We start from the raw sequence: 113,116 nt of genomic DNA, 5'->3' as shown, positions 1-113,116 counted from the left end.
GGTGCTGCTCCTGCAATGCAGCCAAACGGTTGTGCAATTCCTGCTGCTGTTCCGTGTGACGGTTTTGCATACCTGCCTCCTCATCGAAGCAGCGCGACGGCTGGCGTGCCGACGCGCCCGAGACTGATCCCGATCAATTCAACACGTTACTGCCCCTGCTGTTGCTGCTTGGCCTTCTCGGCCGCTTCCTGCTGACGCCGCTCGACATCGGCCTTGTGCTGCGCGGCTTCCTTCTGCTTCTGCTCGTAGCGCGTGGCGTTGTCCGCCCGCTCCTGCGCCTTCTGCGCCGCCTGCTGGTGCGCCTGGTCGAGCTTGCGCTGGAAATCCGCCTGCTTCTGGTCGTATGCCTGCTTGCTCGCCGCGCGCTGCGGGCCTTCCGCACCGCGCTGCGCCTGCTTCAATGCATTCTGCTCCTGCTTGTCGCGGAATGCAGCCGCGTTGGCCGCGTCGTTCGCCGCCCGCTGCGGCGCTTCCGCCGCATTCTGGGCCTGCTTCAGCGCCTGCTGCTGGTCGCGCTGCTGCGCCCGCACCGCGCGCTGCTCGTCGTTGAGCGCGAGCTGCTCCTGGCGAATGCTCGCCCGCTCCTCGCGCATCTGGTCGCGCGCCTTGCCGAGACAGTGGTTGACGAAGAACGTGCTGTAACAATCGTGCTCCGCCACTGCATAACGATAATCGTTTTCCGCGGAGCGTTGATTGAGCACTTTTTGACGGGCGTCGAAATCCGGGGTGGCCGAGGCCGCAACGGGCGCGGACGCAGCGGCGTCCGGCGCGCTGGCGCCCGAAGCCTGCGCGAATGCGCCGGAAGGCCCGGCAGACAAAGCGGCGGCGAGCGCTGCGCCGAGCGCGACGAGAGAAATGCGGGAAGTTGGCAACGTCGTAGGAAAGCTGCGGGACATGTGTCAAATTCTATCACCCCCGGCTGGACGCTCCGCCATTTATGGCAAAATGCCCCGCTTCATTCACCCGCGGCCTCTGGCCCGCCGGGCCCGCCGGGCAGCCCGCCGCGCCGGGCTTGCCGGCCCGCGCCGCGATTTCAGCAGGCAGACAGACCATCCACGACATGACGGAAACCGTAGCACTCAAGATCGTACAGCGCATCGCCACCGAACTGTCCGTCCAGCCGCGCCAGGTCGCGGCGGCCGTGCAACTCCTCGACGAAGGCTCGACCGTTCCGTTCATTGCCCGGTACCGCAAGGAAGTGACCGGCAACCTGGACGACACGCAGTTGCGCCAGCTCGAGGAACGCCTCCTGTACCTGCGCGAGCTCGAGGATCGCCGCGCCGCGATCCTGTCGAGCATCGACGAACAGGGCAAGCTGACCGACGAACTGCGTGCCGCGATCGACGCGGCCGACAGCAAGCAGGTGCTCGAGGATCTTTATCTGCCGTACAAGCCGAAGCGCCGCACGCGTGCGCAGATCGCCCGCGAGGCCGGCCTCGAGCCGCTCGCGCAGGCGCTGCTCGCGAATCCGCTGCTCGACCCGCAGACCGAGGCGGCTGCGTACGTCGACGCCGACAAGGGCGTCGCCGACGTGAAGGCCGCGCTCGACGGCGCGCGCGACATCCTGTCCGAACAGTTCGGCGAGACGGCGGAGCTGCTCGGCAAGCTGCGCGACTACCTGCACAACCAGGGCGTCGTGTCGTCGGCCGTGGTCGAGGGCAAGGAAAGCGAGGAAGGCGAGAAATTCCGCGACTATTACGACTACGCGGAAACGATCAAGACCGTGCCGTCGCACCGCGCACTCGCGCTGTTCCGCGGCCGCAACGCGGGCGTGCTGACGGTCAAGCTCGGCCTCGGCGAAGAACTCGACGCGCAGGTGCCGCATCCCGGCGAGGCGATGATCGCGCGCCATTTCGGCATCGCGAACCAGAATCGCCCGGCCGACAAATGGCTGTCCGACGTCTGCCGCTGGTGCTGGCGCGTGAAGGTGCAGCCGCATATCGAAAACGAACTGCTCACGCAACTGCGCGAAACGGCCGAAACCGAAGCGATCCGCGTGTTCGCGCGCAACCTGAACGACCTGCTGCTGGCCGCACCGGCCGGCCCGAAGGCCGTGATCGGTCTCGACCCCGGCCTGCGCACCGGCGTGAAGGTCGCGGTCGTCGACCGCACCGGCAAGGTGCTCGCGACCGACACGATCTACCCGCACGAACCGCGCCGCGACTGGGACGGCTCGCTCGCGAAACTCGCGCGCATCGCCGCGCAAACTCAAGCCGAACTGATCAGCATCGGCAACGGCACCGCGTCGCGTGAAACCGACAAGCTCGCGAGCGAACTGATCGCGAAGCACCCGGAGCTGCGCCTGCAGAAGATCGTCGTGTCGGAAGCCGGCGCGTCGGTCTACTCGGCGTCCGAGCTCGCCGCGAAGGAATTCCCCGAAATGGACGTGTCGCTGCGCGGCGCGGTGTCGATCGCGCGCCGCCTGCAGGACCCGCTCGCCGAGCTCGTGAAGATCGAGCCGAAGGCGATCGGCGTCGGCCAGTACCAGCACGACGTGAACCAGCGTGAACTCGCCCGCTCGCTCGATGCGGTCGTCGAGGACTGCGTGAACGCGGTCGGCGTCGACGCGAACACGGCGTCGGCCCCGCTGCTCGCCCGTGTGTCGGGCCTGAACGCGACGCTCGCGCGCAACATCGTCGACTATCGCGACGCGAACGGCCCGTTCCCGTCGCGCGAGCACCTGCGCAAGGTGCCGCGCCTCGGCGACAAGACCTTCGAACAGGCCGCCGGCTTCCTGCGCATCAACGGCGGCGAGAATCCGCTCGACCGCTCGTCGGTGCACCCGGAAGCGTATCCGGTCGTCGAACGGATGCTCGCGAAGATCAACAAGCGCATCGACGACGTGCTCGGCAACCGCGAAGCGCTGTCGGGCCTGTCGCCGACGGAATTCGTCGACGAACGTTTCGGTCTGCCGACCGTGCGCGACATCCTGGCCGAACTGGAGAAGCCGGGCCGCGATCCACGCCCGGAATTCAAGACGGCCACGTTCCGCGAAGGCGTCGAGAAGGTCTCGGATCTCGTGCCGGGCATGACGCTCGAAGGTGTCGTGACGAACGTGGCCGCATTCGGCGCGTTCGTGGATATCGGCGTGCACCAGGACGGCCTCGTCCACGTGTCCGCGATGTCGACGAAGTTCATCAAGGATCCTCACGAAGTCGTGAAGGCCGGCCAGGTCGTCAAGGTGAAGGTGATCGACGTCGACGTGAAGCGCCAGCGCATTGCGCTGACGATGCGCCTCGACGACGACGCGGCAGCACCCGGCATGTCGTCGCGCGGCGGCCAGGATCGCGGCAACGCCGGGCGCGGCGCCGCCCGTCCGCAGCGTGCGCGCGAGCCGGAACCGGCCGGCGCGATGGCCGCGGCATTCGCGAAGCTGAAGCGCTGAGCAGTCGAAAGCCTCGACGCACAAAAAAACCCGCCGAAAGGCGGGTTTTTCATTGCTTCGGAGAGGCGCGCGGCCTGATTCGGCATGGGCCGCATACGCGGCCCGCTCGCGCCCCGTCAGATCTCGATCTTCGTGCCGAGCTCGACGACGCGGTTCGCCGGAATCGAGAAGAAGTCGGTCGGCTTCGCCGCGTTCTGATGCATCCACGCGAATACGCGCTCGCGCCAGATCGACATCCCGGGCAGATGCGTCGGCACGACCGTTTCGCGCGCGAGGAAGAACGACGTATCCATCAGCTCGAACGTCATGTCGTGCGCGCGGCCGAATTCCTCGAGTACGGCCTTCACGTCCGGCGTCTCGTTGAAACCGTACTCGGCCTTGACGATGTACAGCCCGCCGCCCGCATCGCGCGAACTCAGGCGCTTGTCGTCGCGCACGTAAGGAAAGTCGCGCGTGACGAACGTCAGGAAAATGGTTCGCTCGTGCAGCACCTTGTTGTGCTTGAGGTTGTGCAGCAGGCTGACGGGCACGAGCTTGTCGTTGCCGGTCAGGTAGATCGCGGTGCCCGACACGCGATGCGGCGGATGCGCGAGCAGCCCCTGCAGGAACGGCTCGAGCGGAATGCCGTCGGCGGCCGTGCGCTCCTTGACGATGTGGCGCCCCTTGTACCAGGTCATCAGCAGGAAGAACAGCAGCCCGCCGATGCCGAGCGGCAGCCAGCCGCCCTGCGCGACCTTCAGCAGGTTCGCGCCGAAAAAGCCGAGGTCGATCGCGAGGAACACCGCGATGATCGCGCCGACCAGTATCCGGTTCCAGTTCCACACCTTCACCATCACGACGCATGCGAGCACCGTCGTGATCACCATCGTCGCCGTCACCGCGATGCCGTACGCGGCCGCGAGGTTCTCGGAGCTCTTGAAGCCGACCACGATGCAGAGGATCACGAACAGCAGCAGCCAGTTCACGACCGGCACGTAGATCTGGCCGATCGCGAGTTCCGACGTATGCAGCACCTTCATGCGCGGCACGTAGCCGAGCTGGATCGCCTGCGACGTCAGCGAATAGGCACCCGAGATCACGGCCTGCGACGCGATCACGGTCGCAACCGTCGACAGCACGACGAGCGGCAGCAGCCCCCATTCGGGCGCGAGCAGGAAGAACGGGTTCTCGATCGCCTTCGGGTTCTGGATCAGCAGCGCGCCCTGGCCGAAGTAGTTCAGCACGAGCGACGGCATCACGAGCCCGTATGCAGCGAGGCGAATCGGCTTCGCGCCGAAGTGCCCCATGTCCGCGTAGAGCGCTTCCGCGCCGGTCAGCACCAGCACGACCGAGCCGAGCACGACGTAGGCCTGCAGCAGATGGTCGGCCATGAACGACGCTGCGTAGTACGGATTGATTGCCGCGATGATGCCCGGCACGCGCATGATGTGGTACACGCCGAGCGCGGCGATCACGACGAACCACAGCACCATGATCGGACCGAACAGCTTGCCGACCAACGCGGTGCCGTGACGCTGGATCCAGAACAGCGCGATCAGGATCACGATCGTGATCGGCAGCACGAGGTGCGACAGGTGCGGCGTCGCGATCTCGAGACCTTCGACGGCCGACATCACCGAGATCGCCGGCGTGATCACCGCGTCCCCGTAGAACATGCATGCGCCGAATATCCCGAGCGCCATCAGCGCACCCGCGACGCGGGTTTTCGAGTCGAGCGGCCGCAGCGACAGCGCCATCAGCGCGAGCACGCCGCCTTCGCCGTTGTTGTCCGCCCGCATCACGAACAGCAGGTACTTGACGCCGACCACCAGGACGATCGCCCAGAACAGCAGCGAAATCACGCCGAGAATCGAGCTTTCGGTCAACGGAATGCCGTGCGCGGGGCTGAACGCCTCCTTGAGCGAATACAGCGGGCTGGTGCCGATGTCGCCGAACACGACGCCGATGGCTGCTATCGCTAGCGCCCGCATCGAATGTTGCTGCGTCGAATGCGGCGCGTGTGCTGCGTCGGTCGCGTGGATCGTGTCGTTCATATGAAGCGTAATAATCGGGTCCGGGTCGGACAAAACGAGCGCTATTCTACTCGCGCCCCCGTGAAACGCCGCCCTGCTCTGTTGCCGTGAAACCACGTGATCCACGCTGCGCATGCAATCCGGCGCGAGCTGTGGCAGGGCTGCCATCATAGCCGGGGCGGCGCCGTCTGCCTACCGGATACGCAGCGCACGCCGCGCCGCGCAAACGGTGCCGCAACGAAAAACGGCGCCGCAAGCGGCGCCGTACAAGGCTTTCGTTCGATCGGCCGGACGCTTACGCGCCCGAACCGTCGCGCTGCGCGCGACCGCGCTTGATCCACGCCTCGAGGTTGTGCGGACGAACCGTGTCCCACTCCTCGAACGGCTGATGAATCCACGGATTCGTCGGCAGGAACTGCGTGTGATAGTCGGGCTTGACCTTCGAGCACCCCTTGTACCAGAGCACGGCCGAACGCACGGCCGTCACGGACGGGTAGCGCTCCTTCAGGTGCTCCTGCACGCGCGCGAGCGTGACGCCCGAGTCGACGAGATCGTCGACCAGCAGCACGTTGCCCGCGAGATTGCCGCGCGTCATCGTGATGTATTGCGCGATGTCGAGCTCGCCCTGCTCGGTGCCGGCCGCTTCCCGGTACGAACTCGTCGCGAGGATCGCGAGCGGCACGTCGTAGATGCGCGACAGCTGGTCGCCGACGCGCAGGCCGCCGCGCGCGAGGCACAGGATCTGGTCGAACTTCCAGCCCGAGGCATGCACCTGGAGCGCGAGCAGCTCGATCAGACGGTGATACTCGTCCCAGCCTACCCACAGGTTCTTGTCGTCGTTGCGCGGATCGGTCATCAAGTCTGCCGCCGTCATCGTGATTTGCTGCGTCATCTGGAAATTACACCTTGAACGGATGGCGGAGCAGGATCGTTTCGTCGCGGTCCGGGCCCGTCGACACCATGTCGACCGGCACGCCAGCCACTTCCTGGACGCGGGCGAGGTAGGCCTGCGCGTTCGCCGGCAGCGCGTCCCACGTGTTGATCCCGACGGTGCTTTCCTTCCAGCCGGCGAACGTCTCGTACACCGGTTCGCAACGCGCGACATCGACCGCGCCGCGCGGCAGGATGTCCACGTCCTTGCCGTCGACGTGATAGCCGACGCACAGCTTGACTTCGTCGAGGCCGTCGAGCACGTCGAGCTTCGTCATGCACAGGCCCGACACGCCGTTGATCTGGATCGAGCGGCGCAGCGCAGCCGCATCGAGCCAGCCGGTGCGGCGCGGCCGGCCGGTGACCGAACCGAATTCCTTGCCGACGTTCGCCAGCGTGACGCCGATCTGGTCCTGACGCTGCGGGTTGTCCGCATCGTACAGTTCGCTCGGGAACGGGCCCGAGCCGACGCGCGTGCAATACGCCTTCGTGATGCCGAGGATGTAGTTGAGCTTCTGCGGACCGACGCCCGCGCCGGCCGACGCCGCGCCTGCGACGCAGTTGCTCGACGTGACGAACGGATAGGTGCCGTGGTCGATGTCGAGCAGCGTGCCTTGCGCGCCTTCGAACAGCAGGTTCTGGCCCGCGTTGTTCGCGTCGTACAGGCGGCGCGACACGTCGGCCACCATCGGCTTCAGGCGGTCGGCATAGCCGAGCATCGTGTCGAGCGTGGCCTGGAAATCGACGGCCGCGCCGCCCAGATACTGGGTCAGCACGAAATTGTGGAAATCGAGATTTTCGCGCAGGCGATCGGCGAAGGTCTTCGCATCGAACAGGTCCTGCACGCGCAGCGCGCGGCGGCCGACCTTGTCTTCGTACGCGGGACCGATGCCGCGGCCGGTCGTACCGATCTTGCCCGCGCCCTTGCGCGCTTCGCGCGCCTGGTCGATCGCGATGTGGTACGGCAGGATCAGCGTCGCGGCTTCGGAGATGAACAGGCGGTCGCGCACGTTCACGCCGGCTTCTTCGAGCTCGCCGATTTCCTTGAACAGTGCTTCGGGGGACAGGACGACGCCGTTGCCGATGTAGCAGGCGACGCCTTCACGCATGATGCCCGACGGAATGAGGCGCAAGATCGTTTTCTTGCCGCCGATGATGAGGGTGTGGCCGGCGTTGTGACCGCCCTGGAAACGCACGACGCCCTGAGCGTGGTCCGTCAGCCAGTCGACGATCTTGCCCTTGCCTTCATCACCCCATTGCGTTCCCACGACGACGACATTGCGCCCGGGAGTCACGTTCACTGCGCTGGCAGACATGTTGATTCGTTAGCTGGTTAAAAACGTATTCTACCTATGTTCGCGGGCGATTCCGAATTTTTCCGTTTCACTTCAACGATATGCACGCCGAAGCACGGGCCCGCGAACACCTGTTTATCGGGGTTCGACCACCCATGCGCCGTTGCGCTCGACGAGCGAACGATCGCACGCGAACTCGTCGAGCACGTGGTCGTGCCCCGGCAGCGCCTGGATCACGACCTCGCCCGCATCGCGCAGCGCCGCGACGGCCGCGCCCAGCGCATCGTCCTGCGCCCACGGCGCGAGGATCGCGGTGCCGCGCGCCTCGACCGGCGAAATCCGCGCGAGCTCGCGCAGGTCGAGCGAGAAGCCGGTCGCCGGACGAGCCCGGCCATAGGCCTGCCCCACGTGGTCGTAACGGCCGCCGCGCGCGATCGCGTTCGGCACGCCGTCGATGTATGCGCTGAACATCGCGCCGCTGTGATACGCATAGCCGCGCAGATCGGCGAGATCGATCGCGACCTCGACGCCCTTCGCCTGCGACGCAAGCTGCGCGAGATCGTCGAGCGCCCGCGTGATTTCGGGCAGCACCGGCAGGCGCGTGCGCGCCTCGGCGAGCACGCTCGCGTCGCCGTAGAGGCTCGGCAGCGCGCGCAGCGCGGCACGCGTATCGGCGCCGAGATCGTCGGTGAGTTCGTTCAGCAGCGGCACGTCCTTGCCCGACAGCGCGTCGTACAGCGACTCGCCACGCCCGGCGGCCTGCGCGTCGCGCGCCAGCAGCGCCGCGAGCACGCCCGCGTGACCGAGGTCGAGACGGATGCGCGACAGGCCCGCGAGATGCAGCGCGTCGAGCATCAGTTGCTGAATCTCGAGATCGGCTTCGAGCCCGGCGTGGCCGTAGATTTCGGCGCCGATCTGGATCTGCTCGCGCGTCGCGTGCAGGCCGCGCGGACGCGTATGCATCACGTGGCCCGCGTAGCAGAGGCGCGTCACGCCCTGACGGTTCAACAGGTGCGCGTCGATCCGCGCGACCTGCGGCGTGATGTCCGCGCGCAGGCCGAGCGTGCGGCCCGACAGCTGGTCGACCAGCTTGAAGGTACGCAGGCGCAGATCGGCGCCGCCGCTCGTCAGCAGCGACTCGAGATACTCGAGCAACGGCGGCATCACCATTTCGTAGCCGTACGAACGGAAGCGGTCGAGCAGCCTGCGGCGCAGCTCCTCGATCTTGCGCGCTTCCGACGGCAGTACGTCGGCGATATTCTCGGGAAGTAACCAGGTCGACATCGGTACGGTCCTACGACGGGAAACGGCGCGCGACACGCGCGCCGCGAGTTGAATCGGAACTTCGAAATCGGGCGGAACGAACGGCGGATGCGCCGTCCGGATCGGGGCGCCGGTCAGGTCGCGAGCAGCAGCAGCACGAGCCCGAGCACCATCACGATCAGCCCGCCGATCCGGATATGATGCGGCGGCCGCTCGGCTATTCTACGAAACGTGTCGCGCCAGGCGACGGGAAACACGAAGGGGAACGCCCCCTCGATGATCAGCATCAGCGCTACTGCGAGCAACAACGAGCCAGCCAGGTCCATGCGAGCGACGGCGCCGCTCGACGCGGCGCCCCAAGGTCAATGTTTGCGGGGAGCAGGCGCCGCCGGTGCGGCACCGCCCGTCGGGCTGCGCATGAAGCGGAAGAACTCGCTGTCGGGATCGACGACGATGATGTCGTTGCGCTTGAACGTATTCCGGTAGGCCTGCAGGCTCGCGTAGAACTGATAGAACTGCGGATCGCGACCGAATGCATCGGCGGCGATCGTCGCGGCCTTCGCGTCGCCCTCGCCCTTGATCGTCTGCGCGGACTTGTACGCGTTCGCGAGCACGGCCTGCTGCTCGCGTTCGGCGTCGGCCCTGATCTGCTCGACGTCGGCCGCGCCTTGCGCACGCACCTGGGCCGCCTGATCGCGCAATGCGCCGATCATTCGTTGATAGACGGCGTCCGTCTGCGCGGCCGGCAGGTCGACACGCGTGAGCTGGACGTCGACCACATCGACGCCGAAACCGGCCGCTTTCGCCTTCGCCGCATCGCGAGCCGCATCGGCGATCGCGCGCTGGCCGCCGAGGGCATCGTCGAGCGAGTGCTTGCCGAATGCATCGCCGAGCGCGCTCTTCAGCGTGCCGGACAGCCGCTCGGTCGCCGCCGCCGGGTCGCCGCCCGTCGCGGTGAAATATTTCATCGGATCGCTGATCCGATACTTCACCGCATACGCGACGAGCAGGTCGTGCTTGTCTTCGGTTGCCAGCTGCAGCGGATCGGACGACTCGAGCGATTGCAGGCGCGTGTCGATCAGCGTGGCCGTCTGCAGAGGCGGCGGCAGCTTGAAATGGAGGCCGGGGCCCGCGAGTTCCGGCTGCGTGCCGTCGCGGCCCGACAGCACGGCCGTATGGCGCGGATCGACGGTGAGGACCGTCGACGACGCCGCGAAGGCAACGATCACGATTGCGACGACGAGCGCAATGATTCGGTTCATGTTCTGCGCTCCCCGTTACTTCGTATCGTCTTCACGCGACCGGCTGCGAAACGCGTCGCGCGATCGCAGCACGTCGACGCCCGACGCGGTGGCGGCCGGTGCGGCGCTCGCCGGCGCGGCTGCGGCTGCCGACGGCGCCGTGGCCGCCGGTGCCGACGCCGCATCGGCGGCGGACGCGCCGGTCGAGGTCGCGGCGTTTTGCCGCCCCTGCTCGACGAGCTTGTCGAGCGGCAGGTATACGACGCTGTTGCCGCCCTTGTTGCCGACGAACACCTTCGTCGCGTTCGAATAGATTTCCTGCATCGTCTCGAGGTACATCCGCTCGCGAATGACCGCGGGCGCCTTCGAGTACTGCGCGTAGACCTGCTTGAAGCGGTCCGCGTCGCCTTCGGCTTCCGTGACCACGCGATCGGCATACGCCTTCGCTTCGTCGACGAGCTTCGCCGCATCGCCCTGCGCCTTCGGCAGCAGGTCGCTCGCATACGCCTGCGCGGCGCGCTTCGCGGCCTCGCGCTCGTCGCGCGCCTTCGCGACTTCGGCGTAGGCGGCCTGGGTCTGGTCGGGCGCCGCGACGCTCTGCATCGTGACGGCCGTCACCTCGAGCCCCGACTGGTAGCGGTCGAGATCGCGCTGGATCGCGCTGGAAAGCTGCTCGCGCAGCGCATCGCGGTCCTGGTTCAGCATGTCGGCCGCGCTGCGCGTGCCGACGATCGCGCGCACCGCGGCCTGAGCGGCCTGCGACACGCTGCGCTCGGGATCGACGCTGCGGAACAGATAATCGGTGGCGGAACGGATCCGGTACTGGACGATGAAACGCACGTCGACGATGTCGGCATCGCGCGTCAGCATCGCGGCCTCCTTGACGTTCGCGAGGCGCACGACGTTGTTGCGGCCGATCTCGATCGAGCGGACCTGCGACGTGTCGACGATCTCGTGAGACGCGAACGGATACGGCGCGCGCCAGTGCACGCCCTGGCCGACCGTGCCCGACACCTTGCCGAGCTGCAGCACGACACCCGTCTGGCCTTCCTGCACGACGAACAGCCCGCTGCCCGCATAAACCGCGACCAGCACGCCGATCACGATGCCGACGCCGACCCGTGCGGCCCGGCCGTTGTCGGGACGGAAGCCGTTGCCGCCCTTGCCGCCGAACAGGCCGCTCAAGCGACGGTTGAAGTTACGCCACATCTCGTCGAGATCGGGCGGACCGTCGCCGTCGCCGCCTTGCGGGCGTTTCGATTCGTTCGCGCGGGGGCGGGATCCGTCCTTGCCATTGCCTTCGCCGCGTCCCCAGCGGGGATCGTTGATCGACAGCAAGGCGCGCATCCGCCGCCAGGTACTCCGCTCGTTGTATTCGTTCACCAGAATTTGTTCACCAGATTGGACGCCGGCGAACCGGCCGGGACCGGTTAGCGCCCGTGTTCGGAAATCGTGTGGTCTTCGTGCGGTTCAGCGGACGTGCCATCGAGCGCGTCGGGCAACGTCGCGCTGGAAAGGTGTTCCGCGGAGGCGATTTCGGCGATGGCGGCGCGCAACGTATCAAGACCCTGACCGGTGCGCGCGCTCAAAAAGACGCGCGAAATATTACCATACTCGTCCCGCTCGACCGCGTCGCCGCGGGCCGCCAGCTCGGGCACCGCGTCGATCTTGTTGAACACCAGCACCTGCCGGATCGTGTCCGCGCCGATCTCGTGCAGCACGCCGTTGACCTGCTCGATCTGCTCGAGCCTGACCGCGCTCGACGCATCGACCACATGCAGCAGCAGATCCGCATGGATCGTTTCCTCGAGAGTCGCGCGGAACGCCGCGACGAGCTGGTGAGGCAGCTCGCGGATGAACCCGACCGTATCGGACACGACGATCTGCCCGACCTCGTCGCCGAGATACACGCGCCGCGACGTCGTATCGAGCGTCGCGAACAGCTGGTCGGCCGCGTATGCCTGCGCTTTCGTCAGTGCATTGAACAGCGTCGACTTGCCCGCGTTCGTATAGCCGACGAGCGACACCGACATCGTGCCGCTGCGCGCGCGCTGCCGGCGCTGCGTGCTGTGCTGGCGGCGCAGCCGATCGAGCCGCGACTTCAGCATCTTGATGCGTTCGCCGATCAGCCGGCGGTCGGTTTCGAGCTGGGTTTCGCCGGGGCCGCGCAGGCCGATACCGCCCTTTTGCCGCTCGAGGTGGGTCCACGCGCGAATGAGCCGGGTCGACAGGTACTGAAGCTGCGCGAGTTCGACCTGCAGCTTGCCTTCGTGGCTGCGGGCGCGCTGCGCGAAGATGTCGAGGATCAGGCTCGTGCGATCGATCACGCGCCTGTTAAGCGCTTGCTCCAGATTGCGTTGCTGGGCGGGCGCCAGGGCGTGGTTGAAGATGACGATTTCGACGTTGTGCGCGTCGCAGGCAAGCCGCAGTTCTTCGGCTTTGCCGCTGCCGATGAACATCTTGGCATCGGGACTTGAGCGACGACCCGTGAGGGTGACGGCGGGACGGGCCCCCGCGCTGGAGGCGAGAAGACTGAGTTCTTCGAGACTGGCTTCGAAATCGGTCTTGCCGAAATCGATGCCGACGAGCGCTGCGTTGATCAAATTATCGGGTGTCAAGATAAGGCGGCTGGCATCGGTCGCTCGCGGCGACCGGATGCCGGCCGCTGCAATAGGTTAGGACGAAGCTTCCGCGTCCGGGTGGAAATTCACCGGGCGCGCCGGCACGACCGTCGAGATGGCGTGCTTGTAAACCATCTGGGTCACCGTATTACGGAGCAACACGACGTACTGGTCGAACGATTCAATGTTCCCTTGAAGCTTGATGCCGTTGACGAGGTAGATCGAAACGGGAACGTGCTCTTTGCGCAGTGCGTTCAAAAACGGGTCTTGTAACAATTGCCCTTTGTTGCTCATGGCGTACTCCATCTTTTTTTGCAGGTTGATCTGAATTGGCGGCGAAGAAAAAGAGATCCGGCGCCAATCGCTACACTATAGCCGATTTTGCCTGCCCCGCCCGGGCCCAGGCCATGCGGCCTGGCCGTTGCGGGGCATGCTTCAGCCCTTGTCCGCGTACGGGTTGTTCGACGAACGGAACTCTATGCGCAATGGAGTCCCGGTCAGCGAGAAAGTTTCGCGGAACCGGTTTTCGAGGTAGCGCTTGTAGGTTTCCGTCACCGCGTCGAGCGCGTTGCCGTGGATCACGATGATCGGCGGATTCTGGCCGCCCTGGTGCGCGTAGCGCAGCTTCGGACGCACCGGGCCGCGACGGCGCGGCTGCTGGAACTCGACGGCCTCGATCAGCGCGCGCGTGAGCTTCGGCGTCGGCAGCTTCGTCATCGCCGCCGCGTACGCGTCGTCGACCGAACGCATCAGCGCGCCGATACCCGTCTTCTTCGCGGCCGAAATGAAGTGCGATTTCGCGAAGTCGAGGAATTTCAGCTTGCGGGTCAAATCCGCTTTCGCGCGGTCGCGCGCGTGGTCGTCGAGGCCGTCCCACTTGTTGACGCCGATCACGAGCGCGCGGCCCTGCTCGACGACGAAGCCGGCGATGTGCGCGTCCTGGTCGGAAATGTCCTGCTGCGCATCCAGCAGAAGAATGACGACGTTCGCGTCGGAGATCGATTGCAGCGTCTTCACGACCGAGAACTTCTCGATCGCCTCGAACACCTTGCCGCGACGTCGCAGGCCGGCCGTGTCGATCAGCGTGTATTTCTTGCCGTTACGCGCGAAGTCGACGTAGATCGAATCGCGCGTCGTACCCGGCATGTCGAACGCGATCACGCGGTCTTCGCCGATCAGCGCGTTGACGAGCGTCGACTTGCCGACGTTCGGACGGCCGACGATCGCGATCTTGATGCCGCGCGACGGATCGTCCACGTCCGCTTCCTCGGGCTGGCCCGCGTACGCGACCTCGAGCGCCTCGTTGATCATGTCGGTCACGCCGTCGCCGTGCGCGGCCGAGATCGCGCGCGGATCGCCGAGCCCAAGCTCGTAGAAGTCCGTCGCGACCGCCGTGTACTTCATCCCCTCGGCCTTGTTGACGACCAGGAAGATCGGCCGGCCGGTCTTGCGCAGGTAGTCGGCGATCGACTTGTCCTGCGGCGCGAGCCCGTTACGGCCGTCGACGATGAACACGACGACGTCGGCTTCCTCGACGGCCTGCCGCGTCTGGCGCGCCATTTCGTGCAGGATGCCGTCCTTCGCGACGGGCTCGAAGCCGCCGGTATCGACGACCAGATACGGCCGTTCGCCGACGCGCCCTTCGCCGTAATGGCGATCGCGCGTGAGGCCCGGCAAATCGGCGACCAGCGCATCGCGCGAGCGCGTGAGCCGGTTGAACAGCGTGGATTTCCCCACATTGGGGCGCCCAACGAGGGCAATGACCGGTTTCATCTGAGTTTTCTACGGTGAAGCGCAGCAGCGGGAGGCCCGCTGCTGCGGGCGGCTGCGCTGAATGAAAATATCACGAATTCGCGCCGCGCCGAATGCGCGCGCCGGGCGCGCGTTGCGCGCCGTCGTCTTTCGTCTCGAACTGCCTTTCAAATACCGAGCGGCCGGGAACACCGGCCGCCTTCAAGTCGCGTGGCCGCGGCGCGCGGGACCCGCCCGCCGCGCCACGGCCACGCTGGTTTCCTGCGCGTCAGCGCGGGCGGAACCCGTACAGGCCGCCGTCCTTCGTCTGCACGACGAGTGTATTGCCCGCGAGGACCGGCGCCGCCGTAATCGCGCTGCCGTCGGTCTTCATCCGCGCGATGAAGCTGCCGTCCTCGCGCGACAGGAAGTGCACGAAGCCCTTGTAATCGCCCATCACGACCGCATGCCCGAGCAGGTACGGCACGCCGACGTCGCGGCTCTTCAGCTTGTCGTTGCGCCAGAGCTGGTTGCCCGTGGCCGCGTCGTACGCGGTGACGACCGACCAGTCGTCGCCGCCGGCGACCACCGAATCGTCCTGCGCGAGGCCGCTGCGGCTCGAGAACGGCTTTTCCCACAGCGGACGGCCCGAGTTCGCATCGAAGCAGCCGAGCTGACCCTGGAACGTCACCGCGCAGGCTTCCGCACCCACGAGCGTCGGCGGGCCGCTGACGTCGTTGATGCGCTCGACCTCGGTCACGCCCTTCGGGAACGACACCGGGGTCTGCCAGAACGGCTCGCCCGTCTGCAGGTTGATCGCGACGAGCCCGCCGCCCGGGAAGCCCGCCAGCACGGCCGCGTCGCCCGCGAACGTCATGCCGGCCGACACGCGCAGGTTCAGCGGCACCGCGCGGTTGCGGTAGTTCCACTTCTGCTCGCCCGTCTGCGCGTTGAACGCGATCACCTGGCCGTCGATCGTGCGGACGACCACGAGGCCGTTACCGACGAGCGGCGGCGAGAAGATCTCGCCCTGCACGCTGGTCTTCCACAGCTGCTTGCCGTCCGGGCCCAGCACGAACACGCCGCCCTTCAACGCACCGACCGCGGTCAGGTTGCCGTCGCTGCCGACACCGGCCGACAGGTCCGAACCGACCTTCGAGCGCCAGAGCGTCTGGCCGGTCTTCGCGTCGATCTTCTCGACCGAACCGTTTTCGCCCGCCGCATAGACGGCGTCGCCCACGGCCACCGGCGAGAACAGGTAGCGTCCGGCCTTGCCGACGCTCGCCTTCCAGACCTGTTGCACGTCCATGACGGGCTTGAACTCGGTGAGCGGCGTCGGCACGCGGCGCGCGTCCTTCGACGACGAGCAAGCCGCCAGAGCGAGGACAGCCGCCGCGCAGGCAACGGGCACAGCGTAACGTTTCAGCAAATTCATCGGTTAGCGAAGCAGAGTTAAGAGGTTGAGGGGACCGGGATTCAGCCGCCGAGCGCGTCCAGCTTGAACTGCACGAGCTGGCGCGCAGACTGGTCGTCCTTCGACAGGCCGTCGAGCGCGAGCTTGTAAGCCGCACGCGCATCGTCGGTCTTGCCTTGCGCGGCCAGCAGATCGCCGCGGCGATCGGCCACGAGGCCCTTGAATGCATCGACCGGCGTACCCGACAGCAGCGCGAGGCCCGCATCGTACGCCTTCTCGTCGAGCAGCAGCGACGCGAGGCGCAGCTTCGCGATCTGCTTGTACTCGTCGTCCTTGGCGTGATCGACGGCCCATTGCAGCTGCGCCTTCGCGCCTGCCGCGTCGCCGGCCGCATACAGCGTCTTCGCGGCCGCAAGCGCCGTCATCTGCGCATACGGCGTGCTGCCGAACTTGTCTTCCATGTCGGCAGCCGCGCGGGCCATCGTGGCCTTGTCGTTCGCGGCGGCAGCCTTCTGGACCTGCTCGTACAGCCCGGACGCCTCGGCAGCCTGACGGCGCTGCCAGTAGTTCCAGCCGTTGAAACCGGCCGCGACGACGAGCGCCGCGAGCACGATCCACGTGGTGAGGTTGCCCCAGCGGGCCCACCACGCCTTGAGACTTTCAATCGATTCTTGTTCGTCGTGATAACTCATCGGCGAGCGATTCCTTCCTGTTCAGGCTTTTCTTGTCGAGCGAATGCGAGCGCGATCAGTCGTCGCCGTCTTCGGCGGATGCAACCATCGCATTGATTAGGAATTCGGTCAAGCTTTCGACCGGTACGGTCTGCTGAACGTTCTTTTCCCCTTCCGCACCCGCGCCGCGCAACGCTTTCACGCCCACCGTGCCGTTCGCGACCTCTTCTTCGCCGAAGATCACCGCGAACGCGGCGCCGCTTGCATCGGCCCGCTTCATCTGCGACTTGAAGCTCGCCGGCGCGCCGTCCGCGCTGCAGTGGAAGATCACGTCGAGGCCCGTGTCGCGCAGGCGCTCGGCCGCGATGAACGCCTGTTCGCGCGCGGTTTCGCCCTGATGCACCACGTACACGTCGACGCCTTCCTGCTCGGGCGCCAGATCTTCTTCCTTCAGCAGCTCGAGGATGCGCTCGATGCCCATCGCCCAGCCACACGCGGCGGTCGGCTTGCCGCCGAGCTGCTCGATCAGCGGATCGTAGCGGCCGCCGGCCGCGACCGTGCCCTGCGCGCCGAGCTTGTCGGTCACCCATTCGAACACGGTCAGGTTGTAGTAATCGAGGCCACGCACGAGACGCGGGTTGATCTTGAACGGAATGTTGTTCGCGAGCAGCAGGCGCTGCAGCCCGTCGAAGTGCGCGCGCGATTCGTCGCCCAGGAAGTCGATCAGCTTCGGCGCGTTCTGCGCGATTTCCTGCAGCGCGGGATTCTTCGTGTCGAGCACGCGCAGCGGGTTCGTATACAGGCGGCGCTTTGCGTCCTCGTCGAGCACGTCGGCAAACTGCTCGAGGTACTTGATCAGCTCGACGCGGTGCGCGGCGCGCTCCTCGGCGAGGCCGAGCGAGTTGATCTCGAGCTTGATGCCGGTCAGGCCGAGGTCGTCCCACAGGCGCTGGCACATCATGATGATCTCGGCATCCGCATCGGGACCCGCGAAGCCGAGCGCCTCGACGCCGACCTGGTGGAACTGGCGATAGCGGCCGCGTTGCGGACGCTCGTGACGGAACATCGGGCCGATGTACCACAGGCGCTTCGGGCCGTCGTACAGCATGTTGTGCTCGATCGACGCGCGCACGACGGCCGCGGTGTTTTCCGGGCGCATCGTCAGGTTCTCGCCGTTCAGCGCGTCGGTGAAGCTGTACATCTCCTTCTCGACGATGTCGGTGACTTCGCCGATGCCGCGCGTGAAGAGCTGCGTATGTTCGACGATCGGCGTGCGGATGTTCTGGTAGCCGTACGCGCGCAGCAGCGATTTCACGGTAGCTTCGAAGAATTCCCACAGGCCGGCATCCTGCGGAAGGATGTCGTTCATGCCTTTGACGCCGGTGAGCTTCTCGATCTTGCGTTTCTGTTCGGTCATCGTTCGTGTGTATGGACGAATTAGTTCAGGGCCTCGGTGCGGCCGTAATTGCGTGCGACGTAGTCGCTGACGATCTGCTGGAATTCCTCGGCGATCCGCTCGCCGCGCAGCGTCTTGACCTTCTCGCCGTCGATGAAGACGGGCGCGGCCGGGTTCTCGCCCGAACCCGGCAGGCTGATGCCGATGTTCGCGTGCTTCGATTCGCCCGGGCCGTTGACGATGCAGCCCATCACCGCGACGTTCATCTTCTCGACGCCCGGATATTCCTTGCGCCACGCCGGCATCTGCTCACGCAGGTAGGTCTGGATCTGCATCGCGAGTTCCTGGAACAGCGTGCTCGTCGTGCGGCCGCAGCCCGGGCACGCGATCACCATCGGCGCGAACGAGCGCAGGCCCATCGTCTGGAGGATTTCCTGGCCGACGATCACTTCGCCCGTGCGCGACGCGCCCGGTTCCGGCGTCAGCGAGATGCGGATCGTGTCGCCGATCCCTTCCTGCAGCAGCACGCCGAGCGCCGCCGTCGACGCGACGATTCCCTTCGAGCCCATGCCTGCCTCGGTCAGCCCGAGGTGCAGCGCGAAGCCGCAGCGGCGGCCGAGTTCGCGGTACACGGCGATCAGGTCCTGCACGCCGCTGACCTTGCACGACAGCACGATGCGGTCGCGGCCCAGGCCAAGCTCCACCGCGCGTTCGGCCGAGCCGATCGCCGACTGGATCAGCGCCTCGTACATCACGCTTTGCGCGTCCCAAGGCTGCGCGCGCGCGCCGTTCTCGTCCATCATGCGTGCGAGCAGATCCTGGTCGAGGCTGCCCCAGTTCACGCCGATCCGCACCGGCTTGTCGTACTTCGCCGCGGCTTCGATCATCTGCGCAAACTGCGTGTCGCGCTTCGCGCCCTGACCGACGTTGCCGGGGTTGATCCGGTACTTCGACAGCGACTCCGCGCAGCCCGGGTAGTCGCGCAGCAGCAGGTGGCCGTTGTAGTGGAAATCGCCGACGAGCGGCACGCTCACGCCCATCCGGTCGAGCTGCTCGCGAATCGCCGGCACCGCGGCCGCGGCTTCGGGCGTGTTGACCGTGATGCGCACCAGTTCGGAGCCCGCGTTCGCGAGTTCCTTGATCTGGATCGCCGTGCCGATCGCATCGGCCGTGTCGGTATTCGTCATCGACTGCACGCGCACCGGTGCGTCGCCGCCGATCGTCACGAGTTGCCCGCCCCAGCGGACATCCACCGCATGCGATACACGGCGCGGCTGATGCCCGCCGAACACCGGCTCGGTTGAACAAATCTGACTGCTGCGTGGGGATTGAGCTTCGGATTGCATCGATAGATCCATTTACGCGGAATGCGCCGCGACGCGACGCATGAATTGAAAAAGCGCCGTGCCCTCACGGCCTGCCGAGATCGACGGCAAGCCTTCGCCACGGCGCTTGACGTCAGGGCAACGTGAACCGCGCCACGTTACCCCGCGCTGCCGAATATTTTGCCGGATCGACAGGTTTTCCGTCGAACGCAACCGCGTCGAGGCCGGCCTTGTTGCCGATCGTGACCTTGAACGGCCCCTCACCTGCAACCTGCTTCGTTTCGCCGGCCCGCACCAGCGCCGAGAACAGCTCCTTGCCGTTCTTGTCGCGCACGCTGAACCAGCAATCCTGCTTGACCTTCAATTCGATCATCGACTGGCCTGCCGCCACCACGACGCTCGCCGGCTGGGCCGGCGCGGCCGTGCTCGCCGCCGCCGTTGCCGCCACGGGCTGCGATGCCGCGGCCGTCGCGACCGGGGCCGCGGGCGCCGGAACAGCCGACGCAATCGCCTGCGCCGGAGCAGCCGATGCGGTAGCCGGCGCCGGAACCTCATTCGTCACCGCCGTCGACGCGTCATTCGTGGCCGCTTCTTCGGCAGACGACGATGCCGCCGCCGCGCTCGCGGCCGACGCATGCTCGGCGTCGCCGCCCTTGAAGCGCGCGAGCAGGCTCGCCGAATCGCCGCCAGTGTGCCACATCAGTACGGCGACCACCGCGACGACGACGATCCCCGTTCCCCACAGCCACGGATGGTGGCGCGACGAGCTGCCCAACGGAATCGACACGCGGCCGCGCGGCAGATCCGTGCCCGACGACGCAGGCATCGACAGGTCGACTTCCGGCACCCCGCGCTCGCGGCGCAGCGCCTGCGCAAACGGTTCCGGATCGACGCCGAGCATCTTCGCGTAGCTGCGCACGACCCCGAGCGCGAACGTCACGCCGGGCAAATGGCTGATGTCGCCGGCCTCGAGCGCCCGGAGCTTTTGCGGTGCGACCTTGAGTCGCGCCGACACGTCGTCGACCGACCAGCCCTTCGTCTCCCGAAGCTGCGCCAGCCGGCTGCCGACCGCCGCCAGCGATTCCAGCCCCGCCGGTGCCGGCTTCGCGGCATTCGTCTCTGCGCCGTTAGACGGCTGCGGCTCACTCATCCTTGTCCTCGCGTCGATTCTTCTTCACTGGCGGCTGCCGCCGGCTTCCGCCGGCCGGCACCCGCAACGGTTCATACCATGCGCGGCGCCGAGGCGCCGCGACCGATCGCTATTCGCGTGTTGCACCGCCAAAGGGTTCGGGCACCCCGGCCAGGTGCCCCCGTCAAACTGCCCGAACTTCGATGATTTTTCCTGCTGCGCCCGTTCGTTCCGCCAGGCGCGTACGATCCTTCACCGCGCCGGCCAGTTGCCCGCACGCGGCGTCGATGTCGTCGCCGCGCGTCTTGCGCACGGTCGTGACGACACCCGCGTCGATGAGGACCTGCGCGAAGCGCTTGATCTGTTCCGGCTTCGAGCGGATGAGGCCCGATTCCGGAAACGGATTGAACGGGATCAGGTTGAACTTGCACGGCACGTCGCGCGTGACGGCCAGCAGTTCGCGCGCATGCGCTTCGGTGTCGTTGACGCCGTCGAGCATGCAGTATTCGAACGTGATGAAGTCGCGCGGCGCGACTTTCAGATAACGCTGGCACGCAGCCATCAGCTCGCGAAGCGGATACTTCTTGTTGAGCGGCACCAGCTCGTCGCGCAGCGCATCGTTCGGCGCATGCAGCGAAACGGCCAGCGCGACCGGCAACTCGGCGCCGAGGCGGTCCATCATCGGCACCACGCCGGACGTCGACAGCGTGACGCGACGGCGCGACAGGCCGTACGCGTTGTCGTCGAGCATCAACCGCATCGCGGGCACGACCGCGCTGTAATTCAGGAGCGGCTCGCCCATGCCCATCATCACCACGTTGGTGACGACCCGTTCGGCCTTGCCGTTCGGGCCGGGCGCGCGGCCCAGCGACGCTCGCAATGCAAATTCGGCCATCCGGAGCTGGCCGATGATTTCGGCTGTCGACAGGTTGCGGGAGAAGCCCTGCTTGCCCGTCGAACAGAAGCGGCAGTTCACCGCGCACCCGGCCTGCGACGACACGCACAGCGTGCCGCGCGTCTCTTCCGGGATGAACACGGTTTCGACCGCATTGCCGTTTCCGACGTCGATCAGCCACTTGCGCGTGCCGTCGGCGGAAACATGATCGCTGGCGATGTCCGGCATCACGATCGATGCGCGGCCCTTGAGCTTCTCCCTCAGGGACTTCGCGAGATCGGTCATGCCGTCGAAATCGCCGGCGTTGTACTGGTGGATCCAGCGCTGCAACTGCTTGGCGCGGAACGGCTTCTCGCCCAGGCTGCCGCAGTACGCGACAAGACCCTCGGCGTCGAAGTCGAGAAGATTGACGGAAGTTTCGCTCGTCATGATGTGCTGCCTTGCCGCGTGCGCTGAATCCTGCCTACTTGCTGTCAGCCAGGGCTTAACGCGAGTAAACGTTCATTTCCGGAAAGAAGAACGCGATTTCGACCGCTGCCGTTTCCGCAGCGTCCGAGCCGTGCACGGCGTTCGCGTCGATGCTGTCGGCGAAGTCGGCGCGGATCGTGCCCTTTTCCGCCTTCTTCGGATCCGTCGCGCCCATCAGGTCGCGGTTCTTCAGGATCGCGCCTTCACCTTCCAGAACCTGGATCATCACCGGGCCCGAGATCATGAAATCGACGAGATCCTTGAAGAACGGACGCGCTGCGTGAACCGCATAGAACTTCTCTGCGTCGGCGCGCGACAGGTGTGCCATGCGCGATGCGATGATCTTCAGGCCGGCGCCTTCGAAACGGCTGTAGATCTGGCCGATCACGTTCTTTGCCACCGCATCCGGCTTGATGATCGACAGGGTGCGCTCGATTGCCATAAAAACTCCAAAAAATTAAGAAGTTACAGGTTCAAATGAATCCGCTATTGTAGCACGATCCCGTGTATCATTGCGATTGAACCCTTACACGAATGAAAGGTTCAGAATCCATATGTTTTGTGCCGCCGAGCCATTGAAACCTCGCGGCACGGAACGTATCTTAGCCATAGCTGCCCCGGTTTGCTGCGCCGCACATCGCGCGCGCCGAACCGGCCCCGGACGCTCACGCGTTCAATGTTAGGAGAAACCATGAACGACTATCCGTACAATTTCGGCCGCGGCGGTTCCGTCAGCACCGCCGAGGTTCGCAACCGCGTGCTGCGGAACACGTACTGGCTGCTCGCGCTGTCGATGGTGCCGACCGTGCTGGGCGCCTGGGTCGGCGTCGCGACGGGCTTCTCGCTGTTCGCGGCCACGAGCCCGATGATGAGCCTGCTCGCGTTCTTCGCGATCGCGTTCGGCTTCATGTTCGCGATCGAGCGGACCAAAAACAGCGCGGCCGGCGTGTTCGTGCTGCTCGGTTTCACGTTCTTCATGGGCCTGATGCTGTCGCGGCTGCTGAGCTTCATCCTCGGCTTCTCGAACGGCCCGTCGCTGATCATGCTCGCGTTCGGCGGCACCGGCATCATCTTCGCCACGATGGCGACGATCGCCACCGTCAGCAAGCGCGACTTCTCCGGGCTCGGCAAGTGGCTGTTCATGGGCGTGATCGTGATCCTGCTCGCGTCGGTCGCGAACATCTTCCTGCAACTGCCGGCGCTGATGCTCACCGTGTCGGTGCTCGCGATCGCGATCTTCTCGGCCTACATGCTGTTCGACGTCCAGCGCGTCGTGAACGGCGGCGAGACGAACTACATCTCGGCCACGCTCGCGATCTACCTCGACCTGTACAACGTGTTCACGAACCTGCTCGCGCTGCTCGGCATCTTCGGCGGCAACCGCAACTGACGTTCGCTGCGCACCATGAAAAAACCGGCCCGCGGGCCGGTTTTTTTACGTCCGCCGCCCGGCTCAGTCGCGCTCGAACAGCGCGATCGATTCGACGTGCGACGTATTCGGGAACATGTTCACGACCCCGGCGCCCTTCAGCCGGTAACCGGCCTCGTGCACGAGCAGGCCCGCATCGCGCGCGAGCGTCGACGGGTTGCACGACACGTAGACGATGCGCTTCGGCAGCGGGCCTTCGCCGCTCTGCGCGATCTCGGCCAGCGCCTTCGACACGGCGAGCGCACCTTCGCGCGGCGGGTCGATCAGGAACTTGTCGAATGCGCCGAGTGCGCGGAGGTCGTCGCCCGTCACTTCGAACAGGTTCCGGCACGCGAACGTCGTGTGGCCGTCGACACCGTTCTCGCGTGCGTTCGCCAGCGCGCGCGTGGTCAGCGTGTCGCTGCCCTCGATGCCCATTACTTCGCGCGACAGCCGCGCGAGCGGCAGCGTGAAGTTGCCGATCCCGCAGAACAGGTCGAGCACGCGATCGTCGCGCGACGGCGCGAGCAGGCGCAGCGCCCGGCCCACCAGCACGCGGTTGATCTGGTGGTTGACCTGCGTGAAGTCGGTCGGCTTGAACGGCATGCGGATGCCGAATTCCGGCAGCGTGTAGTCGAGCGATACGTCGAGCGGATAGAACGGCGTCACCGTGTCGGGGCCCTTCGGCTGCAACCAGAACTGCACGTTGTGCTCGTCCGCGAACGCGCGCAGCAGCGCTTCGTCGTCCGCGTTGATCGGCTCCAGCACGCGCAGCACGAGCGCGGTGACGGCCGAGCCGACCGCGAGTTCGATCTGCGGCATCCGGTCGCGAATCGACAGCCCTTCGACGAGCCGGCGCAGCGGCACGAGCATGGCCGACACGTGCGGCGGCAGCACTTCGCAGCTCGTCATGTCGGCGACGTAGCTGCTCTTCTTCTCGTGGAACCCGACCAGCACGCCGCCCTTCTTCACCACGTTGCGCACGGTCAGGCGCGCACGGTAGCGATAGCCCCACGACGGACCGTGGATCGGCGCGAACATCGTTTCCGCACGCAGCTTCGCCAGATGCCACAAGTTGTCCTCGAGCACGCGCTGCTTGACCGCCACCTGCGCGCGCATGTCGAGATGCTGCATCGAGCAGCCGCCGCAGGTGCCGAAGAATTTGCACTTCGGCTGCGTGCGCATCACGCTCGGGCGCAGAATGTCGACTACCGTCGCCTGCTCGTAGCTCGGCTTGCGGCGATAGCTCGAATAAGTCACGCGCTCGCCCGGCAGCGCGCCTTCGACGAAGATCACCTTGCCCGGCTGACCGTCCTCGGTCATCGTGCGGCCGACACCGCGCGCTTCCATGTCGAGCGATTCGATCTCGAGAACCGGGGCGGGCCCGGGCGCGACGGGCGCGTTTTTCGATTTGCGCGCAGAAGTGGGGACGGCTTCGGACACCAGCTTTTCCTGACAAACGTTGAAGAAGGCGAGATTGTAGACGACGAAGGCGCCCGTCGCGCGCTTTGGATGACGCAGGCGCCGAACTTGCGCACGGACAGCCCTGTGGGGCGCCCGGGCGGCCCTGCAATGCGGCTTCGGGACGCGCCTGCGGCGAGCCGAGCCGAGCCGCAAAACGGCCCGGCAACGCCCGAGGCCCGACATTCCGCTCGACAGGAGATTCGACCATGCGATTGATCGACTGGAACATCCAATGGGGTCGGGACGCCGACGGCGTCGTCGATCTTTCCCGCACCGTCGCGGCGATTCGTCAACTCGGCGATTTCGACGTGCTGTGCCTGCAGGAAGTCACGCGCGGCTTCGACGCCCTGCCCGGCCGGCCGGGCCCCGACCAATTCGCCGAACTCGCCGCGCTGCTGCCCGGCTATACGATCGTCGACGCCGTCGGCGCCGACCTGCCGGCCATCCGGCCGGGCGCCCCGCGCCGCCAGTTCGGCAACGCGATCGCGACGCGGCTGCCGCTCGGGCGCGTGCGGCGCCAATCGCTGCCGTGGCCGGCCGACGCCGGCGCACCGTCGATGCCGCGCGTCGCGCTCGACATCGAATTGCAGGCGCCCTTCGGATCGTTACGCGTGGTCACCACGCATCTGGAGTATTACTCGGTGCGCCAGCGGCTTGCGCAGGTCGACGCGCTGCGCGACCGGCATCGCGAGGCCTGCGCGCACGCGGCACACCCGGCTCCCGCCGAAACCGCCGAGGGGCCGTTCAGCGCGACCGGACAACCGCGCGATGCGATCGTCTGCGGCGATTTCAACAGCCCATTCGATAGCGACGCGTACCGGCGCTTCCTGGAGCCGATCGCCGACGCGCCGAGTTTCGTCGACGCGTGGGTCGCACGGCATCCCGGTCGTACGCCGCCGCCGACGGCCGGCGTCTACGATACGGTGCAATGGTCGGAGGGGCCGCTCGCGTGCGATTTCGTGTTCGTGACCGACACGCTGTTGCCGCGCGTCGTCGGCTGCGAGATCGACGGGGACGTACGCGCGTCCGACCACCAGCCGGTGCTGCTCGAACTGGCCTGACCGCGCCGGTTGCGGCACGGGCCGCGCTACGCGTCGAAGCCCGCCAGGTATTCGACCCAGTGCGGCGCCGGCTCCTGCGCAAGCGCGTTCTTCACGATCAGAATCTCGTCCGCGTACTCGCTCGGCGTCAGGCCGCCGCGCATCAACTGGAACCGGCAATACAGCAGGTAGGTGTTGACGACGTCGGTTTCGCAATAGTTGCGGATTTCGTCGATCCGCCCGTCCCGGAACGCCGGCCATACCTGGCTGCCGTCCATCCCGAGCTTGCCCGGAAAGCCGCACAGCTTCGCGAGCGCATCGAGCGGCGCGTTGGCGCGCGCCTGATACATCGCGAGCACGTCCATCAGGTCGGTATGCCGCGAGTGATAGCGCGAGATGTAGTTGTTCCACTTGAATTCGCGGTCGTCCTCGCCGAGATCCCAGTAGCGGGTGGCGGGAATGCCGTGCACGAGCGCGCGGTAATGGAGGACCGGCAGATCGAAACCGCCGCCGTTCCACGACACGAGCTGCGGCGTGTATTTCTCGATCACGCGGTAGAACGACTGGATCAGCGTGGCTTCGTCGTCCTGCGGCGTCCCGAGCGAGCGCACGCGAAAACCGTTGTTGTCGCGGAATACGCACGAGATCGCCGCGATCCGCTGCAGATGGTGCGGCAGGAAATCGCCGCCCGTCTTCTCGCGGCGTGCGGCGAATGCGTGTTCGGCCACCGCGGCATCGTCGAGCGTCGCGGGCAGGTCTTCCAGACGGCGAATGCCGTCGACATCGGGAATCGTCTCGATGTCAAAAACAAGAATCGGAGTCATCGGTTACAGAACGGCGTCCTTGCGCACGCCGTTGGAGGCGAAGAACCGCTTGAGGCGCACCAGCGCTTCCTGCTGGATCTGCCGCACGCGCTCGCGCGTGAGCCCCATCTCGTCGGCGAGCTCCTCGAGCGTCGCCGGTTCGATATGGTTCAGGCCGAAGCGGCGCTCGATCACGTGCCGGTGCTTGTCGGACAGCCGCGACAGCCACGCGCGCGTCAACGTTTCGAGCTCGCGATGCTGCACCTCGGCGTCGGGCGACTGGCTCTGGTCGTCGGGCAGCAGGTCGAGCAGGCTGCTCGCGGGATCGAGGTCGAGCGGCGCGTCGAGCGACGCCGTGTGTTCGTTGAGCGCGAGGATATCGGTGACTTCCTCGGCGGTCTTGCCGGTGAGATAGGCGATGTCGTCGATGCTGGCTTCGCGGCGCTCGGCCGCCTCGCCCGTCGACATCGAATTCTTTTCGAGGTGGCGCTTCGCGCGCAATACCTGGTTCAGTTCGCGGATCACGTGCACGGGCAGGCGCACCGTGCGGGCCTGGTTCATGATCGCCCGCTCGATGCTCTGCCGGATCCACCACGTCGCGTAGGTCGAGAAACGGAAACCGCGCGTCGGGTCGAATTTCTCGATCGCATGCATCAGGCCGAGGTTGCCTTCCTCGATCAGGTCGAGCAGCGGCACGCCGCGGTTCAGGTACCCCTTCGCGATACTGACGACGAGACGCAGGTTGCGCTCGATCATCACCTGGCGCGCCTCGAATTCGCCGGCCTTCGCGAGGCGCGAATAGCGCTGCTCTTCCTCGACGGTCAGCAGCGGCTTCACGCTGATGCGGTTCAGGTAATGCTGGATCGTGTCGGCCGTGAGCTCGGCCTGCAGCAGCGTGCGGAAATCGTCGACGTCGGGCGCCGCTTCCTGGCGGCCTTCGCGCTCGTCGTCGCCACCGTCCGCTTCGCCGTCGCGTGTATCGAGATCACGTTCGTTTTCCGCGGCGTCGTCCTCGTCGTCCGTCGAAGCACCTACTCGCCCCACCGATGCTTGCGTGGCACGACTGATCTTCTCAGACTCGGCTTGCGGCTCGTGGCGCTTCGATTTCGGCATGGTCGTCTCGGTTATTGAGGCGGCAAATACTTCAGCGGATCGACAGGCTTACCCTGCCGGCGAACCTCGAAATGCAGCATCACGCGGTCGGCATCGCTGTTACCCATCTCGGCGATCTTCTGCCCCTTCGTTACCGCGTCCCCCTCTTTTACCATCAAAGCGCGATTGTGTGCATACGCCGTGAGGTAAGTTGCATCGTGTTTGATGATAATGAGGTTGCCGTAGCCACGCAGGCCGTTGCCGGAGTAAACGACGCGGCCGTCCGCGGCCGCCTTCACGGCTTCGCCGGCCGTCCCGCCGATATTGACACCCTTGTTCTTCGCATCGTCGAACCCGTTCAGCACGGGGCCGCGCGCGGGCCATGCGAACGTCACGGGGCCGCTCGGTGCGGCAGCCGTATCGCTCGATCCGGTTGCCGCAGCCGGCGGCGTGGCGGCGAGCGAGGACGACGTGCCCATGGCCGGCGTGGCCGGCCCGCTGCTCAGCGGTGCGGTCGCGACTGCACCGCCGGCGATCGGCGCGGTGGCCGGTACGCCCGCAGCCGGTACGCCCGCGACCGCCGCGCCGCCTGGCGGCGCCACGCGCAGCAACTGGTCGACTTCGATCTGGTTCGGGTTCGTCAGATTGTTCCACGACGCGATGTCGCGATAGTTCTGCCCGTTCTCGAGCGCGATCCGGTACAGCGTGTCGCCCGGCTTCACACGGTAGAAGCCCGGCGGCGGCGGGCCGAGCGGCACCGCGGGCTGCGCGGCGGCGGTCGTGCCGAGCGAGCCGGAGCGGTCGACGACGGGCGCGTTGTCGAGCCGCGTCGCACAGGCGGCCAGTAACGTGGAGAACGCAGCCACACAGATCGCGCGCTGGGCGAGCGTGAGCGGTTCCCTGGATCGGTTGTTTTGCATCGCGCGCAACATACTCATCGGTTTCAAATCACTCCGGATTTTAAAGGGACAAAGAAAACGCGATCAAGCCGGGACTCTCGCCATTGCGCGTGCGCAACGCGCTCGACGAGCGTGAGCACCTGGTGCTGCCCGCTCTGCGCGCCGACCGGCGCGATGAGCCGCCCGCCGATCGCGAGCTGCTCGAGCAGCGCCTGCGGCACGTCGAGCCCCGCCGCCGCGATCACGATCGCGTCGAACGGGGCCGCGGACGGCAGGCCGACACGCCCGTCGCCGTAGTGCAGACGGATGTTCGGCACGCGCAGCGGCCGCAGGTTCAGCTTCGCGCGCTCGTAAAGCGGCTTGATGCGTTCAATCGAATACACGTCGCGTGCCACGTGGCTCAGCACGGCGGCCTGATAGCCGCAACCGGTGCCGATCTCGAGCACGCGCTCGAGCGTGCGGCCGGCCATCGCGAGCTCGATCATGCGCGCGACGACCGACGGCTTTGAAATGGTCTGCTGGTGGCCGATCGGCAACGCCGAATCCTCGTAGGCCTGCGTCGCGAGCCCGGGATCCACGAACATGTGGCGCGGCACCGCGGCCATCGCGTCCAGCACGCGCGCATCGGTGACGCCGTTCGCGCGCAGGCGTTCGACCATCCGCTCGCGCACACGTTCCGACGTGAGCGCGAACGCGCCGGCCGGCACGATGCTCGGCGCAGCCGGCTTCGGCAGCGCAGGCTTCAGCACGGTCGGCTTCGGTGCGGTCGCCGGCTTCGCGGCGGCGATACCCGGCAGCGGCGCCCGCACGGCGGCCGGCTTCACCGCAACCGGTTTCAGCACGGCTGCGGGTTTGTCGGCGGCCTTCGACTTCGTGCCCGCCACCTGGCGTTCACCGGCCCGACCTTCCGACTTGCGTGGCGCTCGCTTGAGATCTTCGAGCGCGAGCGGGAACCGCTTCGCGCGCTCGCCGCTCATGAAGCCCGCCCTCCGGCGCGCGCCCATTCGCGCGTCGCGGGCAGCATCTGCGTATGCGTGAGATCGAGCTGCAGCGGCGTGATCGACACGAAGCCGTTTGCGACGGCGTGGAAATCGGTGCCCTCGCTGGCGTCCAGCGCCTCGCCCGCGGCACCGATCCAGTAAATCGGCTCGCCGCGCGGGTCGGTCTGGCGAATCACCGGCTGCGACGGATGACGCTTGCCGAGGCGCGTGACTTTCCAGCCCTTCTGTTGGTCGTACGGCAGGTTCGGAATATTGACGTTCAGCAGCGGCTGGCCGGGCAGCGGATGTGCGAGGTAGTGCGCGACGATTTCCGCGGCGACGCGCGCGGCATCGGCCAGATGGGCCCAGCCCTTGTCGACCAGCGAGAACGCGATCGCCGGCACACCGAACATGATGCCTTCGGTGGCGGCTGCAACTGTCCCCGAATAGAGCGTGTCTTCGCCCATGTTCTGGCCGTTGTTGATGCCCGACACGACGATATCCGGCCTCGCATCGGCCATCCCCGTCAGCGCGACGTGCACCGAATCGGTCGGCGTGCCGTTCACATAGAAGAAACCCGTACCCGCAGCGCGCTGCACCGACAGCGGCCGCGACAACGTGAGGGAATTCGACGCGCCGCTGCAGTTCTGCTCGGGCGCGATCACCGTAAGCTCGGCCAGCGGCTGCAACGCTTCGCTGAGCGCGGCGAGACCGGGGGCGAGATAGCCGTCGTCGTTGCTGAGTAGGATTCGCATCCGGCGATTGTAACCGAGGAAAGATGGCGCGAGAGCGACAGTCCGGCCACCGCGGACGGGCGGGTTTACGCATGGGCACGCGCTGCGCCGCCGCACTGCGCGGCGGCGTTCCGCGCGCTGGGGAAAACACCGGGCCGCCGGGTTTTCCGCCGGAGAAAATCTTCTCGGGAACATCATCCCGTCATCGGGCCGCCCGGCGCGACGCGCCAGGCCGGGTGCACTCAGATCGCGCCGGCCTCGCGCAGGGCGGCAATCGCCTGCCCGTCGTAGCCGAGGCCGCGCAGCACCTCGTCGGTATGCTCGCCGAGCTCGGGCCCGAGCCAGCGCGTTTCGCCCGGCGTATCCGACAGCTTCGGCGTGATGTTCGGCAGCGGAATGTCGGTGCCGTCGGCCAGCTTGAAACGCTGGATCATCTGGCGCGCGACGAACTGCGGATCGGTGAACATGTCGGCGGCGCTGTAGATGCGCCCGGCCGGCACGTCGGCCGCGTTGAGCACGACGAGCGCCTCGTCGATCGTGCGCGGCGCGAGCCACGCGGCGATCGCGTCGTCGATTTCCTGCGTGCGCGGCACACGCCCGTCGTTTTGCGCGAGCGCGGGATCGTCGGCGAGGTCGTCGCGTTCGATCGCCTTCATCAGCCGCTTGAAGATCGGATCGCTGTTGCCGCCGATCACGATGCTGCCGTCGCGGCATGCATACGTATTCGACGGCACGATGCCCGGCAGCGACGCGCCGGTGCGCTCACGCACCATCCCGTACACGCCGTACTCGGGCACCACGCTTTCCATCATGTTGAAGACGGCTTCATACAGTGCAACGTCGACCACCTGCCCCGCGCCGCCGTTGACCTTGCGGTGATGGAGCGCCATCAGCGCGCCGATCACGCCGTGCAGCGCGGCGATCGAATCGCCGATCGAGATGCCGATGCGCGGCGGCGGCAGATCCGGATAGCCGGTGATGTGGCGCAGCCCGCCCATCGATTCGGCGATCGCGCCGAAGCCGGGCCGGTCGCGGTACGGGCCCGTCTGCCCGTAGCCGGACAGGCGCACCATCACGAGGCCCGGATTGTCGGCCGACAGCACGTCGTAGCCGAGCCCGAGCTTTTCGAGCAGGCCCGGACGGAAGTTCTCGATCACGATGTCGGCCTCGCTCGCGAGCTGCCGCGCGATCGCCTTGCCGGCGTCGGCTTTCAGGTTGAGCGTGACCGATTTCTTGTTGCGCGCCTGGACGGACCACCACAGCGACGTGCCGCCCTGCTCCGGGTGGAGTTTGCGCCACTTGCGCAGTGGGTCGCCGCCGTTCGGATCCTCGATCTTGATCACTTCCGCGCCGAATTCGGCGAACAGCCGCGACGCGAACGGCCCCGCGATCAGCGTTCCGAATTCGAGCACCTTGACGCCCGCGAGCGGGCCCTGGCTGACGCTCATGTGTCTCCCTGACATGAAGGAACGGCGCCGCCCGCGGGCGGCGCCCGGCTTACATCGTGCGGCGGTCGAGCATCGCGCGGGCGATGGTGCCCGCGTCGACGTACTCGAGCTCGCCGCCCACCGGCACGCCGCGCGCGAGGCGCGTGACCGCGAGCCCGCGCGCCTTGAGCGTCTGGCCGAGGTAGTGGGCGGTGGCTTCGCCTTCGTTCGTGAAGTTGGTCGCGAGCACGACTTCCTTGACGACGCCGTCGGACGCGCGCCGCACGAGGCGGTCGAAATGGATTTCCTTCGGGCCGATTCCGTCGAGCGGGCTCAGTCGCCCCATCAGCACGAAATACAGCCCGCGGTAGGTCATCGTCTGCTCGAGCATGATCTGGTCGGCAGGCGTCTCGACGACGCACAGCAGCGTCGGATCGCGCTCCTCGTCGCTGCAGACATCGCAGATCTGCGCTTCGGTGAACGTGTTGCACTTCTCGCAGTGCTGCAGATGCTCGGTCGCGAACAGCAGCGAGCGGCCGAGCCGCTCCGCGCCCTCACGGTCGTGTTGCATCAGGTGAACCGCCATGCGCTGCGCGGATTTCGGCCCGACGCCGGGCAGCACGCGCAACGCTTCGACGAGAGCGGACAAGGCGGACGGCTGTTTCATACGGCGGCAAACGGTGACAAGGACGCCGCGCTCAGAACGGCAGCTTGAAGCCCGGGGGCAGCGGCAGGCCCGACGTCATCCCGCTCATCTTTTCCTGCGACGTTGCTTCGGCCTTGCGCACCGCGTCGTTGAACGCAGCGGCGACGAGATCCTCGAGCATGTCCTTGTCGTCCGCGAGCAGGCTCGGGTCGATCGACACGCGGCGCACTTCGTTGCGGCACGTCATCGTCACCTTGACGAGGCCGGCGCCCGACTGCCCTTCCACTTCGATGAGCGCAAGCTGCTCCTGCATCTTCTTCATGTTTTCCTGCATTTGCTGCGCTTGCTTCATCAGTCCGGCGAGGTTGCCTTTCAACATGGGAATACTCCTTCTTGATCGTGTGAAAACCGGCACGCGGCGCGTGCCGGCCAATGTGTGCGGGGCGTGATTGTGCCTGTCGCGGGGCGGTCAGTTCAATGCAGCGTCGGCGGGGCGCCGTCCGGCGCCGAATCGGCGAGCGGGCGCACCGATCCGTCGACGATGCGCGCACCGAACTCGCGCACGAGCTGCTGGACGAACGGATCGCCGTGAATCTCCTGCTCGGCTTCGCGCTGGCGCGCCGCGCGTGCGGCCGCATCGAGCGCTGCCGCGGTGCGCCGCGCGGGCCCGACCTCGACGCTCACCTCGACCGGCTTGCCGAGCGCATCGGCCAGTGCGGCCTTCAGCTTCGCCACCTGTGCGGCGTCCGCATACTGCGGCACCGGCACGGACAATTTCAATGCGGTCGCATCGACGGCCGTCAGTTCGCTGTTGAACGCGAGCTGGTACGCGACACCCTTCAGCGGCAGCCGCGCGGCCAGCGCCGGCCATTCGCCGTCGAAGCCGATCGGATCGAGCGCGATCGCGGGCGGCAACGGGCGCGAGTCGATCGGCGCGGCCGGACGCGCGTCCGCCGGCTTCGGCGTCACGCGCACGTCGTCGGGACCGCTGTCGAATACCGGCACGAAGCCGTCGTCGGAACCGCCGAACATCTCGTCGGCGCTGAGCGGTACGTAGTCGTCGGGCGGGATGTCTTCCCAAGGCGGCGACGGCTGGCGCGAATCGGCTGCTTGCGGCGCACGGGCAGCGGCACGCGGCGTCGGCACCTGGACGGCCGGACGCGGTGTGGCCAGCTTGTCGGCCGCCGGCTGGGTTGCCGCCGGCTTGGCGGCAGCAGCGCCTGCGCGCCCACGGTCCGACGACACGCGCATCCCCGCATTGCGCAGCACGTCGAGCGCGGCGGCGGCACCGCCTGCGCGCGCCGACCGCGCGGCGGCGGGTTCGGGCGATGCAGCGCGCGGCGCCGGTTCGGCCGCGGGAGCCGGTTCGTCGTTTCGCTGCATGGCGGCAACGGCAGGCGGCTCAGGTTCCTTGTGCGCGGGAGGCGGCATGTCGACTGCGGGCACTGCCTTCGCTTCCGGCTGCGGCGGCTCGATAGCTTGTGCGTGGGCCGCGACCGGTGCCGGTGCCGGTGCTGCCGACTCTGCCGGTGACGGGACGGCAACCGGTTGGGCGGCCGGCCGCTCGGCTTCGTCGCTTGATTGCGCCGGCGCCGAACGTGCGACCGGTGCAGCCGGCGCCGCGGCTTGCGGACGCGCTGCGGCAGCGGGCGCGGCCGATACCGGCTTCGCCGCGGCGGCTGCCGGTGCCGCGGCTGCGCGCGGGGCCGGCACCGTACGCGGCGGCACGGACGGCTGGCCGCCCGGCGCACTGCCGGCGCCAACGGTCGGCTCGAACGCGAGCATCCGCAGCAGCGTCATCGTGAAACCGGCGTATTCGTCCGGCGCCAGGCCGAGCTCGGCGCGCCCGACGGTCGCGATCTGATAGAACAATTGAACCTGTTCGGGGCTCAGCGTCTCCGCGAAACGACGCAGGTCGGCCGCTTCGGGCCATTCGTCGAGCACCGAGCCCGGCGCGAACTGCGCCCATGCGATCCGGTGCAGCAGGCTCGCGAGATCCTGCAGCGCGGTCGAGAACGACAGGCTGCGCAGCGACATCTCGTCGGCGATCGTGAGGATTTCCGGGCCGTTGCCGGCCGCGAGCGCGTCGAGCAAGCGCACCATGTAAGTCTGGTCGAGCGCGCCGAGCATGCCCGACACCGCCGACTCGGTCACCTCGTTCGCCGAATAGGCGATCGCCTGGTCGGTCAGCGACAGCGCGTCGCGCATGCTGCCCTGCGCGGCGCGCGCGAGCAGACGCAGCGCCTGCGGCTCGAACGTGATCCGCTCTTCGCCGAGGATCCGCTCGAGATGCGACACGATGTGCCCGGCCGGCATCTGCTTCAGGTTGAACTGCAGGCAGCGCGACAGCACGGTGACGGGGATTTTCTGCGGATCGGTCGTCGCGAGGATGAACTTGACGTGCGGCGGCGGCTCTTCGAGCGTCTTCAGCATCGCGTTGAACGCGTGGTTCGTCAGCATGTGCACTTCGTCGATCATGTAGACCTTGAAGCGCGCATCGACGGGCGCGTACACCGCGCGCTCGAGCAGCGCGGCCATCTCGTCGACGCCGCGGTTGCTCGCCGCATCCATCTCGACGTAGTCGACGAAACGGCCCTCGTCGATCTCGCGACAGGCGCGACACACGCCGCACGGCTGCGACGTGACGCCGGTTTCACAGTTGAGCGCCTTCGCGAAGATCCGCGACAGCGTCGTCTTGCCGACACCGCGGGTTCCGGTAAACAGATAGGCGTGATGGAGACGCCCGCCGTCGAGCGCGTGCGTGAGCGCCCTGACGACGTGCTCCTGGCCGACGAGCGAAGCGAAATCCTTCGGACGCCACTTGCGTGCGAGAACTTGATAGGTCATCGGGAAATTGTATCAGTAACGCTGCGTCGCGCCGACACGCGAAACGGTGCGGAACACGGGCAAGGCGCAGGTCGAACGGAGTGTGACGCAGAAATAAAAAACGCCCTGCGAACGGGGCGAGAAGGAAGGTGACGAGCCCAACCCTCGGCACTGGCAGAAAACGATTGTGGCTGCTTCGTTCCCGACCTGACCAGGTTCACCGCCCCACCATGCGAGGAGGCCCGTCACGGCATATTCTATCACCGCTTCCGGACGAATGCGACCGTTTGTTCGCATCAATGCGAATATCGCCGGGCAAACCGGCACGTCGTCCACTTGTACACGTCGAATGCGGCCCGCCCCTTGTAATTCGCGGACCGGCCTCCACCTGCGTGGCACGACGGTCGAACGTCGCGTCGTACCCCTACTCGCGTAGCGGCTACTATCGCCGCCCGCAGCAGATAGCAATTTAGGCTAATATGACGCCCGAACGACCCGCGAGCCGCGGCATGCAGCGCTTACGCCCTCTTTCCGGAAGGCGGAGTGACCTGCCGCAGCGGCCGGCAGCCCACGGCGGCCGGTACGCCGCAACGCGCAAGCAGGCAGTCCCCGAACCGTAAGAGGTATTGACCCAATGAGCGAACAGATCAAACACATCAGCGACGCATCGTTCGAACAGGACGTCGTCAAGTCCGACAAGCCCGTACTCGTCGATTTCTGGGCCGAATGGTGCGGCCCGTGCAAGATGATCGCCCCGATCCTCGACGAAGTCGCGAAGGACTACGGCGACAAGCTGCAGATCGCGAAGATCAACGTCGACGACAATCAGGCCACGCCGGCGAAATTCGGCGTGCGCGGCATCCCGACGCTGATCCTGTTCAAGAACGGCGCGGCCGCCGCGCAGAAGGTCGGCGCGCTGTCGAAGTCGCAGCTCACCGCATTCCTGGACAGCCATCTGTAATACCGGCAGTTCCGCGGACGTGTTGTCAGTCGGCAACACGTCCGTCGTCAAGCCGACGATCGCTCGCTCAAGCGCGAATCGGCCTATGCTAGAATTAAAAAACGTCGGCAAGACGCATTAAGTCTCTGAGCGCTTCCGCTCGCCCTCCTCCCTTATTTTCTTTCGTCGCTTCTCCTCCCTGGCGGGTTCCCCGTATGCATTTATCCGAGCTCAAGTCTCTGCACGTGTCCGAACTGATCGAAATGGCCAATGGCCTGGAGATCGAAAACGCGAACCGCCTGCGCAAGCAGGAGTTGATGTTCGCCATTCTTAAAAAGCGCGCCAAGACGGGAGAGACGATCTTCGGCGACGGCACGCTCGAAGTGCTGCCGGACGGCTTCGGCTTCCTGCGCTCGCCGGAAATGTCGTACCTCGCGAGCACCGACGACATCTACATCAGCCCGTCGCAGATCCGGCGCTTCAACCTGCACACCGGCGACACCATCGAAGGTGAAGTCCGTACGCCGAAGGACGGCGAGCGCTACTTCGCGCTGGTGAAGGTCGACAAAGTCAACGGGCAGCCGCCCGAGGCCTCGAAACACAAGATCATGTTCGAGAACCTCACGCCGCTGCATCCGAACAAGCCGCTGTCGCTCGAACGCGAAATGCGCGGCGAGGAAAACGTCACGGGCCGCATCATCGACATGATCGCGCCGATCGGCAAGGGCCAGCGCGGCCTGCTCGTCGCGTCGCCGAAGTCGGGCAAGACCGTGATGCTCCAGCACATCGCGCACGCGATCAAGCAAAACCACCCGGACGTGATCCTGTTCGTGCTGCTGATCGACGAGCGTCCGGAAGAAGTGACCGAAATGCAGCGCTCGGTCGCCGGCGAAGTGATCGCCTCGACGTTCGACGAACCGGCCACGCGCCACGTCCAGGTCGCCGAAATGGTGATCGAGAAGGCCAAGCGCCTCGTCGAAATGAAGCACGACGTCGTGATCCTGCTCGACTCGATCACGCGTCTCGCGCGCGCATACAACACCGTGATCCCGGCGTCGGGCAAGGTGCTGACGGGCGGTGTCGACGCGAACGCGCTGCAACGTCCGAAGCGCTTCTTCGGCGCGGCACGCAACATCGAGGAAGGCGGCTCGCTGACGATCATCGGCACGGCGCTGATCGAAACCGGCAGCCGCATGGACGACGTGATCTACGAAGAGTTCAAGGGCACCGGCAACATGGAAGTGCACCTCGAGCGCCGTCTCGCGGAAAAGCGCGTGTATCCGTCGATCAACCTGAACAAGTCGGGCACGCGTCGCGAGGAAATGCTGATCAAGCCCGAGATCCTTCAGAAAATCTGGGTGCTGCGCAAGTTCATCCACGACATGGACGAAGTCGAGGCCATGGAATTCCTGCTCGACAAGATCCGTCAGACGAAGAGCAACTCCGAGTTCTTCGACCTGATGCGCCGCGGCGGCTGATCGCCCCCGCTCCGCGACACGGCCGCCCGCGCAACCTGCCCGGCGGCCGTTTTTCGATCTCAACCTGAACGTGAACGTACAGGTTGATCTATAATCGCGTCATCGTCCCGCCGAATCTCGCCCACCCGATGCCGAACGATGCCTCCACCCCGTTGTTGACCGTCAGCGACGCCGCGTCGCGGCTCGGCGTCACGCCGCGCACGCTCAAATATTACGAAGAGCGCGGGCTCGTCACGCCGTCGCGCAGCGAAGGCCGCTACCGCCTCTACGACGAAGCCGACCTCGAGCGCTTCGCGCGCATCCTGCGGTTGCGCGCGCTCGGCTTCTCGCTGCACGGCATCACCGAAATGCTGAAGCGCCCGCTGGAAGAAACCGGCGACGGCCGGCGCCGCTATTCGGATGCGTCGCTGCGCGACATCCGCGCGGGCCTGGCCGAGCAGATCGATACGCTCGACCGGCGGATCGCGGCCGTCCAGCGCGAGCTGAAGGAAGCCGTCGCGCTGCGCAAGGAGTTGCAGCACGACATCGACTACGTCGAACGGCGCCTCGCCGGCGAAAACGCCGAGGTCCTGATCGCGCAGCGGCAGGCCGAAGCCGGCACGCGGCGCGCGCGCAAGGATCGCGAATGAACGCGGTGCCGGGCCGGCCGCCGCTGTGGAGCCGCGCGAACCTGCGCGCGGACCTGTTCCCGTGGGCGCTCGCGCTCGTCACCGGCATCGACTACTTCGACAACGCCGCCTTCTCGTTCTTCGCGAGCTACATCGCGGGCGGCATCAACGCGTCGCCCGACGAACTCGTCTGGTCGTCGAGCGCCTACGCGGTCACGGCCGTGCTCGGCATCCTGCAGCAGCAATGGTGGGTCGACCGGCTCGGCCATCGCCGCTACGTCGCGGGCTGCATGCTGATGTTCTCGTTCGGCGCGATCGCGGCGGCGCTGGCCGACACGTCGCTGGAGCTCGCATTCGCGCGCGGCTTTCAGGGCTATTTCATCGGCCCGATGATGGGTGCGTGCCGGATCCTGATCCAGATCAGCTTCAAGCCGCAGGAGCGTCCGCCCGCGACGCGCGCATTCCTCATCATGATCCTGCTCGGCAGCGCGCTCGCGCCGATCGTCGGCGGGCTGCTGGTCGCGCATTCGACGTGGCGCGCACTGTTCGCGTGCACGGCGCCGGCCGGCATCGCGTTCGCGATCCTCGCCTTGCTCACGCTGCCCGATTCGGGCCGCACGCCGGACGACGAACGCGGTTCCGGACATTTCTGGCCGTACGTCGTGTTCGCGCTCGCGCAAGGGGCGCTGCAGATCGTGCTGCAGCAGGTGCATTACCAGCTCTACAGCGGCTCGCCGATGCTGATCCTGCTGACGATCGCGGGGCTCGGCGCGCTCGCGTGGTTCGCGTATCACCAGTGGCATCACCCGACGCCGCTCGTGCGGCTGCATGCGTTTCGCGAGCGGACGTTCCAGATCGGGCTGCTGCTCTACATGTTCTATTACTACGAGACGACGGGCTTCAGTTACCTGACGTCGCGGTTTCTCGAGGGCGGGCTCGGCTATCCGGTCGAGAACGCCGGGCGCCTGGTGGGCACGATGTCGCTGATCTCCGCCACCGCGCTGTTCGCCTACCTGCGCTACGCGAAATTCGTCACGCACAAGAAGTGGTTCGTCGTGCCGGGGTTCGCGATCGCCGTCACGGCCGCGCTGTGGATGACCCGGATGACGCCGCAGGTCGGCGAAGCCGCGCTGATCGTCCCGCTGCTGCTGCGCGGGTTGCTGCTGCTGTTCATCGTGCTGCCGGTCGCGAACCTCACGTTCCGGATTTTCGCGATCGACGAATACACGCACGGCTACCGGCTGAAGAACATCGTGCGGCAACTGACGATCTCGTTCGCGACGTCGTCGGTGATCATCGTCGAGCAGCACCGGCTGGCCGTGCACCAGACACGGCTCGTCGAGCGTGCGAACGTGTTCGATCCGCTGTTCCAGCAGACCGTCGATGCGCTGACGCGCAGCTATGCGGCCGCCGGCCACGCGCTGAACGACGCGCACGGCCTCGCGATCGCGTCGATCGCGCGGATGGTGGCGCAACAGGCGTCGTTCCTCGCGTCGCTCGACGGCTTTTACTTCCTCGCGGGCGTGGCGCTCGTCGGCGGCCTCTTCGCGGCATGGCAAAAACAGATCGATTGAGTTAAAAGACAGGCTTTGGTTTTTCATCCGCGGCCTCCATGCTTTCGAAACTGACCCGCTGGTTCGACGACCGCCGCCGCGACCGCGCGCTGCGCAGCCATCCGATTCCCGACGCGCTGTGGCAGGAAACCGTCGAGCGCCTGCCGTTCCTCGCGACCCTGCCGCCCGACGCGCTCGGCCGGCTGCGCGAGCTGACGAGCCTGTTCGTCGCGAAAAAATCGTTTTCGACCGCGCACGGGCTCGAGCTCACCGACGCGATGATCGTCGCGATCGCCGCGCAGGCCTGCCTGCCCGTGCTGAATCTCGACCTGTCGCTGTACGACGGCTGGGTCGGCGTCGTCGTGTATCCGGGCGAATTCGTGATCCGCAAGACCGTGCAGGACGAGGACGGCGTCGTCCACGAAGTCGAGCAGGATGCGAGCGGCGAGGCATGGGAAGGCGGCCCCGTGATCCTCTCGTGGGAAGACGCGCAAATGACCGACGGCCGGGACGCGTACAACGTCGTGATTCACGAGTTCGCGCACAAGATCGACATGGTCAACGGCGCGGCCGACGGCTATCCGCCCCTTTTTCGCCGCTGGCATGCGCCGCATCTCGACGCACAGGCGTGGGCCGACGTGTTCGAACACGCATACGACCAGTTCTGCGGGCGCGTCGACGCGGTGCCGGACCGCGCGTGGGCGCGCTTCGAGCGGGACTCGCTGATCGATCCCTATGCGGCCGATCATCCGTCGGAATTCTTCGCGGTGTGCAGCGAGGCGCTGTTCGTGCGGCCGAAAGCGTTCGAGTCCGAATTTCCGGAGCTGTACCGGTTGCTCGCGCGCTACTACCGGCAGGATCCGGCCGGCACCGGCGCGCTCGACGCACCATGAAAATTATTCGTCAACCGTCTGATTTTCTGGCATAATCGCCGTTTTTCGACCTTAGGCAAGTGGCTCGCGCCGGGCTTGGCGTCGTCTGGTGATACGCGAATTCGCGCACGCCGGCACGGCAAGCGGCGGGTTGGCTACCGCTCTCACCAAGGAAAGACCATGAAAGAAGGCATCCACCCGAATTACCGCGAAGTCGTCTTCCAAGACATGTCGAACGGCTTCAAGTTCATCACGCGCTCGACGATCCAGACGCGTGAAAACATCGAACTCGACGGCAAGACCTACCCGCTCGCCAAGATCGAAGTGTCGTCGGAATCGCACTCGTTCTACACGGGTCAGCAAAAGATCATGGACACGGCAGGCCGTGTCGAGAAGTTCAAGAACAAGTTCGGCGCACGCGCCAACGGCAAGGCTGCAAAGTAAGCTTTGCACCGATCCGGTGGTTGCAACGCACCGGTACCGCACGAAAGGGCAGCCCAGGCTGCCCTTTTTTGTCTCTGCTCGCCCGGAAGGCGCCGACCGGCGCCCGGGCAACGGCCTGACGCACAACAGCGGGCGCGACTACAATGCCGGATGCTCGAAACCGGCTCGACCGCGCGCAGCCGCGCCGGCCGCCCGCCCATAACAAATCGCTCATCTGCATGAAGCCTGTCGTCCGTCTCACCGCCTCCGCCACGCGTGCGCTGCCGCGCTGGCTGCTGCTCACGCTCTGCTTCGTCTACGCGGCTTTCGGCCTGTTCGGCCGCGACCCGTGGAAAAACGAGGACGCGGCGGGTTTCGGCGTGATGTGGACGATGGCCAAGGGCAGCTGGCACGACTGGCTGCTGCCGAACCTGGTCGGCAAGTTCATCACGACCGACGGGCCGCTCGGCTACTGGCTCGGCGCGCTGTCGATCCGCGGCCTGGGCCCGTGGGTCGACGCGAGCAACGCGTCGCGTGTCGACACCGGCGTGCTGTTCTGCGTCGCGTGCGCGTTCGTCTGGTACGCGGCCTACCTGCTCGGCCGGCGCGCCGAGGTTCAACCGTTCAAATACGCATTCGGCGGCGAACCCGAGCCGCGCGACTATGGCCGCACGCTCGGCGACGGCGCGCTGCTGGTGCTCGTCGCCTGCTTCGGTCTCGCGGAACGCGGGCACGAAACGACGCCGCAGCTGGCGCAGTTCGCGTGGATCGCGATGCTGGTGTACGGGATCGTGCGCGGCATCGACAAGCCGCTGCAAGGCGCACTGTGGTGGGGCCTCGCGATCGGCCTCGTCGCGCTGTCCGGCAACCCGGTGCTGGTCGTCGCGCTGCTCGCGGGCACGGCCGCGCTGTGGCTCGTCACGCCCGAGATGCGCAACCTGCGCCTGCCGCTCGTCGGCGTGCCGCTCGCGGCCGCGATCTTCGCGCTCTGGCCGCTCGCCGCGTTCGTCGCGGCGCCGGACGACGCGGCCTGGTTCTTCAACCAGTGGATCCACGGCAGCCTGATGCGCTTTTCGGGCCCGCCGACGGCCGTGCTCGGCTATGCGGCGAAGAACCTGCCGCTGTTCACGTGGCCCGCGTGGCCGCTCGCGATCTGGGCGTGGTGGAGCTGGGCCGGCATGCGCCGTCGTGCGCACATCGCGATTCCGCTGTCGGTTGCCGTGCCGCTCGTCGCGCTCGTGATCCTGCAAAGCCAGCAGTCGAACCGCATGTACATGCTGCTGCTGCCGCCGCTCGCGGTGCTCGCGACGTTCGCGCTGCCGACCCTCAAGCGCGGCGCGATCAACGCGATCGACTGGTTCGCGGTGCTGAGCTTCACGATCCTCGGCACCTTCGTGTGGCTCGTGTGGCTCGCGTCGCTCACCGGCTTCCCGCATCCGCTCGCGCGCAACCTCGCGCGCCTCGTGCCCGGCTACGAGCCGCATTTCAAGATCCTGTCGTTCATCTGCGCGGTGATCGTCACCGTGTGCTGGTGCTTCCTCGTGCGCTGGCGCGTCTCGCGGCAGCCGAAGGTGCTGTGGCGCAGCGTCGTGCTGTCGAGCGCGGGCACCACGCTGATGTGGGTGCTGCTGATGACGCTGTGGCTGCCGATCGTCAACTACGGCCGGACCTATCGCGATGTCGCGCAACAGATCGCCGTGCACCTGCCGTCCGACTACGAGTGCATCTCGCCGGTGCGGCTCGGCGACGCGCAGATCGCGACTTTCGCGTATTTCGGCGACATGCACTTCGATTTCTCCGGCGACTGCGACGTGATCCTGCGCCAGGACCGTGCCGACTTCGGCGAGCCGAGCGCGATGTCGCAATACGTATGGCGGCTCGTCTGGGAAGGCCGCCGCGTTGCCGACCGCGACGAGCGCTTCCGCCTGTACGAGCGCATCGAACGGCCGAAGACGCCCGTCAAGCGGCGTCCGCCGCGCCGCCAGGCGGCCGATTGACGATGTTCGGCGACGTCCGCCGGATCGTCGGTCTCGCGTGGCCGGTGCTGATCGGCCAGCTCGCGATCATCGCGTTCGGCGTGATCGACACCGCGATGGTCGGCCGCTACTCGGCCGTCGATCTCGCCGCGCTCGGGCTCGGCTCGTCGATCTACGTATCGATCTATATCGGCCTGACCGGCATCCTGTCCGCGCTGCAGCCGATCACCGGGCAACTGTACGGCGCGCGGCGCTATGCCGAGATCGGCGAGGAAGTGCGCCAGGCGCTGTGGCTCGCGCTACTGCTCTCGATTCCCGGCTTCCTGCTGCTGCATTTTCCCGAGCCGCTGCTGCGCGTCGCGCACGCACCCGCCGCGCTGCACGAGCGCACCGTCGACTACCTGCGCATCCTGTCGTACGGGCTGCCCGCCAGCCTCGTATTCCGTATCTACAACGCGCTGACCAACGCGGCCGGCAAGCCGCGGCTCGCGATGATCCTGCAGATCGGCGCCCTGCTGCTCAAGTTTCCGCTGAACGTGTGGTTCATCTTCGGCGGCTTCGGCGTGCCGGCGCTCGGCGGCCCCGGCTGCGGGCTCGCCAGCACGCTGATCAACTGGGCGCTCGCGCTGATCGGCTACGCGCTGCTCGCGAAGCTCGACGTGTTCGCGCCGCTCGCGATCTTCTCGCGCTTCTGCTGGCCCGTGTGGGCGCGCCAGAAGGCGATCCTGAAGCTCGGCGTGCCGATGGGCCTGTCGTACCTGATCGAGGTCACGTCGTACACGTGCATGGCGCTGTTCATCGCGCAGTTCGGCACGACGACTCTCGCCGGCCACCAGATCGCCGGCAACATCGGCGCGGTGCTGTACATGACGCCGCTGTCGATCGGCGTGGCGGCGTCGACGCTGGTCGCGCGCGCGCTCGGCGCCGGACACGCCGAGGAAGCCCGGCTGCTCGGCCGGCACAGCGTGATGTTCGCGTGCGGTATCGCGGCCGCCTACGGCGTGCTCGTGTTCGCGCTGCGCCCGCTGATCGTCGGCGGCTATACGCCGAACCCGGCCGTCGCCGCGGCCGCGATGCCGCTCGTCGCGATCGTCGCGTGCTACCACGTGTTCGATGCGCTGCAGGTCACGTCGGCGTTCGTGCTGCGCGCGTACAAGGTGGCGGTCGTGCCGACCGTGATCTACGCGGTCGCGCTGTGGGGCGTCGGACTCAGCGGCGGCTACGTGCTCGGCTTCGACGTCGGCGGCATCGCGCCCGCATGGCTGACCGGCGCGCGCGGCTTCTGGTTCGCGAACACGGTCAGCCTGATGCTGGCGGGCGCGGGACTCGTGCTGTACCTGCGTCGCATCAGCCGCGCACACGCCACCGCCGCCGCCGCGGCCTGACGCGCGACGCGCTACGCGTCCTCCAGCACGTCGGCCGCGTGATACGACGAGCGCACGAGCGGGCCGGCGACGACTTCCCGGAAACCGAGCGCGAGCGCCTCGTCGCGCCATGCGGCGAACGCGTCCGGGCTCACGTATCGCCGCACCGGCAAATGGTGCGCCGACGGCGCGAGATACTGGCCGAGCGTCAGCACGTCGACCTCGTGCGCGCGCAGGTCGCGCAGCGTGTCGCGCACCTCGTCGTCGCGCTCGCCGAGCCCGAGCATCAATCCCGATTTCGTCACGAGCGTCGGCCGCGCGGCCTTCGCCTGCGCGAGCAGTTCGAGCGAGCCGCGATAGTCGGCGCCCGGCCGCGCCGCCCGGTACAGCGACGGCACCGTCTCGATGTTGTGATTGAACACGTCGGGCCACGCCGACGACAGCGCGTCGAGCGCACGGGCCGCGCGGCCGCGGAAGTCCGGCGTCAGCACCTCGACGCCGATGCCCGGCACGCTCGTGCGCACCGCCGCGATGCACGCGGCGAAATGCGCGGCGCCGCCGTCGCGCAGGTCGTCGCGGTCGACCGACGTGATCACGACGTAGCGCAACCCGAGCGCCGCCGCCGCGTCGGCCAGCCGCGCGGGCTCGTCGGGATCGAGCGGCTCGGGACGGCCGTGCGCGACATCGCAGAACGGGCACCGCCGCGTGCACAGCCCGCCCATGATCATGAAGGTCGCGGTGCGCTGCGCGAAGCACTCGCCGATGTTTGGACACATCGCCTCCTCGCAGACTGAATGCAGCCGATGCTCGCGTAGCACGGCGGCCATGTCGGCCACCGCCGCGCTCATCATCGGCCGTGCGTGCAGCCACGGCGGCTTCGGCAGCGCCGCGCCGGCCGCGGGCTCCACGCGCACCGGAATGCGCGCGAGCTTGTCGCGACTTCTCGCGCCGGGCTGGCCGAGCGCCGTGAGGCTGGGTCGTTCGAGCGCGGCGGCCATCGTCAGTCTCCGAGAAACGCGACGATCAGGCGGTTCACGTCGGCGGCCGCCTCCATCTGCACCATGTGCCCGCTGCCGGCGATCACCTCGGCGCGCACGCCGTCCGGCAAGCCCTGCGCATGCCGCGCGGGAATCACCTGGTCGCGCTCGCCCCAGATCACGAGCGTGCGCGGCGCGAGCGTCGCGAGCCGGTCGCGGAACACCCGCCGCTGCGCGGCGCCGTCGAACGCGGCATGCGCGATTTTCTCCAGCGCGGCCTGCACGCCTTCGAGCCGCTTGTACTTGACGAGATCCTCGACGAGCTGCCGCGTGACCAGCGCGTTGTCCGCGAACAGCGCGCCGAGATGCGGCTTCAGCGTGTTGCGGCTGTTGCCGGCGACGAAGCCGTCGATGTACGCGCGGTTGATGTCGGCGCCGAGCCCCGCGCTCGCGATCAGCGTGAGCGAGGCGACGCGTTGCGGCGCGCGCTCGGCCGCCGTCATCGCGACCGCGCCGCCCATCGAATGGCCGATCAGGTGCGCGCGCTCGATCTGCTGCGCATCGAGCAGCGCGAGCACCGCGTCGGCCAGTTCGTCGAGGCTGCCGGTCTCGACCGCCTTGCCCGACTCGCCGTGGCCGGGCAGATCGAGCGCCCACACCGGCCGGTGCGCGGCGATATCCGCGTGATTGAACAGCCAGTTGTTCAGGTCGCCGCCGAAACCGTGGATCAGCACGGCCGGCGTGCCGGAACCGTCGCCCAGCTTCAGGAAGCGGATCGTGCGGCCGCCGATCTGCGCCTTCTCCGGCTGCGGGCCGGCCGCCTCGTCGGCAGCCACGCTCGGCACGAAATCGCGCTGGAAGTCGGCGATCGCCGCATCGATGTCGGCGTCGCTCGCATCGGCGGCCGCGACGACGCCGAGCAGCGCGCCGACGGGCAGCGTCTCGCCCTCCTGCGCCACCTGCCGGCGCAGCGTGCCGTCGAACGCGCACTCGACGCCCGACGAGATCTTGTCGGTCTCGACGTCGAGCACCTCGTCGCCCTTCGCCACGCGTTCGCCGATCGCCTTCAGCCAGCCGTTGACCTGCCCCTGCTCCATCGACAGCCCCCACTTGGGCATCGTGATCATGTGAATCGACATCGTGTCAGCTCCTCGTATTCAGGACCGCCTGCGCAATCGCATCGGCGGACGGGATGTACAGGTCTTCCAGCACGCCGGCGAACGGCGCGGGCGTATGCGGCGCGGTGACGAGCCCGATCGGCGCCTTCAGCGACCGGAATGCGCGCTGCGCGACGAGCGCGGCGATGTCGGTCGCGATCGAGCAGCGCGGGTTCGCTTCGTCGACGACCACCACGCGCCCGGTGCGCGCCACGCTTTCGAGGATCGTTTCCTCGTCGAGCGGCGACGTCGTGCGCAGGTCGATCACGTCGCACTGGATGCCGTCCTTCGCGAGCGTCGCGGCCGCGTCCATCGCGAGATGCACCATCCGGCCGTACGTGACGATCGTCGCGTCGTCGCCCTCGCGCATCACGTTCGCCTCGCCGAACGGAATCGCATAGGATTCCTCGGGGACGTCGCCCTCCCGCGTATAGAGCAGCTTGTGTTCGAGGAAGATCACGGGATCGTTGTCGCGGATCGCCTGGATCAGCAGCCCCTTCGCGTCGTACGGCGTCGACGGGCACACGACCTTCAGCCCCGGAATGTGCGTGAACAGCGACGTGAGCATCTGCGAGTGCTGCGCGGCCGCGCGCAGCCCGGCGCCGTACATCGCGCGGATCACGACCGGCGTCACGGCCTTGCCGCCGAACATGTAGCGGAATTTCGCGGCCTGGTTGAAGATCTGGTCGAAGCACACGCCCATGAAATCGATGAACATCAGTTCCGCGACGGGTCGCATCCCGCACGCGGCCGCGCCGACCGCCGCGCCGATATAGCCGCCCTCCGACAGCGGCGTATCGAGCACGCGGCCCGGAAACTTGTGGAACAGCCCCTTCGTCACGCCGAGCACGCCGCCCCATGCGTCGTCCTCGCCCGGCGCGCCCGCGCCGCCCGCGTTGTCCTCGCCCATCACGATCACGCTGTCGTCGCGCGCCATTTCCTGCGCGAGCGCCTCGTTGATCGCCTGCGAATAAGTGATCTTCCTTGCCATGTCTGTCTCCTGGAATGTTCGGTTCGCCGTGCCGGCCGCTGGGTCAGGCCGCGCTCACGGATACGACACGTAGACGTCGGCCAGCAGGTCGGCGGCATCCGGCAGCGGCGCCGCCTTCGCCTGCGCGACCGCGTCGTCGATCAACGCCTTCACCTGTGCGTCGACCGCGCGCAGGTCGTCGGTGGTCAGCGCTTCGGCACGCACGACGCGCGTTTCGAAATGCTTCAGGCAGTCCTTCTCGTCGCGCAGCTTCTGCACTTCGCCCGGCGCGCGATAGGTTTGCGCATCGCCCTCGAAGTGGCCGAAGTAGCGCGTGAACTTCACCTCGACGAGCGTCGGGCCGCCGCCGTTGCGAGCACGTTCGACGGCCTCGCCGAGCGCCTCGTGCACCGCGAAGAAGTCGAAGCCGTCGACGATCACGCCCGGCATCCCGAACCCGTTCGCCCGATCGGCGATGTTGTCGGTCGCGACCGACCAACTCGACGACGTCGCTTCCGCATAGCCGTTGTTTTCGGCGACGAAGATCGCGGGCAGCCGCCACACCGACGCGAGGTTCATCGATTCGAAGATCACGCCCTGGTTCGACGCGCCGTCGCCGAAGAAGCACACGCCGACGCCGCCCGTCTTCTTGTGCTTCGCCGCGAGCGCCGCGCCGCACACGAGCGGTCCGCCCGCGCCGACGATCCCGTTCGCGCCGAGCATCCCCATCGACAGGTCGGCGATGTGCATCGAGCCGCCCTTGCCGTGGCAGACGCCCGTCTTCTTGCCGTAGATCTCGGCCATCATCCCGTGCACGTCGACGCCCTTCGCGATGCAATGGCCGTGGCCGCGGTGCGTGGTGGCCACGTAGTCGTCGAGGCCGAGGTGCAAGATCGTGCCGACGGCGGACGCCTCCTCGCCCGCGTACAGGTGAACGAAGCCGGGTATCTCGCCGGTCGCGAATTCGACGTGCAGGCGTTCCTCGAATTCGCGGATCGTGCGCATCAGCCGGTAGGCGTCCAGCAGCTTGTCCCTGCTGAGCTGTGTCGAAGCGGTCATGTGTGTCTCCTGGGTAGGTCTGACTGCGAATGCCGCCCCGGCCAGGCCGCGGCGGCGGACTTTGGCGTTCACTCGTGCCACGCGCCGGCGTCGCGCAGCAGTTGCCGCGACGATGCGTAGCGCAGCGTGCGGCCGACATCGACCGTCAACGGCCCGCGCCAATCGAGCGAAATCTCGTAGCGATCGCCGCGCGCGACCTCGATCTCGCGCTCGCCGTCGAACGCGAGCGTGCCGCGCTCGAACGGAATCGCGTGCCACGCGCCCGGTTCGAGCCGCTCGCAACTGCGCATCACGACACGGTCGACGCGCCCCGGCGCGATCGGCGCGACGAGCGGTGTGCCGGCCGCGTTGCCGGCTTCCGCGAAGCGCATCGCGAGCCCGTGGGGCGCGCTGCGTTCGAGCGGCGCCCATGCGCCGCCGAGCGCGGACAGGCCGATGCCGTCCGGTTCCGCGAATGTGAGATAGAGCGAATCGATGTCGTCGGAGCCGGAAATCGCGCGCGCGCCGATGAAGCGCTGCCGCGCGGCGCACACGTCGACGAGCGCGATCTCCTCGCGCCCCGGCTGCGCGCCCGCGACGCAGCGCACGACGAGCCGCTTGTTGCGCACGAACGCGACCTCGGCCGGCACGGCGCCGCGCGCGGCGAGCCCTGCCGCGACGCCGGCGACGGTCGCCTCGCGATGTTCGGGAAACGCGTTGTTGGTGCCGGTGGACAGCGCGACGAGCGGCGTCGCGCCGCAATGCGCGGCCACCGCGCGATGGGTGCCGTCGCCACCGAGCACGACGATCAGCGACACGTCCATCCGGTGCAGATAGGCCGCGCCGGCCTGCGTGTCGGCGACGGAATCGGTGATCGGCAGGTCGACGAATTCGACCTCGGGCCAGCGCTCGTGCGGCGCGACCGCGCGATGCGTGTCGATCGCGCGCAGCAGCAGCGTCGCGATGCCCGTGCGGTCGCGCAGCGTCAGCACACGCTCGACGCCCATCGCGCCAAGGCCGGCCAGCAGGCGCACGATCATGTTCGCCTTCTCCGCGGTCGGAAACACGGATGCATGCGTCGTGAGGCGGCGGATGTCGCGCCCCGAAGCGGGGTTCGCGATCACGCCGACGGTAACGGGCGTCGTCACGGGTTTGTCTCCATCCAGTTGGGGGGCCGGCGCATTGGCGCATCGGCTTCGCCCGTTTCGTCCGCTGCCATCGACGGGCGGCGGATCGTCGTCGCCGACGCGATCGCGCCGGCTTGCCCTCATCTCTGCAAGCGGCGTGCCATCGTGCGTGCGATGGCCGCGAAACCCGCGTCCGCACTGGCGCGGCGGGCCTGCGCGTGTTCTGGATGCGCGGCCGTGACGACGCGGCGCACGTCGAATTCGCCGGGACGTCTCACGTCGTCGATACGGCGATGCGATCGCCGCGGCCCGCGCGCATGTGCGGCATTGCGCCCGCAAACCCTGCGTTCGCGCGGCGCCGCGCATGTAACGACCCGCCGGACGACCGCCGCACGCCACGCATGCGGCCGTCTCAACCGCGCGAGACACGGAGCGGTACCCGTGAGACGACCGTCTCACGCGCCTTGCGTGCTGCGATGCAATGTGATCCGCCGGACCGGATGTGCTACAAGAACAGCGACATCCCCGCCGTACGGAACCGGAGCCGACCATGCCCTACGCCGTCCCACAGGCCCAGCACGCCGATCGTGTACTCGGCGCGCTCGCCGGACGCCTGCCCGCGCCCGCCGATTCCGCGCGCCTCGTGTCGTCGTGGCAGCGGTCGCTGGAGCGCTACCGTCTCGACCCCGCTTCGTCGATCGGCCCCCGCGTGCTGACCGCGGCCGAGCTGCGCGAGGTGCGCGACAAGGAGGAAGCCTTCCTGCGCGCGTCGGGCCAGTGCCTGACGCGGCTGCACGACATGATCCGCGTCGCCGACTACTGCGTGATGCTGACCGACGCACACGGCGTGACGATCGACTACCGGATCGACCGCGAACGCCGCAACGACTTCCGTCACGCGGGGCTGCACATCGGCTCGTGCTGGTCGGAAAGCGAGGAAGGCACCTGCGGCGTCGCGAGCGTGCTGACCGATCTCGCGCCGATCACCGTGCACAAGACCGATCACTTTCGCGCGGCGTTCACGACGCTCACGTGCAGCGCGGCGCCGATCTTCTCGCCGGGCGGCGAACTGATCGGCGTGCTCGACGCGTCGGCCGTGCATTCGCCCGACGGCCGCGACAGCCAGCGCCTCGTCTATCAGCTCGTGCGGCAGAGCGCGGCGCTGATCGAGGACGGCTACTTCGTGCACAGCACCGCGCAGCACTGGATATTGTTCGGGCATCCGAACCGTCACTACGTCGAGGCGCAGCCGGAGTGGCTGATCGCGTTCGACGAATGCGGCAACATCGTGGCCGCGAACCGGCATGCGCGCGACGCGCTGCCGGCGCTGCGCGAGCCGCGCCATATCGACGAGATCTTCGATGCGACCGAGATGCCGCTGCGCGACGCCGCGCGGCTCGATGCGATCGTCGCGCTGCGGCTGCGCGCGACCGGCGCCCCGCTCTACGCGCGGCTGCGTGCGCCGCTACGGCGCGCCGGCCGCGAACCCGGCGCGGCATCGCGCCGCCCGGGCAGCGCCGCGCCGCGTCACGTCGGCGCGCTGACACCGTTCCTGAACAGCAGCGAGCCGCGCATCGCGCAACAGGCCGAACTCGCGCTGCGCATCGCGAGCAAGCGGCTGCCGATCCTCGTGCTCGGCGAAACCGGCGCGGGCAAGGAAGTGTTCGCCCGCGCGATCCACGACGCCGGCGCGCGGCGCGCGCGGCCGTTCGTCGCCGTCAACTGCGGCGCGCTGCCGGAGGCGCTGATCGAGAGCGAACTGTTCGGTTATGCGGCCGGCGCGTTCACCGGCGCACGCAAGCACGGCGCGCGCGGCAAGATCGCGCTCGCCGACGGCGGCACGCTGTTTCTCGATGAAATCGGCGACATGCCGCTCGCGCTGCAGACGCGTCTGTTGCGCGTACTGGCCGACGGCGAGGTCGTGCCGCTCGGCAGCGATACACCCGTGCGCGTCGACCTCGACGTGATCTGCGCGACCCACCGCGATCTCGCGCGAATGGTGGCCAACGGCACGTTCCGCGAAGATCTGTACTACCGGTTGAGCGGCGCGACGTTCGACCTGCCGCCGTTGCGCGAACGCGCGGACGTGCGCGACGTGATCGCCGCCGTGTTCGCCGAGGAAGCGCAGGCGACCGGCCACGTGCTCACGCTCGACGCGACGCTCGCCGAACAGCTCGCCGCGCACCCCTGGCCGGGCAACGTGCGGCAACTGCGCAATGTGCTGCGCTATGCGTGCGCGGTGTGCGACGCCGCGCGCGTGACTCAGCGCGACCTGCCGGCCGAGCTCGCCGCGCAATTCGGCGGCGCCCCGGCGGGCGCGCTGCCCGACGACGAACGCGGCCGCATCGTCGCCGCGCTCACCGCGCATCGCTGGCGGCCCGACGCGGCCGCCAGCGCGCTCGGCATGTCGCGCGCGACGCTGTACCGGCGCATCGCGAAGTACCGGATCGTCGCGCCGCATCGCGCGTGACGCGCAGGCGCATGCTCCGTCATGCGGGCTGCCCGGCCGCTTCGTTCGTGTCGTTCGCCACGCCCGCCGCTTCGTCGCGCCGCGTGAACACCTCGTGCGCGGCGAACAGCGCGTTGAGCGCGGCCGGCATCCCCGCATACACGGCCATCTGCATGAACACCTCGACGATCTCGTCGCGCGTGCAGCCGACGTTCAGCGCGGCCTCGATATGCACCTTCAATTGCGGCTGCGCGTTGCCGAGCGCGGCCAGCGCGGCGATCGTCGCGATTTCGCGCGCCTTCAGGTCGAGCTGCGGCCGGCTGTAGATGTCGCCGAAGCTGAATTCGACCAGCAGCCGCCCGAAGTCCGGCGCGATCGGTGCAAGCGCCGCGATCACGCGTTCGCCCACTTCGCCGTCGATTTCCTTGAGCTTGTTCCAGCCGCGCGTGTAGCGATCCTCAACGAGTCGTTCCATCGTGTCCGTCCTGTTCCGATAAAGAGTGAGAAGGATTCGCCCGTCGTTCCGTTTCCCGTTCCCGCGCCTCGTAGTACGCGATCTTGTCGCCGATCGCCTCGAGGCTCGCCTGCAGCTCCGCGATATGCGCGCGCACCGCGTCGCGATGCGCGACCAGCAAGTCGCGCCGCGCGCCGAACGTCGACTCGCCCTGCTCGCGCAGCACCGCGAACGCCTGCATCTGCGCGATCGGCATGCCGGTCGCCTTCAGGCGCATCACGAAGGCCAGCCAGTCAAGATCGGCCGGCGCATAGAGCCGGTGCCCGGCCGCCGTGCGCGAAATCGCGCGCAGCAGGCCGGCCTGCTCGTAATACCGCAACGTGTGCGTCGACACGCCCGTCAGTTCGGCGACTTGCCCGATCGTCAGCGGACCGGCGGCGGTGGGTTGGGATACGGTTTTCGACATGGCAGGAACAAGGTTAGGAGTTAGAGTTCACTCTAAGTCAAGCGTTGTCGAACGGCCAGTGTCGCGACCGCCGGCGACACCGTAAAGAATGGTCAAAATCGGCGCCCGGTATCGGTTTCGCCCTTTACAGCACCGCAAGCCTTCAGCAAGATTCGGTCAGCCTGTCTTAAAAAGGGCACGCATTTGTCCTATGCTTAACGGCGACGCCCGGCCAGCTCGCGCCCCGTCGTCCGTTGCAACAGCCATTCATCCGTCAGAACCAGGGAGCCTATGCCATGCTGAAAAAGCTGCTGATGCTGTTCGTCGCGCTATCGCTGTCGCTCGCCGCCGGCCTTGCCGCGGCCGTCGAAGTCAACACGGCCGACCAGGCCGCGCTCGAATCCGTGAAGGGTCTCGGGCCCGTGAAGTCGAAGGCGATCATCGACGAACGCACCAAGAACGGCCCGTTCAAGGACGCCGACGATCTCGCGAACCGCGTGAAGGGCCTCGGCACGAAGTCGGTCGGGCATCTCGAGGAAAACGGCCTGACGATCGGCGGCGCGTCGACGCCGCCGAAGGGCGTGAAGCTGTCGAAGCCGGCCGCGACGACGTCCGCGACCACGTCGACCACGACGTCGGCAGGCACCGCATCCACGTCCACGACCGCGACGGCCGGTACGGCGCCCGCGCCGACGGCGAGCGCACCGGAAGCGGCCTCCAAGCCGGCCAGGACCAAGCGCGCATCGAAGAAGGAAAAGGCGGCAGCGGCTGCCGCGGCATCCGCCGACGCGGGTGCGAGCGCACCGGCGGCCGCGTCGTCCACGAAGGCGACGAAGGGTTCGAAGAAGAAGAGCAAGAAGGACAAGGCAGCCTCCGCCGCCGCGGCGTCGGGCGCCTGATGTGCGCCGCGCGCGCGACGGCGTGCGCGCGGCATTCGTTCAACGGGCGCCGTCGTCACGGCGCCCTTTTCAGTGAAGGTGAAGAACCATGGGTCTCCTCGACATCGTTGGCGGTCTGATCGGCGGCCAGGCCGGCGGCAACTCCCAAAGCGCGCTGATTACGACCGCGCTCGAATTCATCAACAACCAGCCGGGCGGCCTGAACGGGCTGATCGAGAAGTTCAAGGCCGGCGGCGCCGGCGACGTGATCGGTTCGTGGGTCGGCAACGGCGAAAACCAGCCGATCTCGCCGGACACGCTGCAGAACGTGCTCGGCTCGGACGTCGTCGGCTCGCTCGCGAGCAAGGTCGGCATCGATCCGTCGCAGGCCTCGTCGATCCTCGCGCAGGTGCTGCCGCACGTGGTCAACGGCGCGACGCCGAACGGCGAAGTGCCGGCCGGCGGCCAGGTCGACACGTCGAACGTGCTCGGCACGCTCACGCAGCTCGCCGGCATGTTCGGCGGCAACAAGCAGGCCTGAGCGCCCGCCGCGACCGGGCGGCCCGTTCGGCCGCTCCATAAGCAAACACCCCGCCGAGGCGGGGTGTTTGTTTTTGTGCCCGGTGCGAACCGGGCGCGCTGCCGACGGCAGGCGATCAGTGAACGACGCGGTCGAACACGAACTGGCCGTCGTTGACGTCGACCGGGATCACGTCCTTCGGGCCGAAGCGGCCGGCGAGGATCAGCTTCGCGACCGGGTTCTCGATCTCCTGCTGGATCGCGCGCTTCAGCGGCCGGGCGCCGAACACCGGATCGTAGCCGACCTTCGCGATCTGTTCGAGGGCCGCGGGCGACACGTCGAGCGCCATGTCGAGCTTCGCGAGCCGGTCGTGCAGGCGCGCGAGCTGGATCTTCGCGATCGACTCGATGTTGCTGCGGTCGAGCGCATGGAACACGACGACGTCGTCGATCCGGTTCAGGAACTCGGGACGGAAGTGCTGCTTCACCTCGAGCCACACGGCGTCCTTGATCTCTTCCTGCGGCGCGCCCGTCATCGCCTGGATCACCTGCGAGCCGAGGTTCGACGTCATCACGATGACCGTGTTCTTGAAGTCGACCGTGCGCCCCTGCCCGTCGGTCATGCGGCCGTCGTCGAGCACCTGCAGCAGCACGTTGAACACGTCCGGATGCGCCTTCTCGATCTCGTCGAGCAGGATCACGCTGTACGGCTTGCGACGCACGGCTTCCGTCAGGTAGCCGCCTTCCTCGTAGCCGACATAGCCCGGCGGCGCACCGATCAGCCGCGCGACGCTGTGCTTCTCCATGAACTCGCTCATGTCGATGCGGATCAGATGCTCTTCCGAATCGAACAGGAACGACGCCAGCGCCTTGCACAGCTCGGTCTTGCCGACGCCCGTCGGGCCGAGGAACAGGAACGAGCCGTACGGACGGTTCGGATCGGCGAGACCCGCGCGCGAACGACGGATCGCATCGGCCACCGCGCTGATCGCCTCGTCCTGGCCGACCACGCGCTCGTGCAGCTTTTCCTCGATGTGCAGCAGCTTCTCGCGTTCGCCCTGCATCATCCGCGACACGGGAATGCCCGTCGAACGCGACACGACTTCCGCGATTTCCTCGGCGCCGACCTGCGTGCGCAGCAGGCGCGGGCGGGTCGGGTTGTGCTGCTCCTGCTCTTCGGCCTGCGTGACCTGCTTCAGTTGCGACTCGAGCTGCGGCAGCTTGCCGTACTGCAGCTCGGCGACCTTCTCCAGCTTGCCTTCACGCTGCAGGCGCGCGATGTCCGCCCGCACCTTCTCGATCTCTTCCTTGAGCTGCGCGCTGCCCTGCACCGCGGCCTTCTCGGCGGTCCAGATCTCCTCCAGGTCCGCATATTCGCGGCCGAGGCGGTCGATCTCTTCCTCGATCAGCTGCAGGCGCTTCTGCGACGCTTCGTCCTGCTCCTTCTTCACGGCTTCGCGCTCGATCTTCAGCTGGATCAGACGACGGTCGAGCTTGTCCATCTCCTCGGGCTTCGAATCGATTTCCATCTTGATCTTCGAAGCGGCTTCGTCGATCAGGTCGATGGCCTTGTCGGGCAGGAAGCGGTCGGTGATGTAGCGATGCGACAGCTCGGCCGCGGCGACGATCGCCGGGTCGGTGATGTCGACACCGTGGTGCAGTTCGTACTTCTCCTGCAGCCCGCGCAGGATCGCGATCGTCGCCTCGACGCTCGGCTCGTCGACGAGCACCTTCTGGAAGCGGCGTTCGAGCGCGGCATCCTTCTCGATGTACTTGCGGTATTCGTCGAGCGTGGTCGCGCCGATGCAGTGCAGCTCGCCGCGCGACAGCGCCGGCTTCAGCATGTTGCCCGCATCCATCGCGCCTTCGGCCTTGCCCGCGCCGACCATCGTGTGGATCTCGTCGATGAAGACGATCGTCCGGCCTTCGTCCTTCGCGATATCGTTGAGCACCGCCTTCAGGCGCTCCTCGAACTCGCCGCGATACTTCGCGCCGGCGAGCAGCGCGGCCATGTCGAGCGACAGCACGCGCTTGCCCTTCAGCGTCTCGGGCACTTCGCCGTTGACGATCCGCTGCGCGAGCCCCTCGACGATCGCGGTCTTGCCGACGCCCGGCTCGCCGATCAGCACCGGGTTGTTCTTGGTGCGGCGCTGCAGGATCTGGATCGAGCGGCGGATTTCGTCGTCGCGGCCGATCACCGGATCGAGCTTGCCCGCACGGGCGCGCTCGGTCAGGTCGACCGTGTATTTCTTCAGCGCCTCGCGCTGGCTTTCCGCGTCCTGGGTGTGCACCTGCGAGCCGCCGCGCACCGCGGCGATCGCGGCTTCGAGCGACTTGCGCGTGAGGCCGTGCTGGCGGGCGAGCTTGCCGGCGTCGCCCTTGTCGTCGGACACGGCGAGCAGGAACATCTCGCTCGCGATGAACGTGTCGTTGAGCTTCTGCGCTTCCTTGTCAGCCTGGTTCAGCAGCCCGGCCAACTCGCGGCCGATCTGGATGTCGCCGCCCGTGCCCGTCACTTGCGGCAGGCGCGAAATGGCTTCGTTCAGCGCGCCTTGCAGCGCCTGCACGTGCACGCCCGCGCGCGACATCAGCGAGCGGGCCGAACCGTCCTGCTGCGCGACCAGCGCCGCGAGGACGTGAACGGGTTCGATGTATTGATTGTCGCGGCCTGCCGCAAGGCTTTGCGCGTCCGCGAGTGCTTCCTGGAACTTGGTGGTGAGCTTGTCGATTCTCATTTAGTCGAGACCTCCAATTTTCGATTAACACCAAGATGAGGATGGTTATGCGGCTTTCAAGCGAAATTCGGGTTGATTCAGCGCAAAAAATGCCGGATAGCCTGAAAACGGTCCAGCGGCGTGATGAGGTGGGCGCAGCGCGCGGCGCGCGCGTGTCAGTGGGCGTTGGACGACGGTTCGGCGGCGGCCGGCGCGTCGTCCGGTACCGGCGCGGCACGCACGAGCGCGACCGGACGGATGCCGAGCAGCGCCACGAGCGGCGACGCGGGCTCGGCCAGTTCGCCGAGCGTGTGACGATCGAGTTCCGCGAAGAATGCATCGCGCGCGGCCGCCAGCACGCCCTTCAGCCGGCACTGCGGCTCGATCACGCAGCCGCGCGACTCGCTGCCGTCGGACGAAAAGCAGCCGACCAGCGCGAAGTCGTTTTCGGTCGCCCGCACGACCTGGCCGACCGTCAGTTGCAGCGAATCGGCAAACAGCCGCAACCCGCCGTTGCGGCCGCGAACGGTGTCGACCCAGCCCAGCTCGCCGAGCTGCTGGACGACTTTCATCAGATGGTTCTTCGAGATGCCGTAGGCGTCCGAGATCTCCTGGATCGTCGCGAGCCCCTCGCCGCGCACGGCCAGGTACAGCATCACGCGCAGCGAATAGTCGGTGTAGTCGGTGAGTCTCATGGGCGAATACGGAAAAGATCGATCATGCCCCGTTACGTGAGCCGGGCGGATCGCGATGCGTGCAGGGCCGATTGACGGTGCCGTTGCGCGGCCCCCGGGTTGCCGGGATCGCGTGCGCGCAATAAGATGCGTGATATCTACACGTTTTCCAGGGGTTACAGGACGCTATTTTGCGTCAAAATCCGGCCGGCGTCCTGCTCGTCGCCCATGCCGTCGCCCCGTCGCCGCCCCCGATCTACCGGCCCTTTTTTGTTATGACTGCCCTGCCCGCCTCGCCCCAACCCGCACCGGCCCGCCCCCGCGACGCCGAGCCGACCGAAGACAACATCCGCGATCTCGTCTACGCGTTCTACGACCGCGTGCGCGCCGATCCGCTGCTCGGGCCCGTGTTCGATGCGAAACTGGCCGGTCGCTGGGACGATCATCTGCCGAAGATGGTGACGTTCTGGTCGAGCCTCGTGCTCGGCATCAAGGGCTATCGCGGCAACGTGCAGCAGGCGCACCAGCCGCTCGACGGAATCGAGCCGGCCCATTTCAGCCGCTGGCTGTCGCTGTTCCTGAAAACCGTCGAGGCGCGCTACGCGCCGCCCGCGGCGATCCGCTTCATGGAGCCCGCGCTGCGGATCGCGCAGAGCCTGCAGTTGAGCCGGTTCGGGTGGGACTACAGGATTCCGCCCGAGCAGCAGGCGCTGCTCGACGCGATCGCGCCGCGCCGCCCCGACGCGGGCGACGATCCGCATGCGTTGCCGTCGCGCGCCCGCGGCGAGCCGTTTCCGACGAAGATCATCGGGCGCGGCGTCGAGCCGGACGCGTAACGCCCCTCGCCCGTCGCCCCTCCCGCACGACGACGACGCGCATGCGGCACATCGCCGCATCGCTCCGTGCGCCGCGCTCAGCGCGGCGTGTTGCCCGACTCGACGCCCCAGCGCGCGAGCGCGGCATCGTCGGTACTGCGCGCATCGACCCAGCGCTCGCCGTCCGGCGTCGTTTCCTTCTTCCAGAACGGCGCTTCGGTCTTCAGATAGTCCATCACGAACTCGCACGACGCGAACGCATCGCCGCGGTGCGACGCGACCGTCGCGACCATCACGATCTGGTCGAGCGGCAGCAGCCTGCCGACGCGATGCACGATCGCGACGTCGATGCCCGGCCAGCGCCGGCCGGCCTCGGCCGCGATCTTCTCGAGCGCCTTCTCGGTCATTCCCGGATAGTGCTCGAGCTCCATTGCGGCGACCGCATCGCCTTCGTTCAGGTCGCGCACCGTGCCGACGAAGCACGCGAGCGCGCCGATCTTCGGGTTGCGCGCGCGCAATGCCGCCACTTCGGCATTCAGATCGAAATCGTCGGTCTGGACTCGTACCATAGCCATCGTCTGCTCCTGTCGACCCGAGTTAGCGCTTTAGCGCTTACTCGGGTCCCATGCATCGCGGTCGACCCGAGTTGGCGCTTCAGCGCTTACTTGGGTCCCATGCATCGCGGTCGACCCGAGTTGGCGCTTTAGCGCTTACTCTGGTCCCATGCATCGCGGTCGACCCGAGTTGGCCCTTTAGCGCTTACTCGAGCCCCATGCAAGCTCAACCGCCCGTCACCGGCGGGAAGAACGCGACCTCGCAACCTTCGGTGATCCGCGTGTCCGGGTCGGTCATCTCGTGGTTGCATGCCATGCGCAATGCGCGCCCTTCGGCGAGCGTGTCGGCCCACGCGCCGCCGCGCACGCGCAGCCACGCGCGCACGTCGCCGACGGTCGTCACGCTGTCCGGCACGTCGGCTTCTTCGTCGGCCACGCCCAGTGCTTCGCGCACGCTTGCAAAAAATTTCAGCTGAATCTTCATGGTTCGGGGAGCCGCCGCGTTACGACAGCAATTCGGAAAACGGAATGAAACGCACGGTCTCGCCCGCGCTGATCGCGTGCTGCGGCGGATTGTCGATCAGGCCGTCGCCCCAGACCGTCGACGTGAGCACGGCCGAGCTCTGGTTCGGGAACAGGTCGAGACCGCCGGCTGCATTGACGCGCGCACGCAGGAATTCGTTGCGCCGGTCGCCCTTGCTCTGCGAAAAATCGGCACGCAGCGACAACGCGCGCGGCGCGACGTCGCGCACGCCGGACAGGCGCAGCAGGAACGGCCGCACGAACAGCAGGAACGTGACGAAGCTCGAGACGGGGTTGCCGGGCAGGCCGATGAAATGCGCGTCGGCGCGCTCGTCGTCGCGGCGCACCGCGCCGTACGCGAGCGGCTTGCCGGGCTTCATCGCGATCTGCCACAGCGCGAGCCGCCCTTCGGCCTCGACGGCCGGCTTCACGTGATCCTCGTCGCCGACCGACACGCCGCCGCTCGTCAGGATCACGTCGTGATCGCGGGCGGCCGCGCGCAGCGTATCGCGCGTCGCGGCCAGCGAGTCGGGCACGATCCCGTAGTCGGTCACGTGGCAGCCGAGCCGCTCGAGCAGCCCGCGCAGCGTGAAGCGGTTCGAGTTGTAGATCGCGCCGGGCTTCAGCGGCTCGCCGGGCATCGTCAGTTCGTCGCCGGTGAAGAACACCGCCACGCGAATCCGCCGCACGACCGACAGTTGCGCGCAGCCGACCGATGCGGCCAGGCCGAGCGCCTGCGGCGTGAGCCGCGTGCCGGCCGGCAGGATCACCGCACCCTGACGGATGTCCGCGCCCTGCGCGGTGATCCATTCGCCTGCCTTCGGCGTATGCAGGATCTCGACCGCGTCGCCGTCGGCCGACGTCTGCTCCTGCATCACGACGGCATCGGCGCCGGGCGGCACCGTCGCGCCGGTGAAGATCCGCGCGGCCGTACCGGCCGCGAGCGGCGCGGCGGGATGACCGGCCGGAATGCGCTGCGACACCGGCAAGCGTCGATCGCCGTGCAGCAGGTCGGCGACGCGCACCGCATAACCGTCCATCGCGCTCGTGTGCATCGGCGGCACGTCGAGCGGCGAGCTCACGTCGGCCGCCAGCACGCGGCCGAGGGCGTCGAGGGTGGCGACGGTTTCGGCGCCGGGCAGCGGCTTCGCGGCATCGAGCAGCGCGGCGAGCGCCTCGGCGGTCGACAGCATCGGCGTGCGCGGCGCCGCGGGATTCGGGTTCGACATCGATGGAATCGGGGATCGTTGAAGTCAATACGTCATTGTAGCGACGCCGCCACGCGGACGCGCGATATGGCGGGCATGCGAACACCGTGATCGGCGCGAATTCGCGGGTCCGGCACTTCTTTCGCGCCACATGCGATGCCACGGGCCAAACACGGGCCAAACGAAACGGCCGGAACCCCGATCCGTTCGACGAATCGGCATTCCGGCCGTTCTGCACGACCGGGCACGCAGGCCCGGCCGCGCGTCATGCGCCCGTATGGGCGGCGATGAAGTCCTTCACCTGCTGCGCGTCGGCCTTCACGACCTCGAAACGTTGCGGCAGCGCCTCGAGCCCGTCGAATGCGGCCGGCCGCTCGGCTTCGCGATCGAGCGCTTCGCGGATCGTCTCGCCGAACTTGATCGGCTGCGCCGTCTCGAGCACGACCATCGGCACGCCGGCCTCCAGATGCTCGCGCGCGACCTTCACGCCGTCGGCCGTATGCGTATCGATCATCGTGTCGTAGCGCGAGAACACATCGCGGATCGTCGCGATGCGGTCGGCGTGGCTGCTGCGGCCGGACACGAAACCGAATTCGGCGACGCGCGCGAAATCGCCGCTCGCCGCGAGATCGAAGCCGCCCTTCTCCTCGACGTCGCGGAACAGTTGCATCACGCGGGCCGGATCGCGGCCGAGCAGGTCGAACACGAAACGCTCGAAGTTCGATGCCTTCGAGATGTCCATGCTCGGGCTGCTCGTGTGATAGGTGTTCTCGGCGCTGCGCACGCGATACGCGCCGGTGCGGAAGAACTCGTCGAGCACGTCGTTCTCGTTGGTCGCGACCACCAGCTTCGCGATCGGCAGCCCCATCATCCGCGCGATGTGGCCCGCGCAGACGTTGCCGAAGTTGCCCGACGGCACTGTGAACGACACGCGCTCGTCGTTGGACCGCGTCGCCGCGAAGTAGCCCTTGAAGTAGTACACGACCTGCGCGACGACGCGCGCCCAGTTGATCGAATTGACCGTGCCGATCTTCTGCCGCGCCTTGAACGCGTGATCGTTCGACACGGCCTTCACGATGTCCTGGCAGTCGTCGAACACGCCTTCGACCGCGAGATTGAAGATGTTCGGATCCTGCAGGCTGAACATCTGCGCCGTCTGGAACGCGCTCATCTTCTTGTGCGGCGACAACATGAACACGCGCACGCCGGCCTTGCCGCGCATCGCGTATTCGGCCGCGCTGCCGGTGTCGCCCGACGTCGCGCCGAGGATGTTCAGCGCTTCGCCGTGCTTCGCGAGCGTGTACTCGAACAGGTTGCCGAGCAACTGCATCGCCATGTCCTTGAACGCGAGCGTCGGGCCGTTCGACAGTTCGAGCAGCGACAGCGCCGTACCGTTCTCGGTGCCGAGCGTCTTCAGCGGCGTGATGTCGGACGCGTTCTCGCCGTGGCGCGTGTTGCTGTACACGGCCGCCGTATACGTGCGGCGCGTGATCGCGCGCAGGTCGTCGGCCGGCACGTCGTCGCAGAACTTCGACAGGATCTCGAACGCGAGATCCGCGTACGACAGCGTGCGCCAGCGCGCGAGCTCGTCGGCGGACACCGTCGGATACTCGGCCGGCAGGTAGAGCCCGCCGTCCTTCGCGAGACCGCCGAGCAGGATGTCGGAGAACGTATGGCGCTCGCCGATGCCGGCGCCGCGCGTGGAGATGTAGTTCATGTCGTCAGCCTCAGTTCAGCGCTTCCATGCGCAGCTTCGTCACCTTCGACACGACGGTCGCGAGGCTTTCGATTTGCGCGATCGCCGCATTGACGTTCTTCTCGACCGTCTCGTGCGTGATCAGGATGATGTCGGTTTCGCCGTTCGCGCCGTCGATCTGCTCCGATTCCTTCTGCAGCAGCGCGTCGATCGAGATGCCCGATTCGGCGAGGATGCGCGTGATCGCGGCGAGCACGCCGGTCTGGTCGGCGACGCGCAGGCGCAGGTAGTAGCCGCTCGTCACTTCCTCGATCGGCAGGATCGGCGTGTTCGACAGGCTGTCCGGCTGGAACGCGAGGTGCGGCACGCGATGCTCGGGATCGGCCGTATGCAGGCGCGTGACGTCGACGAGATCCGCGACCACGGCCGATGCCGTCGGCTCCGCGCCCGCGCCCTTGCCGTAGTACAGCGTCGTGCCGACCGCATCGCCGTGCACGACGACCGCGTTCATCGCGCCCTCGACGTTCGCGAGCAGGCGCTTTTCCGGAATCAGCGTCGGGTGCACGCGCAGCTCGATGCCGTTTGCGGCGCGGCGCGCGATGCCGAGCAGCTTGATCCGGTAACCGAGCTCTTCCGCGTAGCGGATGTCGGTCGCGTCGAGCTTGCTGATGCCTTCGACGTACGCACGGTCGAACTGCACCGGCACGCCGAACGCGATCGCGCTCATGATCGTCGCCTTGTGCGCGGCGTCGACGCCTTCGATGTCGAAGGTCGGATCGGCTTCCGCGTAGCCGAGTTCTTGCGCCGCCTTCAGCGCGGTCGCGAAGTCGAGCCCGCGGTCGCGCATTTCCGACAGGATGTAGTTGGTCGTGCCGTTGATGATGCCGGCGATGTACTGGATGCGGTTCGCGGTCAGGCCTTCGCGCAGCGCCTTGATGATCGGGATGCCGCCGGCGACGGCCGCCTCGAACGCAACCATCACGCCTTGCTCGCGCGCGGCCTCGAAGATCTCGGTGCCGTGCACCGCGAGCAGCGCCTTGTTCGCCGTCACGACGTGCTTGCCGTTCGCGATCGCGCGCAGCACGAGCTCGCGCGCGACGCCCGTGCCGCCGATCATCTCGGCGATGATCGCGATCGACGGATCGTCGACGACCGCGTTGAAATCGTCGGTGATCTGCGCGGTGCCGGCGTGAGCGCCGAGCGCAGCCTGCGCCTTGGCCGGGTTGCGCACGGCAATGCGCGCGACCTCGATGCCGCGCCCCGCGCGTCGTTTGATTTCTTCCTGGTTGCGGTGCAACACCGTGAAGGTGCCGCTGCCGACGGTGCCGAAGCCCAACAGGCCAACTTTGATCGGTTCCATGCTGCGTGTGATCGATGAGTAAGAAGTAGTGAGTTCCGTGTGGCTCTGCCCGCTCAGACCGAATGGCGCTTGCGGTAGCCGTCGAGGAAGCGTGCGATCCGGTTGATCGAATCGGTCAGGTCGTCGAGGTTCGGCAGGAAGACCACGCGGAAGTGGTCCGGCGTCGCCCAGTTGAAACCCGTGCCCTGCACGAGCAGCACGCGCTCCTCGAGCAACAGGTCGAGAATGAACTGCTGGTCGTTCTGGATCGGGTAGAGCTTCGGGTCGAGGCGCGGAAACATGTACAGCGCGGCCTGCGGTTTCACGCAGGTCACGCCCGGGATCGACGTCAGCATGTCATACGCGAGTTCGCGCTGCTTGTACAGGCGCCCGCTCGGCACGATCAGCTCGTTGATGCTCTGGTAGCCGCCGAGCGCCGTCTGGATCGCGAACTGGCCGGGCACGTTCGCGCACAGGCGCATCGACGACAGGATGCCGAGCCCCTCGAGGTAATCCTTCGCGTGCCGGCGGTTGTCGCCGCCGAGGCCCGACACGGCCATCCAGCCCGCGCGATAGCCGCACGACCGATAGCTCTTCGACAGGCTGTTGAACGTGACGGTGATTACGTCCTCCGACAGCGCGCCCATCGCCGTGTGCTCGAGGCCGTCGTAGACGATCTTGTCGTAGACCTCGTCGGCGAACACGATCAGCCCGTGCTGGCGCGCGATCGCGAGCAGCTCGAGCAGCAATTCGTCGGAATAAAGCGCGCCGGTCGGATTGTTCGGGTTGATCACGACGATCGCCTTCGTGTTCGGCGTGATCTTGCTGCGGATGTCGTCGAGATCGGGCATCCAGGCGTTCTGCTCGTCGCACACGTAGTGCACGGGCGTGCCGCCCGACAGGCTCACGGCCGCCGTCCACAGCGGGTAGTCGGGCGCGGGCAGCAGCACTTCGTCGCCGTCGTTCAGCAGCGCCTGGGTCGCCATCACGATCAGCTCGGACGCGCCGTTGCCGATGTAGATGTCGTCGAGGCCGACGCCGACGACGCCCTTTTCCTGCGTGTAGTGCATCACGGCCTTGCGCGCCGAGAACACGCCCTTCGAATCCGAATAGCCGGACGACGCCGGCAGGTTGCGGATCATGTCCTGGATGATTTCGTCCGGCGCGTCGAAACCGAACGGCGCGAGGTTGCCGATGTTCAGCTTGATGATGCGGTGGCCTTCTTCCTCGAGGCGCTTCGCGTGCTCGAGCACCGGGCCACGGATGTCGTAGCAGACGTTGAGCAGCTTGTTCGACTTCTGAATCGGTTTCACGACGACACGGTTCCTGGGTTGGCCTTGCGGCCGGGGGGACGGGATCAAAACTGGAAAGCGGCCGGTCTGTGCGCGCTGTCTAGACTGGGAAAAAGCGGCGGTCGGACGCGGCTTGTGACGGCGCACGACGCAAGTGGCGCCCGCAGGCGACCAAAAAGTTATAATTTAGCGGATTTTGGCCGACTTTCGCAATGCACCATAGCCGCGCCGGGCCCGCGCCGTCGGGCGTGGGCGCGTGCCCGAGGGTGCGAAACCGGCCGGGCGGGCCCGTACGGCCCTGCCAATCCATTCCCCTACGGAACCGCGGAATACCGATTTGAAACTGCACCAGGACACGAGCGGCGCGCTCAACACCGTCACCGGCTACGGCCCCGATTATGTCGACGTCAATCTCGAACGCCATGAAACGAGCGTCATCGTGCTGCCCGGCGCGCCGGTCCAGGCCTGGCCGGTGTCGTCGTTCGACGCGCTCGCGCCCGAGCATTTCGCGATGCTGCTCGACCCGACGCCCGAACTCGTGATCTTCGGCAGCGGCGCGCGGCTGCGCTTCCCGCACCCGCGGCTCGTCGCGGCGCTCACCGCGAAGCGGATCGGCGTCGAGACGATGGATTTCCAGGCCGCCTGCCGCACCTACAACATCCTGATGGCCGAGGGCCGCAAAGTCGCCGCCGCGCTCTTAATTGAACGTTAATCCCCGATGCGGTAAAACTCGGGCCGGCGCAGCGGGTCGATCCCCGGATCGCCCCGGCCAGGCCGCCCGCCCCCGGCGCACCCCGCCGGCGGCCCGTCACAACAACCAAACAGGCTGAAAACCCATGAACGATACGCCGTCGAGGCTACCGCTCAATCGCATCACGCTCGTCCTCCTGCTCGTCGCGCTCGCGATCGTCTGGTTCGCGCCGCTCGGACTGCGCCACCTGATCCCGAGCGACGAAGGCCGCTACGCGGAAATGGCGCGCGAGATGTTCGTCACCGGCGACTGGATCACGCCGCGCTACAACGGCTACAAGTACTTCGAGAAGCCGCCGCTGCAGACCTGGCTGAACGCGCTGACGTTCGCGTGGTTCGGCATCGGCGAATGGCAGGCGCGCCTCTATACCGCGGTGGCGAGCTTCGCCGGCGTGCTGCTCGTCGGCTACACCGGCGCGCGCCTGTTCAACCCGCTGTCGGGCTTCCTCGCGGCCGTCGTGCTCGCCAGCTCGCCGTACTGGAACCTGATGGGCCACTTCAACGCGCTCGACATGGGGCTCGCGTTCTGGATGGCGCTGTCGCTCTGCTCGCTGCTGCTCGCGCAACGGCCCGGGCTGCGCCCGGCCGCGGTGCGCGGCTGGATGTGGGCGTGCTGGGCCGCGATGGCGTTCGCGGTGCTGTCCAAGGGCCTCGTCGGCCTGATCCTGCCCGGCGCCGTGCTCGTGCTGTATACGCTGGTCGCGCGCGACTGGGCGCTATGGAAGCGCCTGTACCTGGTGAGCGGCCTCGTGATCTTCTTCGCGATCGTCACGCCGTGGTTCGTGCTGGTCCAGCAGCGCAACCCCGAATTCTTCAATTTCTTCTTCGTCGTCCAGCAATTCCGCCGGTATCTGACCCCGGAACAGAACCGTCCGGGCCCGCTGTACTACTTCGTGCCGGTGCTGCTGGTCGGCTTCCTGCCGTGGCTGTCGGTCGCGTGGCAGAGCCTCCGCCATGCGCTGCGCATGCCGCGCCAGCCGAACGGCTTCTCGCCGATGCTCGTGCTGCTGATCTGGAGCGCGTTCATCTTCCTGTTCTTCAGCGCGTCGCATTCGAAGCTGATCTCGTACGTGCTGCCGGTCGCGCCGGCGCTCGCGCTGATCATCGGCGCGTACCTGCCGCTGATGACGGCCGACCGCTTCCGTCGCCACCTGCTCGGCTACCTCGTGTTCTTCGTCGCCGCGGCGTTCGGGATTATCTTCCTCGCTTACCAGGGCGACGCACGCACGCCGAACGCGCTGTACCGCGCGTTCCAGCTGTGGCTGTACGCCGGTCTCGCGGTCTCGGCCGCGCTGACGCTCGCGGCCGCGTGGCTGAACCGCCGCGCGGGCGTGGCCGCCGCGCTCGCCGCGTTCGGCGCCGCATGGCTCGCGTTCGGCACGATCGGCGGCACCGGGCACGACGAGTTCGGCCGCTACAGCTCGGGCGCGCTGCTCGCGCCGGCCGTGCGCGCCGAACTGGCGAAGCTGCCGCCCGACACGCCGTTCTACTCGGTCGAAATGCTCGATCACACGTTCCCGTTCTACATGGGCCACACGACGATCATGGTCCAGCGCCAGGACGAGCTCGCGTTCGGGATCTCGGTCGAGCCGAACAAGTGGATCCCGACCGTCGGCGAATGGATCACGCGCTGGAAGCAGGACACCCATGCGCTCGCGATCATGGGGCCCGGCCAGTACGACGCGCTGGTCAAGGAAGGCGTGCCGATGCGCGTGATCGCGCGCGACAACCGCCGCGTGATCGTCGAGAAACCGCAATCGTAAGGACGTCCCCCGCATGAATCCCGTTTCGTTCGTCTGCATCATCACCGGCGTGATGCTCAACGCCTGTGCGCAACTTCTGCTGAAAGCCGGCGTCAACGCCGTTGGACACTTCGAATTCAGCCGTGCGAACATCATCCCGGTCGGGTTCAAGATCGCGACCCAGCTGCCGATCATCGGCGGCCTCGGCTGCTACGTGCTGAGCGTCGTCGTGTGGATCGTCGGGCTGTCGCGGGTCGACGTGTCGATCGCGTACCCGATGCTATCGCTCGGCTACGTCGTCAACGCGTTCGCGGCGTGGTACCTGTTCGGCGAGGTGCTGTCGGTCCAGCGGCTCGTCGGCATCGGCATCATTCTGATCGGGGTGCTCGTGCTTGCACGAAGCTGAGCATGCCTCGCGGCGTTAAGCGTCCGCCTACAAAAAATCACGGTGCGAATCCGCCAACCGGTGTTTAATGCCGGTTTCGGACGGATCGCCCGACCCTTTTATTACACGCCATTACAGGCCAAACGCGTTCATGAGCCAGAATACCGCTCCGTTTCTGCCGTTCACCCGCCCCGAGATCGATGAGGAAACCATCCAGGGCGTCGTCGACGTGCTGCGCTCGGGCTGGATCACCACCGGCCCGCAGTGCCAGAAATTCGAAGCCGCGCTGTCCGAGTACTGCGGCGGCCGGCCGGTCCGCGCATTCAATTCGGGCACCTGCACGCTCGAGATCGGCCTGCGCATCGCGGGCGTCGGCGCCGGCGACGAGGTGATCACGACGCCGGCTTCGTGGGTCTCGACCAGCAACGTGATCATCGAAACGGGCGCGACGCCCGTGTTCGCGGACATCGATCCCGTCACGCGCAACATCGACCTCGACAAGCTCGAGCAGGCGATCACGCCGCGCACGAAGGCGATCATCCCCGTGTTCCTGTCCGGCCTGCCGGTCGACATGGACCGCCTGTACGCGATCGCCCGCGCGCACAACCTGCGCGTGATCGAGGACGCCGCGCAGGCGTTCGGCTCGACGTGGCACGGCAAGCGCATCGGCGCGATCGGCGACATCGTGTCGTTCAGCTTCCACGCGAACAAGAACCTGACGACGATCGAAGGCGGCGCCCTCGTGCTGAACAACGAGGACGAAGCCGTGCTCGCGCAGAAGTACCGGCTGCAGGGCATCACGCGCACCGGCTTCGACGGGATGGACTGCGACGTGCTCGGCGGCAAGTACAACCTGACCGACGTGGCCGCGCGCGTCGGCCTCGGCCAGTTGCCGCACATCGAGCGCTTCACCGCGCAGCGCCGCGCACTCGCCCGCGCGTATTTCGCCGCATTCGACGGCGGCGCGGCCGCGAAGCTCGGCGTCGGCCTGCCGGTCGCCGAATTCGAGAACGGCAACTGGCACATGTTCCTGATCACGCTGCCGCTCGAGCGGCTGTCGATCCCGCGCGCCGAGTTCATGGCGCAGATGAAGGAACGCGGCATCGGCACGGGCATCCACTACCCGGCGATCCATCTTTTCACGCTGTATCGTGCGCGCGGGTTCAAGGAGGGCATGTTCCCCCACGCCGAACGGTACGGCGCGTCGACCGTCACGCTGCCGCTGTTTACGCAGATGACGGAAGGCGACGTGCGTCGCGTGGTCGACGCCGTCAATCAGATTTGCGAACAATACGGAAAATAAGCGTACATGAGTCCCCTTGAAGCACGCGCCGGGCATCCGGGCGCCGCGCACCTGGACGCCGGCCGGCCCGAAGTGTCGGTCATCATCCCCGTGTACAACGAGGAAGACGGCCTCGCCGCGCTGTTCGCGCGGCTGTATCCGGCGCTCGACGCACTCGACACGTCGTACGAAGTGATCCTGATCAACGACGGCAGCCGCGACCGCTCGGCCGCGATGCTCGCCGATCAGTTCCACGTACGGCCCGACACGACGCGCGTGGTGCTGCTCAACGGCAACTACGGCCAGCACATGGCGATCCTCGCCGGCTTCGCGCAATCGCGCGGCGAGATCGTCATCACGCTCGACGCCGACCTGCAGAACCCGCCCGAGGAAATCGGCAAGCTGATCGCGAAGATGCGCGAGGGCTACGACTACGTCGGCTCGATCCGCAAGCAACGCCAGGACAGCCTGTGGCGACGCAAGGCGTCGCAGATGATGAACCGGCTGCGCGAGCGCATCACGCGCATCAAAATGACCGACCAGGGCTGCATGCTGCGCGCATACAGCCGCCGCATCATCGACACGATCAACGTGTGCGGCGAAGTCAACACGTTCATCCCTGCGCTCGCGTACACGTTCGCGCAGAAACCGACCGAAATCGAGGTCGCGCACGAGGAACGCTTCGCGGGCGAATCGAAGTATTCGCTGTACAGCCTGATCCGGTTGAACTTCGACCTGGTGACGGGCTTCTCGGTCGTGCCGCTGCAGTGGCTGTCGTTCATCGGCGTGATCCTCTCGCTCGGCTCGGCCGCCCTGTTCGTGCTGCTGCTCGTGCGCCGCTTCATCGTCGGCGCGGAAGTGCAAGGCGTGTTCACGCTGTTCGCGATCACGTTCTTCCTGCTCGGCGTGATCATCTTCGCGCTCGGCCTGCTCGGTGAATACGTCGGCCGCATCTACCAGCAGGTACGCGCGCGGCCGCGCTACCTGATCCAGGCCGTGCTCGAGCAGCACGACGGCGTGCCGCCGGTGCCGGCCGCCGCGAACCGCCCGGGAGCCGCGCAATGAAGCCGCGCGCGGTCGTCTTCGCGTATCACAACGTCGGCGTGCGGTGCCTGCAGGTGCTGCTCGCGCGCGGCGTCGACGTCGCGCTGGTCGTCACGCACGAGGACAATCCGAACGAGAACATCTGGTTCGGCAGCGTCGCGTCCGTCGCGGCCGAGCACGGCATTCCGGTCGTCACGCCGGCCGATCCCGCCGATCCGGCGCTGCGCCGCGCGGTGTCCGACGCGCAGCCCGATTTCATCTTCTCGTTCTACTACCGGCACATGCTGCCGGCGGACCTGCTCGCGATCGCGCCGCGCGGCGCATACAACATGCATGGTTCGCTGCTACCGAAATACCGGGGTCGGGTACCGACCAACTGGGCCGTGCTGAACGGCGAGACCGAGACCGGCGCGACGCTGCACGAGATGGCCGCCAAGCCCGACGCGGGCGCGATCCTCGCCCAGACCGCGGTGCCGATCCTGCCGGACGACACGGCCGCGCAGGTGTTCGACAAGGTCACGGTGGCCGCCGAGCAGACGCTGTGGCGCGTGCTGCCCGCGCTGCTCGCGGGCGAGGCGCCGCACCTGCCGAACGATCTCGCGAGCGGCAGCTACTACGGCGGGCGCAAGCCCGAGGACGGCCGCGTCGACTGGTCGAAGCCGGCCGCGCAGGTCTACAACCTGGTGCGCGCGGTCGCGCCCCCGTATCCGGGCGCATTCACGGACGTCGGCGGCGCGCGCTTCGTGATCGCGCGCGCGCGCCTCGCGGCGCCCGGCGGCGCGGCAGCGGCCGCCGCGGCAGATTTGCCGCCCGGCCTGCACGTAAGCGATAATGCGCTATTCGGCGTCTGCGGCGACAGCCGCGCCCTATCCATTCTCGAGCTGTGGCAGCAGCGCGACGGCAGCGAAACCGTCGTGACGCCCGCGGAATTCGCGCAGTTCATTCATTCTTCCCGTCATTCATGAAAGCAAAAAAAGTCCTGATCCTGGGTGTGAACGGCTTCATCGGCCATCACCTGTCGAAGCGCATTCTTGAAACCACCGATTGGGAAGTGTTCGGCATGGACATGCAGACCGACCGGCTGGGCGACCTCGTCAACCACGAGCGGATGCATTTCTTCGAAGGCGACATCACGATCAACAAGGAGTGGGTCGAGTATCACGTGAAGAAGTGCGACGTGATCCTGCCGCTCGTCGCGATCGCGACGCCGGCCACCTACGTCAAGCAGCCGCTGCGCGTGTTCGAGCTCGACTTCGAGGCGAACCTGCCGATCGTGCGTTCGGCCGTCAAGTACGGCAAGCACCTCGTATTCCCGTCGACCTCCGAGGTCTACGGCATGTGCTCGGACGAGCAGTTCGACCCGGATGCGTCGGCGCTCACCTACGGCCCGATCAACAAGCCGCGCTGGATCTATGCGTGCTCGAAGCAGCTGATGGACCGCGTGATCTGGGGCTACGGGATGGAAGGCCTGAACTTCACGCTGTTCCGTCCGTTCAACTGGATCGGCCCGGGCCTCGACTCGATCTACACGCCGAAGGAAGGCAGCTCGCGCGTGGTCACGCAGTTCCTCGGCCACATCGTGCGCGGCGAAAACATCAGCCTCGTCGACGGCGGCTCGCAGAAGCGCGCGTTCACCGACATCGGCGACGGCATCAGCGCGCTGATGAAGATCATCGACAACAAGGACGGCGTCGCGTCGGGCAAGATCTACAACATCGGGAATCCGAAGAACAACTTCTCGGTTCGCGAGCTCGCGCACAAGATGCTCGAACTGGCCGCGGAATTCCCCGAGTACGCCGATTCGGCCAAGCAGGTGAAGCTCGTCGAAACGACGTCCGGCGCCTACTACGGCAACGGCTACCAGGACGTGCAGAACCGCGTGCCGAAGATCGACAACACGATGCAGGAGCTCGGCTGGGCGCCGCAGGCGACGTTCGACGACGCGCTGCGCAACATCTTCGAAGCGTATCGCGGCCACGTCGCCGACGCGCGCGCGCTCGTCGAACAGCAAGGCTGACCGGGACGCTCGCTTGGCTCGTATCGTCCTCAAGATCGACGTCGACACGCTGCGCGGCACGCGCGAAGGCGTGCCGAACCTCGCGCGCATCTTCGATCGCTTCAATGCCCGCGCGACCTTCCTCTTCAGCCTCGGGCCCGATCACACGGGCTGGGCGCTGCGGCGCGTGTTCCGTCCGGGCTTCCTGAAGAAGGTGTCGCGCACGTCGGTGGTCGAACACTACGGCGTGAAGCAGCTGATGTACGGCGTGCTGTTGCCCGGCCCCGACATCGGCCGCCGCGCGATCGCCGACATGCGCGCGATTCACGAGGCCGGCTTCGAATGCGGGATCCACACGTGGGATCACGTCTACTGGCAGGACAACGTGCGCGTACGCGATCGCGACTGGACCGCGCGTGAAATGCAGAAGAGTCATGCGCGCTTCATCGAGATCTTCGGCGCGCCGCCCGTCACGCACGGCGCGGCCGGCTGGCAGATGAACGACTCGGCATTTGAGCAGATCGACGCGTGGGGGATGCGCTATGCATCCGACGGCCGCGGCCACTCGCCGTACCTGCCCGTGGTCGGCGGCCGCACGCTGTCGCACGTGCAGATGCCGACCACGCTGCCGACGCTCGACGAAGTGCTCGGCATCGACGGCGTCGACACGCACAACGTCGCCGCGCACCTTCTCAAGTTCACCGAAACCAATCCGCACGACCAGGTGTTCACGCTGCATGCGGAACTGGAAGGCCAGAAGCTCGCGCCCGTATTCGAGCAACTGCTCGCCGGCTGGCGTGCGCAAGGCCACACGTTCGCGACGATGGGCGACTACCACGCGACGCTGGACCGCGACTCGCTGCCATCGTACCCTGTCGCGTGGGGCGAAATCTCCGGCCGCTCCGGTGAACTGATCGTCCAGCCCGACTGAGTTCGCGCGCGAGCCGGCGCTGCGCCCTTGCGGCGCGCTGCCGCGACGCCCCGCCGAACCGCGCCGCCGCAGCGGCGCCCGTCCATAACAACAGGAGAAACACGTGTCCGTCGAAGTTGACCGTCAAGTTCCCGATTTCACCGCACCGGCCACGGGCGGCGACATTTCGCTGTCCGACCTGAACGGCAAGAAGCTCGTGCTGTACTTCTATCCGAAGGACAACACGCCGGGCTGCACGACCGAAGGGCTGCAGTTCCGCGATCTCTACCCGAAGTTCAAGAAAGCCGGTGCGGAAGTCATCGGCGTGTCGCGCGACAGCCTGCGCTCGCATGACAATTTCAAGGCCAAGCTCGAACTGCCGTTCCCGCTGATCTCCGATGCCGACGAAGTGCTGTGCGCGTTGTTCGATGTCATCAAGATGAAGAAAATGTATGGCAAGGAAGTGCGCGGAATCGAGCGCTCGACGTTCCTGCTCGACGCCGACGGCGTGCTCCGTCAGGCATGGCGCGGCATCAAGGTACCGGGTCACGTGGACGACGTGCTAAAGGCTGTACAAGCGCTTTGAGGCGCGTTATATTGGGCCGCAATGAATGCCAGTTCGCCCCATATTTCTCGTAGCTGCGCCGGTGCCCGTTGCAATGTTTGCCGGCATCTGACGCGCATCACGACGGCATCAGCCGAGCCGCATGTCCCTGTCGACGGGGCAGCGGCTTTTTTTATGGAACGCGCGCCGGCCCTCTCCGGTCCGGCCCTTACCGCATCGAGGAGCTGATCGACACTTAGGCGAACCGGCTAGACGAAATTCCTGTGCGCCACCGCGCGCAAACTGCATGCGTCTACGTCACGCAGGATGCGATCAGCGGCGCACTTCATGCGACACGATTCCTCCCGAGGGACACCATGCCTTTGCCTACTCCCCCCAGCAAGCTCGGCAGCCTGCTGCCGCCCGACGAATACAAGGCGAAAGCGCGGCCCGCGAAAGCCGCGAAGAAATCCGCCGAAGGGGACGCATCCACAGCCGGCGACTATGGCCCGGCGAGCGTGGCCCAACCGATGATCGAAGCCGCGAACACGGCCGCGCCGTTGCGCGCCGTCGCGTCTTCGGCGCCCGATGCCGCGAGCGTACCCGCGCGCGGCCGCAAGACCAGGCAGACGGCCGCCCTGCTGCAGCCGCTGCCGACGCCCGTCGAACCCGCGGCGCCCGTCGTCGCACGCAACGACAAGCCGGCCGCCGACAAACCGGCCGCCACGCCCGCGCGCAACGCCGGCGCCGCGACGAAGTCGCGCGGCCGCAAGCCCGCCGAAGCCGAACTGCAGAAACTGTTCGTGCTCGACACGAACGTGCTGATGCACGACCCGAGCAGCCTCTTCCGCTTCGAGGAACACGACGTCTATCTGCCGATGATGACGCTCGAGGAACTCGACAACCACAAGAAGGGGATGTCCGAAGTCGCGCGCAATGCTCGCCAGGTCAGCCGCACGCTCGACGCGCTCGTCGCCGACGGCGGCCCGATCTCGGCCGGCATTCCGCTGTCGCGCCTCGGCAGCCGCGACGCGCTCGGCCGCCTGTACTTCCAGACGAAGCTCGCGGACATCGCGCCCGTCGAAGGCCTGCCCGAAGGCAAGGCCGACAACCAGATCCTCGGCGTCGTGCGCGCGCTACAGCGCGACCGGCCGGATCGCCAGGTCGTGCTGGTGTCGAAAGACATCAACATGCGGATCAAGGCGCACGCGCTCGGCCTGCCTGCGGAAGACTACTTCAACGACCAGGTGCTCGAGGATTCGGATCTCCTGTACAACGGCGTGCGTGAGCTGCCGCAGGACTTCTGGACCAAGCACGCGAAGGGCATGGAGAGCTGGCAGGACACGAAGACGGGTACCACGTACTACCGCGTGACGGGCCCGCTCGTCGCGTCGATGCTCGTCAACGAGTTCGTCTATCTGGAGCCGCAGAACGGCGAGCCGACGTTCCACGCGATCGTCCGCGAGCTGAACGGCAAGACGGCGCTGCTGCAGACGCTGCGCGACTACAGCCACCACAAGAACAACGTGTGGGGCATCACCGCGCGCAACCGCGAGCAGAACTTCGCGCTGAACCTGCTGATGAACCCCGAGATCGACTTCGTCACGCTGCTCGGCCAGGCCGGCACCGGCAAGACGCTCGTCGCGCTCGCGGCCGGCCTCGCGCAGGTGCTTGACGACAAGCGCTACAACGAGATCATCGTGACGCGCGCGACCGTGCCCGTCGGCGAGGACATCGGTTTCCTGCCCGGCACCGAGGAAGAGAAGATGCAGCCGTGGATGGGCGCATTCGACGACAACCTCGAAGTGCTGCAGAAGACCGACGACGCGGCCGGCGAATGGGGCCGTGCCGCGACGCAGGAGCTGATCCGTTCGCGCCTGAAGGTGAAGAGCATGAACTTCATGCGCGGCCGCACGTTCGTCGACAAGTATCTGATCATCGACGAGGCGCAGAACCTGACGCCGAAGCAGATGAAGACGCTCGTCACGCGCGCGGGCCCCGGCACGAAGATCGTCTGCCTCGGCAACATCGCGCAGATCGACACGCCTTACCTGACCGAAGGCAGCTCGGGCCTCACCTACGTCGTCGACCGCTTCAAGGGCTGGGGCCACAGCGGCCACGTGACCCTCGCGCGCGGCGAACGCTCGCGGCTCGCCGACTACGCGTCGGACATTCTGTAACGCGCAGGCCGGCCTCGGCCGGCTTTCGACGCCACGCGGCGCTCCGTTTCCGGAGCGCCGTTTTTATTTGGGGTCGAAGACAAAAGTAACGCTTCGTCACGCAATAACGCAGTTTACGCGCGAAACTTCAAGTAAATTCTCAAGAATGGTTGCTTAAGCCCCGCCGGAGCGTCTACCATCGGGTCTGTCTGTTGTCATACGATTCGCGAGCGCGCCGCGCTCGCCCGCCTTGCCATGCTTCGAATCTGGGTTCCCGTCGCCGTCGTCTCCCTGCTTGCGGCCTGTTCCAGCGTGCCGCCGCAGTCGGCATCGCGTTCCGCTTCGGGCATGAAGATCACGACGCCGCGTGCCTTCCCGGCGCCCGCCAATTTCCCGAAATTCGTCGACCACAGCGTCGGCCAGGAAGAAATCTCGATCCAGGCGATGAGCCTCGTCGGCGTCCCGTATCGCTGGGGCGGCAACACGCCGACGAGCGGCTTCGACTGCAGCGGGCTCGTACGCTACGTGATCGGCCGCGCGGCCGACGTGAACCTCCCGCGCACGACCGCCGACATGAGCGGCCGCGGCGTGTCGGTCGAACCCGACGAGATCGCGCCGGGCGACCTGATCTTCTTCAATACGACCGGGCGCCCGCATTCGCACGTCGGTATCTATGTCGGCAAGCTGCGCTTCGTCAACGCACCGTCGACGGGCGGCACCGTCCGGCTCGACTACCTGACGAACCCGTACTGGGCGAAGCGCTTCGACGGCATTCGCCGCGTCGCGCCGCCGCGCTCGGCCCCGACGCCGTTCGATGCACCGACCTACGAGGCCAAGCGCGATGCGCCACGCAATCCGCCGGCGGTCGCGGCCGCTCCGGTGGTCGTGACGGCTGCCGCCGCACCGCGTCAACCCGCGTACGCACCGCCGCAAGCAAGGGCGACGCAGGCGACGGCGACGACCGCCCCGCCCGCGCCGGTCGTGACGGCCGCCGCAGTTGCACTGCCCGCACCGGCCACCGATCCATACGAACCGCCGCCACCGCGGATGCAGACGGCCCAGCAGCAAGCCACGTCCGCGAATGACGCCATGCCCGCGATGACGGCCGATGCAGCAGCGGCCGCCCCGGCGGAAGTCGGCACGCAGATTCCGACCACCGCGCTGACGGCCGCCCAGGCCGCCGCCTTCGATGCCGAACCGCCGCCGGCCACCGCATCGGCGCCCCCGCGCGGTATCGAGCCCGCGCCCGTGCAGGTGTTACGTGCATCGACGCAATCCGCGCCCGTCAGGCCGCGCACCGGTACGGCGGACGATCCGATCGCACGGTTTGCGAACGGCAGTTACTGACCGGTCGCTCGCACCCGCCCGTCAACGACGTTGGCGGCATCTGCCGCCCCTCACCTCGTCGTCGCCCCCTTCCGCCGCCCCAAAAAAAATGCGCCGCAGCCTTTCGGCTTGCGGCGCATTTGATGTCGATGTCGATCCGGTAGTGTCGGCGCTCAGAAGATCTGATGTCCGAGCCACCACCCGCCGGCCGCGAACAGCGCGGCCGCCGGCAGCGTCAGCACCCACGCCCACACGATGTTGCCGGCGACGCCCCAGCGCACCGCCGACAGCTTCTGCGTCGCGCCGACACCGACGATCGCACCGGTGATCGTGTGCGTGGTCGACACGGGAATGCCGAGGAACGACGCGATGAACAGCGTGATCGCGCCACCGCTTTCCGCGCAAAAACCGCCGACCGGCTTGAGCTTCGTGATCTTCTGGCCCATCGTGCGCACGATGCGCCAGCCGCCGAACAGCGTGCCGAGGCCCATCGACAAGTAGCACGCGCCGATCACCCAGGCCGGCGGCGCATCGGCGGTCGCCGACGCGTAACCGCTCGCGATCAGCAGCATCCAGATGATACCGATCGTCTTCTGCGCGTCGTTGCCGCCGTGACCGAGGCTGTACAGGCCGGCCGACAGCAGTTGCAGCCGGCGGAAACGCCGGTCGACCTTGCTGGGCGCGGTACGGAAATACAGCCACGACACACCGAGCATGAACAGCGAACCGAGGATGAAACCGAGCAGCGGCGAAATGAAGATGAACGCGATCGTCTTCAGCAGCCCGTCGATGTTCAGCGCACCCCAGCCGGACTTCGCGAGCGCCGCGCCGACGAGGCCGCCGATCAGCGCGTGCGACGAGCTCGACGGAATCCCGTAGTACCACGTGATCACGTTCCAGCCGATCGCACCGATCAACGCGCCGAACACGACGTAATGGTCGACGATCTCGGGATCGATCGTGCCTTTACCGACGGTCTGCGCGACTTTCAGGTGGAAAATGAAGTACGCGATCACGTTGAACGCGGCCGCGAACACCACGGCCTGCTGGGGCTTCAGCACCCCTGTCGACACGACGGTGGCGATCGAGTTCGCCGCATCGTGAAAGCCGTTCATGAAATCGAATACGAGCGCGACGAGCACCAGCGTCGCGACCATCCAGAGGGCGAGTTGTATCGAATGCATCGTGGTCCGCTCAGGCGTTTTCCAGCACGATGCCTTCGATGATGTTCGCGACGTCCTCGCACTTGTCGGTGATCTCCTCGAGCAGCTCGTAGATCGCCTTCAGCTTGATGAGCGTCTTCACGTCGTCTTCCTCGCGGAACAGCTTCGACATCGCCGCGCGCAGCACGCGATCGGCCTCCGACTCCCAGCGGTCGATTTCCTCGCACTGCTTGAGGATCTGGGCCGACTGCTTCATGTCGGACAGCAAGCCGACGGCCTGCTGCACGTGTTGCGCCGACTGCGTGACGATGTGCGCGAGCTGGCTCGCCTCGGACGTGACGGACTGCACGTCGTACAGCGACACGGCCGTCGCGACGTCTTCCATCAGGTCGAGGATGTCGTCCATCGTCGTGATCAGCTTGTGGATCTCGTCGCGATCGAGCGGCGTGATGAAGGTCTTGTGCAACAGATCGATCGCCTCGTGCGTGAGCTTGTCGGCGGCCTTCTCGGCGATTTGCACGTTTTGCTTGTGAATCTCGGCGTCGGCGAGATTGTCGATCAGCAGTTCGAGCTCGCGGCCACCGGAAACGATGTGCTTCGCGTGCGCGTTGAAGAGTTCAAAGAACTTGCCCTCGGTGGGCATGAATCGACCGAACATGGGATTCCTGAGAGATTGTCAAACTACTGTCACGAAAACGGGCGACATTGTACCGTTTCCGGTCGCGCCGCGGCGCGCGCACATGCACGCGCCGGGATTGGATACAACGTTTGGCGAAATAGGGGTTTACTTCCGGCGTTATTCGCCGTGGAAGGTTTGCGCCCCTGCAAAATTGTCGAACTTCGTGTATTGACCGATGAACGTGAGCCGAACGGGGCCGATCGGACCGTTACGCTGCTTGCCGATGATGATTTCCGCGGTGCCCTTGTCGGGACTGTCCGGGTTGTAGACTTCGTCGCGGTAAATGAACAGGATCACGTCCGCATCCTGTTCGATTGCGCCCGATTCGCGCAAATCGGACATCACCGGGCGCTTGTTCGGGCGCTGTTCGAGGCCGCGGTTCAGCTGCGACAGCGCGATCACCGGCACGTCGAGTTCCTTCGCGAGACTCTTCAGCGATCGCGAAATTTCCGAAATCTCGGTCGCGCGGTTCTCGCCCTGCGACGAACCCGACATCAGCTGCAGGTAGTCGACGATGATCAGGCCGAGCTTGCCGCATTGCCGCGCAAGTCGCCGTGCACGGGAGCGCAATTCCATCGGGTTCAGGCCGCCCGTTTCGTCGATGAAGAGCTGCGCCTCGCTCATCTTCTGCACCGCGTGCGTCAGTTTCGGCCAGTCCTCGTCCGTCAGGCGGCCCGTGCGCATCCGGTGCTGGTCGAGCCGGCCGATCGAGCCGAGCATACGCATCACGAGCTGGGTGCCCGGCATTTCCATCGAGAACACCGCGACCGGCAGCCCGTACTCGACCGCGACGTATTCGCCGATGTTCATCGAAAATGCGGTCTTCCCCATCGACGGTCTTCCGGCCACGATGATCAGCTCACCACCGTGCATCCCGGACGTCATCCGGTCGAGGTCGATGAAGCCCGTCGGCGTGCCCGTGACGTCGCTCGGATTCGCGGTGTGGTACAGCGTATCGATGCGCTCGACGACCTGCGTGAGCAGCGGGCCGATCTCGAGGAAGCCCTGGTTGCCGCGCGCGCCCTCTTCGGCGATCGAGAACACCTTCGATTCGGCTTCGTCGAGCAGCTGGCGGACTTCCTTGCCCTGCGGATTGAAGGCGTCGGCCGAGATTTCGTCGGCGACCGACACGAGCCGGCGCAGCACCGCGCGGTCGCGCACGATTTCCGCGTAGCGGCGGATGTTCGCCGCACTCGGCGTGTTCTGCGCCAGGGCGTTCAGATACGCGAGCCCGCCGACGTCGTCGGCCTTGCCGGACGTGGTCAGCGCTTCGTACACGGTCACGACGTCGGCCGGGCGCGTCGACGCGATCAGGCGGCCGATATGCTCGTAGATGATCCGGTGGTCGTAGCGATAGAAGTCGCCCTGCGACAGGAAGTCGGCGATCCGGTCCCATGCCGCGTTGTCGAGCAACAGGCCGCCGAGCACCGACTGTTCGGCTTCGACCGAATGCGGCGGGACTTTCAGCGATTCGATTTGGGGATCTTGCGGCGCGTTCATGGGTTGGGATTATCGCGAATAGATGGCGGCAGCGCTACCACCGCTTGCGGGAGCGAGCGGACAATAAAAAAGGCAGGCCCCGGTTGCCCGGGCGCCTGCCCTTGTCCGAGCGACGGAAGCCGCCCGGCAAGCTTGCATACGCTTACGCGTGGTCGCCGATCACGTTGATCGTGACGTCGACGACGACGTCCGTGTGCAGCGCGACCTGGACGTTGTGCTCGCCGATCATCTTCAGCGGGCCTTCCGGCATGCGCACTTGCAGCTTCTCGACTTCGTAGCCTGCCTTCTTCAGCAGTTCCGCGACGTCGCCGTTCGTGACCGAGCCGAACAGACGGCCGTCGACGCCCGACTTCTGCGTGATTTCGAACGTCTGGCCGTTCAGCTTCTCGCCGACTGCCTGCGATGCCGCCAGCTTTTCAGCGGCGATCTTTTCGAGTTCAGCGCGGCGCACTTCGAATTCGGCGATCGCTTCCTTCGTTGCACGGCGAGCCTTGCGGTTCGGGATCAGGAAGTTGCGAGCGTAACCGTCCTTGACCTTGACGATGTCGCCGAGGTTACCCAGATTGGCGACTTTTTCCAACAGAATGATTTGCATTCGAATTCTCCTTATTGCGTCGCCTGATTACGCCTTGTGCTGATCGGTGTACGGCAGCAGCGCGAGGAAACGCGCACGCTTGATGGCCGTATCCAGCTGACGCTGATAGTGCGCCTTCGTACCCGTCAGACGAGCCGGCGTGATCTTGCCGTTTTCGCCGATGAAGTCCTTCAGCGTTTCCGTGTCCTTGTAGTCGATTTGCTCGACGCCGGCAGCCGTGAAACGGCAGAACTTCTTGCGCTTGAAGAGCGGGTTTTGTTGCTGACGACGCTTGTCGAATTTCTTACCAGTCGGGCGGGGCATGATTTCAGTCCTTTCCAATGTCCTGCAATGCTGTGATGTGAAACACCAAGGTTCTCGCGTTGCGGCTTTTCTTGGCCAGGAAGCCCGTGAACAGCGTTTCGACGCCCATTTCACGACTCTCCAGCCTGCCGCTCGCCTCACCGGCCGCCACCGCCTCGATCGTCATTTCGACCTGACGGGGAATGCCTGCTTCGACGACTTCCGTGCGGTGATGCAATGTGGCGCTTGCGATCGGAACACCTGCCGGCGTATATCGCACCGGTGCGCGTTCGACGACGCTCGCCGTCAATTGCAACTTGTTCACGTAAGTGGCGCGCTCCTTGATGGCTTAATGAGTGACGAACTTAAGCCTGCGCTTCGGCCGGCTGAGCTGCAGCCGCCTTCTTGGCTTCTTCGCGCTGAACTTCCTTCATCATCGGCGACGGGCCGGTTTCGGCCTTCTTCATCTTGACGATGAGGTGGCGCAGCACGGCGTCGTTGAACTTGAACGCGTGTTCGAGTTCGTCGAGCGTCGTCTGGTCGCACTCGATGTTCATGCAGACGTAGTGAGCCTTCGCGAGTTTCTCGATCATGTAGGCCAGTTGGCGACGGCCCCAGTCTTCGACACGGTGGATCTGGCCGCCGTGCGACGTGATCGTGGTCTTGTAACGCTCGATCATCGCGGGCACTTGCTCGCTTTGATCGGGGTGCACGATGAATACGATTTCGTAATGACGCATTACACACTCCTTGTGGATTAAAGCCACCCGGGCGTCTGAACCGGTGTGGCAAGTGAGAAGCCGAAGATTCTAACCCGGTTACGGGGCGCGCGCAAGGTCAATCGATGATTTGCAAACGGATTCGGCCGTGTTTTCAAAGACTTGAACAGGAATGCCGGTGCAAACGACCATCGTTCGGGCCTTCTGGCGTCGGGGTCGGAACGGAAACATGCCGGCGCCGACGCCGCCGCGATCATTCGCCGGGCGTGCCCGCGAGCCGCGCGTCGAGCGCCGTCCGGAACGCCGCGAGCGCCGACGGCTCGGCGTCGGTCACGGCCCACCACGTCATCCCGGCCGCGTTCCAGCGGTCGAGTGCATAGCCCTGCGACACCGTCGAATACGGGGCGGACGGTCGCTGCCCCGCCGGCTGCACGTAGACGTCGACCACGTGCTGCCGGTGACGGTAGACGAGCACCGCGACGCGGCGACGCCCGACGTAGTCGAGCCGGCCGCCGATCAGCGCGAAGCCGTTCGTGGCGAGATCCTCGACCGGCGGCGCATAGTCGAGCCGGCCGTTGAACCACGGCTTGACCGTGTGCTGGTCGGTCGAGATCACGTCGATGTCGCGCGCCGACAGGTCGGCCCGCACGTGGCTCGCGACGAGTTCGTCGACCATGCGGTCGGTGTCGGCATGGCGGGCGGACCATGCCATTCCGCCCGCCGCCGCGAGCGCCATCAGCAGCGCGACGCCCCAGCCGAGGCCCGGCAACGCGGCCACGCGGGGCCCGGTACCGGTCGATACCGGTCGTGCCGACCCGCCACGCCCGGTCAGCCAGGAGAACCAGTCGCGCCCGCGCGGCCGCCGCGGCGGTGACGGGGACTCAGGCCGCGGCTCGGCCCGCGACGGCTCATGGGCACGCGCGTCGGCGGCTGCCGGCAGACTCGCGAGGATGCTCGCCCGCAGCGCGTCCGGCGCGCGGTGATAATCGGCCTGCCGGACGGCCTGCACCAGCGTGACGATTCGCGCACGTTCGCGGCGGCACGCCTCGCACCCCTCGACATGCTGCTGGACCCGCAACGCATCGGGCGCCGACAGCTCGCGGTCGACGTCCGCGTCCAGCAATGCTCGCGCTTCGTTACAGTCCATCGATAGCCTCCGATGCGGTTCCGCCGGCCGGCGCACGGCCCTGCCGGCCTTCGGTCGCCGGCGCCGGCGCGCCGCCCAGCAGCGCGGCGAGCTTGCGCCGGCCGCGCGCGAGCCGCGACATCACCGTGCCGACCGGCACGTCCGCGATCGCCGCGATCTCGCGGTAGCTCAGGTCCTCCATTTCGCGCAGCACGAGCACCTCGCGGTATTCGGGCGGCAGCTTCGCGAGCGCCGCATTCACGAGCCGCACGTTCTCGCCGCGCAACAGGTGCGCCAGCGGATCCTCCGTGGCCGGCTGCCAGTCGTCGGGCACGTCGGCGTCGTCGAGCGTATCGGGCAGCGCGACCTCGTGCGCATGCGTGCGCCGCCGCCACTCGGTGTACCAGGTGTGGCGCACGATCGTCAGCAGCCACGGCCGCGCGTTGTCGCCGCGACACGAATCGACGAAGCGCAGCGCGCGCATGCACGCGTCCTGGACGACGTCGTCCGCATCGCCGGCGCTGCCGCTCAGCCAGCGCGCGAGGTTGTACGCGGCGTCGAGATGCGGCAGCACGAGCGTGCGAAACCGCTCGCCGCGCGCGGCCGCATCGTCCGCCGCCCGTTCATCGACCGCCTGTCCGGCTTGCCCCACATGGCCTCCCTGGTCCCGGCGGCCGACGCCGCGCCCGTTCCGCGCACGGCGCCCGGACAGACCGGCAACGTGCGCGCTCGATGACCTTACCGCTGCTGCGTCGAGTTTATTCCCGCGCCGGGCGCACGAAGCGTAAAAAATCGCCGGACGGCCGGGCGGGCCGCCCCGCTACGGCGTGGAGCTCCAGTAGCCGGGGCGCGCGTACGCGGCGCGCAGGTAGTCGATGAAATAGCGCACGCGCGCCGGCACGTAGCGCTGCTGCGGGTAGACCGCGAGGATGTCGTAGTCGGGCAGCGCATATTCGTCGAGCACGGTCTCGAGCGCGCCCGTTTCGAGCTGCGCGGCGATTTCCCACGTCGAGCGCCAGCCGAGCCCGAGCCCTTCGGCCACCCAGCGGTGCAGCAGTTCGCCGTCGTTGCAGTCGAGATTGCCGGTCACGCGCATCGTCGCGATCTTGCCGTGGCGCTGGAAATACCAGCCGCGGTTCTGGCCGCCCTGCAGGTTGAACGCGAGACAGTTGTGCTTCAGCAGATCGTCGAGCGACTTCGGCCGGCCGTGCTTGCGGAAATACTCGGGCGTGCCGCACACGACGCGCCGGTTCGATGCGAGCTTCACCGCGACGAAGTTCGGATCGACCGCGCCGCCGATCCGGATCGACAGGTCGTAGCCCTCGCGCACGAGATCGACGACGCGGTCGGTCAGGTTGAACGACAGCTGCATCTCCGGCTTGTCGGCCAGAAAGCCCGGCGCGTGCGGCGCGACGTGCTTGCGGCCGAACGCGGCCGGCGCCGACACGATCAGGTGGCCGCTCACCGCGCGCCGCCCGGCGGCCAGCTCGTTCTCGGCCTGATCCCATTCGGTGAGCAGCCCGCGGCAGCGCTCGAGGAACGCGGCCCCCTCCTCGCTGACGACCAGCCGTCGCGTCGAGCGATACATCAGCTTCACGCCGAGGCGCTTCTCCAGCGCGTCGATGCGCCGCCCGAGCACCACCGGCGACACGCCCTCCTCGAGCGCCGCCGCCGCGAGGCTGCCGGCATCGGCCACCCGCACGAACGTCTCGATCTGCTTGAAGCGATCCATCTTTCGTCTCCGTCTGCGTTCCGACTCCGGCGGGAAGCCCCGTCCGGCGGTCATTCCATACTTTTAGTTTCGAAATAAGCGACTTCGGCTGATCTTATCAAACCTTTCCTGCATCCCTAAAGTGTTCCCAACAGACCGATTCGCAAGATCCGCCACATTCAAGGAGACATTCATGGCCAAGATGAGAGCCGTCGACGCAGCCGTACTCGTGCTCGAGAAGGAAGGCATCCAGACCGCGTTCGGCGTGCCCGGCGCAGCGATCAACCCGTTCTACTCGGCCATGCGCAAGTCGGGCGGCATCAGCCACGTGCTGGCGCGCCACGTCGAAGGCGCATCGCACATGGCCGAAGGCTTCACGCGCGCCGCACCGGGCAACATCGGCGTGTGCATCGGCACGTCGGGCCCCGCCGGCACCGACATGATCACCGGCCTCTACTCCGCGTCCGCCGACTCGATTCCGATCCTCGCGATCACGGGCCAGGCACCGCGCGCGCGCCTCTACAAGGAAGACTTCCAGGCCGTCGACATCGAATCGATCGCGAAGCCGGTCACCAAGTGGGCCGTCACCGTGCGCGAACCGGCGCTCGTGCCGCGCGTGTTCCAGCAGGCGTTCCACCTGATGCGCTCGGGCCGTCCGGGCCCGGTGCTGGTCGACCTGCCGATCGACGTGCAGCTCGCCGAAATCGAATTCGACATCGACACGTACGAACCGCTGCCGATCTACAAGCCCGCGGCCACCCGCGCGCAGATCGAGAAGGCGCTCGCGATGCTCAACGACGCGGACAAGCCGCTGATCGTGTCGGGCGGCGGCGTGCTCAACGCGGCGGCCGAAGACCTGCTCGTGCAGTTCGCCGAAACGGTCGGCGTGCCGGTGATCCCGACGCTGATGTCGTGGGGCGCGATTGCCGACGACCATCCGCTGATGGCCGGCATGGTCGGCCTGCAGACGTCGCACCGCTACGGCAACGCGACGATGCTCGCGTCCGACTTCGTGCTCGGCATCGGCAACCGCTGGGCGAACCGCCACACGGGCAGCGTCGAGGTCTACACGAAGGGCCGCAAGTTCGTGCACGTCGACATCGAGCCGACGCAGATCGGCCGCGTGTTCGGCCCCGATCTCGGCATCGTGTCGGACGCGAAGGCGGCGCTCGAACTGTTCGTCGCGGTCGCACGGGAATGGAAGGCGGCCGGCAAGCTGAAGGACCGCAGCGCATGGGTGGCCGACTGCCAGGAACGCAAGCGCACGCTGCAGCGCAAGACCCACTTCGACAACGTGCCGGTCAAGCCGCAGCGCGTGTACGAAGAGATGAACAAGGTGTTCGGTCGCGATACCTGCTACGTCAGCACGATCGGCCTGTCGCAGATCGCCGCCGCGCAGTTCCTGCACGTGTTCAAGGCGCGCAACTGGATCAACTGCGGCCAGGCCGGCCCGCTCGGCTGGACGATCCCCGCCGCGCTCGGCGTGCGTGCGGCCGACCCGAGCCGCCCGATCGTCGCGCTGTCCGGCGACTACGACTTCCAGTTCATGATCGAGGAGCTGGCGGCCGGCGCGCAATTCAAGCTGCCGTACGTGCACGTCGTCGTGAACAACTCGTACCTCGGGCTGATCCGTCAGGCGCAGCGCGCGTTCGACATGGACTACTGCGTGCAGCTCGCGTTCGACAACGTGAACGCGCCGGAACTGAACGGTTACGGCGTCGACCACGTGGCCGTCGCGGAAGGCCTCGGCTGCAAGGCGCTGCGCGTGTTCAAGCCGGAAGAAATCGAGCCGGCGCTGCGCCAGGCGCAAACGCTCGCGGAAGAGTTCAGCGTGCCGGTGGTCGTCGAAGTGATTCTCGAGCGCGTGACGAACATCTCGATGGGCACCGAAATCGACGCGATCAACGAATTCGAGGAGCTCGCCGAAAAGGCCGAGCACGCACCGACCGCGATCTCGATGCTCGACTGACCCGCACGACATTTTTGACTGACCGACCGAAGAGGCTTAGCTCATGCCGAAGTTTGCTGCAAACCTGACCATGCTGTTCAACGAAGTGCCGTTCCTCGACCGCTTCAAGGCGGCCGCGGACGCGGGCTTCGACGCCGTCGAGTTCCTGTTCCCGTATCCGTACGCGAAAGAGGAACTCGCCGAACGGCTCGAGACGCACCGTCTGCGCCTCGTGCTGCACAACCTGCCTGCCGGCAACTGGGACCTGGGCGAGCGCGGCATCGCGTGTCTGCCCGATCGCGTCGACGAGTTCCAGGAAGGTGTCGGCCGTGCGATCGAGTATGCGAAGGCGCTGAAGGTGCCGCAGCTGAACTGCCTCGTCGGCATCCCGTCGGCGAGCACGGCGCGCGACAAGACGTTCGTGACGATCGTCGACAACCTGCGCTTCGCCGCCGATGCGCTCAAGCGCGAAGGCATCCGCCTGCTCGTCGAGCCGTGCAACAGCTTCGACATCCCGGGCTTTGCGCTGAACCGCTCGTCCGAAGGGCTCGACGTGATCCGCGCGGTCGGCTCGGACAACCTGTTCCTGCAGTATGACATCTATCACATGCAACGCATGGAAGGCGAACTGGCCGCGACGATCGAACGCAACCTCGCGTCGATCGGCCACGTCCAGCTCGCGGACAACCCGGGCCGCAACGAGCCGGGCACCGGCGAGATCAACTACGCGTTCCTGTTCGCGCTGCTCGACCGGCTCGGCTATGCCGGCTACGTCGGCTGCGAATACAAGCCCCGTACCACCACGACGGAAGGCCTCGGCTGGCTGCAAAGCGTGGCCGGTTGCGCACCGGCCTCGGCGCGTCGCGCCGCCTGAGTCGCACCCTTCCCGTTTTCAGCCCCATAGGAGACTTTCACATGGCAACCATCGGTTTCATCGGCCTCGGCATCATGGGCGCGCACATGGCGCGCAACCTGCTCAAGGGCGATCATCAGCTCGTCGTGAACGGTGCGTTCCCGATTCCGGACGACCTGCGCGGCAGCGCGAAGGTCGTCGCGAGCTCGACCGAAGTCGCGCGGCACGCCGACATCATCATCTCGATGGTGCCGGACACGCCCGACGTGCGTAACGTGCTGTTCGCCGACGACGGCGTCGCGAAGGGCCTGACCGCCGGCAAGCTCGTGATCGACATGAGCTCGATCTCGCCGCTCGACACGCAGGAATTCGCCAAGCAGATCAACGCACTCGGCTGCGACTACCTCGACGCGCCGGTGTCCGGCGGCGAAGTCGGCGCGCGCGAAGCGACGCTGACGATCATGGTCGGGGGCCCGGAGCAGGCGTTCGAGCGCGCGAAGCCGCTGTTCGAGAAGATGGGCAAGAACATCACGCTCGTCGGCGACAACGGCGCGGGGCAGACCTGCAAGGTCGCGAACCAGATCATCGTCGCGCTGAACATCGAGGCGGTCGGCGAAGCGCTGCTGTTCGCCGCGCGCTCGGGCGCCGATCCGGAGCGTGTGCGCCAGGCGCTGATGGGCGGCTTCGCCGCGTCGCGCATCCTCGAAGTGCACGGCGCGCGGATGACCAAGCGCACGTTCGATCCGGGCTTCCGCATCGAGCTGCACCAGAAGGACCTGAACCTCGCGCTCGACGGCGCACGCAAGCTCGGCCTCGCGCTGCCGCACACCGCGAGCGCGCAGCAGCTGTTCAGTGTGTGCGCATCGCACGGCGGCAAGGCATGGGATCACTCGGCCCTCGTGCGAGCGCTCGAGATCATGTCGAACTTCGAGATCGGCCAGACGCCGGCCGCGTAACGCGGATGCGGCAACGCGCGCTTTCGCCGCGATGGCGCAGGCGCGCGACGAATACACGCGACTCGGCCGCGGCCGGTCGCATCGATGCGCGACGCACGCGCGCATCACGGTGGGGCGCCCCGCCCCGCATCGCCAACGGCGTGCGGGACGGGGCGAAAAACGCCGCTCTGGGCTGAGAGCGGCGTGGTGGGGTCCGCAGCGGCACCCGGCGGCGCCGGGGAAGCCTTGGTCGGTCAGACGTCGTCGTCGGGTGTCCGCCTGTCGGATTTCGCGTATTACATTTCTTTACGTTCGAGCGTGCGATTTTTCATGCAATCGTCGCGTTGAACGCCTACACTTTCGCCACGCCTTTCGAGAAAACCGCCGCGCCTGCGCGCCCCTTCCGGGGCCCGCACCCAGCGCGGTGTTTTTTTCGCCACTTCACGGCGCGTTTTCTTTTCAACCACCTAAGGAGTGCAACGATGGGTCTTCTTTCGTTTATCAAGGAGGCGGGTGAAAAACTGCTGGGTCACGCCGATGCACAGGCAGCGGAAGATCCGAATGCCGCGAACCAGACCGCGGCCGATGCGATCAAGAATTACATCAACTCGCAAAATCTCGACACGTCGAACCTGACCGTCGCGTTCGACGGCGCATCGCGCACCGTCACGCTGTCGGGCAGCGTTGCCGATCTCGACACGAAGGCGAAGGTCAAGGTCGCGGCCGGTAACGTGCAAGGCGTCGCGGGCGTCAACGACGACGATCTGCAACCGGACGATCCGGAAGTGCAGTACCACGACGTGAAGCCGGGCGACACGCTGTCGGCGATCGCCAAGGAAGTGTATGGCGATGCGAACAAGTACCCGGCGATCTTCGAGGCGAACAAGCCGATGCTGTCGAGCCCGGACCGGATCTACCCGGGCCAGAAGCTCGTGATTCCGCCGCAGTCCTGAGCGCGCAGTCCCGAGCGTTCTCGTAGCACCGACGCAAAAATGGCAGGCCAGTGGCCTGCCATTTTTTATGCGCGCCGCACGCCGCCCGAGCGGCGTGCCATCCGTCACAGCGTATCGAATGCGCGCTGCAGTGCGTCTCGATCCTGAATGCCGTTCGCGAGCGCGAGCATCAGCAGCACGCGCGCCTTGAACGGATGCAGCGAGCCCGCGCTCACGAAACCGAGCGCATCGTCGCTCGCGGCGCCGTTGCGCATCACGTGTCCCGAACCGACGCGCGACGCACGGACCACCGCCACGCCCGCATTCACCGCATCGGCGAGCGCCGCCTGCAGCGTCGTATGGATCGACCCGTTGCCGGTGCCCGCGACGACGAGTCCGCGCACGCCGGCCGCGACGAGCGCGTCGACGGCCGTGCGCGTCACGCCCGCATAGCTCGCGACGACTTCGACCGGCGGCCACGCCGCGGCGATCGCCAGTTGCGTGTCACGCGTGCGTGTGACGCGGCGCGCGAATTCGACGCGGCCGTCCTGCACCCAGCCGAGCGCGCCGAGCTCCGGGGAATGGAACGCGTCGACCGCATAGGTGCTCGTCTTCACGACGTCGCGCGCGCCGTGGATCCGGTTGTTGAACGCGACCAGCACGCCCTGCCCGCGCGCGGACGGATGCGCGGCCACCGTCACCGCGTTCAGCAGGTTCAGCGGGCCGTCGGACGACAGCGCGGTGGCCGGCCGCATCGCGGCCGTCAGCACGACCGGCTTGTCGCCCCGGACGACCAGATGCAGCGCATACGCGGTTTCCTCGAGCGTATCGGTGCCGTGGGTGATCACGATGCCGTCGATGGCCGGGTCGGCCATCAGCGCGTCGATCCGCGCGGCGAGCGTGTTCCACAGCGGCAGCGCGAGATCCTTGCTGTCGATGCTGGCGACCTGCTCCGCGTCGATGCGTGCGACCGACGCGAGCGCCGGCACGGCGTCGACCAGGAAATTGACGCCGAGCGCGCCGGCCTGGTAGCCGGCCGTGCTGGCCGCGTCGGGCGCGGCGCCGGCGATCGTGCCGCCGGTGGCGAGTACGGCGATGCGCGGCAGCGCCGCCGCGGACGAAGGGGATGCGGTGTTCGGTGTATTCATGGCCGCGATTGTAATGGCTCGCGGCCGGGAGCCGGCAGGTTCCGGCGCGGCGGCCGGCAGAGGCCGGCGCGCATCATGGTTTGTCCCGATCTCCGGGCCGCGCGCGCCGTCAACGGCCGTGGCGTGCGCAACGTTATAGGAAGTGCCGTTTTGGTGTTTTCACCTTGATTTGCCATAATCGGAGCGCGTGGTGCGATGTGGCCCTGTCCTCGTCGCGTCGCGCTTCGTGACGGCGTCGATCACACGCAATTCACCCCATGGGAGTGTCGAAATGAAAATCCAATCGCTCGTAGCCGCAGTGCTTCTCGGCGGCATGCTGGCTTCCCCCGCATTCGCGGCGAACAGCCAGCAGGACAAGATGAAGGCCTGTAACACCCAGGCATCCGGAAAGACGGGCGACGAACGCAAGGCGTTCATGAAGGACTGCCTGTCGGCGAAGCCCGCGAAGGCGATGACGCAGCAGGAAAAGATGAAGGCATGCAACACACAGGCCACCGGCAAGAAGGGCGACGATCGCAAGACGTTCATGAAGAGCTGCCTGAGCAACCAGCCGGCCGCCTGAGTTCCGGCGCTCCCGTCTCGAATGCCGCGCCCCGCTTCGGCGGGCGCGGCATTTTTCGTTTTCGTTGCATGCGCATCGACGCACGCATTCCAGCATTTCCCGCCCCGTTTTTCCGCCTGCCGGCCCGGCGCCCCCACATGGTGCGGCAATTCGCCGCGTTTTCTTCTATGATGGCTGCAACGCGGCCCACCCAAGACCAAGAAGCGCCATCGGGCCGCCCTCGAGACGGACGCGCACGCGCGTCAAACGGAGGCTTGGATGGCATGGAGACAACACCGCTGGTTCCGCCGCTGGCTGATCGTGATCGTGTTCTGGGCGGTGCCCGTCGCGATCGTCGCCGTACGCGAGATCCGCGAGGAAATGGCCTACAACAAGGCGGACCTGCAGCTCGCGCTGACCACCTGGCAGCTCACCGACGCGCAGCAGGCCGCCGGCGCCGCCGCGAAGTGCCACGGGGATCCTGACGAAGCGCGCGCGGCCGGCTGCCCGGCCGAGGTGCTCGCCGCCAACGCGCCGCGCCAGCAGGCGGCTCGCGACGAATACGTGGTGCGCCGCAATACGCTCGCCGGCTATCTGTGGCACGCGTTCGTCGGCTACTGGGTCGTGCCGGCCGCATTCCTGTTCGCGTGCGGCGTCGTGATCGCGCTGATCCGCCGCGCGCTGCGCCGCCCGCCGATCAAGCCGCCCGTTCCGCCCGTCCCGCACTGACACCGGCGCGCGCCACAAACGCCGCCGCCTTCCCGCCCGACCGTCGCGCGCCCCGCATGCCGACCACGCCCGCGGCGCGCCCCACGCGTCGGCGCCGCTTCGTCCGTTGGCGCGCTGCGACACCCCCACGCGATTTGACGCTTTTTCACGCGGCAACGAAAAGAGGCCGTAAGCCGCTGTGATATAACTGCCGACGTGATCCGCTCCTTGAGCGAGACTCACTCCGAACATCATCCGATGGAGAACAACGATGCAAAAACGGAATCTTGTGCTGAAAGCCGCCGCTGCGCTCATCGTCGGTAGCCTCGCGCTCACCGGTTGCACCACCACCCCGGACAAGCCGGACAACGCCGCGACCAACGCGTCCAAACGCCAGTCGATCGACGCGAGCGTCGACGCCACGCTGTCGCGCATGTACTCCACGGTCAAGGGTTCGCGCGAGCTCGTCGCGAAATCGCGCGGCGTGCTGGTCTTCCCCGAAGTGCTCCAGGCCGGCTTCATCGTCGGCGGCCAGTCTGGCAACGGCGCGCTGCGCGTCGGCGGCAGCACGGTCGGCTACTACAACACGTCGTCGCTGTCGGTCGGCCTGCAGGCCGGCGCGCAGTCGAAGGCGATCGTGTTCCTGTTCATGACGCAGCAGGCGCTCGACGAATTCCGCAACTCGGACGGCTGGGCAGCCGGCGCCGGCGCATCGGTCGCACTCGTGAAGATGGGCGCGAACGGCGCGGTCGACTCCAACACGGCCACTGCACCGATCCAGGTCGTCGTGCTGACCAACGCCGGCCTGATGGGCGACGTGTCGATCAACGGCACGAAGGTCACGAAGCTCAAGATCTGACGTTGACGCACTGCCCGCGCGTGCCGCGCGCGGGTCATGCGCAAACGGCGATGTCCTGGCGGGCATCGCCGTTTTTTTATCCGCCGGCGCCGTGCGCCGAGGCGGTCCGGTCAGGCCGATCAGGTCGTCGAGTCGATCACCTTGAAGCGCGAGCGCTTCTGCGCGCGGATCACCGACTGGTACACGTCCACGTACTCCTGCGCCATCCGGCGCGACGTGAAGCGCTCCTCGAAGCGCTGGCGCACGCGCGCACGCGGCAGCAGGTGCAGCCGGTTCACGGCGGCCACCGCGCTGATCTCATCCTCGACGATGAAACCCGACACCCCCTCGTCCACCACTTCGGGCACCGCGCCGCGGTTGAACGCGATCACCGGCGTGCCGCACGACATCGCCTCGATCATCACCAGGCCGAACGGCTCCGGCCAGTCGATCGGAAACAGCAGCGCATGCGCGCCCGACAGGAATTCAGCCTTCTCGTGATCGGCGATCTCGCCGATGTATTCGACGTGCGGCAACGCGAAGAGCGGCTTGATCTCGCGGTCGAAGTATTCCTGGTCGGCCGCGTCGATCTTCGCGGCGATCCGGATCGGCAGCCCGCACTGGCGGGCAATGCGGATCGCGGTGTCGACGCGTTTTTCCGGCGAGATGCGGCCGAGGAACGCGAGATAGCGCGGCTCGACGGGCTGCGGCAGGTACAGCGCATCGGGCAGCCCGTGATAGACGGTCGTCAGCCATTTCGCCTGCGGCAACGGCTGGCGCTGCGAATTGGAAATCGAGATCACCGGCGCCGTGTTGAACGTGTCGAACACCGGTTGCTGCTCGGGCAGGTCGAGCCGGCCGTGCAGCGTCGTCACGTAAGGCGTTTCCTGTCGGTTGAAGACCGAGAACGAGTAGTAGTCCATGTGGAAATGGAGCACGTCGAAATCCTTCGCGCGGCGCGCGACCGTCTCCATCAGCAGCATGTGCGGCGCGACCCGGTCGCGGATCGACGAATCGAGCCGCAGCGCGCGCGGCCACACGGGCTCCAGCTTCGCGCGCGTGGTCGAATCGCCGCTCGCGAACAGCGTCACATCATGGCCGAGTTCGACTAGCGCCTCGGTGATGTAGGACACGACGCGCTCCGTGCCGCCGTACAGCTTCGGCGGCACGGATTCGGTCAGCGGGGCGATCTGGGCAATTCTCATGGTCCACGTCTCCTGTGTCCTGTCCGTTGCGGTGCAGCCGCCGGGGGTCCGCGCTTGCGCGCACCCTGCCCGCGTCCATGCCGCGCCGGCCGGCGTGGCGCCAGCCGGTTATCTCATTATTATTCGCGATCCCGCCGAGCGGAACCGCCGGTCTTTCATTTTTTGGGGGTTGTTACAGACCGGATACATTCCGCCGAGCCGGACCGCCCGCCTCGCATCGAGGCGGCCGGGGCCGATCCGATGCCTTCGGCGCCGATCACGACCCAAAGCACGCCATCAGGCTGTCAGCGCGACGGCCACTTCCAGGCCGGCAGGTCGCGCGAGTCGGCATCGACGAGCGCGGTCGCACCGAGCTGCTTGTCGAGCACCAGCGATTCGCAGCCGGCCTCGCGCTCGAGCGTCGCGATGAGACGCGCCGCGTGCGACACGACCAGCACCTGCGAACGCCGGGCGGCCTGCGCGATCAGGCGGCCGAGCGCCGGCAGCAGATCGGGATGCAGGCTCGTCTCGGGTTCGTTCAGCACCATCAGCGCCGGCGGCCGCGGCGTCAGCAGCGCGGCCGCCAGCAGCAGGTAGCGCAGCGTGCCGTCGGACAGCTCGGCCGCCGTCAGCGGCCGCAGCAGCCCCGGCTGGCGCATCAGCACGTCGAAGCGGCCGCGGCCGCCCGGATTGTCGATCTCGACCGACGCACCGGGAAACGCGTCGTCGATCGCCGCATCGAGTGCCACGCCGTCGCCGATTTCGCGGATGGTCTGCAGCGCGGCGGCCAGGTCGGCCCCGTCGTCCGCGAGCACCGGCGTATGGGTACCGATGTGCGACTGGCGCGCCGGCGCCCGCGCATCGGTTCGGAAATGGTCGTAGAAGCGCCACGAGCGGATCCGCTCGCGCACCGCGATCATCTCGGGCGCCCCGGTCGGATCGGCGAACTCGGTCATCATGCTGTCGAAGCTGGCGACCGGTTGCGGAATCGTCTGCCAGTCGCCCGACGCGGTACGCGCGCGAATCTGCGCGCCCTGCCGGTCGACCAGCAGCGTGGACGGGCGCGGCAACGCGCCGCCCCAGATGCATTCGCGCTTGATCACCGGATCGAGCGCGAACGCCGAGCTGCTCGGCAGCGGCAGGCCGAGATCGATCGAATAGCCGAAATCGTCGCACGCGAAGCCGAGCTTCAGGCTCACCGGCCCGCTGCGCACGGTGCCCGTCACCGGCACCTCGCCGGCCAGCATCGCGCGCGAGAAGCGCTCGGGGCCGGCCCATAACGCCGACGGCAAGCCGCCCTCGCGCGCGAGCGACGGGATCACGCGGCCCTGCGCGGTGTCGGCGAGCAGCCGCAGCGCGCGGTACACGCTCGACTTGCCGCTGCCGTTCGGCCCCGTGACGACGTTGAGCCCCGCGAGCGGCACGATCAGCTCGCGCAGCGAGCGGTAATTGGCGATGGCGAGCGTCTTCAGCGCGGTCATGGGAATGGGCAATGGGGCATGGCAGGCAGGCGCCGGGGCCGCGTTCAGCGGCCGTCGACGGCCTGCGGATCGGCTGCGGTGTTGGCCGCCGTGCTGGCGGCAGGCGACCGCGCGTGCGGCCGTTCAGGATTCGGCGCATCGGGCGCGGATTCGTGCGGATACAGCTCCATCCGGTTGCGCGGCAGGCATTGCGGATAGCGGTTCTGCAGATAGGCGATCAGCCCTTCGCGCACGCGGCAGCGCAGATCCCAGCACGACGACGAGTCGGCCGCGCTGACGAGCGCACGCAGCTGCATCGTGCGCTCCGTCGCATCGGTCACCTGCAGCACCTGCACGCGGCCGTCCCATTCCGGCGCGGCGTGGACGAGCCGTGCGAGTTCCTCGCGCAGCGGCGCGAGCGGCGTGCGGTAATCGACCGACAGGTAAACGGTGCCGATGATCTCCGCACTGCTGCGCGTCCAGTTCGTGAACGGATTCTCGATGATCCATTGCAGCGGCACGACGAGACGCCGCTGGTCCCACAGTCGCACCGACACGAACGAGCCGGTGATTTCCTCGATGCGCCCCCACTCGCCCTGGATCACGACCACGTCGTCGAGCCGGATCGGCTGCGTGAGCGCGATCTGCAACCCGGCAATCAGGTTGCCGAGCACCGGCCGCGCGGCGATACCGGCGACCAGCCCTGCCACACCGGCCGATGCCAGCAGGCTCGCGCCGATCTGGCGCACGTTCGGGAACGTCATCAGCGCGGCGCCTGTGCCGATGATCACGATCAGCACCATCACGGTCCGCACGAGGACCTTGGCCTGCGTATGGATGCGCCGCGCCTGGAGATTGTCGGCCGTATCGATCGGATGGGCCTGGATGATCGCGTCGCCGACGCCGGCCGCGAGCCGCACCAGCAGCCACGTGAGCGACACGATGGAGCCGACCGCGGCCGCGGTGCGCATGCCGCGCACGAACGACATGCCGTCGTCCGCCTGGAGCCACAGGAATTCGAGCGCCAGCAGCGCCAGCACGACGAGCGACGGCTTGTCGATGTAGCGCAGGATCGCGCTCATCAGCGGATACGGCTGCGCGACACGCTTGACGACGCGCGCGCCGAGGCGGTGCACGACCGTGACGACCAGTATGACGATGACCGACACGCCCAGCGTGCCGAGCCACGAATGCAACGGCGCATCGGCGATGCGCTGCAGTTCCTCGATTGAAATCATCGGCGCCCTCGAGTGATGAAGCGCACAGGCTTCGTCCTGGATGCGTCGGCGACGTCCGGGCCGCGCACGCGCCCGGACACGGCGTCAGATCAGTTGCCGCTCCTGCAGGGAAACGCCTTGCCGAGACCGAGCGACACCGCGGTGCTCGCGTTGTAGTCGGCCAGCTTCGGATTTTCCGCGATGTACTTGCGCACCGCGTCCGTCATCTGTTGCGCCCGGATGTCGGGCGGCAGACAGAAGTACTGACCGACGCGCGGCCCCGTGGTGCCGCCGATCGCATCGATCGTGTTGTAGACGCCGTCGGCGGCGCCTTCGATATAGGCCGCGCACGACGCCCGCGACTTGACGTCCGTCTTCGCGCACAGCCGGTCGAGATCCGCGCCCGTGAAAGCCGCCGCCGACAACGGCACGGCAAACGCCGCGGCACAAAACATTGCGCGCAACATGGTGTTCCTTATGTCAATGCGGCCGGAGACCGCCTGCTGCGTTGGCCGGTGCGGCGCCGGATGCCCGCCGGCTCCGGCCGGAAGCCGGCCGGGCGGACAGCCGTCGCCGCACCAAAAACCGTTATTTTGCACTCTTTTGAGCATCTGCCGGCGCCCCCGCACCGATACGCGTCGTCCGCTTGCTCAGGATCCCGATCGCGTCCGGCGCGTTGTAGTGCTTCGCGAACTCGAGCGCGGTGATGCCGAGCTGGTTCTTCACCTGCGGATCGGCGCCCTGGTCGAGCAGCAGCGTGACCGTCGACGCATGGTTGCCGCGCGCGGCCATCATCAGCGGCGTCGTGCCGTTCGGCGATGCGGTGTCGATGTACGCGTCATGGTCGAGCAGCACCTTGACGACCGCGTCCTGGCCGTTGGTCGCCGCGTAGTGCAGCGGCGCCCAGCCCTTCTTGCCGACTTCCGCGCCCTTGTCGATCAGCAGCTTGACGAGATCGAGGTCGCCGTTCAGCGACGCGAGCATCAGCGCGTTTTCGCCGGCCTTGTCTTCCTTCTCGAGATCGACGTTCGGCGTCGTGGCGATCGCCGCCGCGACCTTGTCGGACTTCTCGCGCGCGGCGATCACGAGGATCGGGTCGCCATTCGGCGCGAGCGTGTTCGGATCGAGCTTGCCGCTCTTGAGCTGCTTGCCGATATCGGCGATGTCGTCGAACTTGACGGCCTTGACGATCGCGTCGAGCGACTCGGCATGCGCGCCGGCGGCGGCGAACAGCCCGCTCGCGACGAATGCGGCCGCAACGAGTGCGCGTTTGGGCAAATGGTTGGTCGGCTTCGTCATTGTTGTGGGCTCCTTCCCTGGGTTGTCGGCTGCGCGCACGTCGTTAGCGAGCGATCTTGAACAGCCGGAAAAAGTTCTGCGTCGTCGCATCGGCGAGCGCCTCGACGGCGATCCCGCGTTCGGATGCGATAAAGCGTCCGACATGGCTGACGTACGCAGGTTCATTCGGCTTGCCGCGATACGGCACCGGCGCGAGGTACGGCGAGTCGGTCTCGATCAGCAGCCGGTCGAGCGGCACGCGCCGCGCGACGTCCTGCACGTCGGTCGCGCTCTTGAACGTGACGATACCCGACAGCGAGATATGGAAGTTCTGCGCGAGCGCCTGCTCGGCGACCGGCCACGGCTCGGTGAAGCAGTGCATCACGCCGCCCGGCACGTCCGCGCGCTCCTCGGCCATGATCCGCAGCGTGTCCTCCGACGACGCGCGCGTGTGGATGATCAGCGGCTTCATCGTCGCGGTCGCCGCGCGGATGTGCGTGCGAAAGCGTTCGCGCTGCCATTCCATGTCGGCGATCGAGCGGCCTTCGAGGCGGTAGTAATCGAGGCCGGTTTCGCCGATCGCGACGACCTTCGGGTGCGCGGCCAGCTCGACGAGCTCGGCGAGCGTCGGCTCGCGCATCTCCTCGTGATCGGGATGCACGCCGACCGATGCGTACACGTTGTCGTGCGCTTCGGCGATCGCGAGCACGTCGGGCAGCGTCTCGAAATCGACCGAGACGCACAGCGCGTGCGTGACGTCGTGCTCGCGCATGTTCTCGAGAACGGCCGGCAGACGGTCGGCCAGGCCCTTGAAATTGATGTGGCAGTGAGAGTCGACGAACATCGTGTTTCCTGAATACGTGAGACGGGCGCTCATGCGCCCGCCGGCATGCGGCACCGGGCGGCGTGGGCGGGCCGGCCGGCCACGGTCGCGCCCCCGCGTGATCCGTTCATCGTTTCGCAACTCATCGGAAGCAATGCCGGATCAAGCAAACATTTCCCGATATCCGAGAAACAATTCCTCGAATACGAGCCGCGCGTTGAGCGGATGGTTCTCGACCGTCCGCTGCCGCGTCACGGCTTTCATGAAGCGCGCGAAGGCGTTCGCGTCGACTGCTTCCGCGCAGCGCGCAAGGGCCGCCGCGTGCATCGGGAAGTAGCGCGGCGCACCGGCCATCCGCTGGGCGAGCAGATCGTACAGCCAGCGCTGCAACCAGCCGAGCACCAGCGGCACCGGCAGCTTCTGCAGCGTCTCGCCGCATGCGAACGGATCGCAGCCCGCACCGGCGGCCAGTTGCCCCAGCGTGTAGTCGCGCAGCGGGCGGTTCTCGTCGCTCGCGAGCGCCAACGCGGCGAGCGGCGCGCCGCCGGCTTCGGCGAGCAGCGCGCTGGCGTGATCGACACCCTGCGCGGCGAGCCACGCGGCGGCGGCCTCCGGCGCCGGCACGCTCATCGGCCACTGGCGGCAGCGGCTGATGATCGTCGGCAACAAGCGGTCGATGCGCGCCGACACGAGCAGGAACACGACGCCGGCCGGCGGCTCCTCCAGCGTTTTCAGCAGCGCGTTCGACGCGGCGACGTTGAGCGCCTCGGCCGGATACAGCACGACGACGCGCGCGCCGCCGCGGTGCGAACCCACCCCGCAGAAGTCGAGCAGCGCGCGCACCTGCTCGATCTTGATTTCCTTGCTCGGCGCGCGCGTCTTCTTGCCGCCTTCGTCCGCATCGGCCGGCTTCGCGTCGTCCGCCGCACCCGGCGCCTCGCCCGCTAGCGCCTCGGGCAGCACGATCCGGTAGTCCGGATGGTTGCCCTGCGAGAACCAGTTGCAGGCCGCGCAGGCGCCGCACGGTTCGCCGTTCGGCTGCGGCGATTCGCACAGGAAGCCCTGCGCGAGATGCTGCGCGAACTGCAGCTTGCCGATCCCGGCCTGACCGTGCAGCAGCAGCGCATGCGGCCATTGCGCGCGCAGTTGCTGCAGGCGGTTCCAGTCGTCGGTTTGCCACGGATAGATCATGGGGTGCGTTCCTTGCGGGTTACAGCGCGGCGAGCACGCGTTCGAGCTGCTGGCGGATCTCGGGAATCGATCGCGTCGCGTCGACGATCGCGAAGCGGTGCGGCGCCTCTTCCGCGCGCCGCAGATATTCGGCCCGCGTGCGGGTGAAGAACGCGTCGGACTCGCTTTCGAACTTGTCGGGCATGCGCGCGGCGCCGCGACGCTCGCTCGCGACCTGCGGCGCGACGTCGAACAACACCGTGAGGTCGGGCTGGAAACCGCCCTGCACCCAGCGCTCGAGCGTCTCGAGCTTGTCGCGCGGCAGCCCGCGCCCGCCGCCCTGGTACGCGAAGGTCGCGTCGGTGAAGCGATCCGACACGACCCAGTCGCCGCGCGCGAGCGCCGGCTCGATCACGAGCGCGAGATGCTCGCGACGCGCGGCGAACATCAACAGCGCTTCCGTCTCGAGATCCATCGGCTGGTTCAGCAGGATCTCGCGCAGTTTCTCGCCGAGCTGCGTGCCGCCCGGCTCGCGGGTGACGACGACCTGCCGGCCGGCCGCGGCCAGCCGGCCCTGGAGGCGTTCGCAGAACCATGACAGGTGGGTGGTCTTCCCCGCCCCGTCGATGCCTTCGAACGTGATGAATTTACCGCTCGCCATTATTGACCTCGTATGTACTTGTCCACGGCCTTGTTGTGGTCGCCGAGCGTGTCCGAGAACACGCTCGTGCCGTCGCCCTTCGCGACGAAATAGAGCGCGCTCGTCGGAGCCGGATTGATCGCCGCCTGCAGCGCGGCGACACCCGGCAACGCGATCGGCGTGGGCGGCAGCCCGCGTCGGGTGTAGGTATTGTAAGGAGTGTCGGCCTGCAGGTCGCGCTTGCGCAGACGGCCGTCGTACGCGTCGCCGAGCCCGTAGATCACCGACGGATCGGTCTGCAGCGGCATGCCGATCCGCAGCCGGTTCGCGAACACGGCCGCGACGAACGCGCGGTCGGCCGCGTGGCCGGTTTCCTTCTCGATGATCGACGCGATCGTCAGCATTTCGTAAGGCGTCTTGTACGGCAGCCCCGGCGTGCGCGCGGCCCATGCCTCGTCGATGCGCGTCTGCATCAGCCGGTAGGCGCGCCGATAGATGTTCAGGTCGCTCGTGCCCTTGTCGAACAGGTAGGTATCGGGAAAGAACAGCCCCTCGCCGCTGCCGCGCTGCACCGCGCCGTCCGATGCGCCGATCGCGCGCAGCAGCTCGGCGTCGCTCATGCCGGCCGTCGAATGCGCCAGATCGGGGTTCGCGTCGAGTTCCGCGCGCATCCGCTTGAAGGTCCAGCCCTCGATGACCGTCGCGACGTACTCGTTCACGTCGCCGCGCGCGATCTTCTGCAGCACGTCATAAGGCGTGATGCCGGTCTTGAATTCGTAGTTGCCCGATTTGAGCCGGCTCGACAGCCCGAGCACGCGCGTCATCGCGACGAAGGCGAGCGGCTCGACCGGCACGCCGCCGCGCTTGAGCTGCAATGCGACGCTCTTCACGCTGCTGCGCGGCTTGATCGTGACGTCGAGCGATGCCGAGCCCAGCAACAGCGGCCGGGTCGCCCAGTAATACCCGCCGCCCGCGCCGGCAGCGGCCACAACGACGGCCAGCGCCACGATCGTCGCGGCGCATTTCTTCAGTAGGGACATGGAAACGTGACTCAGGTAAGACCCATATAATACTTGCTCGCCTCCGTCAAAGTCAGGGTTGACTGTTCCCTCATTCCATGAGCACACCGTTCGCTTCACCGGCTGCCCAGGCCGCATCTGCCTCGCTCCCCGTTTTCCCCCGCCCGTCCGCCGCCGATTTCGAAGCGCCGGGCGCCTGCATGCCGCTGCCGCAGTTCGGTGTGATCGACGTGGCCGGCGACGACGCCGCGACGTTCCTGCACAGCCAGCTCACCAACGACATCGAGCATCTCGACGCCGGCAGCGCCCGGCTGTCCGGGTACTGCTCGCCGAAAGGCCGCTTGCTCGCGTCGTTCCTCGCGTGGCGGGCCGGCCACGGCGTGCGCCTGCTCGTGTCGAAAGACGTGCAGCCGGCCGCGCAGAAGCGGCTGTCGATGTTCGTGCTGCGCGCGAAGGCGAAGCTGACGGACGCGAGCGACACGCTCGCGGTGGCCGGCTTCGTCGGCGACGTGCGCGAGGCGCTGTCGGGCATCTTCGATGCGCTGCCCGACGGCGTGCACGTGAAGGTCGACGGCCCGGCCGGCGCATTGATCCGCGTGCCCGATGCGGCCGGCCGCAAGCGCTATTTGTGGATCGGCCCGCGCGCCGAAGTCGACGCGCGCGTCGCCGCGCTGGCCGGCACGCTGCCCATCGTGTCGCCCGCCGTATGGGACTGGCTCGACGTTCGCGCGGGCGAGCCGCGCATCACGCAGCCGGCCGTCGAACAGTTCGTCCCGCAGATGGTCAACTTCGACGTGATCGGTGCCGTTAACTTCAGGAAAGGGTGCTACCCGGGCCAGGAAGTGGTGGCGCGCAGCCAGTACCGCGGCACGATCAAGCGCCGCACCGCGCTCGCGCACGTCGCCGGCGACACCGATACCGTGCATGCCGGCGTCGAGCTGTTCCATAGCGACGACCCGGGCCAGCCGTGCGGGATGATCGTCAATGCGGCGGCCGCGCCGGCCGGCGGCGTCGACGCGCTGGTCGAGATCAAGCTCGCCGCGCTCGACGGCGGCACGGTGCACCTCGGTTCGGCCGACGGCCCGGCGCTCGCGTTCGATGCGCTGCCGTACGCGTGGCCGACCGAAGCCTGATGCACTGACAACCCGTTCGCGCGCCGGCTCGCGAGTCGCAGCCGGCGCGCGACGTTTCCTGCGAGAGATTCGCCCGATGTGTCTGATTGCCTTCGACTGGCAGCCCGATTCCGCCGCCGGTCCCGTGTTTACCCTCGCCGCCAATCGCGACGAGTTCTTTCGCCGGACCAGCGCGCCGCTCTCGTGGTGGGAGGACGTGCCGGGCGTACTGGCCGGCCGCGATCTCGAAGCGGGCGGCACGTGGCTCGGCGTATCGCGCGACGGCCGCTTCGCCGCGCTGACCAACTACCGCGCGCCGTTCGACATCCGCGCGGGCGCGCCGACCCGCGGCAAGCTGGTATCCGACTTTCTCGGCGGCCCGTCCGCCGCACCGCTCGACTATCTCGCGCAGCTTGCCGAGCACGCGGCCGTGTACAACGGCTTCAACCTGCTCGTCGGCGACTGGCGCCGGCGCGAACTCGCATGGTTCTGCAACCGCGCGCCCGAGGGCGAAAGCCGTGTCGCCGCGCCCGTCGCGATCGCGCCGGGCGTGCATGCGCTGTCGAATGCGCGGCTCGACACGCCCTGGCCGAAAGTGGTGCGCAAGCGCGCGGAACTCGGCACGCTGCTCACCGACAATCCGACCCCGTCGCTCGACGAACTGATCGCGCTGATGCGCGACCCGCACGTCGCGGACGACGACGCCCTGCCGCACACGGGCATTCCGATCGAGCGCGAACGTGCGCTGTCGGCCGCGTTCATCGAGACACCCGAATACGGCACGCGCGGCACCACGGCGCTGCGCGTCACGATGAAGGAAGGCGTGCGGCTGACGGTCGAGATCAAGGAGCGCAGCGACGACGACGGCTCGCACCGGACCGCCCGCCCGGGCGCGTTCGAGCGCGCGTTCACGTTCGATATCGACGCGACGCGGCCGCGCTGAACGCACGCATTGCGCGCTACGGCGCGCGTGCCATCTCGACGTGCGGCACGCCGGCTTCGACGAACGGTTCGCCGACCGCCGCGAAGCCGTGCCGCAGATAGAACGACACCGCCGAATCCTGCGCGTACAGCCGCACGACCGCTTCGCCGCGGCGCCGTGCGGCGTCCAGCAGCGCATTCAGCACGGCCGACCCGACACCCTGCCCGCGCACGTCGGCCAGCACCGCGACGCGGCCGATCGTGCCGGACGGCAGCAATCGCCCCGTCGCGACCGCGCGGCGCACGCCGGTCGCCGCGTCGGTCCGGTACGCGACCGCATGCAGCGACAGCGGATCGTCGTCGTCGAGTTCCCATTCCGGCGGAATCTGCTGCTCGCGCACGAACACCGCGTCGCGAATCCGCGCAGCGTCGCCGCCCAGTACCGTCCAGTCGCCCGTTTCCACCACGCCCACGCCGTTCGTCATCGCAGCTCTCCCGCGGCATGCGCGCCTTCACGCGCTCGCCGTCAAACTTCGTCGAATGCAGCCTTCAGCGCCGCGACCGCATCGGCATGCGCGGCCCGCACTTCCGGCACGTAGCCGCCCATCTTGAAGAATTCGTGGATCATCCCCGGATAGCGGACCAGCGTGACCGCGTTGCCGGCCGCGCGCAACTTGTCCGCGTACGCGGCGCCCTCGTCGCTCAGCGGATCGAATTCGGCCGTCGCGATCCATGCCGGCGCGACACCCGCGAACGACGGCGCATCGCGCGTGCCGTCGAGCGGCGCGAAACGCCAGCCGTCGCGGTCCGCCCGATCGCGCACGTATTGCGCGAAGAACCACTGGATCGTGTCCTGCGTCAGCAGGTAGCCGTTCGCGAGCCGTGCGTGCGATTCGGTGTCCTGGTGGCCCGTCACGCCCGGATAGATCAGCAGTTGCAGCGCAAGGCGAATGCCCGCGTCGCGCGCGAGCACCGCGCACACCGTCGCGAGCGTCCCGCCCGCACTGTCGCCGCCGACCGCCAGCCGCGCGGCGTCGATGCCGAATGTGGCGGCCTCGCGATGCAGCCACTGCAATGCGTCGTCCGCGTCGTTCACCGCGGTCGGAAACCTGTGTTCGGGCGCGAGCCGGTAGCCGACCGACAGGACCGCGCATCGCGCATCGTGCGCGAACATCCGGCACAGCGCATCGTGCGTGTCGACGCTGCCGACCGTGAAGCCGCCGCCGTGGTAGTACACGAGCGCGGGCAGCGGCTCGGCCAGGCTCGGCTCGACCGGCAGATACAGCCGCGCACCGATCGTGCGGCCGTCCCGCGTCGGCACGGCGCATTCCTCCACCGCATGCATCGGCGCCGGTGCGACGTCGAGGATCGGCGCGCTCTTCTCGTATGCGGCGCGCGCCTGCTGCGGCGTCTGGTGGTGGTACGACGGGCGTTTCGCGCGCTCGATCATGTCGAGCACCTGGGCGATCTTCGGATTCAGCGGCATCGGTATGGACGGCGCCGGCGTGGCGCCGTGAACGGACAAGCGTGACATGATGCCACGCGCGCGCCCGGCGGGCGCGGCGCGCGGTGTGCCGGCCAGCCCGTGCTCCAAAACGAGACGGCCCTGCCTCATCGAAGAGACAGGGCCGTGCGTGACGGATGCTTACGCGTCGCTCGGGCCGGGCTGGGCGTCCGGCGCGGTGCGCGAGCGTTGCCGCTTGATGTCGCGGCCGACCGCGAGCCGCCGCATGTACTTGAACGTACCGAGCGCCTTCGCGACGAAATTGCCGTCGCTGTCGCGCACTTCGCCTTCGCAGTAGGCCATCGTCGTCGAGCGGTGCATCACGCGCCCGTAAGCGCGCAGCTCGCCGCGGCCCGGCTGCATGAAGTTCACCTTCATCTCGACCGTGACGACGCCGACGCCGTCGTCGGTCAGGCTGCGCGCCGCCATCGCGAGCGCGATATCGGCGAGCGTCATCGTCACGCCGCCGTGCGCGATGCTCCACGTGTTCATGTGGCGCTCCTCGAGCGGCAGCACGATCTCGCTCGCGCCATCCTTCGCGGACACGAGCTGCACGCCGAGCAGATCGACGAACGGGCTTTCGATCGACGGGCCTTCCGTCGGGGTTGCCGCGTCGCTCATCGTGCGTTGTCGACGATGTAGTCGACGCACTCGCGCGATTCGGCCACCGCGACGACGAATTTCTTCACTTCCTGGTGGACCGGATGCACCTGGTATGCGTCGAGCGCGGCCTTGTCGGCGAAATCGGAGACGAGCACGATGTCGGCGGTCGCGTCGAGGCCCGGCGTCGCCACGCCGACGTCGATCTGCAGGGTACCCGGCACGAGGTCGCGGCAGCCTTCGAGCTTTTCCTTCAGCTTCAGCGCGTTCTGCGCACGCGTCGCGCCTTCCGCCGATTCCTTCAACTTCCACATGACGATATGTCTGATCACTTCGTTCGCTCCTGTTCGTGTTGGTTCGGCGCTTCGCCTGCAACCGTTGCCAGTCGGGCGCTGTCGGCCCTTCCCACCGTTCGCTCGCATTCGCTCGAAGTCGCGCTCGGCCGAGAAAAAGCGGGTATCGCCTGCAATCTTCGAGGGCGGCCCCCGCGTCTCATCGTGCCACTTGCCGACGTCGAGATCCGACGAGCAAACACAGGCGACAAGCCTACCAAACTTACGGGCGCCAATGGCGCCGTATCTCGGGGTTCAGTCATCCGGCGCCAAGCGCTGGCGCTGCCGATACGGGATTGCCGGGAAGGAGCGTTTATTCGCGATCGGCGAATATCCGCCGTTGGTTTCCAGGACGGCCGATACAAATCCCGCATCCTTCTCGCGCCATTCGTAACCGCGCGATAACCCGCAAACGACAATATTCCCGCGCACCGACAGACGCCCAACCCGCGTCAGGCGACGGGGTTATCGTCCCCGACGACCACGCCGAGGAGCACATCGATTGCAGCACGCCCGGCGGCTTCAGCGATGAGATAAGCCCACCGGCGCGTATAGGGGCCGTTGTGCAGCGAAATCTTGCCGCCGCGCCCACCCACGACACGAAGATTGTCCGCGCCCTTGATCTGAAACGTGACGTCGTAGAGATCCGCAGCGGCCGGCGTGAGTTCGACATGGATTTCGAATCCGCGGTACACGATCATCCGATACATGGGACGCTCCGTTGAGGGTCAGAGGGCAGCCGGTAACCGGAGCGGGAGTTCGCTAACCGCTGCGAACCCGTGCGCAACCCGCCTCGCGGCACGCGAGACAATGCGCAAGCACATCGACGTTGATTTGCACGACCGATACCGGTCTGGAAGAACCCCGGCGCCAGGCTCGTCACTTCGCGCCGAGATGCGTCCCGCCGATGTCCACCCGGATCGTTTTTTCCACAAAAAACGACGGTGAAACAGGCCAGCAGCGACGACGCCGGTCGATTGCCCGCGTACGCCCGCAGCGCGTTCACATGTCGACGACCGAAGCGCCGCTCACCTTCCCGTCGACGATGTCCTTTCCCTGCTGCCCGGCAGCGCGCCTCGCCACGCCGAAATCGGAGAATGCCTCGGGCTGGTTTAGCCGAAAAACGCGACCTTCCGGAGAGCTGGCCATCGATGCCGGACGACAGATTCGCACCGCGACGTCATACCCTTCGGCGTAACGGGAATGTCGGTCAAAGCGATCGAACGTGCGGGAGAAGACAAGAGGATGAAGTTCGTACCCCTTGTAGAGAAAAAACGGGTATGCCGGCATGTTGGTCACTCCACAGGGGGGAGGCCCACTATACATGGGAACAGGCAGCGCAGGGCGACGCAGATTTCTCCGCCTTGCACTTGCCGAAGGCGCTCTCGCGCGCATCGCGATCGCCCGGTCTGCAAGCGGATCGCTGCCTGCACGTGACGACGGATATCAGCCGGCGAAGCCGGCACCTGCACGGCCCGAACCAGCGCCGTTTTTTCCGCTGCGTTCGCCTCTCGAGCGGCGCGCCCTGTCTGTTCGTAGTCTTTAAAAATGGGCGATCACGAACGACGGCATCGGATACGAGTACGTCGCGTCGCAGCCGAAATAAAACCGTTGCGTCATCGGCGATGCGCGTATGATGGTCTCATCCGAGCCCCATTTGCAGATTGACGGCTCGCCCCTCTCCCCGGTTTCGTGTCGCCCCTGCTTGCGCACAACCTTCCCTCCTCTTGCGACACCCGTCGTGCGGCAACGCCCCAGTTCGCAATCGGCTCCTGCGCCGTGAACTCGAGTGTTCTAGCGGGCAGCCCGTCAAGAGGCAAAACGCAATCAAAAGGCGGCAAACATGAACGGGTACTGTGATGCGGAACGCGAACTGGTACATATCAGGCGAGCGATCGGCCTGCTTGAGCAGGCACGGCATGCGTTCGTCAACAGATCGTCGGTCAGCGATCCAGCGTATTGGCGCATCAGGCTCAACAAACTTCGCACGCAGTCCGAGCGAAACAGGATCCTCGAACTTCAGGTGGACGAGCTTTTGGGGCGCCTCGGACGAATCCAGGATTCGCGCCCCCGCAAGTAGGCGCCTCGTTTCGCACCCTTTTCCCGTGCACGCGTAATCCGGGAGGCCGTTCGAGCGAATCGGATTCAAACTTCGGAGCAACATCATGATCGACACCAATCCACGCAACACGTTTCGGCACCTTCCACTTTCGCCCGAGCAAGACGCGGAAATCCGGCACTACATCAAGAAGAAAGAGCAAAGGGGGGAACAATGGGACACCCCGGAACTGGCGATGATGCTTGAAGACATGCTTTCCCCGCCGCCCAGCGACGACGACGAGGAGCCCGAGCCTGGCGTCGAGGAAACGAAGCTCGCCTGCGAGTATGCGCTGGCATCGATCGACGAAGCCATGGAATCCGGTTCCGCAAGCGAAGAACGACTCGCGATCGTGGAAGCCGAGGAAATGAAGCACCCCAGGCGATAAGGCCTTGCCCGCGTCCCCGTGTGATGTCCGCGACCTGACGATCGCTCGAGGCCGCCGTCCCGGATACCTTCGGAAGCAGGTCCGATAGCGACCTTCTCGTACAGGGCGAGCATGCAGGCAACAGCAGCCAGCACCCGAGGCGATGGCTCAATGATCGGCTCGCATGGGCCGACAGCGATTCTCGACGATGACAACGTCTGGAGAAGAAAATGCTCTTCAATTCGACACGGTTCCGGATCGATCCGACACCACGCAGGGCCGATCGGCAGTACGTCGCACACGTGAGGATTACCACGATACTCGTGGACGGAGCGGAGCGAGAAGTACACACGAGCGGCGATCTGGCGGCCTTCGAGCGTCGCGACGATGCAGTTGCGTACGCAACTAAATGGGCGGAGGGATGGCTGACGTCGCAGTTTGGTTGATCGCCGTCTCGATACTCCGTACCTCACTACGTTGCCCTGCCGGAAGGCTCCTGGCCGGACAGAAGGCTCGAAACCGCGCATCGAATGCGGTTGCCGGCAGCCCCCCGAAGCGTGCGGTGATCGCCGTAACGCTTAAAGAACCCGCAGCATTGAAACGGCCGACTCCGGACACACGCCCTGAAACTGCGGCGACGCGAGCACCGCAGACGGCACGTCCCCTCGTGCAACGCGCACGAAACCCAGACGGGCGAAATAGCTCTCCGCGGTCGTCGTGAGCAGCACCAACGACCGAACGTTGCGGGACAGGCACGCATCCACGAGCCGCGACACGATCACCCGCCCGACGCCGGCATCGCGTACGTGCGCGGCGACCGCAACGGAACGCAGCAGCGCGACGTCACCGTAATACTCGATACCCCCGCATCCGCATATCGTCGAATGCTCGATCGCAACGACGAAACGTTGCACATGGCTTGCGACGCCGTCGGCTGGCAAGGCGTTCTCGCGCAGCAATGCTTCAATCGACGGCAAGTCATCGACAGCGGCGCAACGGATCTCCATCTTCGCTCCTTCCGTCGGATGCTAGATGCTTCGCTGGTTCACACGCCGTGAAAGCGCTTCGGCGCTCTCCTTCCGTTCGCTGTACCGATCGACCAGGTACGGACCGATGTCTCTCGTCAGCAACGTAAATTTGACCAATTCTTCCATCACGTCCACGACACGATCGAAATAAGCGGATGGCTTCATCCGCCCCGCTTCGTCGAACTCCATGAACGCCTTCGCCACCGACGACTGGTTCGGGATGGTCAGCATGCGCATCCAGCGTCCGAGCACACGCATCTGGTTCACCGCGTTGAACGACTGCGAACCGCCGCTCACCTGCATCACCGCGAGCGTCTTGCCCTGCGTCGGCCGCACGGCGCCGATCGACAGCGGAATCCAGTCGACCTGCGACTTCATGATGCCCGTCATCGCGCCGTGCCGCTCCGGCGAGCACCACACCATCCCTTCCGACCACATCACGAACTCGCGCAGCTCGACGACCTTGGGATGACTGTCGGGCGCGTCATCCGGTAGCGGCAGCCCGCTCGGATTGAACACGCGGACTTCGGCGCCCATCGCCGTAAGCAAGCGTGCCGCTTCCTCGACCAGCAAGCGGCTGAACGAGCGCTCGCGCAGCGACCCATAGAGCAGCAGAATCCGGGGAGGATGAGTCGACGGCGCCGCCGGCCGCAATTGGGCGGCATCCGGCACGCGGAACAGCGCGGTGTCGAGTTGCGGTAAATCGTTCAGGTAGTCGGTCATGTGCAGATGCTCCGATGTGTTCAGGCCCGGCACTCGTACCAGCCCTTCGACCGATTGACGACACGCACGACCAGCAACATCACCGGTACCTCGATCAGCACGCCGACGACGGTCGCCAGCGCGGCGCCCGAGTGAAATCCGAACAGGCTGATCGCCGCCGCGACGGCCAGCTCGAAGAAGTTGGACGCGCCGATGAGCGCCGACGGACATGCAACGCTGTGCTTCTCGCCGACCGCGCGGTTGAGCCAGTAGGCCAGTGCCGAATTGAAGAACACCTGAATCAGGATCGGTACCGCGAGCAGCGCGATCACGAGCGGCTGCGCCAGAATCGCCGCGCCTTGAAATGCGAACAGGAGTACGAGCGTCGCGAGAAGCGCGGCGATCGACCAGGGAGCAATCCTCACCATCGCGGCATCGAATGCGGCCGCGCCCTTTGCGAGCAGGCGCTTGCGCCACAACTGCGCGAGGATCACCGGAACGACGATGTACAGCACGACCGATGTGACCAGCGTCGCCCACGGTACGGCGATCGCCGACATGCCGAGCAGCAGCCCGACCAGCGGTGCGAACGCGATCACCATGATGCTGTCGTTCAGCGCGACCTGCGACAACGTGAACAGCGGATCGCCATCCGTGAGCCGACTCCACACGAATACCATCGCCGTACACGGCGCCGCGGCAAGCAGAATCAGGCCCGCGATGTAGCTATCGAGCTGGTCCGTCGGCAACATCGGTGCGAACAGGTGGCGAATGAACAGCCAGCCCAGGAACGCCATCGAGAACGGCTTGACGAGCCAGTTCACGACGAGCGTGACGCCGATGCCTTTCACGTGCCGACGTACCTCGTGCAACGCGGCGAAGTCGACCTTGACGAGCATCGGGATGATCATCACCCAGATCAGCAGCCCGACGGGCAGATTGACCTGCGCGTATTCCATCCGGCCGATCTGCTGGAACAAACCGGGCAGCACCCGGCCGAGCGCGATACCTGCGACGATACACAGCGCGACCCAGACAGTAAGGTAGCGCTCGAAGAAATTGATGGCCGGCTTGTTGGCAGCGGCCTTGCTCGGCGGGGCAGCGTTGTACGTGGTCATTGCACGGGGTTCGGTCTCGAAGGCGTCGCGCGCCGCTCGCGTCGGCGGCGGGCCGCGGTATGGGCGATCAGTTTCGCGAGATATCGGTCAACGCGTCCTGAAACTCGGCATTGCTCATGCGCTCGAGCGGCAACGCCAGCAACTGCAGCATGCGATAGCCGATCGCCTGACGCGTCAGGTCGAAGGCAAGTCGCCTGCCTTCGTCATCCCCGACCGCATTCGACGGATCGGCGTAACCCCAATGGACCTTGACGGGGCTGCCGGGCCAGTACGGGCACGTTTCGGCTGCCGCACTATCGCACACCGTGATGACGACACGCATCTCGGGCGCCCCGTCGCCGACGAATTCGTCCCAGCTTTTACTGCGGTATCCGTCGACGTCCGCGCCGGCGTTCGTGAGCGCCTCCAGCGCGAACGGATTGAGGCGACCGCTCGGCGCACTGCCGGCGCTGTACGCCCGGACGTCCTTGCCGAGCCTCGCGGCCCAGAAATTGAGCATGCCCTCCGCCAGCACGCTGCGGGCGGAGTTGTGGGTGCAGAGAATCAGTACGTTCGTGGTCATGGGCGATGCACGCGAAGGCGCGTCAGGATTGGCCGCTACCGGGCGTGGAGCACGCCGACACCGGCGAACATGGATTGCCGCCGCAGCAGTTCTCGGTGAGGTACGCGACCAAGCCGTTCATCGTCGCGAAGTTTCCGCAATAGAACACGAAGCGGCCTTCTTGCCGGCTCGTCACGAGTTGCGCATACGCCAGTTCCTTCAAATGGAAGGACAGTGACGACGGCGGCACGTCCAGCAACGTGGCGATCTGCCCGGCGGACATGCCTTCCGGCCCGGCCTGGACGAGCGCGCGAAATACGGCGAGCCGGGACTCGTGCGCGAGCGCTGCAAGCGCGGCGATGATTTGGTTCGATTCCATATTTCTATAATAGTCGAAATATGGAACGTTGCGTAGCGTGACGCTGGAAATGTCGTCGGTCCGAGCTCGCGTCAGCTGAGTAAAACCAGTATCGAATCTCCTGTTCTTCAATGCTCCGGGCGACGATCCGCGTTCAGCGACGGTAGCCGCCCCGCCCGCCCGACCTGGCGATTCCGATGGGAGCGCACGCACAATCCTGGTCGAAGGGCAGGAACGCAGATTGCACGGCTTCGTGCCCACCGTCCCCGGGCGCGTCGGCTCCTTACCCAAATGGCCGACACAAACATGACGATTCCTCTACTGTCCGGCATCAATCGCCGGCGCGATACGGTATTGCCGACCGTTTTGTCAGCGGATATCCGAAGTGAATTAATTCGAATCCATTAAATCGCACATTTTACCGGCATGGCGGGTAATAATTGCGACCATCTTTCCAACTCAATAGTCGACGACAAAAACATTATTGACTTGGACTTTCTCGCAAATTTAGAATCGCCTACGACGGCTTACGTATCATTTTCTTCGCCGCCCCGGATTCGCCACTCACCCGCGCGAAGGGCTTTCGCATTGCCTTTCTCGCGGAGCATCGATGCGTCACCCCTTGTCGTTTTTCAGCTTCCGGCATTTATTGGCCATTCGGTTATTTGCCAACCTATTTTCTTTTCGAAGA

At 66.9% G+C, this 113,116-nt stretch carries 113 protein-coding genes, 1 other RNA gene and 1 pseudogene (1 of these 115 running past the window's edge); 38 read left to right on the top strand and 77 right to left on the bottom strand.

All coding sequences use genetic code 11. The features are described 5' to 3' along the window. Positions 1-70, bottom strand: the 5' portion of a protein-coding gene (locus HWX09_RS17175) for a YdcH family protein (RefSeq protein WP_006478692.1). It extends 146 nt beyond the left edge of the window; the window shows 70 of its 216 coding nt (coding positions 1-70); its start codon is at positions 68-70; the stop codon falls past the left edge of the window. Positions 71-146: 76 nt separating this feature from the next. Next, on the bottom strand, positions 147-896 hold the full coding sequence (locus HWX09_RS17170; RefSeq protein ID WP_027784572.1) for a hypothetical protein: 750 nt from the start codon (positions 894-896) through the stop codon (positions 147-149). Between the two features lie 164 nt (positions 897-1,060). On the opposite strand from HWX09_RS17170, the gene HWX09_RS17165 reads away from it, so the two are divergent. Further along, complete coding sequence (locus HWX09_RS17165) at positions 1,061-3,385, top strand: Tex family protein (RefSeq protein ID WP_027784573.1); 2,325 nt, start codon at positions 1,061-1,063, stop codon at positions 3,383-3,385. Between the two features lie 116 nt (positions 3,386-3,501). Here HWX09_RS17165 and HWX09_RS17160 read toward each other — a convergent pair whose 3' ends face one another. From HWX09_RS17160 to ndk, 17 genes are all read right to left on the bottom strand, one after another. Next, a complete protein-coding gene (locus HWX09_RS17160) occupies positions 3,502-5,418 on the bottom strand; it encodes a potassium transporter Kup (protein WP_027784574.1) in 1,917 nt (638 codons plus the stop codon). Positions 5,419-5,692: 274 nt separating this feature from the next. Further along, entirely contained in the window at positions 5,693-6,289 is a 597-nt protein-coding gene (locus HWX09_RS17155; RefSeq protein WP_006485899.1) for a phosphoribosyltransferase, read from the bottom strand. A gap of 7 nt (positions 6,290-6,296) precedes the next feature. Next, on the bottom strand, positions 6,297-7,643 hold the full coding sequence (locus HWX09_RS17150; RefSeq protein WP_027784575.1) for an adenylosuccinate synthase: 1,347 nt from the start codon (positions 7,641-7,643) through the stop codon (positions 6,297-6,299). Positions 7,644-7,757: 114 nt separating this feature from the next. Beyond that, entirely contained in the window at positions 7,758-8,906 is a 1,149-nt protein-coding gene (locus HWX09_RS17145) for an ATP phosphoribosyltransferase regulatory subunit (protein WP_027784576.1), read from the bottom strand. A 113-nt stretch (positions 8,907-9,019) separates the two neighbouring features. Next, the gene (locus tag HWX09_RS17140) at positions 9,020-9,211 is read right to left on the bottom strand and encodes a DUF2065 domain-containing protein (RefSeq protein WP_006478685.1); all 192 of its coding nucleotides are present in this window, start codon (positions 9,209-9,211) and stop codon (positions 9,020-9,022) included. 36 nt (positions 9,212-9,247) lie between these two features. Next, on the bottom strand, positions 9,248-10,147 hold the full coding sequence (hflC, locus tag HWX09_RS17135; RefSeq protein ID WP_027784577.1) for a protease modulator HflC: 900 nt from the start codon (positions 10,145-10,147) through the stop codon (positions 9,248-9,250). A gap of 15 nt (positions 10,148-10,162) precedes the next feature. Next, entirely contained in the window at positions 10,163-11,509 is a 1,347-nt protein-coding gene (gene hflK, locus HWX09_RS17130) for an FtsH protease activity modulator HflK (RefSeq protein ID WP_027784578.1), read from the bottom strand. A 47-nt stretch (positions 11,510-11,556) separates the two neighbouring features. Further along, complete coding sequence (gene hflX, locus HWX09_RS17125) at positions 11,557-12,729, bottom strand: GTPase HflX (RefSeq protein ID WP_027784579.1); 1,173 nt, start codon at positions 12,727-12,729, stop codon at positions 11,557-11,559. A 72-nt stretch (positions 12,730-12,801) separates the two neighbouring features. Further along, the gene (hfq, locus tag HWX09_RS17120) at positions 12,802-13,041 is read right to left on the bottom strand and encodes an RNA chaperone Hfq (RefSeq protein ID WP_006399927.1); all 240 of its coding nucleotides are present in this window, start codon (positions 13,039-13,041) and stop codon (positions 12,802-12,804) included. A 141-nt stretch (positions 13,042-13,182) separates the two neighbouring features. After that, a complete protein-coding gene (gene der / locus HWX09_RS17115; protein WP_027784580.1) occupies positions 13,183-14,520 on the bottom strand; it encodes a ribosome biogenesis GTPase Der in 1,338 nt (445 codons plus the stop codon). Between the two features lie 247 nt (positions 14,521-14,767). After that, positions 14,768-15,913: an outer membrane protein assembly factor BamB gene (gene bamB, locus HWX09_RS17110; RefSeq protein WP_027784581.1), complete on the bottom strand. Its 1,146-nt coding sequence runs from the start codon at positions 15,911-15,913 to the stop codon at positions 14,768-14,770. Positions 15,914-15,954: 41 nt separating this feature from the next. Next, positions 15,955-16,584 (bottom strand): tetratricopeptide repeat protein, encoded by a 630-nt coding sequence (locus HWX09_RS17105; protein ID WP_006478678.1) that lies wholly within the window; start codon positions 16,582-16,584, stop codon positions 15,955-15,957. 55 nt (positions 16,585-16,639) lie between these two features. Further along, positions 16,640-17,980 (bottom strand): histidine--tRNA ligase, encoded by a 1,341-nt coding sequence (gene hisS, locus HWX09_RS17100; protein WP_027784582.1) that lies wholly within the window; start codon positions 17,978-17,980, stop codon positions 16,640-16,642. 20 nt (positions 17,981-18,000) lie between these two features. Continuing rightward, complete coding sequence (gene ispG, locus HWX09_RS17095; RefSeq protein WP_027784583.1) at positions 18,001-19,305, bottom strand: flavodoxin-dependent (E)-4-hydroxy-3-methylbut-2-enyl-diphosphate synthase; 1,305 nt, start codon at positions 19,303-19,305, stop codon at positions 18,001-18,003. Positions 19,306-19,417: 112 nt separating this feature from the next. Further along, on the bottom strand, positions 19,418-20,434 hold the full coding sequence (locus tag HWX09_RS17090) for a helix-turn-helix domain-containing protein (protein WP_027784584.1): 1,017 nt from the start codon (positions 20,432-20,434) through the stop codon (positions 19,418-19,420). 163 nt (positions 20,435-20,597) lie between these two features. Further along, positions 20,598-21,737 carry a 23S rRNA (adenine(2503)-C(2))-methyltransferase RlmN gene (gene rlmN, locus HWX09_RS17085; RefSeq protein ID WP_027784585.1) on the bottom strand — a complete coding sequence of 380 codons (1,140 nt, stop codon included), beginning with the start codon at positions 21,735-21,737 and terminating at the stop codon, positions 20,598-20,600. Positions 21,738-21,792: 55 nt separating this feature from the next. Beyond that, positions 21,793-22,218: a nucleoside-diphosphate kinase gene (gene ndk, locus HWX09_RS17080; RefSeq protein WP_027784586.1), complete on the bottom strand. Its 426-nt coding sequence runs from the start codon at positions 22,216-22,218 to the stop codon at positions 21,793-21,795. A 249-nt stretch (positions 22,219-22,467) separates the two neighbouring features. Between ndk and HWX09_RS17075 the strand changes: the two genes are divergently transcribed. After that, entirely contained in the window at positions 22,468-23,166 is a 699-nt protein-coding gene (locus HWX09_RS17075) for a Bax inhibitor-1/YccA family protein (RefSeq protein ID WP_006484459.1), read from the top strand. A 63-nt stretch (positions 23,167-23,229) separates the two neighbouring features. Here HWX09_RS17075 and rlmD read toward each other — a convergent pair whose 3' ends face one another. Continuing rightward, positions 23,230-24,627 (bottom strand): 23S rRNA (uracil(1939)-C(5))-methyltransferase RlmD, encoded by a 1,398-nt coding sequence (rlmD, locus tag HWX09_RS17070; protein WP_027784587.1) that lies wholly within the window; start codon positions 24,625-24,627, stop codon positions 23,230-23,232. 227 nt (positions 24,628-24,854) lie between these two features. On the opposite strand from rlmD, the gene HWX09_RS17065 reads away from it, so the two are divergent. Next, complete coding sequence (locus HWX09_RS17065; RefSeq protein WP_027784588.1) at positions 24,855-25,709, top strand: endonuclease/exonuclease/phosphatase family protein; 855 nt, start codon at positions 24,855-24,857, stop codon at positions 25,707-25,709. 26 nt (positions 25,710-25,735) lie between these two features. On the opposite strand, the gene HWX09_RS17060 is transcribed toward HWX09_RS17065, so the two are convergent. From HWX09_RS17060 to ffs, 10 genes are all read right to left on the bottom strand, one after another. Next, positions 25,736-26,512 (bottom strand): 3'-5' exonuclease, encoded by a 777-nt coding sequence (locus HWX09_RS17060; protein WP_027784589.1) that lies wholly within the window; start codon positions 26,510-26,512, stop codon positions 25,736-25,738. A gap of 3 nt (positions 26,513-26,515) precedes the next feature. Then, complete coding sequence (rpoS, locus tag HWX09_RS17055; protein ID WP_027784590.1) at positions 26,516-27,604, bottom strand: RNA polymerase sigma factor RpoS; 1,089 nt, start codon at positions 27,602-27,604, stop codon at positions 26,516-26,518. 11 nt (positions 27,605-27,615) lie between these two features. Then, positions 27,616-28,521 carry a peptidoglycan DD-metalloendopeptidase family protein gene (locus HWX09_RS17050; RefSeq protein ID WP_027784591.1) on the bottom strand — a complete coding sequence of 302 codons (906 nt, stop codon included), beginning with the start codon at positions 28,519-28,521 and terminating at the stop codon, positions 27,616-27,618. A gap of 5 nt (positions 28,522-28,526) precedes the next feature. After that, positions 28,527-29,459 carry a protein-L-isoaspartate(D-aspartate) O-methyltransferase gene (locus HWX09_RS17045; protein ID WP_027784592.1) on the bottom strand — a complete coding sequence of 311 codons (933 nt, stop codon included), beginning with the start codon at positions 29,457-29,459 and terminating at the stop codon, positions 28,527-28,529. After that, entirely contained in the window at positions 29,456-30,217 is a 762-nt protein-coding gene (gene surE, locus HWX09_RS17040; RefSeq protein WP_027784593.1) for a 5'/3'-nucleotidase SurE, read from the bottom strand. Before surE ends, HWX09_RS17045 begins: the two co-directional genes overlap by 4 nt. Before the next feature lie 221 nt (positions 30,218-30,438). Next, entirely contained in the window at positions 30,439-31,644 is a 1,206-nt protein-coding gene (locus HWX09_RS17035) for a CaiB/BaiF CoA-transferase family protein (protein ID WP_027784594.1), read from the bottom strand. Between the two features lie 49 nt (positions 31,645-31,693). Beyond that, the gene (gene recR, locus HWX09_RS17030) at positions 31,694-32,290 is read right to left on the bottom strand and encodes a recombination mediator RecR (protein WP_027784595.1); all 597 of its coding nucleotides are present in this window, start codon (positions 32,288-32,290) and stop codon (positions 31,694-31,696) included. 31 nt (positions 32,291-32,321) lie between these two features. After that, entirely contained in the window at positions 32,322-32,648 is a 327-nt protein-coding gene (locus tag HWX09_RS17025) for a YbaB/EbfC family nucleoid-associated protein (protein WP_006482124.1), read from the bottom strand. Positions 32,649-32,743: 95 nt separating this feature from the next. Then, positions 32,744-35,116 carry a DNA polymerase III subunit gamma/tau gene (locus HWX09_RS17020; protein WP_027784596.1) on the bottom strand — a complete coding sequence of 791 codons (2,373 nt, stop codon included), beginning with the start codon at positions 35,114-35,116 and terminating at the stop codon, positions 32,744-32,746. A gap of 127 nt (positions 35,117-35,243) precedes the next feature. Then, positions 35,244-35,342, bottom strand: an RNA gene (ffs, locus tag HWX09_RS17015) — signal recognition particle sRNA small type. 387 nt (positions 35,343-35,729) lie between these two features. Between ffs and trxA the strand changes: the two genes are divergently transcribed. The 8 genes from trxA (at position 35,730) to HWX09_RS16975 (ending at position 44,330) form a co-directional block, all read left to right on the top strand. Beyond that, positions 35,730-36,056, top strand: a complete 327-nt coding sequence (trxA, locus tag HWX09_RS17010) for a thioredoxin TrxA (RefSeq protein ID WP_006402348.1) — start codon at positions 35,730-35,732, stop codon at positions 36,054-36,056. Positions 36,057-36,250: 194 nt separating this feature from the next. After that, positions 36,251-37,513, top strand: coding sequence for a transcription termination factor Rho (gene rho, locus HWX09_RS17005; RefSeq protein ID WP_006478662.1), 1,263 nt, complete (start codon positions 36,251-36,253; stop codon positions 37,511-37,513). Positions 37,514-37,641: 128 nt separating this feature from the next. Continuing rightward, the gene (locus tag HWX09_RS17000) at positions 37,642-38,142 is read left to right on the top strand and encodes a MerR family transcriptional regulator (RefSeq protein WP_027784597.1); all 501 of its coding nucleotides are present in this window, start codon (positions 37,642-37,644) and stop codon (positions 38,140-38,142) included. Continuing rightward, entirely contained in the window at positions 38,139-39,695 is a 1,557-nt protein-coding gene (locus tag HWX09_RS16995) for an MFS transporter (protein WP_027784598.1), read from the top strand. Before HWX09_RS17000 ends, HWX09_RS16995 begins: the two co-directional genes overlap by 4 nt. 38 nt (positions 39,696-39,733) lie before the next feature. Then, a complete protein-coding gene (locus HWX09_RS16990; RefSeq protein WP_027784599.1) occupies positions 39,734-40,567 on the top strand; it encodes a M90 family metallopeptidase in 834 nt (277 codons plus the stop codon). 159 nt (positions 40,568-40,726) lie between these two features. Further along, a complete protein-coding gene (locus HWX09_RS16985; RefSeq protein ID WP_027784600.1) occupies positions 40,727-40,990 on the top strand; it encodes a type B 50S ribosomal protein L31 in 264 nt (87 codons plus the stop codon). Positions 40,991-41,133: 143 nt separating this feature from the next. Next, entirely contained in the window at positions 41,134-42,966 is a 1,833-nt protein-coding gene (locus tag HWX09_RS16980; RefSeq protein ID WP_027784601.1) for a hypothetical protein, read from the top strand. A 2-nt stretch (positions 42,967-42,968) separates the two neighbouring features. Further along, positions 42,969-44,330 (top strand): MATE family efflux transporter, encoded by a 1,362-nt coding sequence (locus tag HWX09_RS16975; protein ID WP_027784602.1) that lies wholly within the window; start codon positions 42,969-42,971, stop codon positions 44,328-44,330. Between the two features lie 11 nt (positions 44,331-44,341). On the opposite strand, the gene lipA is transcribed toward HWX09_RS16975, so the two are convergent. From lipA to HWX09_RS16950, 5 genes are all read right to left on the bottom strand, one after another. Next, positions 44,342-45,307 carry a lipoyl synthase gene (gene lipA / locus HWX09_RS16970; protein ID WP_027784603.1) on the bottom strand — a complete coding sequence of 322 codons (966 nt, stop codon included), beginning with the start codon at positions 45,305-45,307 and terminating at the stop codon, positions 44,342-44,344. A 2-nt stretch (positions 45,308-45,309) separates the two neighbouring features. After that, the gene (locus HWX09_RS16965) at positions 45,310-46,425 is read right to left on the bottom strand and encodes an acetoin dehydrogenase dihydrolipoyllysine-residue acetyltransferase subunit (protein WP_027784604.1); all 1,116 of its coding nucleotides are present in this window, start codon (positions 46,423-46,425) and stop codon (positions 45,310-45,312) included. Between the two features lie 4 nt (positions 46,426-46,429). Next, entirely contained in the window at positions 46,430-47,434 is a 1,005-nt protein-coding gene (locus HWX09_RS16960) for an alpha-ketoacid dehydrogenase subunit beta (RefSeq protein WP_027784605.1), read from the bottom strand. Between the two features lie 54 nt (positions 47,435-47,488). Then, complete coding sequence (locus HWX09_RS16955; protein ID WP_027784606.1) at positions 47,489-48,472, bottom strand: thiamine pyrophosphate-dependent dehydrogenase E1 component subunit alpha; 984 nt, start codon at positions 48,470-48,472, stop codon at positions 47,489-47,491. Positions 48,473-48,540: 68 nt separating this feature from the next. Beyond that, positions 48,541-49,599: an NAD(+)/NADH kinase gene (locus tag HWX09_RS16950; protein WP_027784607.1), complete on the bottom strand. Its 1,059-nt coding sequence runs from the start codon at positions 49,597-49,599 to the stop codon at positions 48,541-48,543. Positions 49,600-50,128: 529 nt separating this feature from the next. Between HWX09_RS16950 and HWX09_RS16945 the strand changes: the two genes are divergently transcribed. Beyond that, complete coding sequence (locus HWX09_RS16945) at positions 50,129-52,048, top strand: sigma-54-dependent Fis family transcriptional regulator (RefSeq protein WP_027784608.1); 1,920 nt, start codon at positions 50,129-50,131, stop codon at positions 52,046-52,048. A 19-nt stretch (positions 52,049-52,067) separates the two neighbouring features. On the opposite strand, the gene HWX09_RS16940 is transcribed toward HWX09_RS16945, so the two are convergent. Both HWX09_RS16940 and HWX09_RS16935 read right to left on the bottom strand, forming a co-directional pair. Beyond that, a complete protein-coding gene (locus HWX09_RS16940; RefSeq protein WP_027784609.1) occupies positions 52,068-52,502 on the bottom strand; it encodes a carboxymuconolactone decarboxylase family protein in 435 nt (144 codons plus the stop codon). Next, positions 52,486-52,947: a MerR family transcriptional regulator gene (locus tag HWX09_RS16935; protein ID WP_027784610.1), complete on the bottom strand. Its 462-nt coding sequence runs from the start codon at positions 52,945-52,947 to the stop codon at positions 52,486-52,488. Before HWX09_RS16935 ends, HWX09_RS16940 begins: the two co-directional genes overlap by 17 nt. Positions 52,948-53,222: 275 nt before the next feature. Here HWX09_RS16935 and HWX09_RS16930 point away from each other — a divergent pair, with 275 nt between their 5' ends. Together HWX09_RS16930 and HWX09_RS16925 are read left to right on the top strand one after the other, a co-directional pair. Continuing rightward, positions 53,223-53,825 carry a helix-hairpin-helix domain-containing protein gene (locus tag HWX09_RS16930; protein WP_027784611.1) on the top strand — a complete coding sequence of 201 codons (603 nt, stop codon included), beginning with the start codon at positions 53,223-53,225 and terminating at the stop codon, positions 53,823-53,825. An 88-nt stretch (positions 53,826-53,913) separates the two neighbouring features. After that, entirely contained in the window at positions 53,914-54,345 is a 432-nt protein-coding gene (locus tag HWX09_RS16925) for a YidB family protein (protein WP_027784612.1), read from the top strand. Positions 54,346-54,460: 115 nt separating this feature from the next. On the opposite strand, the gene clpB is transcribed toward HWX09_RS16925, so the two are convergent. Next, positions 54,461-57,058, bottom strand: coding sequence for an ATP-dependent chaperone ClpB (clpB, locus tag HWX09_RS16920; protein WP_027784613.1), 2,598 nt, complete (start codon positions 57,056-57,058; stop codon positions 54,461-54,463). 155 nt (positions 57,059-57,213) lie between these two features. After that, a complete protein-coding gene (locus tag HWX09_RS16915; RefSeq protein ID WP_027784614.1) occupies positions 57,214-57,732 on the bottom strand; it encodes an Rrf2 family transcriptional regulator in 519 nt (172 codons plus the stop codon). Between the two features lie 254 nt (positions 57,733-57,986). Between HWX09_RS16915 and HWX09_RS16910 the strand changes: the two genes are divergently transcribed. Beyond that, on the top strand, positions 57,987-58,547 hold the full coding sequence (locus tag HWX09_RS16910) for a group III truncated hemoglobin (protein WP_027784615.1): 561 nt from the start codon (positions 57,987-57,989) through the stop codon (positions 58,545-58,547). Positions 58,548-58,624: 77 nt separating this feature from the next. Here the strand turns inward: HWX09_RS16910 and HWX09_RS16905 are convergent, their stop codons facing one another. From HWX09_RS16905 to HWX09_RS16880, 6 genes are all read right to left on the bottom strand, one after another. Continuing rightward, positions 58,625-59,101, bottom strand: a complete 477-nt coding sequence (locus HWX09_RS16905) for a molybdenum cofactor biosynthesis protein MoaE (RefSeq protein WP_027784616.1) — start codon at positions 59,099-59,101, stop codon at positions 58,625-58,627. A gap of 205 nt (positions 59,102-59,306) precedes the next feature. Continuing rightward, complete coding sequence (gene moaD, locus HWX09_RS16900; protein WP_027784617.1) at positions 59,307-59,564, bottom strand: molybdopterin converting factor subunit 1; 258 nt, start codon at positions 59,562-59,564, stop codon at positions 59,307-59,309. A gap of 19 nt (positions 59,565-59,583) precedes the next feature. Then, positions 59,584-60,831 carry a gephyrin-like molybdotransferase Glp gene (glp, locus tag HWX09_RS16895; RefSeq protein ID WP_027784618.1) on the bottom strand — a complete coding sequence of 416 codons (1,248 nt, stop codon included), beginning with the start codon at positions 60,829-60,831 and terminating at the stop codon, positions 59,584-59,586. 244 nt (positions 60,832-61,075) lie between these two features. Then, positions 61,076-62,527, bottom strand: coding sequence for a threonine synthase (gene thrC / locus HWX09_RS16890; protein WP_027784619.1), 1,452 nt, complete (start codon positions 62,525-62,527; stop codon positions 61,076-61,078). A 10-nt stretch (positions 62,528-62,537) separates the two neighbouring features. Continuing rightward, the gene (locus tag HWX09_RS16885; protein ID WP_027784620.1) at positions 62,538-63,866 is read right to left on the bottom strand and encodes a homoserine dehydrogenase; all 1,329 of its coding nucleotides are present in this window, start codon (positions 63,864-63,866) and stop codon (positions 62,538-62,540) included. A 53-nt stretch (positions 63,867-63,919) separates the two neighbouring features. Beyond that, positions 63,920-65,158, bottom strand: coding sequence for a pyridoxal phosphate-dependent aminotransferase (locus HWX09_RS16880; protein ID WP_027784621.1), 1,239 nt, complete (start codon positions 65,156-65,158; stop codon positions 63,920-63,922). Positions 65,159-65,474: 316 nt separating this feature from the next. Here HWX09_RS16880 and HWX09_RS16875 point away from each other — a divergent pair, with 316 nt between their 5' ends. From HWX09_RS16875 to HWX09_RS16835, 9 genes are all read left to right on the top strand, one after another. Next, complete coding sequence (locus HWX09_RS16875) at positions 65,475-65,849, top strand: Mth938-like domain-containing protein (protein WP_012328660.1); 375 nt, start codon at positions 65,475-65,477, stop codon at positions 65,847-65,849. A gap of 124 nt (positions 65,850-65,973) precedes the next feature. Next, positions 65,974-67,650: a glycosyltransferase family 39 protein gene (locus HWX09_RS16870; RefSeq protein WP_027784622.1), complete on the top strand. Its 1,677-nt coding sequence runs from the start codon at positions 65,974-65,976 to the stop codon at positions 67,648-67,650. Between the two features lie 13 nt (positions 67,651-67,663). Next, a complete protein-coding gene (locus tag HWX09_RS16865) occupies positions 67,664-68,035 on the top strand; it encodes an EamA family transporter (RefSeq protein ID WP_027784623.1) in 372 nt (123 codons plus the stop codon). 130 nt (positions 68,036-68,165) lie between these two features. Then, positions 68,166-69,317, top strand: a complete 1,152-nt coding sequence (locus tag HWX09_RS16860; protein ID WP_027784624.1) for a DegT/DnrJ/EryC1/StrS aminotransferase family protein — start codon at positions 68,166-68,168, stop codon at positions 69,315-69,317. Positions 69,318-69,323: 6 nt separating this feature from the next. Further along, on the top strand, positions 69,324-70,361 hold the full coding sequence (locus HWX09_RS16855; protein ID WP_027784625.1) for a glycosyltransferase: 1,038 nt from the start codon (positions 69,324-69,326) through the stop codon (positions 70,359-70,361). Continuing rightward, complete coding sequence (locus HWX09_RS16850; protein ID WP_027784626.1) at positions 70,358-71,305, top strand: formyltransferase; 948 nt, start codon at positions 70,358-70,360, stop codon at positions 71,303-71,305. The genes HWX09_RS16855 and HWX09_RS16850 overlap by 4 nt, the downstream gene beginning before the upstream one ends. Continuing rightward, positions 71,302-72,357, top strand: a complete 1,056-nt coding sequence (locus HWX09_RS16845; RefSeq protein WP_027784627.1) for a bifunctional UDP-4-keto-pentose/UDP-xylose synthase — start codon at positions 71,302-71,304, stop codon at positions 72,355-72,357. Before HWX09_RS16850 ends, HWX09_RS16845 begins: the two co-directional genes overlap by 4 nt. A 13-nt stretch (positions 72,358-72,370) precedes the next feature. Next, complete coding sequence (locus tag HWX09_RS16840; protein ID WP_027784628.1) at positions 72,371-73,267, top strand: polysaccharide deacetylase family protein; 897 nt, start codon at positions 72,371-72,373, stop codon at positions 73,265-73,267. Between the two features lie 103 nt (positions 73,268-73,370). Further along, positions 73,371-73,832: a peroxiredoxin gene (locus HWX09_RS16835; RefSeq protein WP_027784629.1), complete on the top strand. Its 462-nt coding sequence runs from the start codon at positions 73,371-73,373 to the stop codon at positions 73,830-73,832. 213 nt (positions 73,833-74,045) lie between these two features. Here the strand turns inward: HWX09_RS16835 and HWX09_RS33960 are convergent. Further along, a pseudogene (locus HWX09_RS33960) lies at positions 74,046-74,272 on the bottom strand (hypothetical protein); the annotation flags it as partial. On the opposite strand from HWX09_RS33960, the gene HWX09_RS16830 reads away from it, so the two are divergent. Then, positions 74,168-75,970, top strand: a complete 1,803-nt coding sequence (locus HWX09_RS16830; protein WP_027784630.1) for a PhoH family protein — start codon at positions 74,168-74,170, stop codon at positions 75,968-75,970. The pseudogene HWX09_RS33960 and the gene HWX09_RS16830 overlap by 105 nt on opposite strands. 234 nt (positions 75,971-76,204) lie before the next feature. Further along, the gene (locus HWX09_RS16825; RefSeq protein ID WP_027784631.1) at positions 76,205-77,296 is read left to right on the top strand and encodes a C40 family peptidase; all 1,092 of its coding nucleotides are present in this window, start codon (positions 76,205-76,207) and stop codon (positions 77,294-77,296) included. A gap of 152 nt (positions 77,297-77,448) precedes the next feature. Here the strand turns inward: HWX09_RS16825 and HWX09_RS16820 are convergent, their stop codons facing one another. From HWX09_RS16820 to HWX09_RS16775, 10 genes are all read right to left on the bottom strand, one after another. After that, on the bottom strand, positions 77,449-78,459 hold the full coding sequence (locus tag HWX09_RS16820; RefSeq protein WP_027784632.1) for an inorganic phosphate transporter: 1,011 nt from the start codon (positions 78,457-78,459) through the stop codon (positions 77,449-77,451). A gap of 10 nt (positions 78,460-78,469) precedes the next feature. Next, positions 78,470-79,096, bottom strand: coding sequence for a DUF47 domain-containing protein (locus tag HWX09_RS16815; protein WP_006478627.1), 627 nt, complete (start codon positions 79,094-79,096; stop codon positions 78,470-78,472). Positions 79,097-79,234: 138 nt separating this feature from the next. Next, a complete protein-coding gene (locus HWX09_RS16810) occupies positions 79,235-80,617 on the bottom strand; it encodes a replicative DNA helicase (protein WP_027784633.1) in 1,383 nt (460 codons plus the stop codon). A 142-nt stretch (positions 80,618-80,759) separates the two neighbouring features. Beyond that, complete coding sequence (gene rplI / locus HWX09_RS16805; protein ID WP_027784634.1) at positions 80,760-81,212, bottom strand: 50S ribosomal protein L9; 453 nt, start codon at positions 81,210-81,212, stop codon at positions 80,760-80,762. A 27-nt stretch (positions 81,213-81,239) separates the two neighbouring features. Beyond that, complete coding sequence (gene rpsR, locus HWX09_RS16800; RefSeq protein ID WP_006486248.1) at positions 81,240-81,515, bottom strand: 30S ribosomal protein S18; 276 nt, start codon at positions 81,513-81,515, stop codon at positions 81,240-81,242. Between the two features lie 4 nt (positions 81,516-81,519). Beyond that, a complete protein-coding gene (priB, locus tag HWX09_RS16795; RefSeq protein WP_027784635.1) occupies positions 81,520-81,819 on the bottom strand; it encodes a primosomal replication protein N in 300 nt (99 codons plus the stop codon). A gap of 40 nt (positions 81,820-81,859) precedes the next feature. Further along, positions 81,860-82,234, bottom strand: coding sequence for a 30S ribosomal protein S6 (gene rpsF / locus HWX09_RS16790; RefSeq protein ID WP_027784636.1), 375 nt, complete (start codon positions 82,232-82,234; stop codon positions 81,860-81,862). Between the two features lie 232 nt (positions 82,235-82,466). Further along, positions 82,467-83,360, bottom strand: coding sequence for a zf-HC2 domain-containing protein (locus tag HWX09_RS16785; protein ID WP_027784637.1), 894 nt, complete (start codon positions 83,358-83,360; stop codon positions 82,467-82,469). Next, a complete protein-coding gene (locus HWX09_RS16780) occupies positions 83,350-83,991 on the bottom strand; it encodes an RNA polymerase sigma factor (protein ID WP_027784638.1) in 642 nt (213 codons plus the stop codon). Before HWX09_RS16780 ends, HWX09_RS16785 begins: the two co-directional genes overlap by 11 nt. Positions 83,992-84,159: 168 nt before the next feature. After that, positions 84,160-85,071, bottom strand: a complete 912-nt coding sequence (locus HWX09_RS16775; protein WP_027784639.1) for a LysR family transcriptional regulator — start codon at positions 85,069-85,071, stop codon at positions 84,160-84,162. A 172-nt stretch (positions 85,072-85,243) separates the two neighbouring features. Here HWX09_RS16775 and gcl point away from each other — a divergent pair, with 172 nt between their 5' ends. The 4 genes from gcl to lysM all read left to right on the top strand — a co-directional run bounded on the left by gcl (position 85,244) and on the right by lysM (position 89,739). Beyond that, positions 85,244-87,019 carry a glyoxylate carboligase gene (gene gcl, locus HWX09_RS16770; RefSeq protein WP_027784640.1) on the top strand — a complete coding sequence of 592 codons (1,776 nt, stop codon included), beginning with the start codon at positions 85,244-85,246 and terminating at the stop codon, positions 87,017-87,019. Positions 87,020-87,062: 43 nt separating this feature from the next. Continuing rightward, positions 87,063-87,872, top strand: a complete 810-nt coding sequence (gene hyi, locus HWX09_RS16765; RefSeq protein ID WP_027784641.1) for a hydroxypyruvate isomerase — start codon at positions 87,063-87,065, stop codon at positions 87,870-87,872. Positions 87,873-87,913: 41 nt separating this feature from the next. Then, a complete protein-coding gene (locus HWX09_RS16760; protein ID WP_027784642.1) occupies positions 87,914-88,807 on the top strand; it encodes a 2-hydroxy-3-oxopropionate reductase in 894 nt (297 codons plus the stop codon). A 461-nt stretch (positions 88,808-89,268) separates the two neighbouring features. Next, positions 89,269-89,739, top strand: coding sequence for a peptidoglycan-binding protein LysM (gene lysM, locus HWX09_RS16755; protein ID WP_027784643.1), 471 nt, complete (start codon positions 89,269-89,271; stop codon positions 89,737-89,739). Between the two features lie 104 nt (positions 89,740-89,843). Here the strand turns inward: lysM and HWX09_RS16750 are convergent, their stop codons facing one another. Further along, positions 89,844-90,866: an asparaginase gene (locus HWX09_RS16750; RefSeq protein ID WP_027784644.1), complete on the bottom strand. Its 1,023-nt coding sequence runs from the start codon at positions 90,864-90,866 to the stop codon at positions 89,844-89,846. Between the two features lie 271 nt (positions 90,867-91,137). On the opposite strand from HWX09_RS16750, the gene HWX09_RS16745 reads away from it, so the two are divergent. From HWX09_RS16745 to HWX09_RS16735, 3 genes are all read left to right on the top strand, one after another. Then, the gene (locus HWX09_RS16745; RefSeq protein WP_027784645.1) at positions 91,138-91,428 is read left to right on the top strand and encodes a PsiF family protein; all 291 of its coding nucleotides are present in this window, start codon (positions 91,138-91,140) and stop codon (positions 91,426-91,428) included. Positions 91,429-91,686: 258 nt separating this feature from the next. Then, complete coding sequence (locus HWX09_RS16740) at positions 91,687-92,136, top strand: membrane protein (protein WP_027784646.1); 450 nt, start codon at positions 91,687-91,689, stop codon at positions 92,134-92,136. Between the two features lie 250 nt (positions 92,137-92,386). Beyond that, a complete protein-coding gene (locus HWX09_RS16735) occupies positions 92,387-92,974 on the top strand; it encodes a YSC84-related protein (protein ID WP_027784647.1) in 588 nt (195 codons plus the stop codon). A 119-nt stretch (positions 92,975-93,093) separates the two neighbouring features. Here HWX09_RS16735 and HWX09_RS16730 read toward each other — a convergent pair whose 3' ends face one another. From HWX09_RS16730 to mltG, 9 genes are all read right to left on the bottom strand, one after another. Further along, complete coding sequence (locus HWX09_RS16730; RefSeq protein WP_027784648.1) at positions 93,094-94,158, bottom strand: glycosyltransferase family 4 protein; 1,065 nt, start codon at positions 94,156-94,158, stop codon at positions 93,094-93,096. Positions 94,159-94,442: 284 nt separating this feature from the next. Next, positions 94,443-95,618, bottom strand: coding sequence for an AAA family ATPase (locus tag HWX09_RS16725; RefSeq protein ID WP_027784649.1), 1,176 nt, complete (start codon positions 95,616-95,618; stop codon positions 94,443-94,445). A gap of 44 nt (positions 95,619-95,662) precedes the next feature. Beyond that, positions 95,663-96,835, bottom strand: a complete 1,173-nt coding sequence (locus HWX09_RS16720; RefSeq protein ID WP_027784650.1) for a mechanosensitive ion channel domain-containing protein — start codon at positions 96,833-96,835, stop codon at positions 95,663-95,665. Between the two features lie 89 nt (positions 96,836-96,924). Continuing rightward, positions 96,925-97,281 (bottom strand): Rap1a/Tai family immunity protein, encoded by a 357-nt coding sequence (locus HWX09_RS16715; RefSeq protein ID WP_006485939.1) that lies wholly within the window; start codon positions 97,279-97,281, stop codon positions 96,925-96,927. 121 nt (positions 97,282-97,402) lie between these two features. After that, positions 97,403-98,113, bottom strand: coding sequence for an ankyrin repeat domain-containing protein (locus tag HWX09_RS16710; RefSeq protein ID WP_027784651.1), 711 nt, complete (start codon positions 98,111-98,113; stop codon positions 97,403-97,405). 43 nt (positions 98,114-98,156) lie between these two features. After that, positions 98,157-98,936 carry a TatD family hydrolase gene (locus HWX09_RS16705; protein WP_027784652.1) on the bottom strand — a complete coding sequence of 260 codons (780 nt, stop codon included), beginning with the start codon at positions 98,934-98,936 and terminating at the stop codon, positions 98,157-98,159. Positions 98,937-99,077: 141 nt separating this feature from the next. Further along, positions 99,078-100,106 carry a DNA polymerase III subunit delta' gene (locus tag HWX09_RS16700; protein WP_027784653.1) on the bottom strand — a complete coding sequence of 343 codons (1,029 nt, stop codon included), beginning with the start codon at positions 100,104-100,106 and terminating at the stop codon, positions 99,078-99,080. A 19-nt stretch (positions 100,107-100,125) separates the two neighbouring features. Beyond that, complete coding sequence (tmk, locus tag HWX09_RS16695; RefSeq protein WP_027784654.1) at positions 100,126-100,746, bottom strand: dTMP kinase; 621 nt, start codon at positions 100,744-100,746, stop codon at positions 100,126-100,128. Beyond that, the gene (gene mltG / locus HWX09_RS16690; protein ID WP_027784655.1) at positions 100,746-101,765 is read right to left on the bottom strand and encodes an endolytic transglycosylase MltG; all 1,020 of its coding nucleotides are present in this window, start codon (positions 101,763-101,765) and stop codon (positions 100,746-100,748) included. Before mltG ends, tmk begins: the two co-directional genes overlap by 1 nt. 77 nt (positions 101,766-101,842) lie before the next feature. On the opposite strand from mltG, the gene HWX09_RS16685 reads away from it, so the two are divergent. After that, a complete protein-coding gene (locus tag HWX09_RS16685) occupies positions 101,843-102,877 on the top strand; it encodes a folate-binding protein YgfZ (RefSeq protein ID WP_027784656.1) in 1,035 nt (344 codons plus the stop codon). A gap of 76 nt (positions 102,878-102,953) precedes the next feature. After that, positions 102,954-103,799, top strand: a complete 846-nt coding sequence (locus HWX09_RS16680; RefSeq protein WP_027784657.1) for an NRDE family protein — start codon at positions 102,954-102,956, stop codon at positions 103,797-103,799. Positions 103,800-103,815: 16 nt separating this feature from the next. Here HWX09_RS16680 and HWX09_RS16675 read toward each other — a convergent pair whose 3' ends face one another. The 6 genes from HWX09_RS16675 to HWX09_RS16650 all read right to left on the bottom strand — a co-directional run bounded on the left by HWX09_RS16675 (position 103,816) and on the right by HWX09_RS16650 (position 107,503). Continuing rightward, positions 103,816-104,262, bottom strand: coding sequence for a GNAT family N-acetyltransferase (locus HWX09_RS16675; RefSeq protein WP_027784658.1), 447 nt, complete (start codon positions 104,260-104,262; stop codon positions 103,816-103,818). A 41-nt stretch (positions 104,263-104,303) separates the two neighbouring features. Further along, positions 104,304-105,263: an alpha/beta hydrolase gene (locus HWX09_RS16670; RefSeq protein WP_027784659.1), complete on the bottom strand. Its 960-nt coding sequence runs from the start codon at positions 105,261-105,263 to the stop codon at positions 104,304-104,306. A gap of 159 nt (positions 105,264-105,422) precedes the next feature. Beyond that, positions 105,423-105,902: a PaaI family thioesterase gene (locus tag HWX09_RS16665; protein ID WP_006483907.1), complete on the bottom strand. Its 480-nt coding sequence runs from the start codon at positions 105,900-105,902 to the stop codon at positions 105,423-105,425. Next, on the bottom strand, positions 105,899-106,213 hold the full coding sequence (locus HWX09_RS16660; RefSeq protein WP_006483902.1) for a Dabb family protein: 315 nt from the start codon (positions 106,211-106,213) through the stop codon (positions 105,899-105,901). The genes HWX09_RS16665 and HWX09_RS16660 overlap by 4 nt, the downstream gene beginning before the upstream one ends. A gap of 452 nt (positions 106,214-106,665) precedes the next feature. Then, a complete protein-coding gene (locus HWX09_RS16655) occupies positions 106,666-106,923 on the bottom strand; it encodes a hypothetical protein (RefSeq protein ID WP_027784660.1) in 258 nt (85 codons plus the stop codon). A gap of 292 nt (positions 106,924-107,215) precedes the next feature. Then, positions 107,216-107,503, bottom strand: coding sequence for a hypothetical protein (locus HWX09_RS16650; protein ID WP_027784661.1), 288 nt, complete (start codon positions 107,501-107,503; stop codon positions 107,216-107,218). A gap of 553 nt (positions 107,504-108,056) precedes the next feature. Between HWX09_RS16650 and HWX09_RS16645 the strand changes: the two genes are divergently transcribed. The 3 genes from HWX09_RS16645 to HWX09_RS33635 all read left to right on the top strand — a co-directional run bounded on the left by HWX09_RS16645 (position 108,057) and on the right by HWX09_RS33635 (position 109,124). After that, positions 108,057-108,293, top strand: a complete 237-nt coding sequence (locus HWX09_RS16645) for a hypothetical protein (RefSeq protein ID WP_027784662.1) — start codon at positions 108,057-108,059, stop codon at positions 108,291-108,293. An 85-nt stretch (positions 108,294-108,378) separates the two neighbouring features. Then, on the top strand, positions 108,379-108,699 hold the full coding sequence (locus tag HWX09_RS16640) for a hypothetical protein (RefSeq protein WP_027784663.1): 321 nt from the start codon (positions 108,379-108,381) through the stop codon (positions 108,697-108,699). A gap of 209 nt (positions 108,700-108,908) precedes the next feature. Beyond that, positions 108,909-109,124, top strand: a complete 216-nt coding sequence (locus HWX09_RS33635; protein WP_080681343.1) for a hypothetical protein — start codon at positions 108,909-108,911, stop codon at positions 109,122-109,124. Positions 109,125-109,256: 132 nt separating this feature from the next. Here the strand turns inward: HWX09_RS33635 and arsN2 are convergent, their stop codons facing one another. From arsN2 to HWX09_RS16615, 5 genes are all read right to left on the bottom strand, one after another. Then, entirely contained in the window at positions 109,257-109,685 is a 429-nt protein-coding gene (gene arsN2 / locus HWX09_RS16635) for an arsenic resistance N-acetyltransferase ArsN2 (protein WP_027784664.1), read from the bottom strand. Positions 109,686-109,706: 21 nt separating this feature from the next. Next, positions 109,707-110,429 (bottom strand): arsenical resistance protein ArsH, encoded by a 723-nt coding sequence (gene arsH / locus HWX09_RS16630; protein ID WP_027784665.1) that lies wholly within the window; start codon positions 110,427-110,429, stop codon positions 109,707-109,709. Positions 110,430-110,449: 20 nt separating this feature from the next. Then, the gene (gene arsB / locus HWX09_RS16625) at positions 110,450-111,526 is read right to left on the bottom strand and encodes an ACR3 family arsenite efflux transporter (RefSeq protein WP_027784666.1); all 1,077 of its coding nucleotides are present in this window, start codon (positions 111,524-111,526) and stop codon (positions 110,450-110,452) included. 67 nt (positions 111,527-111,593) lie between these two features. Then, positions 111,594-112,088 carry an arsenate reductase ArsC gene (locus HWX09_RS16620; RefSeq protein WP_027784667.1) on the bottom strand — a complete coding sequence of 165 codons (495 nt, stop codon included), beginning with the start codon at positions 112,086-112,088 and terminating at the stop codon, positions 111,594-111,596. A 22-nt stretch (positions 112,089-112,110) separates the two neighbouring features. Continuing rightward, positions 112,111-112,446 (bottom strand): metalloregulator ArsR/SmtB family transcription factor, encoded by a 336-nt coding sequence (locus tag HWX09_RS16615; RefSeq protein ID WP_027784668.1) that lies wholly within the window; start codon positions 112,444-112,446, stop codon positions 112,111-112,113. Positions 112,447-113,116 lie beyond the last annotated feature (670 nt).

The organism is Burkholderia sp. BCC1208 (assembly GCF_902833095.1).
In the GTDB taxonomy this organism is placed as follows: Bacteria; Pseudomonadota; Gammaproteobacteria; order Burkholderiales; family Burkholderiaceae; genus Burkholderia.
Note: the sequence above shows the minus strand (reverse complement) of the source record. Positions and strands in the feature narration are given on the sequence as shown.

Coding starts and splice junctions, on each gene's coding strand:
- HWX09_RS17170 (WP_027784572.1), bottom strand. CDS start 896: ATGTCCCGCAGCTTTCCTACGACGTTGCCAACTTCCCGCATTTCTCTC.
- HWX09_RS17165 (WP_027784573.1), top strand. CDS start 1,061: ATGACGGAAACCGTAGCACTCAAGATCGTACAGCGCATCGCCACCGAA.
- HWX09_RS17160 (WP_027784574.1), bottom strand. CDS start 5,418: ATGAACGACACGATCCACGCGACCGACGCAGCACACGCGCCGCATTCG.
- HWX09_RS17155 (WP_006485899.1), bottom strand. CDS start 6,289: ATGACGCAGCAAATCACGATGACGGCGGCAGACTTGATGACCGATCCG.
- HWX09_RS17150 (WP_027784575.1), bottom strand. CDS start 7,643: ATGTCTGCCAGCGCAGTGAACGTGACTCCCGGGCGCAATGTCGTCGTC.
- HWX09_RS17145 (WP_027784576.1), bottom strand. CDS start 8,906: ATGTCGACCTGGTTACTTCCCGAGAATATCGCCGACGTACTGCCGTCG.
- HWX09_RS17140 (WP_006478685.1), bottom strand. CDS start 9,211: ATGGACCTGGCTGGCTCGTTGTTGCTCGCAGTAGCGCTGATGCTGATC.
- hflC (WP_027784577.1), bottom strand. CDS start 10,147: ATGAACCGAATCATTGCGCTCGTCGTCGCAATCGTGATCGTTGCCTTC.
- hfq (WP_006399927.1), bottom strand. CDS start 13,041: ATGAGCAACAAAGGGCAATTGTTACAAGACCCGTTTTTGAACGCACTG.
- der (WP_027784580.1), bottom strand. CDS start 14,520: ATGAAACCGGTCATTGCCCTCGTTGGGCGCCCCAATGTGGGGAAATCC.
- bamB (WP_027784581.1), bottom strand. CDS start 15,913: ATGAATTTGCTGAAACGTTACGCTGTGCCCGTTGCCTGCGCGGCGGCT.
- HWX09_RS17105 (WP_006478678.1), bottom strand. CDS start 16,584: ATGAGTTATCACGACGAACAAGAATCGATTGAAAGTCTCAAGGCGTGG.
- hisS (WP_027784582.1), bottom strand. CDS start 17,980: ATGACCGAACAGAAACGCAAGATCGAGAAGCTCACCGGCGTCAAAGGC.
- ispG (WP_027784583.1), bottom strand. CDS start 19,305: ATGCAATCCGAAGCTCAATCCCCACGCAGCAGTCAGATTTGTTCAACC.
- HWX09_RS17090 (WP_027784584.1), bottom strand. CDS start 20,434: ATGAGTGAGCCGCAGCCGTCTAACGGCGCAGAGACGAATGCCGCGAAG.
- rlmN (WP_027784585.1), bottom strand. CDS start 21,737: ATGACGAGCGAAACTTCCGTCAATCTTCTCGACTTCGACGCCGAGGGT.
- ndk (WP_027784586.1), bottom strand. CDS start 22,218: ATGGCAATCGAGCGCACCCTGTCGATCATCAAGCCGGATGCGGTGGCA.
- HWX09_RS17075 (WP_006484459.1), top strand. CDS start 22,468: ATGAACGACTATCCGTACAATTTCGGCCGCGGCGGTTCCGTCAGCACC.
- HWX09_RS17065 (WP_027784588.1), top strand. CDS start 24,855: ATGCGATTGATCGACTGGAACATCCAATGGGGTCGGGACGCCGACGGC.
- HWX09_RS17060 (WP_027784589.1), bottom strand. CDS start 26,512: ATGACTCCGATTCTTGTTTTTGACATCGAGACGATTCCCGATGTCGAC.
- rpoS (WP_027784590.1), bottom strand. CDS start 27,604: ATGCCGAAATCGAAGCGCCACGAGCCGCAAGCCGAGTCTGAGAAGATC.
- HWX09_RS17050 (WP_027784591.1), bottom strand. CDS start 28,521: ATGAGTATGTTGCGCGCGATGCAAAACAACCGATCCAGGGAACCGCTC.
- HWX09_RS17045 (WP_027784592.1), bottom strand. CDS start 29,459: ATGAGCGGCGAGCGCGCGAAGCGGTTCCCGCTCGCGCTCGAAGATCTC.
- surE (WP_027784593.1), bottom strand. CDS start 30,217: ATGCGAATCCTACTCAGCAACGACGACGGCTATCTCGCCCCCGGTCTC.
- HWX09_RS17035 (WP_027784594.1), bottom strand. CDS start 31,644: ATGAGCGTCAGCCAGGGCCCGCTCGCGGGCGTCAAGGTGCTCGAATTC.
- recR (WP_027784595.1), bottom strand. CDS start 32,290: ATGAAACAGCCGTCCGCCTTGTCCGCTCTCGTCGAAGCGTTGCGCGTG.
- HWX09_RS17025 (WP_006482124.1), bottom strand. CDS start 32,648: ATGTTGAAAGGCAACCTCGCCGGACTGATGAAGCAAGCGCAGCAAATG.
- HWX09_RS17020 (WP_027784596.1), bottom strand. CDS start 35,116: ATGACCTATCAAGTTCTCGCACGCAAGTGGCGTCCGAAGGATTTCGCT.
- trxA (WP_006402348.1), top strand. CDS start 35,730: ATGAGCGAACAGATCAAACACATCAGCGACGCATCGTTCGAACAGGAC.
- rho (WP_006478662.1), top strand. CDS start 36,251: ATGCATTTATCCGAGCTCAAGTCTCTGCACGTGTCCGAACTGATCGAA.
- HWX09_RS17000 (WP_027784597.1), top strand. CDS start 37,642: ATGCCGAACGATGCCTCCACCCCGTTGTTGACCGTCAGCGACGCCGCG.
- HWX09_RS16995 (WP_027784598.1), top strand. CDS start 38,139: ATGAACGCGGTGCCGGGCCGGCCGCCGCTGTGGAGCCGCGCGAACCTG.
- HWX09_RS16990 (WP_027784599.1), top strand. CDS start 39,734: ATGCTTTCGAAACTGACCCGCTGGTTCGACGACCGCCGCCGCGACCGC.
- HWX09_RS16985 (WP_027784600.1), top strand. CDS start 40,727: ATGAAAGAAGGCATCCACCCGAATTACCGCGAAGTCGTCTTCCAAGAC.
- HWX09_RS16980 (WP_027784601.1), top strand. CDS start 41,134: ATGCCGGATGCTCGAAACCGGCTCGACCGCGCGCAGCCGCGCCGGCCG.
- HWX09_RS16975 (WP_027784602.1), top strand. CDS start 42,969: ATGTTCGGCGACGTCCGCCGGATCGTCGGTCTCGCGTGGCCGGTGCTG.
- lipA (WP_027784603.1), bottom strand. CDS start 45,307: ATGGCCGCCGCGCTCGAACGACCCAGCCTCACGGCGCTCGGCCAGCCC.
- HWX09_RS16965 (WP_027784604.1), bottom strand. CDS start 46,425: ATGTCGATTCACATGATCACGATGCCCAAGTGGGGGCTGTCGATGGAG.
- HWX09_RS16960 (WP_027784605.1), bottom strand. CDS start 47,434: ATGGCAAGGAAGATCACTTATTCGCAGGCGATCAACGAGGCGCTCGCG.
- HWX09_RS16955 (WP_027784606.1), bottom strand. CDS start 48,472: ATGACCGCTTCGACACAGCTCAGCAGGGACAAGCTGCTGGACGCCTAC.
- HWX09_RS16945 (WP_027784608.1), top strand. CDS start 50,129: ATGCCCTACGCCGTCCCACAGGCCCAGCACGCCGATCGTGTACTCGGC.
- HWX09_RS16940 (WP_027784609.1), bottom strand. CDS start 52,502: ATGGAACGACTCGTTGAGGATCGCTACACGCGCGGCTGGAACAAGCTC.
- HWX09_RS16935 (WP_027784610.1), bottom strand. CDS start 52,947: ATGTCGAAAACCGTATCCCAACCCACCGCCGCCGGTCCGCTGACGATC.
- HWX09_RS16930 (WP_027784611.1), top strand. CDS start 53,223: ATGCTGAAAAAGCTGCTGATGCTGTTCGTCGCGCTATCGCTGTCGCTC.
- HWX09_RS16925 (WP_027784612.1), top strand. CDS start 53,914: ATGGGTCTCCTCGACATCGTTGGCGGTCTGATCGGCGGCCAGGCCGGC.
- clpB (WP_027784613.1), bottom strand. CDS start 57,058: ATGAGAATCGACAAGCTCACCACCAAGTTCCAGGAAGCACTCGCGGAC.
- HWX09_RS16915 (WP_027784614.1), bottom strand. CDS start 57,732: ATGAGACTCACCGACTACACCGACTATTCGCTGCGCGTGATGCTGTAC.
- HWX09_RS16910 (WP_027784615.1), top strand. CDS start 57,987: ATGACTGCCCTGCCCGCCTCGCCCCAACCCGCACCGGCCCGCCCCCGC.
- HWX09_RS16905 (WP_027784616.1), bottom strand. CDS start 59,101: ATGGCTATGGTACGAGTCCAGACCGACGATTTCGATCTGAATGCCGAA.
- moaD (WP_027784617.1), bottom strand. CDS start 59,564: ATGAAGATTCAGCTGAAATTTTTTGCAAGCGTGCGCGAAGCACTGGGC.
- glp (WP_027784618.1), bottom strand. CDS start 60,831: ATGTCGAACCCGAATCCCGCGGCGCCGCGCACGCCGATGCTGTCGACC.
- thrC (WP_027784619.1), bottom strand. CDS start 62,527: ATGAACTACATCTCCACGCGCGGCGCCGGCATCGGCGAGCGCCATACG.
- HWX09_RS16885 (WP_027784620.1), bottom strand. CDS start 63,866: ATGGAACCGATCAAAGTTGGCCTGTTGGGCTTCGGCACCGTCGGCAGC.
- HWX09_RS16870 (WP_027784622.1), top strand. CDS start 65,974: ATGAACGATACGCCGTCGAGGCTACCGCTCAATCGCATCACGCTCGTC.
- HWX09_RS16865 (WP_027784623.1), top strand. CDS start 67,664: ATGAATCCCGTTTCGTTCGTCTGCATCATCACCGGCGTGATGCTCAAC.
- HWX09_RS16860 (WP_027784624.1), top strand. CDS start 68,166: ATGAGCCAGAATACCGCTCCGTTTCTGCCGTTCACCCGCCCCGAGATC.
- HWX09_RS16855 (WP_027784625.1), top strand. CDS start 69,324: ATGAGTCCCCTTGAAGCACGCGCCGGGCATCCGGGCGCCGCGCACCTG.
- HWX09_RS16850 (WP_027784626.1), top strand. CDS start 70,358: ATGAAGCCGCGCGCGGTCGTCTTCGCGTATCACAACGTCGGCGTGCGG.
- HWX09_RS16845 (WP_027784627.1), top strand. CDS start 71,302: ATGAAAGCAAAAAAAGTCCTGATCCTGGGTGTGAACGGCTTCATCGGC.
- HWX09_RS16830 (WP_027784630.1), top strand. CDS start 74,168: ATGCCTTTGCCTACTCCCCCCAGCAAGCTCGGCAGCCTGCTGCCGCCC.
- HWX09_RS16825 (WP_027784631.1), top strand. CDS start 76,205: ATGCTTCGAATCTGGGTTCCCGTCGCCGTCGTCTCCCTGCTTGCGGCC.
- HWX09_RS16820 (WP_027784632.1), bottom strand. CDS start 78,459: ATGCATTCGATACAACTCGCCCTCTGGATGGTCGCGACGCTGGTGCTC.
- HWX09_RS16815 (WP_006478627.1), bottom strand. CDS start 79,096: ATGTTCGGTCGATTCATGCCCACCGAGGGCAAGTTCTTTGAACTCTTC.
- HWX09_RS16810 (WP_027784633.1), bottom strand. CDS start 80,617: ATGAACGCGCCGCAAGATCCCCAAATCGAATCGCTGAAAGTCCCGCCG.
- rplI (WP_027784634.1), bottom strand. CDS start 81,212: ATGCAAATCATTCTGTTGGAAAAAGTCGCCAATCTGGGTAACCTCGGC.
- rpsR (WP_006486248.1), bottom strand. CDS start 81,515: ATGCCCCGCCCGACTGGTAAGAAATTCGACAAGCGTCGTCAGCAACAA.
- rpsF (WP_027784636.1), bottom strand. CDS start 82,234: ATGCGTCATTACGAAATCGTATTCATCGTGCACCCCGATCAAAGCGAG.
- HWX09_RS16785 (WP_027784637.1), bottom strand. CDS start 83,360: ATGGACTGTAACGAAGCGCGAGCATTGCTGGACGCGGACGTCGACCGC.
- HWX09_RS16775 (WP_027784639.1), bottom strand. CDS start 85,071: ATGGATCGCTTCAAGCAGATCGAGACGTTCGTGCGGGTGGCCGATGCC.
- gcl (WP_027784640.1), top strand. CDS start 85,244: ATGGCCAAGATGAGAGCCGTCGACGCAGCCGTACTCGTGCTCGAGAAG.
- hyi (WP_027784641.1), top strand. CDS start 87,063: ATGCCGAAGTTTGCTGCAAACCTGACCATGCTGTTCAACGAAGTGCCG.
- HWX09_RS16760 (WP_027784642.1), top strand. CDS start 87,914: ATGGCAACCATCGGTTTCATCGGCCTCGGCATCATGGGCGCGCACATG.
- lysM (WP_027784643.1), top strand. CDS start 89,269: ATGGGTCTTCTTTCGTTTATCAAGGAGGCGGGTGAAAAACTGCTGGGT.
- HWX09_RS16750 (WP_027784644.1), bottom strand. CDS start 90,866: ATGAATACACCGAACACCGCATCCCCTTCGTCCGCGGCGGCGCTGCCG.
- HWX09_RS16745 (WP_027784645.1), top strand. CDS start 91,138: ATGAAAATCCAATCGCTCGTAGCCGCAGTGCTTCTCGGCGGCATGCTG.
- HWX09_RS16740 (WP_027784646.1), top strand. CDS start 91,687: ATGGCATGGAGACAACACCGCTGGTTCCGCCGCTGGCTGATCGTGATC.
- HWX09_RS16735 (WP_027784647.1), top strand. CDS start 92,387: ATGCAAAAACGGAATCTTGTGCTGAAAGCCGCCGCTGCGCTCATCGTC.
- HWX09_RS16730 (WP_027784648.1), bottom strand. CDS start 94,158: ATGAGAATTGCCCAGATCGCCCCGCTGACCGAATCCGTGCCGCCGAAG.
- HWX09_RS16725 (WP_027784649.1), bottom strand. CDS start 95,618: ATGACCGCGCTGAAGACGCTCGCCATCGCCAATTACCGCTCGCTGCGC.
- HWX09_RS16720 (WP_027784650.1), bottom strand. CDS start 96,835: ATGATTTCAATCGAGGAACTGCAGCGCATCGCCGATGCGCCGTTGCAT.
- HWX09_RS16715 (WP_006485939.1), bottom strand. CDS start 97,281: ATGTTGCGCGCAATGTTTTGTGCCGCGGCGTTTGCCGTGCCGTTGTCG.
- HWX09_RS16710 (WP_027784651.1), bottom strand. CDS start 98,113: ATGACGAAGCCGACCAACCATTTGCCCAAACGCGCACTCGTTGCGGCC.
- HWX09_RS16705 (WP_027784652.1), bottom strand. CDS start 98,936: ATGTTCGTCGACTCTCACTGCCACATCAATTTCAAGGGCCTGGCCGAC.
- HWX09_RS16700 (WP_027784653.1), bottom strand. CDS start 100,106: ATGATCTATCCGTGGCAAACCGACGACTGGAACCGCCTGCAGCAACTG.
- tmk (WP_027784654.1), bottom strand. CDS start 100,746: ATGGCGAGCGGTAAATTCATCACGTTCGAAGGCATCGACGGGGCGGGG.
- mltG (WP_027784655.1), bottom strand. CDS start 101,765: ATGTCCCTACTGAAGAAATGCGCCGCGACGATCGTGGCGCTGGCCGTC.
- HWX09_RS16685 (WP_027784656.1), top strand. CDS start 101,843: ATGAGCACACCGTTCGCTTCACCGGCTGCCCAGGCCGCATCTGCCTCG.
- HWX09_RS16680 (WP_027784657.1), top strand. CDS start 102,954: ATGTGTCTGATTGCCTTCGACTGGCAGCCCGATTCCGCCGCCGGTCCC.
- HWX09_RS16675 (WP_027784658.1), bottom strand. CDS start 104,262: ATGACGAACGGCGTGGGCGTGGTGGAAACGGGCGACTGGACGGTACTG.
- HWX09_RS16670 (WP_027784659.1), bottom strand. CDS start 105,263: ATGCCGCTGAATCCGAAGATCGCCCAGGTGCTCGACATGATCGAGCGC.
- HWX09_RS16665 (WP_006483907.1), bottom strand. CDS start 105,902: ATGAGCGACGCGGCAACCCCGACGGAAGGCCCGTCGATCGAAAGCCCG.
- HWX09_RS16655 (WP_027784660.1), bottom strand. CDS start 106,923: ATGTATCGGATGATCGTGTACCGCGGATTCGAAATCCATGTCGAACTC.
- HWX09_RS16650 (WP_027784661.1), bottom strand. CDS start 107,503: ATGCCGGCATACCCGTTTTTTCTCTACAAGGGGTACGAACTTCATCCT.
- HWX09_RS16645 (WP_027784662.1), top strand. CDS start 108,057: ATGAACGGGTACTGTGATGCGGAACGCGAACTGGTACATATCAGGCGA.
- HWX09_RS16640 (WP_027784663.1), top strand. CDS start 108,379: ATGATCGACACCAATCCACGCAACACGTTTCGGCACCTTCCACTTTCG.
- HWX09_RS33635 (WP_080681343.1), top strand. CDS start 108,909: ATGCTCTTCAATTCGACACGGTTCCGGATCGATCCGACACCACGCAGG.
- arsN2 (WP_027784664.1), bottom strand. CDS start 109,685: ATGGAGATCCGTTGCGCCGCTGTCGATGACTTGCCGTCGATTGAAGCA.
- arsH (WP_027784665.1), bottom strand. CDS start 110,429: ATGACCGACTACCTGAACGATTTACCGCAACTCGACACCGCGCTGTTC.
- arsB (WP_027784666.1), bottom strand. CDS start 111,526: ATGACCACGTACAACGCTGCCCCGCCGAGCAAGGCCGCTGCCAACAAG.
- HWX09_RS16620 (WP_027784667.1), bottom strand. CDS start 112,088: ATGACCACGAACGTACTGATTCTCTGCACCCACAACTCCGCCCGCAGC.
- HWX09_RS16615 (WP_027784668.1), bottom strand. CDS start 112,446: ATGGAATCGAACCAAATCATCGCCGCGCTTGCAGCGCTCGCGCACGAG.